General features: G+C 73.0%; 99 protein-coding genes, 3 pseudogenes and 1 riboswitch (1 of these 103 only partly in view). Of the genes and pseudogenes, 51 read left to right on the plus strand and 51 right to left on the minus strand.

Going from position 1 to position 98,779, the window contains the following annotated elements:
* On the plus strand, nucleotides 1-533 hold the 3' portion of the coding sequence (locus tag AB0H75_RS22040) for a GNAT family N-acetyltransferase (RefSeq protein ID WP_367798878.1). The gene continues 196 nt to the left of window position 1, outside the view; only the last 533 of its 729 coding nucleotides appear in the window; its start codon lies off the left edge, out of view; its stop codon occupies nucleotides 531-533.
* Nucleotides 534-567: 34 nt separating this feature from the next.
* Here the strand turns inward: AB0H75_RS22040 and AB0H75_RS22045 are convergent, their stop codons facing one another.
* Nucleotides 568-915 carry a hypothetical protein gene (locus AB0H75_RS22045; RefSeq protein ID WP_367798880.1) on the minus strand — a complete coding sequence of 116 codons (348 nt, stop codon included), beginning with the start codon at nucleotides 913-915 and terminating at the stop codon, nucleotides 568-570.
* A gap of 38 nt (nucleotides 916-953) precedes the next feature.
* On the minus strand, nucleotides 954-1,277 hold the full coding sequence (locus tag AB0H75_RS22050; RefSeq protein ID WP_367798882.1) for a multidrug efflux SMR transporter: 324 nt from the start codon (nucleotides 1,275-1,277) through the stop codon (nucleotides 954-956).
* 17 nt (nucleotides 1,278-1,294) lie between these two features.
* A riboswitch (guanidine-III (ykkC-III) riboswitch) is annotated at nucleotides 1,295-1,360 on the minus strand.
* 66 nt (nucleotides 1,361-1,426) lie between these two features.
* On the opposite strand from AB0H75_RS22050, the gene AB0H75_RS22055 reads away from it, so the two are divergent.
* Nucleotides 1,427-2,434 carry an NAD(P)-dependent oxidoreductase gene (locus AB0H75_RS22055; protein ID WP_367798884.1) on the plus strand — a complete coding sequence of 336 codons (1,008 nt, stop codon included), beginning with the start codon at nucleotides 1,427-1,429 and terminating at the stop codon, nucleotides 2,432-2,434.
* Nucleotides 2,435-2,458: 24 nt separating this feature from the next.
* Here the strand turns inward: AB0H75_RS22055 and AB0H75_RS22060 are convergent, their stop codons facing one another.
* Nucleotides 2,459-3,313 carry an AraC family transcriptional regulator gene (locus tag AB0H75_RS22060; RefSeq protein ID WP_367798886.1) on the minus strand — a complete coding sequence of 285 codons (855 nt, stop codon included), beginning with the start codon at nucleotides 3,311-3,313 and terminating at the stop codon, nucleotides 2,459-2,461.
* 51 nt (nucleotides 3,314-3,364) lie between these two features.
* On the opposite strand from AB0H75_RS22060, the gene AB0H75_RS22065 reads away from it, so the two are divergent.
* A complete protein-coding gene (locus AB0H75_RS22065; protein ID WP_367798888.1) occupies nucleotides 3,365-3,811 on the plus strand; it encodes an SRPBCC family protein in 447 nt (148 codons plus the stop codon).
* Here the strand turns inward: AB0H75_RS22065 and AB0H75_RS22070 are convergent.
* The gene (locus AB0H75_RS22070) at nucleotides 3,800-4,798 is read right to left on the minus strand and encodes a phosphotransferase family protein (RefSeq protein WP_367798890.1); all 999 of its coding nucleotides are present in this window, start codon (nucleotides 4,796-4,798) and stop codon (nucleotides 3,800-3,802) included. The two genes, AB0H75_RS22065 and AB0H75_RS22070, sit on opposite strands and share 12 nt — an antisense overlap.
* 33 nt (nucleotides 4,799-4,831) lie before the next feature.
* Nucleotides 4,832-5,539, minus strand: coding sequence for a hypothetical protein (locus tag AB0H75_RS22075; RefSeq protein ID WP_367798892.1), 708 nt, complete (start codon nucleotides 5,537-5,539; stop codon nucleotides 4,832-4,834).
* Between the two features lie 70 nt (nucleotides 5,540-5,609).
* Between AB0H75_RS22075 and AB0H75_RS22080 the strand changes: the two genes are divergently transcribed.
* Nucleotides 5,610-6,587 carry a LysR family transcriptional regulator gene (locus AB0H75_RS22080; protein WP_367798894.1) on the plus strand — a complete coding sequence of 326 codons (978 nt, stop codon included), beginning with the start codon at nucleotides 5,610-5,612 and terminating at the stop codon, nucleotides 6,585-6,587.
* Nucleotides 6,588-6,602: 15 nt separating this feature from the next.
* Here AB0H75_RS22080 and AB0H75_RS22085 read toward each other — a convergent pair whose 3' ends face one another.
* From AB0H75_RS22085 to AB0H75_RS22100, 4 genes are all read right to left on the minus strand, one after another.
* Nucleotides 6,603-7,934 carry a serine hydrolase domain-containing protein gene (locus tag AB0H75_RS22085; RefSeq protein WP_367798896.1) on the minus strand — a complete coding sequence of 444 codons (1,332 nt, stop codon included), beginning with the start codon at nucleotides 7,932-7,934 and terminating at the stop codon, nucleotides 6,603-6,605.
* Between the two features lie 38 nt (nucleotides 7,935-7,972).
* Nucleotides 7,973-8,857 carry a PHB depolymerase family esterase gene (locus tag AB0H75_RS22090; RefSeq protein ID WP_367798898.1) on the minus strand — a complete coding sequence of 295 codons (885 nt, stop codon included), beginning with the start codon at nucleotides 8,855-8,857 and terminating at the stop codon, nucleotides 7,973-7,975.
* A gap of 355 nt (nucleotides 8,858-9,212) precedes the next feature.
* Complete coding sequence (locus AB0H75_RS22095) at nucleotides 9,213-9,818, minus strand: arginase family protein (RefSeq protein WP_367798900.1); 606 nt, start codon at nucleotides 9,816-9,818, stop codon at nucleotides 9,213-9,215.
* A gap of 102 nt (nucleotides 9,819-9,920) precedes the next feature.
* Complete coding sequence (locus AB0H75_RS22100) at nucleotides 9,921-11,774, minus strand: rhamnogalacturonan lyase (RefSeq protein WP_367798902.1); 1,854 nt, start codon at nucleotides 11,772-11,774, stop codon at nucleotides 9,921-9,923.
* A 278-nt stretch (nucleotides 11,775-12,052) separates the two neighbouring features.
* On the opposite strand from AB0H75_RS22100, the gene AB0H75_RS22105 reads away from it, so the two are divergent.
* The 4 genes from AB0H75_RS22105 to AB0H75_RS22120 all read left to right on the plus strand — a co-directional run bounded on the left by AB0H75_RS22105 (nucleotide 12,053) and on the right by AB0H75_RS22120 (nucleotide 16,714).
* The gene (locus AB0H75_RS22105; protein ID WP_367798904.1) at nucleotides 12,053-12,910 is read left to right on the plus strand and encodes a TIGR03619 family F420-dependent LLM class oxidoreductase; all 858 of its coding nucleotides are present in this window, start codon (nucleotides 12,053-12,055) and stop codon (nucleotides 12,908-12,910) included.
* 106 nt (nucleotides 12,911-13,016) lie between these two features.
* Entirely contained in the window at nucleotides 13,017-14,795 is a 1,779-nt protein-coding gene (locus tag AB0H75_RS22110; protein WP_367798906.1) for a hypothetical protein, read from the plus strand.
* Nucleotides 14,792-15,085 (plus strand): hypothetical protein, encoded by a 294-nt coding sequence (locus tag AB0H75_RS22115; RefSeq protein ID WP_367798908.1) that lies wholly within the window; start codon nucleotides 14,792-14,794, stop codon nucleotides 15,083-15,085. Before AB0H75_RS22110 ends, AB0H75_RS22115 begins: the two co-directional genes overlap by 4 nt.
* A 78-nt stretch (nucleotides 15,086-15,163) precedes the next feature.
* Nucleotides 15,164-16,714, plus strand: coding sequence for an AMP-binding protein (locus tag AB0H75_RS22120; RefSeq protein WP_367798910.1), 1,551 nt, complete (start codon nucleotides 15,164-15,166; stop codon nucleotides 16,712-16,714).
* Between the two features lie 49 nt (nucleotides 16,715-16,763).
* Here the strand turns inward: AB0H75_RS22120 and AB0H75_RS22125 are convergent, their stop codons facing one another.
* Both AB0H75_RS22125 and AB0H75_RS22130 read right to left on the minus strand, forming a co-directional pair.
* Entirely contained in the window at nucleotides 16,764-17,678 is a 915-nt protein-coding gene (locus AB0H75_RS22125) for a peptidase inhibitor family I36 protein (protein ID WP_367798912.1), read from the minus strand.
* A 146-nt stretch (nucleotides 17,679-17,824) separates the two neighbouring features.
* Nucleotides 17,825-18,709: an SDR family oxidoreductase gene (locus AB0H75_RS22130; protein WP_367798914.1), complete on the minus strand. Its 885-nt coding sequence runs from the start codon at nucleotides 18,707-18,709 to the stop codon at nucleotides 17,825-17,827.
* A gap of 98 nt (nucleotides 18,710-18,807) precedes the next feature.
* Here AB0H75_RS22130 and AB0H75_RS22135 point away from each other — a divergent pair, with 98 nt between their 5' ends.
* On the plus strand, nucleotides 18,808-19,425 hold the full coding sequence (locus tag AB0H75_RS22135; protein WP_367798916.1) for a TetR family transcriptional regulator: 618 nt from the start codon (nucleotides 18,808-18,810) through the stop codon (nucleotides 19,423-19,425).
* Nucleotides 19,426-19,444: 19 nt separating this feature from the next.
* Here AB0H75_RS22135 and AB0H75_RS22140 read toward each other — a convergent pair whose 3' ends face one another.
* Nucleotides 19,445-21,139 (minus strand): hypothetical protein, encoded by a 1,695-nt coding sequence (locus tag AB0H75_RS22140; protein WP_367798918.1) that lies wholly within the window; start codon nucleotides 21,137-21,139, stop codon nucleotides 19,445-19,447.
* 162 nt (nucleotides 21,140-21,301) lie between these two features.
* On the opposite strand from AB0H75_RS22140, the gene AB0H75_RS22145 reads away from it, so the two are divergent.
* The 3 genes from AB0H75_RS22145 to AB0H75_RS22155 all read left to right on the plus strand — a co-directional run bounded on the left by AB0H75_RS22145 (nucleotide 21,302) and on the right by AB0H75_RS22155 (nucleotide 24,064).
* The gene (locus AB0H75_RS22145) at nucleotides 21,302-21,964 is read left to right on the plus strand and encodes a response regulator transcription factor (RefSeq protein WP_367798919.1); all 663 of its coding nucleotides are present in this window, start codon (nucleotides 21,302-21,304) and stop codon (nucleotides 21,962-21,964) included.
* Complete coding sequence (locus AB0H75_RS22150; protein WP_367798921.1) at nucleotides 21,961-23,178, plus strand: sensor histidine kinase; 1,218 nt, start codon at nucleotides 21,961-21,963, stop codon at nucleotides 23,176-23,178. Before AB0H75_RS22145 ends, AB0H75_RS22150 begins: the two co-directional genes overlap by 4 nt.
* 160 nt (nucleotides 23,179-23,338) lie before the next feature.
* Nucleotides 23,339-24,064 carry an SDR family NAD(P)-dependent oxidoreductase gene (locus AB0H75_RS22155; RefSeq protein WP_367798923.1) on the plus strand — a complete coding sequence of 242 codons (726 nt, stop codon included), beginning with the start codon at nucleotides 23,339-23,341 and terminating at the stop codon, nucleotides 24,062-24,064.
* 50 nt (nucleotides 24,065-24,114) lie between these two features.
* Here AB0H75_RS22155 and AB0H75_RS22160 read toward each other — a convergent pair whose 3' ends face one another.
* From AB0H75_RS22160 to AB0H75_RS22170, 3 genes are all read right to left on the minus strand, one after another.
* On the minus strand, nucleotides 24,115-24,627 hold the full coding sequence (locus tag AB0H75_RS22160) for a GtrA family protein (protein ID WP_367798925.1): 513 nt from the start codon (nucleotides 24,625-24,627) through the stop codon (nucleotides 24,115-24,117).
* A 16-nt stretch (nucleotides 24,628-24,643) separates the two neighbouring features.
* Nucleotides 24,644-24,949, minus strand: coding sequence for a hypothetical protein (locus AB0H75_RS22165; protein ID WP_367798927.1), 306 nt, complete (start codon nucleotides 24,947-24,949; stop codon nucleotides 24,644-24,646).
* Between the two features lie 267 nt (nucleotides 24,950-25,216).
* Nucleotides 25,217-26,344 carry an FAD-dependent oxidoreductase gene (locus AB0H75_RS22170; protein WP_367798929.1) on the minus strand — a complete coding sequence of 376 codons (1,128 nt, stop codon included), beginning with the start codon at nucleotides 26,342-26,344 and terminating at the stop codon, nucleotides 25,217-25,219.
* Nucleotides 26,345-26,463: 119 nt separating this feature from the next.
* On the opposite strand from AB0H75_RS22170, the gene AB0H75_RS22175 reads away from it, so the two are divergent.
* The 4 genes from AB0H75_RS22175 to AB0H75_RS22190 all read left to right on the plus strand — a co-directional run bounded on the left by AB0H75_RS22175 (nucleotide 26,464) and on the right by AB0H75_RS22190 (nucleotide 29,890).
* Entirely contained in the window at nucleotides 26,464-27,099 is a 636-nt protein-coding gene (locus AB0H75_RS22175; protein WP_367798931.1) for a TetR/AcrR family transcriptional regulator, read from the plus strand.
* Nucleotides 27,100-27,444: 345 nt separating this feature from the next.
* Nucleotides 27,445-28,674: a hypothetical protein gene (locus tag AB0H75_RS22180; protein ID WP_367798933.1), complete on the plus strand. Its 1,230-nt coding sequence runs from the start codon at nucleotides 27,445-27,447 to the stop codon at nucleotides 28,672-28,674.
* Nucleotides 28,675-28,711: 37 nt separating this feature from the next.
* On the plus strand, nucleotides 28,712-29,305 hold the full coding sequence (locus AB0H75_RS22185) for an FUSC family protein (RefSeq protein ID WP_367798935.1): 594 nt from the start codon (nucleotides 28,712-28,714) through the stop codon (nucleotides 29,303-29,305).
* Nucleotides 29,306-29,494: 189 nt separating this feature from the next.
* A complete protein-coding gene (locus AB0H75_RS22190; RefSeq protein WP_367798937.1) occupies nucleotides 29,495-29,890 on the plus strand; it encodes a MarR family winged helix-turn-helix transcriptional regulator in 396 nt (131 codons plus the stop codon).
* A 51-nt stretch (nucleotides 29,891-29,941) separates the two neighbouring features.
* Here AB0H75_RS22190 and AB0H75_RS22195 read toward each other — a convergent pair whose 3' ends face one another.
* Nucleotides 29,942-30,535 carry a DUF6010 family protein gene (locus tag AB0H75_RS22195; RefSeq protein WP_367798939.1) on the minus strand — a complete coding sequence of 198 codons (594 nt, stop codon included), beginning with the start codon at nucleotides 30,533-30,535 and terminating at the stop codon, nucleotides 29,942-29,944.
* 188 nt (nucleotides 30,536-30,723) lie between these two features.
* Here AB0H75_RS22195 and AB0H75_RS22200 point away from each other — a divergent pair, with 188 nt between their 5' ends.
* The 3 genes from AB0H75_RS22200 to AB0H75_RS22210 are packed head-to-tail and all read left to right on the plus strand — an operon-like array spanning nucleotide 30,724 to nucleotide 32,828.
* Nucleotides 30,724-31,881 (plus strand): sensor histidine kinase, encoded by a 1,158-nt coding sequence (locus tag AB0H75_RS22200; RefSeq protein ID WP_367798941.1) that lies wholly within the window; start codon nucleotides 30,724-30,726, stop codon nucleotides 31,879-31,881.
* Nucleotides 31,881-32,483, plus strand: coding sequence for a DNA-binding response regulator (locus AB0H75_RS22205; RefSeq protein ID WP_367798943.1), 603 nt, complete (start codon nucleotides 31,881-31,883; stop codon nucleotides 32,481-32,483). Before AB0H75_RS22200 ends, AB0H75_RS22205 begins: the two co-directional genes overlap by 1 nt.
* 12 nt (nucleotides 32,484-32,495) lie before the next feature.
* Complete coding sequence (locus tag AB0H75_RS22210; protein ID WP_367798945.1) at nucleotides 32,496-32,828, plus strand: recombinase family protein; 333 nt, start codon at nucleotides 32,496-32,498, stop codon at nucleotides 32,826-32,828.
* Here AB0H75_RS22210 and AB0H75_RS22215 read toward each other — a convergent pair.
* Nucleotides 32,810-32,938 carry a hypothetical protein gene (locus tag AB0H75_RS22215; protein WP_367798947.1) on the minus strand — a complete coding sequence of 43 codons (129 nt, stop codon included), beginning with the start codon at nucleotides 32,936-32,938 and terminating at the stop codon, nucleotides 32,810-32,812. The genes AB0H75_RS22210 and AB0H75_RS22215 overlap by 19 nt on opposite strands.
* A 155-nt stretch (nucleotides 32,939-33,093) precedes the next feature.
* Between AB0H75_RS22215 and AB0H75_RS22220 the strand changes: the two genes are divergently transcribed.
* Both AB0H75_RS22220 and AB0H75_RS22225 read left to right on the plus strand, forming a co-directional pair.
* Entirely contained in the window at nucleotides 33,094-33,945 is an 852-nt protein-coding gene (locus tag AB0H75_RS22220) for an SDR family NAD(P)-dependent oxidoreductase (protein WP_367798949.1), read from the plus strand.
* A 372-nt stretch (nucleotides 33,946-34,317) separates the two neighbouring features.
* Nucleotides 34,318-35,769 carry a glycosyltransferase family 39 protein gene (locus AB0H75_RS22225; RefSeq protein WP_367798951.1) on the plus strand — a complete coding sequence of 484 codons (1,452 nt, stop codon included), beginning with the start codon at nucleotides 34,318-34,320 and terminating at the stop codon, nucleotides 35,767-35,769.
* On the opposite strand, the gene AB0H75_RS22230 is transcribed toward AB0H75_RS22225, so the two are convergent.
* Both AB0H75_RS22230 and AB0H75_RS22235 read right to left on the minus strand, forming a co-directional pair.
* Nucleotides 35,738-36,367, minus strand: coding sequence for a response regulator (locus AB0H75_RS22230; RefSeq protein ID WP_367798953.1), 630 nt, complete (start codon nucleotides 36,365-36,367; stop codon nucleotides 35,738-35,740). The two genes, AB0H75_RS22225 and AB0H75_RS22230, sit on opposite strands and share 32 nt — an antisense overlap.
* The gene (locus AB0H75_RS22235; protein WP_367798955.1) at nucleotides 36,364-37,476 is read right to left on the minus strand and encodes a sensor histidine kinase; all 1,113 of its coding nucleotides are present in this window, start codon (nucleotides 37,474-37,476) and stop codon (nucleotides 36,364-36,366) included. The genes AB0H75_RS22230 and AB0H75_RS22235 overlap by 4 nt, the downstream gene beginning before the upstream one ends.
* Nucleotides 37,477-37,563: 87 nt before the next feature.
* On the opposite strand from AB0H75_RS22235, the pseudogene AB0H75_RS22240 reads away from it, so the two are divergent.
* A pseudogene (locus AB0H75_RS22240) lies at nucleotides 37,564-38,205 on the plus strand (ABC transporter ATP-binding protein); the annotation flags it as partial.
* Between the two features lie 59 nt (nucleotides 38,206-38,264).
* Nucleotides 38,265-39,020, plus strand: a complete 756-nt coding sequence (locus tag AB0H75_RS22245; RefSeq protein ID WP_367798957.1) for an ABC transporter permease — start codon at nucleotides 38,265-38,267, stop codon at nucleotides 39,018-39,020.
* 71 nt (nucleotides 39,021-39,091) lie between these two features.
* Here the strand turns inward: AB0H75_RS22245 and AB0H75_RS22250 are convergent, their stop codons facing one another.
* From AB0H75_RS22250 to AB0H75_RS22265, 4 genes are all read right to left on the minus strand, one after another.
* Nucleotides 39,092-39,436, minus strand: coding sequence for a tetratricopeptide repeat protein (locus AB0H75_RS22250; RefSeq protein WP_367798959.1), 345 nt, complete (start codon nucleotides 39,434-39,436; stop codon nucleotides 39,092-39,094).
* 2 nt (nucleotides 39,437-39,438) lie between these two features.
* Nucleotides 39,439-40,446 carry a pirin family protein gene (locus AB0H75_RS22255; protein ID WP_367798961.1) on the minus strand — a complete coding sequence of 336 codons (1,008 nt, stop codon included), beginning with the start codon at nucleotides 40,444-40,446 and terminating at the stop codon, nucleotides 39,439-39,441.
* Nucleotides 40,447-40,556: 110 nt separating this feature from the next.
* Nucleotides 40,557-42,299 (minus strand): pyruvate dehydrogenase, encoded by a 1,743-nt coding sequence (locus AB0H75_RS22260; RefSeq protein WP_367798963.1) that lies wholly within the window; start codon nucleotides 42,297-42,299, stop codon nucleotides 40,557-40,559.
* A gap of 200 nt (nucleotides 42,300-42,499) precedes the next feature.
* Complete coding sequence (locus tag AB0H75_RS22265) at nucleotides 42,500-42,901, minus strand: MarR family winged helix-turn-helix transcriptional regulator (RefSeq protein ID WP_367798965.1); 402 nt, start codon at nucleotides 42,899-42,901, stop codon at nucleotides 42,500-42,502.
* 151 nt (nucleotides 42,902-43,052) lie between these two features.
* Here AB0H75_RS22265 and AB0H75_RS22270 point away from each other — a divergent pair, with 151 nt between their 5' ends.
* Together AB0H75_RS22270 and AB0H75_RS22275 are read left to right on the plus strand one after the other, a co-directional pair.
* Nucleotides 43,053-43,991 carry an MBL fold metallo-hydrolase gene (locus AB0H75_RS22270; RefSeq protein ID WP_367798967.1) on the plus strand — a complete coding sequence of 313 codons (939 nt, stop codon included), beginning with the start codon at nucleotides 43,053-43,055 and terminating at the stop codon, nucleotides 43,989-43,991.
* 164 nt (nucleotides 43,992-44,155) lie between these two features.
* The gene (locus tag AB0H75_RS22275; protein ID WP_367798969.1) at nucleotides 44,156-44,479 is read left to right on the plus strand and encodes a YciI family protein; all 324 of its coding nucleotides are present in this window, start codon (nucleotides 44,156-44,158) and stop codon (nucleotides 44,477-44,479) included.
* Here AB0H75_RS22275 and AB0H75_RS22280 read toward each other — a convergent pair.
* Nucleotides 44,415-45,383 carry an NAD(P)H-binding protein gene (locus AB0H75_RS22280; protein ID WP_367798971.1) on the minus strand — a complete coding sequence of 323 codons (969 nt, stop codon included), beginning with the start codon at nucleotides 45,381-45,383 and terminating at the stop codon, nucleotides 44,415-44,417. The two genes, AB0H75_RS22275 and AB0H75_RS22280, sit on opposite strands and share 65 nt — an antisense overlap.
* 82 nt (nucleotides 45,384-45,465) lie before the next feature.
* Between AB0H75_RS22280 and AB0H75_RS22285 the strand changes: the two genes are divergently transcribed.
* Nucleotides 45,466-46,716 carry an AsnC family transcriptional regulator gene (locus AB0H75_RS22285; protein ID WP_367798973.1) on the plus strand — a complete coding sequence of 417 codons (1,251 nt, stop codon included), beginning with the start codon at nucleotides 45,466-45,468 and terminating at the stop codon, nucleotides 46,714-46,716.
* On the opposite strand, the gene AB0H75_RS22290 is transcribed toward AB0H75_RS22285, so the two are convergent.
* Nucleotides 46,652-46,876: a hypothetical protein gene (locus tag AB0H75_RS22290; protein ID WP_367798975.1), complete on the minus strand. Its 225-nt coding sequence runs from the start codon at nucleotides 46,874-46,876 to the stop codon at nucleotides 46,652-46,654. The genes AB0H75_RS22285 and AB0H75_RS22290 overlap by 65 nt on opposite strands.
* A gap of 148 nt (nucleotides 46,877-47,024) precedes the next feature.
* On the opposite strand from AB0H75_RS22290, the gene AB0H75_RS22295 reads away from it, so the two are divergent.
* The 7 genes from AB0H75_RS22295 to AB0H75_RS22325 all read left to right on the plus strand — a co-directional run bounded on the left by AB0H75_RS22295 (nucleotide 47,025) and on the right by AB0H75_RS22325 (nucleotide 55,254).
* Nucleotides 47,025-47,624 (plus strand): TetR/AcrR family transcriptional regulator, encoded by a 600-nt coding sequence (locus AB0H75_RS22295; RefSeq protein ID WP_367798977.1) that lies wholly within the window; start codon nucleotides 47,025-47,027, stop codon nucleotides 47,622-47,624.
* A gap of 199 nt (nucleotides 47,625-47,823) precedes the next feature.
* Entirely contained in the window at nucleotides 47,824-48,099 is a 276-nt protein-coding gene (locus tag AB0H75_RS22300) for an acyl carrier protein (RefSeq protein WP_367798979.1), read from the plus strand.
* Nucleotides 48,096-49,823 carry an AMP-binding protein gene (locus AB0H75_RS22305; RefSeq protein ID WP_367798981.1) on the plus strand — a complete coding sequence of 576 codons (1,728 nt, stop codon included), beginning with the start codon at nucleotides 48,096-48,098 and terminating at the stop codon, nucleotides 49,821-49,823. The genes AB0H75_RS22300 and AB0H75_RS22305 overlap by 4 nt, the downstream gene beginning before the upstream one ends.
* On the plus strand, nucleotides 49,820-51,457 hold the full coding sequence (locus tag AB0H75_RS22310; RefSeq protein ID WP_367798982.1) for an acyl-CoA dehydrogenase family protein: 1,638 nt from the start codon (nucleotides 49,820-49,822) through the stop codon (nucleotides 51,455-51,457). Before AB0H75_RS22305 ends, AB0H75_RS22310 begins: the two co-directional genes overlap by 4 nt.
* A 13-nt stretch (nucleotides 51,458-51,470) precedes the next feature.
* Nucleotides 51,471-53,201: an acyl-CoA dehydrogenase family protein gene (locus tag AB0H75_RS22315; RefSeq protein WP_367798983.1), complete on the plus strand. Its 1,731-nt coding sequence runs from the start codon at nucleotides 51,471-51,473 to the stop codon at nucleotides 53,199-53,201.
* Nucleotides 53,198-54,094, plus strand: coding sequence for an alpha/beta fold hydrolase (locus AB0H75_RS22320; RefSeq protein ID WP_367798984.1), 897 nt, complete (start codon nucleotides 53,198-53,200; stop codon nucleotides 54,092-54,094). The genes AB0H75_RS22315 and AB0H75_RS22320 overlap by 4 nt, the downstream gene beginning before the upstream one ends.
* Nucleotides 54,091-55,254, plus strand: coding sequence for a class I SAM-dependent methyltransferase (locus tag AB0H75_RS22325; RefSeq protein ID WP_367798985.1), 1,164 nt, complete (start codon nucleotides 54,091-54,093; stop codon nucleotides 55,252-55,254). Before AB0H75_RS22320 ends, AB0H75_RS22325 begins: the two co-directional genes overlap by 4 nt.
* A 220-nt stretch (nucleotides 55,255-55,474) precedes the next feature.
* Here AB0H75_RS22325 and AB0H75_RS22330 read toward each other — a convergent pair whose 3' ends face one another.
* Complete coding sequence (locus tag AB0H75_RS22330; protein ID WP_367798986.1) at nucleotides 55,475-55,816, minus strand: hypothetical protein; 342 nt, start codon at nucleotides 55,814-55,816, stop codon at nucleotides 55,475-55,477.
* 438 nt (nucleotides 55,817-56,254) lie between these two features.
* Between AB0H75_RS22330 and AB0H75_RS22335 the strand changes: the two genes are divergently transcribed.
* Together AB0H75_RS22335 and AB0H75_RS22340 are read left to right on the plus strand one after the other, a co-directional pair.
* Entirely contained in the window at nucleotides 56,255-57,136 is an 882-nt protein-coding gene (locus tag AB0H75_RS22335; RefSeq protein ID WP_367798987.1) for an NAD(P)-dependent oxidoreductase, read from the plus strand.
* 137 nt (nucleotides 57,137-57,273) lie between these two features.
* Complete coding sequence (locus AB0H75_RS22340) at nucleotides 57,274-57,990, plus strand: tyrosine-protein phosphatase (RefSeq protein ID WP_367798988.1); 717 nt, start codon at nucleotides 57,274-57,276, stop codon at nucleotides 57,988-57,990.
* Between the two features lie 72 nt (nucleotides 57,991-58,062).
* On the opposite strand, the gene AB0H75_RS22345 is transcribed toward AB0H75_RS22340, so the two are convergent.
* A complete protein-coding gene (locus AB0H75_RS22345; RefSeq protein WP_367798989.1) occupies nucleotides 58,063-58,590 on the minus strand; it encodes a hypothetical protein in 528 nt (175 codons plus the stop codon).
* A 345-nt stretch (nucleotides 58,591-58,935) separates the two neighbouring features.
* Nucleotides 58,936-60,339 carry an MFS transporter gene (locus AB0H75_RS22350; RefSeq protein ID WP_367798990.1) on the minus strand — a complete coding sequence of 468 codons (1,404 nt, stop codon included), beginning with the start codon at nucleotides 60,337-60,339 and terminating at the stop codon, nucleotides 58,936-58,938.
* Between the two features lie 599 nt (nucleotides 60,340-60,938).
* Here AB0H75_RS22350 and AB0H75_RS22355 point away from each other — a divergent pair.
* Nucleotides 60,939-64,077 (plus strand): annotated as a pseudogene (locus AB0H75_RS22355) (Tn3 family transposase).
* Nucleotides 64,078-64,245: 168 nt separating this feature from the next.
* Here the strand turns inward: AB0H75_RS22355 and AB0H75_RS22360 are convergent.
* Nucleotides 64,246-64,446, minus strand: coding sequence for a helix-turn-helix domain-containing protein (locus AB0H75_RS22360; protein ID WP_367799045.1), 201 nt, complete (start codon nucleotides 64,444-64,446; stop codon nucleotides 64,246-64,248).
* Entirely contained in the window at nucleotides 64,443-65,657 is a 1,215-nt protein-coding gene (locus tag AB0H75_RS22365) for an alpha/beta hydrolase fold domain-containing protein (protein ID WP_367798991.1), read from the minus strand. Before AB0H75_RS22365 ends, AB0H75_RS22360 begins: the two co-directional genes overlap by 4 nt.
* A gap of 109 nt (nucleotides 65,658-65,766) precedes the next feature.
* On the opposite strand from AB0H75_RS22365, the gene AB0H75_RS22370 reads away from it, so the two are divergent.
* From AB0H75_RS22370 to AB0H75_RS22390, 5 genes are all read left to right on the plus strand, one after another.
* Nucleotides 65,767-66,213: an alpha/beta hydrolase gene (locus AB0H75_RS22370; protein WP_367798992.1), complete on the plus strand. Its 447-nt coding sequence runs from the start codon at nucleotides 65,767-65,769 to the stop codon at nucleotides 66,211-66,213.
* A 79-nt stretch (nucleotides 66,214-66,292) separates the two neighbouring features.
* Nucleotides 66,293-66,967 carry a DUF899 family protein gene (locus tag AB0H75_RS22375; protein ID WP_367798993.1) on the plus strand — a complete coding sequence of 225 codons (675 nt, stop codon included), beginning with the start codon at nucleotides 66,293-66,295 and terminating at the stop codon, nucleotides 66,965-66,967.
* 40 nt (nucleotides 66,968-67,007) lie between these two features.
* Nucleotides 67,008-67,583, plus strand: coding sequence for a dienelactone hydrolase family protein (locus tag AB0H75_RS22380; RefSeq protein ID WP_367798994.1), 576 nt, complete (start codon nucleotides 67,008-67,010; stop codon nucleotides 67,581-67,583).
* A gap of 160 nt (nucleotides 67,584-67,743) precedes the next feature.
* Nucleotides 67,744-67,941: a hypothetical protein gene (locus tag AB0H75_RS22385; RefSeq protein WP_367799047.1), complete on the plus strand. Its 198-nt coding sequence runs from the start codon at nucleotides 67,744-67,746 to the stop codon at nucleotides 67,939-67,941.
* Nucleotides 67,942-68,171: 230 nt separating this feature from the next.
* Entirely contained in the window at nucleotides 68,172-68,819 is a 648-nt protein-coding gene (locus AB0H75_RS22390) for a recombinase family protein (protein ID WP_367798995.1), read from the plus strand.
* A 21-nt stretch (nucleotides 68,820-68,840) separates the two neighbouring features.
* Here the strand turns inward: AB0H75_RS22390 and AB0H75_RS22395 are convergent, their stop codons facing one another.
* Together AB0H75_RS22395 and AB0H75_RS22400 are read right to left on the minus strand one after the other, a co-directional pair.
* The gene (locus AB0H75_RS22395) at nucleotides 68,841-69,014 is read right to left on the minus strand and encodes a hypothetical protein (protein ID WP_367798996.1); all 174 of its coding nucleotides are present in this window, start codon (nucleotides 69,012-69,014) and stop codon (nucleotides 68,841-68,843) included.
* 191 nt (nucleotides 69,015-69,205) lie between these two features.
* Nucleotides 69,206-70,135 carry a LysR substrate-binding domain-containing protein gene (locus AB0H75_RS22400; RefSeq protein WP_367798997.1) on the minus strand — a complete coding sequence of 310 codons (930 nt, stop codon included), beginning with the start codon at nucleotides 70,133-70,135 and terminating at the stop codon, nucleotides 69,206-69,208.
* A 94-nt stretch (nucleotides 70,136-70,229) separates the two neighbouring features.
* Here AB0H75_RS22400 and AB0H75_RS22405 point away from each other — a divergent pair, with 94 nt between their 5' ends.
* Nucleotides 70,230-71,267, plus strand: a complete 1,038-nt coding sequence (locus AB0H75_RS22405; RefSeq protein ID WP_367798998.1) for a nitrilase family protein — start codon at nucleotides 70,230-70,232, stop codon at nucleotides 71,265-71,267.
* A 54-nt stretch (nucleotides 71,268-71,321) separates the two neighbouring features.
* Here AB0H75_RS22405 and AB0H75_RS22410 read toward each other — a convergent pair whose 3' ends face one another.
* On the minus strand, nucleotides 71,322-72,848 hold the full coding sequence (locus tag AB0H75_RS22410) for an MFS transporter (RefSeq protein ID WP_367798999.1): 1,527 nt from the start codon (nucleotides 72,846-72,848) through the stop codon (nucleotides 71,322-71,324).
* Nucleotides 72,849-72,940: 92 nt separating this feature from the next.
* Between AB0H75_RS22410 and AB0H75_RS22415 the strand changes: the two genes are divergently transcribed.
* The 3 genes from AB0H75_RS22415 to AB0H75_RS22425 all read left to right on the plus strand — a co-directional run bounded on the left by AB0H75_RS22415 (nucleotide 72,941) and on the right by AB0H75_RS22425 (nucleotide 76,147).
* Complete coding sequence (locus AB0H75_RS22415; protein WP_367799000.1) at nucleotides 72,941-73,276, plus strand: winged helix-turn-helix transcriptional regulator; 336 nt, start codon at nucleotides 72,941-72,943, stop codon at nucleotides 73,274-73,276.
* A gap of 162 nt (nucleotides 73,277-73,438) precedes the next feature.
* The gene (locus AB0H75_RS22420; RefSeq protein WP_367799001.1) at nucleotides 73,439-73,783 is read left to right on the plus strand and encodes a VOC family protein; all 345 of its coding nucleotides are present in this window, start codon (nucleotides 73,439-73,441) and stop codon (nucleotides 73,781-73,783) included.
* Nucleotides 73,784-74,503: 720 nt separating this feature from the next.
* Nucleotides 74,504-76,147 carry an AMP-binding protein gene (locus AB0H75_RS22425; protein ID WP_367799002.1) on the plus strand — a complete coding sequence of 548 codons (1,644 nt, stop codon included), beginning with the start codon at nucleotides 74,504-74,506 and terminating at the stop codon, nucleotides 76,145-76,147.
* 15 nt (nucleotides 76,148-76,162) lie between these two features.
* On the opposite strand, the gene AB0H75_RS22430 is transcribed toward AB0H75_RS22425, so the two are convergent.
* Entirely contained in the window at nucleotides 76,163-76,966 is an 804-nt protein-coding gene (locus tag AB0H75_RS22430) for a helix-turn-helix domain-containing protein (RefSeq protein WP_367799003.1), read from the minus strand.
* A gap of 85 nt (nucleotides 76,967-77,051) precedes the next feature.
* Between AB0H75_RS22430 and AB0H75_RS22435 the strand changes: the two genes are divergently transcribed.
* On the plus strand, nucleotides 77,052-77,477 hold the full coding sequence (locus tag AB0H75_RS22435; protein ID WP_367799004.1) for a hypothetical protein: 426 nt from the start codon (nucleotides 77,052-77,054) through the stop codon (nucleotides 77,475-77,477).
* Nucleotides 77,478-77,584: 107 nt separating this feature from the next.
* A complete protein-coding gene (locus AB0H75_RS22440) occupies nucleotides 77,585-77,917 on the plus strand; it encodes a DUF4288 domain-containing protein (protein ID WP_367799005.1) in 333 nt (110 codons plus the stop codon).
* Nucleotides 77,918-78,007: 90 nt separating this feature from the next.
* Here the strand turns inward: AB0H75_RS22440 and AB0H75_RS22445 are convergent, their stop codons facing one another.
* Nucleotides 78,008-78,460: a DUF6623 family protein gene (locus tag AB0H75_RS22445; protein ID WP_367799006.1), complete on the minus strand. Its 453-nt coding sequence runs from the start codon at nucleotides 78,458-78,460 to the stop codon at nucleotides 78,008-78,010.
* Between the two features lie 156 nt (nucleotides 78,461-78,616).
* On the opposite strand from AB0H75_RS22445, the gene AB0H75_RS22450 reads away from it, so the two are divergent.
* Nucleotides 78,617-79,090, plus strand: coding sequence for a hypothetical protein (locus AB0H75_RS22450; protein ID WP_367799007.1), 474 nt, complete (start codon nucleotides 78,617-78,619; stop codon nucleotides 79,088-79,090).
* A 178-nt stretch (nucleotides 79,091-79,268) separates the two neighbouring features.
* A pseudogene (locus AB0H75_RS22455) lies at nucleotides 79,269-79,559 on the plus strand (N-acetyltransferase family protein); the annotation flags it as partial.
* A 447-nt stretch (nucleotides 79,560-80,006) separates the two neighbouring features.
* Here AB0H75_RS22455 and AB0H75_RS22460 read toward each other — a convergent pair.
* Complete coding sequence (locus AB0H75_RS22460) at nucleotides 80,007-80,381, minus strand: VOC family protein (RefSeq protein ID WP_367799049.1); 375 nt, start codon at nucleotides 80,379-80,381, stop codon at nucleotides 80,007-80,009.
* Between the two features lie 134 nt (nucleotides 80,382-80,515).
* Here AB0H75_RS22460 and AB0H75_RS22465 point away from each other — a divergent pair, with 134 nt between their 5' ends.
* Entirely contained in the window at nucleotides 80,516-81,022 is a 507-nt protein-coding gene (locus AB0H75_RS22465) for a hypothetical protein (RefSeq protein ID WP_367799008.1), read from the plus strand.
* A gap of 24 nt (nucleotides 81,023-81,046) precedes the next feature.
* On the opposite strand, the gene AB0H75_RS22470 is transcribed toward AB0H75_RS22465, so the two are convergent.
* The 5 genes from AB0H75_RS22470 to AB0H75_RS22490 form a co-directional block, all read right to left on the minus strand.
* Complete coding sequence (locus AB0H75_RS22470; protein WP_367799009.1) at nucleotides 81,047-82,159, minus strand: acyltransferase; 1,113 nt, start codon at nucleotides 82,157-82,159, stop codon at nucleotides 81,047-81,049.
* Nucleotides 82,152-83,186, minus strand: coding sequence for an alpha/beta hydrolase (locus AB0H75_RS22475; RefSeq protein ID WP_367799010.1), 1,035 nt, complete (start codon nucleotides 83,184-83,186; stop codon nucleotides 82,152-82,154). Before AB0H75_RS22475 ends, AB0H75_RS22470 begins: the two co-directional genes overlap by 8 nt.
* Before the next feature lie 108 nt (nucleotides 83,187-83,294).
* A complete protein-coding gene (locus AB0H75_RS22480) occupies nucleotides 83,295-84,299 on the minus strand; it encodes a LysR substrate-binding domain-containing protein (RefSeq protein WP_367799011.1) in 1,005 nt (334 codons plus the stop codon).
* Between the two features lie 55 nt (nucleotides 84,300-84,354).
* Nucleotides 84,355-86,559, minus strand: coding sequence for an RNA polymerase recycling motor ATPase HelR (helR, locus tag AB0H75_RS22485; RefSeq protein WP_367799012.1), 2,205 nt, complete (start codon nucleotides 86,557-86,559; stop codon nucleotides 84,355-84,357).
* 235 nt (nucleotides 86,560-86,794) lie between these two features.
* On the minus strand, nucleotides 86,795-88,000 hold the full coding sequence (locus AB0H75_RS22490) for a serine hydrolase domain-containing protein (RefSeq protein ID WP_367799013.1): 1,206 nt from the start codon (nucleotides 87,998-88,000) through the stop codon (nucleotides 86,795-86,797).
* A gap of 402 nt (nucleotides 88,001-88,402) precedes the next feature.
* Between AB0H75_RS22490 and AB0H75_RS22495 the strand changes: the two genes are divergently transcribed.
* Entirely contained in the window at nucleotides 88,403-88,771 is a 369-nt protein-coding gene (locus AB0H75_RS22495; protein WP_367799014.1) for a hypothetical protein, read from the plus strand.
* A gap of 780 nt (nucleotides 88,772-89,551) precedes the next feature.
* Here the strand turns inward: AB0H75_RS22495 and AB0H75_RS22500 are convergent.
* From AB0H75_RS22500 to AB0H75_RS22545, 10 genes are all read right to left on the minus strand, one after another.
* On the minus strand, nucleotides 89,552-90,688 hold the full coding sequence (locus AB0H75_RS22500) for a PQQ-binding-like beta-propeller repeat protein (RefSeq protein ID WP_367799015.1): 1,137 nt from the start codon (nucleotides 90,686-90,688) through the stop codon (nucleotides 89,552-89,554).
* A gap of 452 nt (nucleotides 90,689-91,140) precedes the next feature.
* Nucleotides 91,141-92,124, minus strand: a complete 984-nt coding sequence (locus AB0H75_RS22505; RefSeq protein WP_367799016.1) for a copper transporter — start codon at nucleotides 92,122-92,124, stop codon at nucleotides 91,141-91,143.
* Nucleotides 92,125-92,391: 267 nt separating this feature from the next.
* Complete coding sequence (locus tag AB0H75_RS22510; RefSeq protein ID WP_367799018.1) at nucleotides 92,392-93,246, minus strand: hypothetical protein; 855 nt, start codon at nucleotides 93,244-93,246, stop codon at nucleotides 92,392-92,394.
* Nucleotides 93,247-93,723 carry a hypothetical protein gene (locus tag AB0H75_RS22515; protein ID WP_367799019.1) on the minus strand — a complete coding sequence of 159 codons (477 nt, stop codon included), beginning with the start codon at nucleotides 93,721-93,723 and terminating at the stop codon, nucleotides 93,247-93,249. It lies immediately after the preceding gene.
* 119 nt (nucleotides 93,724-93,842) lie between these two features.
* Nucleotides 93,843-94,142 carry an integrase core domain-containing protein gene (locus AB0H75_RS22520; protein WP_367799021.1) on the minus strand — a complete coding sequence of 100 codons (300 nt, stop codon included), beginning with the start codon at nucleotides 94,140-94,142 and terminating at the stop codon, nucleotides 93,843-93,845.
* A complete protein-coding gene (locus tag AB0H75_RS22525; RefSeq protein WP_367799022.1) occupies nucleotides 94,117-94,791 on the minus strand; it encodes an IS3 family transposase in 675 nt (224 codons plus the stop codon). The genes AB0H75_RS22520 and AB0H75_RS22525 overlap by 26 nt, the downstream gene beginning before the upstream one ends.
* The gene (locus AB0H75_RS22530) at nucleotides 94,788-95,087 is read right to left on the minus strand and encodes a transposase (protein WP_367799024.1); all 300 of its coding nucleotides are present in this window, start codon (nucleotides 95,085-95,087) and stop codon (nucleotides 94,788-94,790) included. The genes AB0H75_RS22525 and AB0H75_RS22530 overlap by 4 nt, the downstream gene beginning before the upstream one ends.
* Nucleotides 95,088-95,278: 191 nt before the next feature.
* Nucleotides 95,279-95,599, minus strand: coding sequence for a helix-turn-helix domain-containing protein (locus AB0H75_RS22535; protein WP_367799026.1), 321 nt, complete (start codon nucleotides 95,597-95,599; stop codon nucleotides 95,279-95,281).
* Nucleotides 95,600-95,748: 149 nt separating this feature from the next.
* The gene (locus AB0H75_RS22540; RefSeq protein WP_367799028.1) at nucleotides 95,749-96,111 is read right to left on the minus strand and encodes an immunity 8 family protein; all 363 of its coding nucleotides are present in this window, start codon (nucleotides 96,109-96,111) and stop codon (nucleotides 95,749-95,751) included.
* A 22-nt stretch (nucleotides 96,112-96,133) separates the two neighbouring features.
* Nucleotides 96,134-98,590 carry a hypothetical protein gene (locus tag AB0H75_RS22545; RefSeq protein ID WP_367799030.1) on the minus strand — a complete coding sequence of 819 codons (2,457 nt, stop codon included), beginning with the start codon at nucleotides 98,588-98,590 and terminating at the stop codon, nucleotides 96,134-96,136.
* Nucleotides 98,591-98,779 lie beyond the last annotated feature (189 nt).

Here is a 98,779-nt window from a genome sequence, read left to right on the forward strand (position 1 = left end):
ACGCCGCGCCCGACGTGGCGCCCGCCCTGCGTGCCGCCGGGTTCGGCGTGGAGGCGGCGCACGACTACCTCGTCTGCACCCCGTCCGGACTGACCGTGCCCGGGCCGGGAGCCGGGCCGGCCGTGGTGGAGCCGGAGGACGAGCAGGACTACCTGGCCATCGACGCCGCGCTGTCGGAGGCGTTCGGCGGCGAGTTCGCCCCCTCGCCGGCGGGCGCCGCCCGGCTGCGGCGGCTGCGGGACAGCGGCGGGGTGGTGCGCTTCGTCCGCGCACCGGACGGCGGCTGCGCGGGGGCGGCCTCCAGCTCGCCGCCCGCCGTCGGCACCGCCGAGCTGGCCGGCGTGGGCACCCGGCCCGCCTGGCGCAACCGCGGCATCGCGGCCGCCGTCACCGCCGCCGTCACCGCGGCCATGTTCGACCGGGGTGCGGAGACGGTGTGGCTGGAGTACGGCGGCGAGGGCTCGCGCCGTGTCTACGAACGACTCGGCTACGTCCCCCGGGGGACCCGCCTGTACATGTCGCTGGAGAGCTGACGGGAGACACGCGCCCGCCCGCTGGACACCGGTCTCAGGCCGCGTGGCCCGTGGGCGGGCGCCAGTCGGAGCGGCGGGGCCTGATCGCGCCGCGCAGGTGGAGGGCCAGGGCGACGCGGCGGGCCAGGAGGTCGAGCTGGGCGTCCAGGAGCGGGACCGGCGCGCCGGCCAGCTCCGCGCGGATCACCTGTACGAGGTGCTCGTGCAGGGGCAGCGCGGCGGGATCCGCGGGCGGCTCGGGCGCGATCTCGTCCCGGTGCAGGCCGGGCCGCCGCGGGTCCTCCTCGCCGCCGCAGACCCGGCACTCCTCCCCGGCGTCCGGATCGTCCGGATCCTTCCAGGGCACGTAGCGGTGCGGCGGCGGCACGGGTGGCTCGAACATCGGCGAATCACCTCATGTCCAGAGTAAGCCCGGACGGCTCAGTGACCGCCCCCGGCCAGGTTGAGGCCGACGACCCCGCAGAGGATGAGCCCGATCGAGAGGAGCTTGAGCGGGGAGGTGTTCTCGCCGAGGGCGATCATGCCGAGGGCGGCGGTGCCGACCGCGCCGATGCCCGTCCACACGGCGTACGCGGTGCCGACCTCCAGGTTCTTCAGCGCCAGCGCCAGCAGCCCGAAGGACAGCAGGGCCGACACGCCGAAGGCGACGCTCGGGCCGGGCGCGGAGAACCCGTTGCTGAGCTTGAGCGAGTAGGCCATGGCGACCTCGAACAGGCCGGCGGCGACGATCATGATCCAGGCCATGACGGCTTCCTTTCGTGGAAGCGTCGTCTTTGCAGGCCGGGTACGGCGCGTCTCGTCCGGGCGCACCCCGGACGGGGCCGCATCCAGGCCAACGGCCCGGCCACCACCCCTATTCCGGACCCGCCCCTTTTCCCGGACCTGGCCTCGGCGTGCGCGACCCGCACACCCCGCCGGCCGGCCGGTCACAACCCTTCAAGACCGCCGCCCGCCTCCCGCGCTACAACGGACGCCCGGGCGGTGCCGCCCGGGCGAGGTCGGAGGTCGGGCGGATGACAGTGGGGTTCATCGGGCTGGGGATCATGGGGCGGCCCATGGCGCTCAACCTGGCCGGGGCGGGGACGCCGCTCGTGGTGTGGAACCGCACCCCGGCCCGCGGCGAGGCGCTGCGGGCGGCCGGGGCGCGGGTGGCGGCCGGCCCGGGGGAGGTGTTCCGGCAGGCCGAGGTGGTGCTGCTCATGCTGGCCGACGAGGCCGCCACGGACGCCGTGCTGGCCCGCGGCACGCCCGGCTTCGCCGCCCGCGTCGCCGGGCGGACCGTGGTGCAGATGGGGACCATGTCGCCCGCCCACTCCGCGGGGCTGGCCGCCGACGTGCTCGCGGCGGGCGGCGCGTACGCCGAGGCGCCGGTGTCGGGGTCGCGCGGCCCGGCCGAGGCCGGGCGGCTGGTGGCGATGCTGGCGGGCGAGCCGGACACGGTGGCGCGGGTCCGGCCCCTCCTGGCGCCCATGTGCGCCGAGACGATCCCGTGCGGGCCGGTGCCGGGCGCGCTGCTGATGAAGCTGGCGGTGAACCTGTTCCTCATCACCATGGTCAGCGGGCTGGCGGAGGCCGCGCACTTCGCCGCCCGGCACGGGCTGGACCTGGAGACGTTCGCGCGGGTGCTCGCCTCCGGCCCGATGGCCAGCGAGGTGTCCAGGGGCAAGGCGCGCAAGCTGGTCGAGGACGACCTCGCCGCCCAGGCGGCCGTCGCCGACGTGCTGAAGAACAACCGGCTCATCGCGGAGGCGGCACGGGAGCGCGGCGTGGCCTCGCCGCTGCTGGACGTCTGCCACGAGTTGTTCGCCGAGACGCTGGCGCTCGGGCACGGCGGGCTCGACATGGTGGCCGTGATACGCGCGATCGAGGCCAGGACGGAGGCGGAACGGGCATGGTCGTGATCGTCACCGGCGGCCCGAGGGAGCCTACGCGCGCAGCGCGGCCAGCCACTGGCCCGGCGTGAGCCCGTAGGCGCGTTTGAACATGCGCGTCATGTGGCTCTGGTCGGCGAAGCCCGCCTCCAGGGCGGCCTCGCGCAGCGGCGTCCCGCGCCGCAGCGCCCGCCGTACCAGGTCGAGCTGGCGCATCGTCCGGAACCGGGTGGGGCTGGTGCCGAACGCCGCCCGGAACTGGCGGGCCAGCGTCCACCGGTCCAGCCCCGACACCCGCTCGAACTCCGCCACCGTGCGCCGCACCGCCGGATCGGCGGCGATCAGCTCGCGCACCCGCGCCAGCGCCGCCACCGCCGGCGGCCCGCCGGGCCGGCTCAGGGCGGCCGCTCCGGAGTGCCGCCGCAGCGCCGCCGCGATCATCAGCACCACCTCCAGCCGCGCGAACTCGTCCAGGGGCTCGTCCATCCGCCGCAGGCAGGCCAGCAGCGCCGGATGCATGCCGGACGGCCGCACCACGGGATCGGCCACGAACGGCAGCGGCCCGCCGCCCAGCGCCTCCTGCACCAGGAACGGATCGACGTAGAGGATCCGGTAACCGAACCCCTCCTCGGTGCCGGCCGCGCCGTCGTGCGACTCGTCGGGGTGCAGCAGGTGCCACTCGCCCGGCAGGCAGTGCCGCCGCTCGCCCCGGTAGCGGAAGGTCTGCACGCCGGCCAGCGTCACGCCGATGGCGTAGGTGTCGTGGCGGTGCGTGGCGAACGCCTCGCCGACGAGCGCGGCCTCCAGCCGCTCGATGCCCTCGGCACCGAGCCCGAACCGCAGCCGCTGCTCGGTGGCGGGGGGCCGCAGATGCCTGCTCAGCTCGTCCGGCGGCAGGGAACGGGACACGCCACGATCCTACGGGAAGGGGTAGGAGCAGCCGGAGGAGATGGGGGAGACATGGGCAGAGCCGTGTACGTGGGCGCGGCCGTCGAGGTGGCGGCGCCGCCCGAGCAGGTGTTCGCGCTGATCACCGACTGGCCCCGGCAGCGGGAGTGGATCCCGCTGACCGGCACCCGCCAGGTGGGGCCGGACACCATCGAGGCGTACACCGGGGTGCGGCCGCTCGGGGTGCTGGACCCGATGACCATCGACCGGTGGGAGCCGCCCCGGCTGGTCCTGATGCGGCACACCGGGCGGGTGGTCCGCGGCCGGGGTGCGTTCCGGGTGCGCCCGTGCGCGGGCGGCAGCCGGGTCATCTGGGCGGAGGAGCTGCTGCTGCCGTTCGGGGCGGCCGGGCGGGCGGGGTGGCCGCTCGTGCGCCCGCTGGCGAAGGCGCTGTTCCGCCACAGCCTGCGCAGGCTGGCCGCCCTGGCGACCCGCGAGGCCACCACCTCACCGGCCTGAGCCCGCGCCGTCCGGGGCGTCCGGGAGGCCGCCGGCGGTCCAGCGGCGGATCTCCTCCGCCGCCCGGTCGACCACTGCGTTGCGCCGGGGGCGGGTGACCAGGTCGCTGAGGGCGAACATGTCCAGCACCCGCCCCAGGTACGCCCAGTCGCGGTCCAGCGGCGCACCTGCGGGCTGGTGGGCGGCGAAGCCGGCGCGGAAACCGGCCACGAACGGCGCCGGGTAGTCGGCGCCGAAGCGCAGCATGTTGGCCGCGTCGCCGTACGGGCAGCCGGAGTAGGCGAACTCCCAGTCCAGCAGCGCGTCCACCCGCCAGCCGCCACCCGCAACCGGGCTGACCAGGATGTTCTTCGGGTTGACGTCCGCGTGCGCGAGGCGGCTGTGCCGATCGACGCGGGCCAGCGCGGGCGCGTGCGCGGCGCAGAGCGCGGCCCACTCGCGCCGCGTGGCGGCGTCCAGCCGCTCCTGGACGGGCTCGGCCGCCATGCAGGCGGCGGCGAAGCCGGGCAACTGCGCCGACCACGGCTGCTCCGTCCCGGCCGCCAGCCCCTCGCCGCCGAAGAAGCCGGGCCGGTCGAACGTGACGGCGCCGACGGCCGCCACCACCCGCCCGACCTCCACCCCGAGACCGTGCAGGTCATGCGGCTTGCGCGGTTCACGCGGCCCGTGCCGGCCGACCTCCAGGACGTGGCTGAGCGGCGTGCCGGGGACGTACTCCAGCAGCATCACCGGGCGGCACCCGTCCGAGGCGGGCAGCACGCGCAGCACCGCCGGGACGGGCACGTGGGCGCGGGCCCGCGCCATCACGGCGGCCTCGACGCCGGGCCGCTCCCCGCCGAGCCGCGCGACGACCGACTCCCGGCCGGAGGCCGCCCCGGCGAGGGTGAGCAGGCAGGTCTCGTGGGAGAAGCCGCCCGCCAGCGTCCGTACCGCCGTCACCTCGGCGTCCAGCGCGCCGGCCACCCGCCTGATCTCCTCGGACCGCATCCGATCACGCTACCGGCTCCCCGGAGGAGCCGGTCAGGCCCGCGCCGCCACCTCGCGGCCGGCGGCGTGCCGGGCGACGGCCGCGGCGAACGCGCGGATCACCGGGTGCGGCCGGTCACCCCGCTCGGCCAGCTCCGGCTGGAACAGCGTGGCCAGGAAGAACGGGTGCCCGGGCAGCTCGGCCACGCGGACGGTGCCGTCGTCGGCGGCGTGCCCGGAGAAGAGCAGCCCGCCGGCGGTCAGCGCCTCCTTGAAGGTCTCGTTCAGCCCGTACGAGCAGACGTACGCCTCCAGCGTCTCCGGCGCCGCCATGATCCGGCCGGCCAGCGTGCCGGGGGCGAGGCGGACCAGGCTCTCGTGACCGGCCAGCGAGCAGGCCAGCGGGGTGAGCAGGAAGTCGCGGGCGGCCGGGTCGTTCTCGGCGTGCGCCACGTCCAGGCCGCACACGTGGCGGGCGTACTCCAGCAGCATGTGCTGGAACCCGGCGCAGGTGCCCAGGAACGGCAGGCCGCCCTCCCTGGCCACGCGCACGGCCTCGACCGCGCCCGCCTCGTCCCGGTAGGGGCTGCCGGGCAGCAGCCAGACGCCGTCGAAGCCGTCCAGGCCGGTGACGTCGGTGGTCGGGATCCAGTACGGGTCCAGGGCGATGCCGTCGTGCTCGCGCAGCGCCTCCATCACCAGGGGGACGCGGACGTGCGAGCGGACGCTGGGGGAGCGGTCCCCCACCAGGGCGATTCTCATGCCTCCATCGTGACGGCCGCTACCGGTTAAGCGCCAACGATGATTGCTGTACCTGATATAAGCGTTGCTGATGGACCCGCATCTGCTGACGACGTTCGTGACCGTGGCGCGGCGCGGCTCGTTCTCGGCCGCCGCCGCCGAGCTGGGCTACACGCAGTCGGCGATCTCCCAGCAGATCGCCGCGCTGGAGGCCGACCTCGGGCTGCCCCTGCTGAGCCGCCGCCCGGTGGAGCCGACCCCGGCCGGGCGGCGGCTGCTGGAGCACGCCGAGCCGCTGCTGCTGCGGCTGCGCGCGGCCCGCGCCGACGTGCTGCGCGCCGCCTCCGGGCCCCGCCACCGGCTGGTCCTGGCGGCCACCCCGCTCGGCTTCGCCGCCGGGACGGCCGCCCGGCTGGCGCGGGCGCGGGCCGGGCAGCCGCGGCTGGAGGTGACGGTGGTGACCCGCGGGCGGGAACGGGTCGCCGAGATGGTCGCCGAGGGGGAGGCCGACCTCGGGCTGGTGGACGGCATCGCCGCGCCCAGCGACCCGCTGCGCCCGCCCGACGCGGGGCCGATGGCGGCGATCGGGGCGGGGGAGGAGGAGCTGGTCGTGGCGCTGCCCGCCGGCCATCCCCTCGCCGGGCGGGCGGCGCTGCGGCTGGCCGACCTCATCGACGCGCGCTGGTTGCAGACGCCGCTGTGCCCGTTGTCGCGGCTGCGGGACCTGGTGGGCGACGGCTTCCCGGTGGCGCTGGAGCATCGCGGGGACGACGTGCGCACGGTGGTCGCCCTCGTCGCCGCCGGTCACGGCCTGACGCTGTTGCCCGCCTCCGTCCTGCCCGCCTCCGCCCCGCCTGCCTCCGCCCCGCCTGCCTCTGCCTCGCCTGCCTCGCCTGCCTCTGCCCTGCCCGCGCCGTCCGCCGCCCCCGCCGGTCCCGCGGGACCCCTGCCGGGGATGCCGGTCGGGGTGCCGCTGGGCGCGCCGCGCCTGGTCCACCGCGTGGAGCTCCTGCACGGCGCGCTGCCCCCTGGCCCGGCCGCCGACCTGGTCCGCGCGCTCACGACCTGACCGGCGGCCGGCCGGTCAGGCGTGCCAGCCGGTGACGCCGCCAGGGACCGGCGCCGCCGGGTCGTACGGCTCCCGCGTGAAGATGAACGTGTTGAGGTCCAGGTGGTCCGGCGCGACCCGCAACGTCTCGCCCGCGTAGTAGCCGTCCAGCCCCAGCCACGTCCCGTCGTCCTGCGGCACGAACCGCGAGGACCGCCCGATCCCGTTCAGCGGCTCCAGCGCCAGCCCCCGGTCGGGCAGCAGCCGCAGCGCGTACGGCTTCGGCCCCCAGTGCCACAGCCCCGTCAGCGCCAGCAGGTCAGGGTCGGCCGGGACGGGCCGCCACTCGTCGGGCAGGCGCGGCTCGTGCTCGTCGAGGATGTCGAGCAGGTCCGTGAGCAGCCGGCCGCTCAGCCCGCTCGTGGTGTTGGCCATGAACAGCACGCCCACGCCTTCGGCCGCGTCCGCCCACACCGTGGCCAGGAAACCCGGCATCGAGCCGCTGTGCCCGGCCAGGCGGCGCCCGCCGACGCGGGCGAGCTGCAGGCCGAGCCCGAACCCGCCGGTCCAGGAGTCGCCGTCGTCCACGCCGACCGGCTCGCGCATCTCGGCCAGCGTCGTGGGGCACAACACGCCGCCGGTGTCGCCGCCCAGGAACGCCGCCCACCGGGCCAGGTCGTGCGGCGTGGACCAGAGCTGCCCCGCCGGCCCCATGGCGTCGGCGTCGTGCTCGGGCTCGGCCAGCACCACGTCGGCCCAGGGGTGGACCGCGTACCCGGTGGCGTGTGGCGCCCGGGGCCGCGGCGTGGTGTCGTCCATGCCGAGCGGCGCCAGCACCTCGCCGCGCACCGCGTCCCACCACGTGCCGCCGCGCAGCCGGGCGACCAGCTCGCCGAGCAGCGCGAAGCCCACGTTCGAGTAGTGGAAGCGGCGGCCGGGCCGGTGCTTGACCTCCTCCGGCCCCAGCCGCTTGAGCAGGTCGCCGGCGGGCACGCCCTGGGTGCGCTCCCACCACGCGGTGGGCGGCTCGGCGGTCAGGCCGGCGGTGTGCGACAACAACTGGGCGATGGTGAGATGGCCGTGCGGCGCGCCGGGCAGGTGGGCGTCGAGGCGGTCGTTGAGGTCGAGCACGCCCTCGTCGCGCAGCCGCAGCACCACCACCGCCACCATCGACTTGGTGATCGAGCCCAGCCGGTACTGGGTGGCGGCGGTCGGCGGACCGTCGCCGACCCGGCCCCGCCCGCCGAACCACACCGTCCGCCCGTCACGGACGATCGCCGCCGTCAGCGACGGCACCCTGCATTCGGCCTGTTCGACGGCGAGCCGGCGCAGCAGGGCGCGGGCCGTCACGTGTCCCACCTGAGTCATGAGCCCCAAGGGTAGCCGTCGCGTGCGCGGGAGGGTGATCAGCGCGAGGGGGCGCGGTCGAAGGCGTCCAGGATGATCGTGGTGGCGTCAGGGCCGGAGGTCCCGGCGGCGCCCGGCCAGGTGTGGCCGCCGCCGTCGAGGGTGTAGAGGCGCAGCGCGGCGCCGGAGGGACACGCCTTCCAGGTCCGCAGCCGCACCCCGGCGGCGGGGCGGGCGGTGGCGCGGCCGGAGCAGCCGAACGCCCGCGCCCAGTCGTCCACGGCCCGCTCGACCGGGGGCAGCACCACCAGGTCGGCGAGGGCGCGCAGGGTGCCGGTCGCGTCCGGGAACGGGTGCCCGCCCCGGTAGGGGACCGCGCGGTCGGCGGTGCCGTGGAAGGCGAGCAGCGTGGTGGGGCGGGGCCGCTCGCAGGGCAGGGCGACGCTGATCCCGCCCACGGCCGCGACCCCCGCCAGGCGGCCGTCGAGGGCGCAGACCAGGGCGGCGGACATGGCGCCGCCGTACGACATCCCCGCCGCGAACGCGCGCCGCCGGTCCGCGCACAGGCCGTCGCCCAGGCGGTCCAGCAGGGCGGCGAGGAAGCCGGCGTCGTCCGGGCCGGCGGTGCCGGGCAATGTCCAGCCCATCCGCCCTTCGGCGGCCTGCGGGGTCGCCACGACGTAGCCGCGGCGCGACCCCTCCTCGGCCAGGCGGCTGTAGGCGGCCTCCCGCGCGGCGCTGGAGCCGAGGCCGTGCAGGTCGAGCAGGACCGGGTGCGGGCCCTTGCCCTCGGGCACCGACAGCAGGAACGTCCGGCGCAGGCCGTCATGGGTCATGGTGCGGCGGCCGGGCCGCAGCGGGTGGGCGGCGGCGCATCCGGCGCTCCGGGCCTCCTGCCGGGCCGCGGCCCGCCCCGGCCCGGGCGGCGACGCGAGAGGGGACACGGAAGGCGACACGGGCGGTGACACGGAAGGCGACGCGGGCGGTGACACGGAAGGCGACACGGGCGGTGACGCGGAAGGCGACGCGGGCGGCCTCTCTTGCGGGGCCGTGCAACCGCCGGCGAGCAGCACCAGCGGCACGACCGCCGCCATGACCACCGCTGCGGCCCTCGCCCTGCGCCTGGTCGTCCTCGCGGTCATCGCCATCCCCGTTCGCCCGGCCGATCCCTCTCCACCGCAGTCTGGGGCACGGAGCGGACGTCCGCCGATCAACCGAGCGCGGCGGTGAGGCCGTCCACCAGCCGGGCGAGGTCCTTCCCCGCCTCGTCGCCGTGGCCGGGGTTGCACTCGGTGACCGTCAGCCCGGCGAATCCCGGGCCCGCACCGCCGCCGCGGGCAGCCGCCGGCTGTCCAGCCGGTCGAAGGCGTCGCGCTCGCGGGCGTTGTCGCTGCGCTCGTAGCCGAAGAAGACGAGCGCGCCGGGCGCCAGCAGCGGCCTGCGCGGGCCGAGCCCGGCCAGCTCCGGCGCGGCGCCCGGCAGGTCGAGCAGGTGGGCGGCGCCCATCGAGTCGAGCACGCCCGTGGGGGCGGTCTCCGGGGTACGCAGGTCCGCGCCGCCGTCCACGTACACCAGCGCGGGATCCGCGCCCGCCCGTAACGCACCCGCCACCACGCCCAGCTCGATCGTGCAGTCCCCGCCCACCACGAGGGGGACGAGCCCGTCGCGGACGATCCCCTCGACCCGCCCGGCGACGGCGGCGGCGACCTCGGCCGTCAGCGCGAAATTCTGCGGGTGGCCGCGGTCGGGACGCATGCGGATGCGCGGCAGGTCGCCGTAGTCGCGCACGGGCAGCCGGTCGGCCAGACCCGCCCGGCGCAGGGCCTCCGGCGCGTTCTCCTGCCCTGGCCAGTGGGCGGCCGCGCTGGAGGGCACGCCCAGGAACCCGAAACGTGTGGCCCGCATCCTGCCGCACTTCCCCGGCTCCGGGACGTCAACCGCCCCCGGCGTTCGGGACAGGTGACGGGGCCGGTCGTGCGCGGCCGGTCCCGTCACCCGGGGTGCCGGTCAGCGGACGTAGATGTCCGGCCTGGGCGGAGTGGGCATGCGGTCGCCGAGGAAGTAGCTCGTGTGCGGGGGTTGGTTGTAGGCGGTGTTCTGCCAGGCGACCGAGACCCGGTAGAGGGGGTCGTGCATGAGGGTGTAGAGGCGGCGGTCGGTCGGGATGGTGGTGGAGTAGATGCGCAGGGCCCGGTTGTCGGAGGTGGGCCAGACGACCTCCTCGCGCCAGTCGCCGAACAGGTCGGCCGACAGGGACGGGGTGGCCTTGGTGCCGTTGTTGGAGTGGACGCCCGAGGCCGTCAGGAGGCGCGTGTCGGAGCTGGTGCCGTACTTGTCGATCCTGGTCTGGTCGAGCAGCTCGCGCACCGGGTCGCCGTCCCACCAGACGAGGAAGTTGATCGAGGAGGGCTTGCGGCCGGCGGTGTTGCCGGTGACGCTGCGCAGGTTCCCGTCCGCGGCGGACCAGAACTCCGAGGCCACCCGCGCGGTCGTGATGTCGCCGGCCACGCCGCGGCCGTTGTCGGAGCCCGAGGCGGTCTGCCACAGGATCTGGCCGGTGCGCGGGTCGATGTAGAGCGAGCCGGGCTGGCTGGTGCCCTCGCTGACCTTGAAGTACTCCAGGCCGGCGCGGGCCGGGTCGAAGTCGCCGAGGTGCTGGGCGTCGCCGTGGCCGGTGCGGGTGCTCCACATGCCGGTGCCGTTGTCGTTGACGGCCATCGCGCCGTAGACGATCTCGTCGCGGCCGTCGGCGTCGATGTCGCCGACGGACAGGCTGTGGCTGCCCTGGCCGGCGTACTGCGAGCCTGCCGAGTTGCTGTCGAACGTCCACCGCTTGGTGAGCGAGCCGTTGCGGAAGTCCCAGGCGGCGATCACCGAGCGGGTGTAGTAGCCGCGGGCCATGATCAGCGATGGCCGCTCGCCGTCCAGGTACGCCGTCCCGGCCAGGAACCGGTCCACCCGGTTGCCGTAGCTGTCGCCCCAGGAGGAGACGGTGCCGCGCGGCGGGTCGTAGGCGACCGTGGACATCGCGGCGCCGGTCAGGCCGTTGAACATGGTCAGGTACTCGGGGCCGGACAGGACGTAGCCGGAGGAGTTGCGGTAGTCGGCGCCGGAGTTGCCGATCACCGTGCCGGCGCCGTCCCTGGTGCCGTCGGCGGTCTTCATCGCGACCTCGGCGCGGCCGTCGCCGTCGTAGTCGTAGACCTGGAACTGGGTGTAGTGGGCGCCGGCGCGGATGTTGCGGCCGAGGTCGACGCGCCACAGGCGGGTGCCGTCGAGCCGGTAGGCGTCGACGAGGACGTTGCCGGTGTAGCCGGACTGGGAGTTGTCCTTGGCGTTGGACGGGTCCCACTTCAGCACGATCTCGTACCGGCCGTCGCCGTCCAGGTCGCCCACGCTGGCGTCGTTGGCGCTGTAGGTGTAGGAGACCCCGTCGGGGGTGGTGCCGCCGGACGGGGGCTGGATCGGCACGTCCAGGTACGCGCCGCCGGTGAAGCGCAGCGAGGCGGGGGAGACGGCCTGCTCGGCGCCGCCGACCACGGCGCGCACGGTGTAGGAGGCGTCGGCGGCGGCGCCGTTGTCGAGGTAGTTGGTGGAGGCGGTGAGGCCGGAGGCGATCCTGGTGGAGCCGCGGTAGAGGTTGAAGGAGACGCCGTCGGGGTCGGTGCCGAGCAGGCGCCAGGACACCAGGTTGCCCGAGCCGGAGCGCACGCTGATCAGCCCGCGGTCGAGGTCCTCCATCTGCTTGGTCGGCGGGGCGGCCTGGGCGGGGGCACCGCCCGAGACCGCAGTGGCCGCCACGGTGGTCGCCAGGGCGGCTGCCAGGGCGAGGGCGGCCGGGCCGGTCTTTCTTGACCGCATCACGGGTCCTTTCTCGGCAGGGGGTGAAAGCGCTTTCCCGGGGGACGAAAAGAAAGTTTCACGGTGATGCCACGGCCGGCCTCCAGCGGAAGAGGGCCCTGACACGGCTCGGGCCTGCGAAGACGTTCACGTGATCTCCTGGGGTGGGGCCGCCGGATCTCGGCGTATTAAAGCGGCCGCGCCATCGGGCGGCAAGAGACCGTGAAACTTTCCGGTTGCCTTGACGCCGGTGGCAAGGTTCTAGCCTGTCCACCACCAGCGACCAGCGAGGGGTGACGGTGAAGTTCGGGATCAGTTACAACACGGCCTACTTCGGGGCCGATCCGGGGCGGATGGTGGAGTTCGCCAGGCACGCGGAGGAGTGCGGGTTCGAGTCCCTGTACGTGCCCGAGCACATCGTGCTGTACCCCGGCGCGCGGATCGGCCCGTTCGAGCTGCCGCCCTCGCTCCCGTACGTCGACCCGCTGGACAGCCTGGCCTTCGTGGCCGGCGCGACCCGGCGCATCCTGCTGGGCACCGCGGTGCTGCTGATCCCGTACCACCACCCGGTGCCGCTCGCCAAGCGGCTGGCCACCGTGGACGTGCTGTCGGGGGGACGGATGAGGCTGCTCACGGTGGGCGTCGGCGCGCTGCCCGGCGAGGCGCGGGCGGTGGGGGTGGACTTCGCCACGCGGGGGCGGCGCGCCGACGAGGCGATCGACGTGTTGCGGCTGCTGTGGGCGGGGGACGAGAAGGGCGTCGCGTACGAGGGGGAGTTCTTCGCCTTCGACGGCCTGTCCAGCTACCCCAAGCCGCTCGGCGGCGCCGGCCTGCCGATCCACGTCGGCGGGTCCAGCGCGGCGGCCGCGCGCCGGGCCGGGTTGCGCGGCGACGGCTACTTCCCGGGAGGGCGGCTCGACGCGGGGGAGCGGGCGCGGCAGTGGGACCTGGCGCGGGCCGCCGCGGCCGGGGCGGGGCGGGACCCGGAGGCGCTGGAGTACACGCGGTGGGGCGCCATCGACGTGACGGAGGAGGACGTCGAGGCGATGGCCGCCCAGGGGGTGACCAGGATCGTCGTCAGCCCGGGGTCGGCGGAGGCGGAGGTCCAGCGGGAGGAGCTGGCCGCGTTCGCCGAGCGCTTCGGCCTCACTCATTGATCTACATTGTAAAGGCGTCGGGTTAGTGAATCCTCGCACACCTTGATCAACTTCTCCGGGCTCACTAAGGTGAGAAGCTTTCGGCCGATTCGCCCCCGGAGGGGTCATGCGTCGTCACCGTTTCGGCCGGATCGCGGCCCTGATCGCGCTCAGTCATCTCGCCCTGGTCGTCGTGCTGGGCGTCCTCGTGCCCGTCACGGGCCGGGGCGAGCCGCTGTGGACGGTGGTCACCCGCGACTCCGGCCTCGGCTGGTTCTTCGACGAGACCTTCGTCGTGCCGCCGTGGCTGGCGTTCGTGCTGGTTCCCATCGGAGCGGTGCAGGCGTGGGCGCTGTGGCAGGTGCTGCGCGGGCGGGTCCGCGGCGAGCCGGCGCACCGGGGCCGGGCGGTCGCCCTGCTCCGGCTCGCCCTGTACGCCGGCGTGGCCCAGAGCGTGGTCATGATGGCGGTCGCTCCGCTGGCCGTCGCCTGGGAGGCCCACTGGGTCTGGACGGTGGCGGGGATCTTCTCCGGTGTCGTGCAGCCGGCCGTGGTCTGGCTGTTCTTCGTGGTGCTGCGTGGCGGTGTCTCGCGTGGGCTTCGGGTGTTCTCCCTGGTCGTGGGGATCGTGGCGAGCGTCGGCGGCCTCGGGCAGGAGATCACCGCCGCCCTCGGCCTGGACGCCGCCGGGCGGGTCCTGGCCCTCGGCGGGTTCGGTGACGACGGGTGGCTGGTCTGGGGGGTGTCGATCCTTGTCGCGCAGGCGCGCGATCCGCGCTGGAGCGCGGCGACCGTCCGGATCGGCGTGGTCTCGCAGGTGATGGCGGTGCTCCAGCCCGGCGGGGGTTTCAGCTTCGGCGGCGGCGGCGGGTTCCCCGTCGTCCTCGTGGTCCACGCGTTGCTCGGCGCGGTGAGCGTCTTCGGGCTGGTGTGGCAGGCCAGGACCGCTCACGAGCTTGCGGAGCCGCTTCGGGGGCCGGTTCCCCGGCGGGTGCCGGAGCGGGCGCCGGCCCGGTGGTGGCCGCTCGCCGTCCTGGCGGTGGTGCTGCCGCTGGTCCCGGCGGCGGTCAACCTCGCGCGCGGCAGGTACCACTGGATCGGCCCGAGAGGGGTGATCGAGCGGTTCGTCCGGGTGGACGCGGGCGGTGACCAGGCGCTGCTCTGGCTCGCCCTGGACGTGCTCGTGGGCGTGGGCGTTCCCGCGCTGCTGGTCCTGGCCGCCGTGGTGCGCAGGACCCGCCCTGTCGTGCGGTCGGTGGTGCTGGTCCTGGCCGCCGCCGCGGCCGTGGGGTTCGTCAGCGCGCTCACGGTGGATCCGGAGCTGGAGGAGTCCGGGGCGTTCTTCTACGAGGGCGTGCAGATCTATCCGGAGGGGTTGTTCGCGCCGGGGCCGGACGGTGAGGTCTTCTTCGGTCTCTCGCCGGCGTGGTACAGCGCGGCGCTGCTGGCCTCGGCCCTGCTCCTGATGGTGCTGTACCCGGCCGCGCCGGCTCGGCGGGTACGTCACCACGTGCTGCCTGCGGTGGCCGGCGTGCTGGCGGTGCTGGTGTTCGTACCCGTGGGTGATCAGGAGCCCGGCCCGGCCACCGCCGCCGGGGAGTGCGCCCCGCGCGACGGCCGGCGGGGCGAGCCGGAGCCGCCGGAGCCGACCCGGGAGGCCGCCCGTCTGAGGGCGGTGGAGAGGCTGGCGCGCGAGGCGCTGACCCAGCCGCTCGCGCAGATCTGTCCCAGCGCCGGCGCGGTGATCAGGGCCATGACCGCCGAGCGGGACCGGGAGTCCGAGGAGTGGGCGGCCGACGCGCGGCGCGCGTGCGACACGGCTCCGCGTCACCGCCCGCTCGTCAGGCCGGTCGCGGTGACGCGGGTGAAATGGTCCTCGTCCACTCCGGCTTTCCCGTGTGCGTGACGGTGGAGACCTACGCGCGTCGCCCGCCGGTGGAGACCAGGGGGTGGGATCATGTCGTCGAGGTCGGTTACCGGAGCCCGTCCGGCTCGATCGTGCTGGGTGACGAGCTGAGCGGTGCCGAGCTTCCCGACCTGGCGCTCGAGGGCCGGGCCGGTCGTTACCGGGTCCGGGTGCACTACGACTGGTTCAGGCGGAAGGGCCTGTACAAGGACGGCCAGCGGCTGTTGATCATGGCGTTTCCCGGGAAGGGGGACGAGCCGGTCACCTACCGGCGGCCGTCCAGGCGGTGAGCGCGCCGCGCAGGGTTCGGGGGGATCTGTCCGGGTAAACGGTCTATCTCCCGTCGTGCGAAGGGCTGCGGTGCGCTGATGATCGGAAAGCTGGTCGAGCTGGGCGGCTTCGGGGCCGAGGCGGTGGTCACACTGACCCGCAACGGGTTGCTGGCGCCGGTGCCGCCCGCCGCGCTGGCGCGCGTGGTGGAGGCGTACCGGCACTTCCACGTCACGCCGGCGGCGGGGGTGGCGATCGCGGCGGCGCGCTGGCCGGATCGTACGGCGGTGGTGGACGAGGCGGGCTCGCTGACCTTCGCCGAGCTGGACGCGCGGGCGGCCGCGCTGGCCGCGGCGCTGCGCCACCGCTACGACGTGGGGCCGGAGCGGACGGTGGCGGTCATGTGGCCCAACGACCGCGGGTTCCCGCTGGCGGTCGCGGCGGTGTCCCGGCTGGGGGCCGACCTGCTGCTGCTCAACACGGGGCTGGCCGGGCCGCGGCTGCGCGAGGTGCTGGTGCGCGAGGGCGTGGACGTGCTGATCGCGGCGCCGGACCTGCCGCCGGTGGACTTCGACGGCCCGTGCCTGACGGATCTCGACGGCCTCGCCCGGGTGGGGAGCGCGTCGGCGGCGCCTCCGCCGCCGCGCCGGCCCGGGCGGCTGGTGCTGCTGACCTCCGGGACGACGGGCGCGCCGAAGGGCGCCCCGCGGCGGTTGTCGCTGGCCGCGCTGGCCGAGCCGTTCGTGTCGATGCTGACGACGGTCCCGCTGCGCGGCGGCGAGCCGGTGCTCATCGCGCCGCCGCTCTTCCACGGCCTGGGGCTGCTCTGGTACGCCGCCGCGCTGGTGCTGGGCTGCCCGGTGGTGCTGGTGCGCCGGTTCGACGCCGACGCCGTGCTGGACGCGCTGGCCGTCGAGCGGGCCGCCGCGCTGGTGGCGGTGCCGGTCATGTTGCGGCGGCTGCTGGCGCGCCCGGTCCGGCGGCTGCCGGCCCTGCGCGTGGTGGTCTCGGGCGGGTCGGCGCTGCCGCCGGACCTGTCCACCGCGTTCATGGACGCCTACGGCAACGTCCTGTACAACCTCTACGGCTCGACGGAGGCCGGCTGGGCGGCGCTGGCCACGCCCGCCGAGCTGCGCCTCGCGCCGGGCACGGTGGGCCGCCCGCCGCGGGGCGCGACCGTGCGCGTGACGGGCCCGGACGGCGCCGAGCAGCCGCCCGGCGAGGTGGGCCGGGTGCTGGTGGCCGGCGGGCTGACCTTCACCGGCGCGGCCGACGGCCTGCTGCCCACCGGCGACCTGGGCCACCGCGACCCGGACGGGCTGCTGTTCATCGACGGCCGCGACGACGACATGATCGTCTCCGGCGGCGAGAACGTCTTCCCGCAGGAGGTCGAGCAGGTGCTGGCCCGCCAGCCGGGCGTGGCCGACGTGGCGGTGCTGGGCGTGCCGGACGAGGAGTACGGCCAGCGGCTGGCCGCGTACGTCGTCGCGGAGGAGGGCGCGCGCCCGTCGGCGGAGGAGCTGAAGAAGGCGGTCAGGAGCGAGCTGGCCGGGTTCAAGGTGCCGCGCGAGGTGGTGTTCGTGGCGTCGGTGCCGCGTAACCAGACCGGCAAGGTGGACCGGTTCCGGCTCGCGGAGCAGACCGGCTGACGGGCGTGACGGGCGCCGGACGGCGGGGTCGCCGCCCGGCGGGCCCGGACTACGTCGAGTGGGTGCGCGCCGCGGGCGGAGGGCCGTCCACGCCGGTTCCTCCGTCCAGGTAGCGCCCGTCCGGCAGCCGTCCGGGGCGAGCGGCGTCCATGCGGAAGGAGGAGGCGGTGCGCGCGGCCCCGCCGAGGTGGGCGGCGCGGGCGTGGGGGCTCATGCGGTACGGCGGGCCGTGGTCATGGTGGGCGGGGTGCCAGGCGGCGGCGAACGGCGTGTTGTTGATCCAGGAGCTCATCGCCTTGTCGTACGGCGGCGCGAAGTCGTAGCAGTCGCCGCCGGTCCTGGGCTCGTGGGCGAGGATCATCCAGCCCGGGGAGCGGCGGTTGAAGTCGTCGTACTGGTAGAAGCAGATCCACGACGATGGGCAGGCGGCGGGGCCGGAGACGCGCCGGGCGACGTACCAGGGGACGGCCCCGGGCAGCCGGTCGGCGGCGACGACCAGGCCGTCGGCGAAGGCGATCACCGGCGGGCCGCCGGCCGCGCGCGGCACGTGGCCGAGGACGGCGGTGGAGGTGACAGCAGCGGCGACCGCCACGACGGCCCCGCCGAGCCGCCGCCAGCGTGGCCCGGCCCAGCGGGGCCGCGGGCCGGGCGGGCCTGGCGCGCCGCGCTCGGCGGTGGCGGCCTGCCGCATCCGCTCCCACTCCCGCCAGCCGAGCGGCCAGTACGGCACCACCGGCCCGCGTTGCCACACCCGGTCCTCCAGCACCTGCACCAGGAACCGGAACGCCGCCGGGTCGCCGGGCACCGCCGTGCCGGACAACCAGGCCGACAGCGTGGCGAGCGTCAGCCGGACCGGAGGCCGCTGCCGCCGCGCCAGGTCCGTCAGCCGCGGGCACGACGGCCGTCCGGCCGCCTGGTACAGCCACCGCAGCTCGCGCGCCAGCCGCGCCCGCGCCTCGCCCATCCCCGTCCCGCCCCGCCCCGTCCGGTTGCCGACGTGTTGGAGGTGACGATATACCCGCCCTGAGCTCGGCGGATGCGATACGCGGGAACGCTCGCGCCGCTCGGAACGGGCGCGGGCTTGCGGCGGCCGGCGCGGACCCGCGGCGCTCAGGTGAGGGACTCGCCGCCGTCGACGGTGATGACCTGGCCGGTGACGTAGTTGTTGGCCATGAGGAACAGGGCGGCCGCGGCGGCCTCCTCGGCGGTGCCGTAGCGGCCCAGGGGAGCGGCCGATCCGGCGGCGGCGATCGCCTCGTCGGAGTCCAGTCCCGGCCGCGAGCGCAGGAGCGGAGTGTCGATCCGGCCGAAGCGGACGGCGTTCACGCGCTGCCGGGCCGGGGCGAGCTCCACGGCGAGCGCCTTGGTGAGGGTCTCCACGGCGCCGGCGACCGACAGCGGTGCGGACATGCCGGGCGCCGGCCGGACCACGAGGATCCCCGAGCTGAACGTGAGTGAGCCGCCCGCCGGAAGCCGGGTGGCCGCCGCGCGGGCGATGGCGAAGGACGCCAGGAGGCGGGACTCGGCGGCCGCGCGGATGTCGTCGGCCGACAGCCCGGTCAGGGGGCCGATGCCGGTGACGCCGCCGGCGGTGACGAGCACGTGGTCGACGTGCCCGGCCCGGTCGAAGGCCGCGGCGAGGGCCTGCTCGTCCCCGGCGTCGCCGGGCACACCGATCACCGCGTCGCCGCCGGTGCCGCCGTCGGTGCCGCCGGATGCCGTGCCGTCGGGTGCCATGCCACCGGATGCCGTGCCACCGGATGCCGTGCCGCCGCCGTCCGCGGCCGGGCCGGCGGCCCGTACCCGGGCGACGGCGGCCTCCAGGCGGTCGGGGTCGCGGCCGACCAGCACGACGCGGGCGCCGACCGAGCGCAGCAGGACGCCGGCCGCCAGCCCGATGCCCGAGCTTCCCCCGATCAGGACGGCGGTCGTGCCGGAGAGCCCGCCCGGCAGCGGCGAGCGGACGGGAACGGGGGCGGGAGCGACAGTGGTCATGGGTGACCCTTCTCCGAAATAAACCATCTGGTTGTTTTAGGGCTCTCCGATCCTGCACCCTGCGCATACGGGAGTCAACCGGATGGTTTAATTCGGTCATGGTCTACGACGCGGAGGACACCAGGCGGCGGATCTTCGACGCCGCCGCCGCCGAGTTCGCCGAGCACGGCCTGGCGGGGGCCAGGGTCGATCGGATCGCGACCGCCGCCAAGGCCAACAAGCAGGCCATCTACCTGTACTACGGGAGCAAGGAGAAGCTGTTCGCCGCCGTCCTGCGGGCGAAGCTGGAGGAGGTCCGCCTGTCCGTCTCCCTCGATCCGGACGCGGTGGGCGAGTCGGTCGGGCAGCTCTTCGACTGGTACCAGCAGCATCCGGAGCTGGTCCGGCTGCTGCTGTGGGAGGCGCTGGAGGCGCCCGGCGAGCCCGAGGGGTCCGGCGCCTCCAGCGAGGAGGAGCGCGAGCGCCGCGCCGGCTTCCGCGAGAAGGTCTGCCACCTCGTGGACGGGGGAGTGGCCTGCCGCCTCCCCGAGGACGCGCGCGTCCGTGCCGTCCAGGACCTGCTGTTCACCGTCATGGGACTCATCGCCTGGAACTTCGCGGTGCCCGGGATGTGCCGCCTCGTCCTGGACGAGGAGACCGAGCAGGCCGCCCTGGCCCGCCGCCGCCAGGCGGTGATCGACGCCACCCGCAGGCTCGTCGCCGCCCTGGACGCCTGACGGGCCCGCCCTCACACCATCACCCCGCCCGCCGCGCCGAGCGTGACACGGCGATCGCCGCTCCGAGCGCGACGGCGGCGTACCCGCAGGTCACGGCGAGGCCCGCCCACGGCGCGAGCGGGTAGTAGCCCGTGATCGGTGACGGATCGACGTCCACGTGCGCGAACGCGGGGATGCTCTGCGTGATCGCGAACCCGGCGGCGGGAGTGATCGCCGACAGCCACGGCATCAGGCCCCCGATCGCCAGCAGGTGGGGCACGACGACCAGCGCGACGGCCAGCACGGTGGCCAGCGCGGTGGCCAGCGCGGTGGCCGCGGCAACCCGCCTGACCAGCGCGGCGAGGCCCAGCGCCAGCACGGCGGCGGCCGCGCTCAGCGCCGCGTAACCGACGACCACCCGCAGCTCGGTCCCCAGGGTGATCGGCTGGACCGGGTTGCGGTGCGCGCGCAGCAGCGCCAGCCCGGCGGGGACCACGACCCCCGAGGCCACCAGCCCCGCCACGAACGAGGCCACGCCGACCACGACCGCCTTGGCCAGCAGCACCCTTGCCGTACCGGACCCGCCCGCCGTAGTGGACCCGCCCGCCGGGCTGCACCTGCCTGCCGGGCTGGACCTGCCTGCCGGGCCGCTCGCCGGGCCGCTCGCCTGGTTGGCCGTCGGGCCGCTCGCCTGGTTGGCCGTCGGGCCGCTCGCCAGGCTGGCCGTCGGGCCCGCCGCCGGGCCGGACGGCGCGCGCCGGGGCTTCGCCGTCACGGACGCGGCCGCCGCCACGAGCAGCGGGATCAGCCCCACGGCCCCGCCCACCAGCAGCAGGTCGGCGCGCATGCCGCCCTCCACCGTGACGGGCCCGATGTCACCGTTCCCGGTCACGACGAGTGTGCCGCCGGACTCGACGGCCCCGCCCGGATGGTGCGGGGTCGTGCCGTCGGACTTCATCCCGACGCCGACGTCGTCGTGGCGCCAGGGGCCGTGCGCGCCCCGCAGCGCGATCTGGTCGAAGGTGGCGGTGACCTGCGAGAACGCCTTCGCCGTGCCCCACAGGACACCCGGCGAGGTGGCGAACAGCCCGACCTCGACGCTCTCCGGCAGCCCGGCCAGCCGGACTCTGCCGATCTCGGCCCACGCCCTGCCGTCGTCCGACTCGTAGCCGGTGACGACGTCACCCGCCCTGGCCAGCCGCAGCCACTGCGGGCCGTTGTGCGGGCCGCCGGGCACGTCGTGGACGTAGTCGTGCTGCATGCGCACGCCGTGGGCGCCGGTGAGCATGACGGCGGCGTACGGGGTGCCCCGCCGGAGGCTCTGCCTGATGAGGAGCCCGGCCTTCGCCCACGGCACCACGCCCTGCTCGACGTTGCGGACCCCGGGCACGACATCCGGCCGCCGGATCTGCCCGGTCATGTCCGTCACGCGGGCGGTGATGTCGCCGTTCCCCTTGAGCGGCCGGTGCACGAAGTAGTACTTGTCCCGGACCGCCGTGCCGTCCGGCCCCACCAGGGGCGCGGGACAGGCGCCCTCCCCTTTCCCGGTCACGCAGGTGCTGCGGACACCCCCGGCGATCAGCAGCCCGAGCGACACGGTGACCAGGACGGAGGCCGCCACGGCGAGCACCTGGGAGCGCGCGGCGCGGAACGCGGCCCACTCCGCCCGCAGCGCCCGGCGGAAACCGTCCTGCCCGGCCCGCCGGCCGAATCGGTGATCGGTGAATGAACTCATGCCGAGGGTTGTACGCGGCCACCGGTTCCAGCCGGGTCGCGGCGACCGCGACTCGGCTGCGACCGGGCTGCGACCGGGGATCTGGCATCGTGGGTCCATGCCACCCCGACCCGGCGGCCGGTCCGGCCGTCCCACCCGCCCGGCGAGCGGCGGTGAGCGGCGGTGAGGGTCCTCGTCGTGGAGGACTTCGAGGTCCTCGCCCGCTCCCTCGGCACCGGGCTGCGCCGCGAGGGCATGGCGGTCGACGTCGTCCTGGACGGCACCGCCGCCCTCGACCGCCTGGCCGTCACCCGCTACGACGTGGTGATCCTCGACCGCGACCTGCCCGGCGTCCACGGGGACGAGATCTGCCGGCGGCTCGCCCACGACCGCTGCGAGACCCGCGTGCTGATGCTCACCGCCTCCGGCACGATCGAGGACCGCGTGGACGGGCTCAGCCTCGGCGCCGACGACTACCTGCCCAAGCCGTTCGCGTTCGCCGAGCTGGTCGCCCGCGTCCGCGCGCTGGCCCGCCGCGCCACCCCGCCGCTGCCGCCGACCCTGACGTGCGGGGACATCACCCTCGACCCGGCCCGCCGGGTCGCCGTCCGGGCCGGCCGGCGGCTCGAACTGAGCCCCAGGGAGTTCGCCCTGCTCGCGTGCCTGCTCGCCGTGCCCGGCGTGGTCCTCTCGGCCGAGGAGCTGCTCGAACGCGCCTGGGACGAGGCCGCCGACCCGTTCAGCAGCGCGGTCAAGCACGCCGTGCACCGGTTGCGGGCCAAGCTCGGCGACCCGCCGGTGATCGAGACCGTCCGCGAGGGCGGCTACCGCGTCAGGCCGTCGTGACCGTCCGCACCGTCCGCGGGCCGGCCGGGAGGTCGCTGCGGGCTCGGCTCGCGCTCGCCTACGCGGCGGGGATCTACGCCGCCGGGGTCCTGGTGCTGGTCATGGTCGACGTCCCGCTCGCCGGCATCGACGCGACCGTGCCCGCGGGTCACCGTCCGGCGGGCCCGGCCGCCGCCGGAGCCGGGCCCGGGATCGGCCTGCCCCAGCTCCTGGTGGGGTCCGCCGTCGCCCTGGCCGTGCTGGTCCCCGTCGCCCTGGCCTCCGGCTGGTACGTCGCCGGCCGGTTCCTGCGGCCGCTGCGCGCCATCACCGCCACCGCCAGGCTGATCTCCGCCGGCAACCTCCACCGGCGCCTGGACCTCGGCGACCCCACGGACGAGCTGACCGAGCTCGGCCACACCCTCGACGGCCTGTTCGCCCGCCTGCAAGCCTCCTTCGACGCCCAGCGCCACTTCGTCGCCAACGCCTCCCACGAGCTGCGCACCCCTCTCGCCGGCCTGCGTACCCTCCTTGAGGTCACCCTCGCCGACCCCGACGCCGACGCCGCCACCCTGCGCTCGGCCTGCCAGGAGGCCCTCGCCCTCGGCGGGCACCAGGAACGGCTCGTGCACGCGCTGCTCGCCCTGGCCACCGGCGAGCGCGGCGCAGCCCGCTGGGACACCCTCGACCTCGCCCACGTCGCCGAAGGAGTGCTCGCCTCCCGCCGCGAGCCGGCCGCCGAGGCCGGCATCGCCCTCGCCGGGCACCTGGCGCCCGCCGTGACGGCAGGGGACCCGGGGCTGGTGGAAAGTCTCGTCGCCAACCTCGTCGACAACGCCATCCGCCACAACCACGCGGGCGGGCACGTCCGGGTCACCACGGGGGTCTCCGGCGCCCGGGCGGCCCTCACGGTCGTCAACAGCGGCCCCGCCGTCCCGGAGGACCAGCTCCAGCGCCTCTTCCGGCCGTTCCAGAAACTGCCACCCGACCGCCACGGCGACGGCGACGGCCAGAGGCACGGTGACGGCCACAGGCACGGCGACGGCTACGGTCTCGGCCTCGCCATCGTCAGCGCCGTCGCGCGGGCCCACGGCGCCACCCTCACCACCAGCGCCCGCTCCGAGGGCGGATTGTCCATTACCGTGCTGTTCGCGTCCCCTTCCCGCCCCGGCCGCTCTGAGGTGTCCGCGCCTTCCAGAAGGGGCAGAAGGGGCAGGAGAGATCCGCACGACTGAGAGAGACCATGAGATTCGCCGAACGACAGGCCACCGCCGTACCCGCCATGCCCGCCGTACTCGCCATGCCCGCCATGCCCGCCGCGGTCGCCGCACCTGCCGCGCTTGTCGCGCCCGCCGGATCCGGCCGGGCCGCGTGCCCGCGAAGGGCGGGGCGCTCGTGAGCCGCATCCTGGTGACCGGCTCCGCGGACGGCCTGGGACGCGCCGCGGCGGACACGCTGCTGTCCGAGGGCCACGACGTGGTGGTGCACGCCCGCGACCAGGAGCGCGCCACGGCCCTGGACACGCTGGTCAAGCGCGGGGCGCACATCGTGGTCGGCGACCTCACCGACCGCGGGGCCGTACGGGACATCGCCGCGCGGCTGAACGAGGCCGAGCCGCTGGACGCGGTCATCCACAACGCCGGCGTGTGGAACGGGCGGGCGGTCATGCCGGTCAACATCATCGCCCCCTATCTGCTCACGGCCCTGCTGCCCGGGCCGCGCCGGCTGGTGTACCTGAGCAGCGGCTCGCACTACGACGGCCGCCCCTCATTGGCCGGGGTGGACTGGCGGGGCCGGAGCGCCGGCTCCTACGCCGACAGCAAGCTGTTCGTCACCACGCTCGCCGCCGCCGTGGCCCGGCTGCGGCCCGGCGTGCTGAGCAACGCCGTCGATCCGGGCTGGGTGCCCACGAAGATGGGCGGCCCGAACGCGCCGGACGACCTCGAACTCGGCCACCGGACGCAGGAATGGCTCGCCACCAGCGACGACCCCCAGGCCCTGACCAGCGGCGGCTACTGGTACCACCGCCGGTTGCAGCAGCCCCACCGCGCCGTCCACGACGAGGCGTTCCAGGACCGCCTCCTGCGGGCGCTGGCCGAGGAGACCGGCACCGCGCTGTGAGCGGCGGGCCTTCGACGTCCCGCCGGGAACGGCTCCTGGACCCGCTGCCGTCAAGCCGGCTCATCCGTGGCGGCGGGAGCGGGAGCCGGCCGCACGCCGCCGGGCCGAGTCCTCTCGTCGGGGAAGACCCACTTCCGCAGCGCCCAGAAGCGGAGGACCATGGCGACCAGCGTGCCGATGACCTGCGCGCTCGTGAAGTCGGCGAGCTCCTGCGTCACCAGGCTCACCTCCGGGGCCCGCAGGTGGAACACGTACCGGGAGATCCACAGCGGCGCGGAGCTGAGCACCAGGCCGACGCCGCTGACCAGGAAGAACAGCGCCGCCTCGTGCCGGCGCTCGCGCCCGCCCCTGGTCCGGAACGACCATTCGCGGTTGAGCACGTAGGACACGATGGTCGCCACGAGAACCGCGATGATCTTCGCGGTCACCGGTTTCGGCTCCAGGAAGGTCAGCTTCAGCCCGTAGAACACCGTGTTGTCCACCAGGAACGCCGTTCCGCCCACCACCGCGAACTTCAACGGCTCACGGTGCTTCAGCGCGAGCACGCGCAGCGGTTCCGGCACTATCGCGAGTACTGCCTTAGCTGTTCGGAGCACCCCCGATCTTCTCACCAAGGGCCATGAGGCCGAGCACGGTGTGCTCGCGCTCGGTGAGCCGGTCGAGCCGCCGGTTGGCGGAGCCGCTGGTCAGCAGCTTGGCGATGACGGCCGGGTCCATGGCGGTCCCGCCGCCGGCGACGCGTTCCAGGGAGTCGACGAACTGGTCGGCGTCGAACACGCTCTCCTTGAGGAAGTAGCCGACGCCGCCGGCGCCGTCGGCCAGGAGCTCGCGGGCGTAGAGCTGCTCGACGTGCTGGGACAGGATCAGGACCGGCAGGCCGGGCACCTCCTGGCGGGCGACGAGGGTCGCCCGTGGGGCTGCTGAGCTCGACGGTGCTGATGCCCCTGACCAGCTCGCGCAGCTCGGTGAGCGAGGTGGCGGCGCCGGCCCGCGCCTCCCGCAGCTGTCCCATGATGCTCCTTCTTGATCCATGGCCCGGCCGTCGGCGTTCGCGGGACCCCGCGTGACGCCGGATCGGCCGGAAAACGGTACGGCGAGTCCATGCGTCCAGCCCCCTACAGGCGTGGCCTTTCCAGGTCGTGCTGGCCGGGATCAGCGGTCGCCTGCAGTGGCGAAGTCAGGCAGCTCGGTGGACAGCAGCCCGTCGGCGGCACCGTCGAGGAGCCGGGCCATCTCCGTGGAGCGGGGGAGCATGGTCTGCTCGTAGGCGTGGACGGCCTCGCCGAGGCTGTCGTGGCGGGCGATGGCGAGGGCGAGCTCGCAGGCGTCCAGCATGGCGAGGTTGACGCCGACGCCGAGCGGGGGCATGAGGTGGGCGGCGTCGCCGAGCAGGGTGACCGCGGGGTTGTGCTCCCAGGTGTGGGGGACGGGCAGGGCGAAGATCGGGCGGTCGACGTAGGGGCCGTCGTTGTCGGTGATCAGCCGGCGCAGGCGGAGCGACCAGTCGCGGTAGCGCTCCAGGAGGAGGGAGCGGATGCCGTCGGTGGCCTGCGGGGTGAGGCCGCCGGCGGCGATCCAGTCGGCCGGGACGCGCTGGATGATGTAGACCCGGATGTGGTCGCCGCCGTTGCGCTGGGCGAACAGGCCGCGCTCGCCGTCGGCCGCGGCGGCGCTGCCCTGGCCGACGAGCTCGGCGAGGTCGGGGTGCCGGGCGGTGACGTCGTGGAACCAGGCTTCCAGGAAGCTCACGCCGGTGTAGCGGGGGGTGGCGGGGGAGAGGGCGCGGCGGACCTTCGACCAGGCGCCGTCGGCGCCGATGACGAGGTCGGCCTCGGCGGTGGTGCCGTTCGTGAAGCGCAGCCGCCGGGGGCCTTCGGCGGGGCCGCCGACGGTCTCCAGAGCGTGGCCCCAGCGCACGGTGCCGGGCTGGAGGGAGTCGAGCAGCAGGTCACGCAGCAGGCCGCGGTCGATCTCCGGTTTGAACCGCTCGTCCTGATCGGGGACGTGGTGGAAGAGGATCGTGCCGGCCGGGTCCAGCTGGCGCATCTCCTGGCCCTCGGGCCGGCACAGCTCCAGGAACCGCTCCAGGAGGCCGGCCTCGCGCAGGGCGATCTGGCCGTTGTCGGCGTGCAGGTCGAGGGTGCCGCCCTGGTCGCGGGCGGCGGGGCCGGCGTCACGGTCGTAGACGGCGGCGGTGATGCCGTGCCTCTGGAGGATGCGGGCGCAGGTCAGACCGCCGGGGCCGGCTCCGATGATGGCGATGCGGGGTGTGGCGCTCATGGTGGCGCTCCGTTTCGTTCTGTTGTGTACGTCAACGCCGCTCCAGAAAAGCACAACGGTTCAATAAGTGCAACAGCTCAACTTTTGAATCGAGTCAACCGAAGAGGTAGAGTGCCACCATGCCCCGACCCACGACCGGCACCACGACGGATTCCATTTCCACTTCCGCGCCCATGGGGCGCCGCGAGCGCAAGAAGGCCGCCACCCGCCAGGCCATCGCCGACGCCGCGCTACGCCTGTTCCTGGAGCGCGGATACGACGAGGTCGGCATCCGCGAGATCGCGGACGCGGCCGACGTGTCCACCACCACGCTGTTCAAGCACTTCCCGGTCAAGGAGGCCCTCGTCTTCGACGAGGAGTCCGACCAGGAGAGCCGACTGCTCGCCGCCGTCCGCGAGCGGCCCGAGGGTCAGTCCATCCCCGCCGCGCTGCGTGAGCACGCCCTGACCACCCGGCGGATGGCCGCCACGGACGGCGACACTACCCTCGCCGTCTTCACCGAACTGGTGGCCCGTACGCCCGCCCTGCGCGACTACGCCCAGAAGATGTGGCTGCGCCACACCACCGCGCTCGCCCGGGCCATCGCGGAGGAGAGCGGCCTCGCCGCGGACGACCCCCTCTGCACAGCTCTGGCCCACTTCGCCCTTGAGGCCCCCCGTGCGGCCTACAGCCACGCCGATCCGCGCGAGGCCGTCATCCGGGCCTTCGACCTTCTGGAGTACGGCTGGAACGCGCTCTCCCGGCCCGCGCTATGAATCTACATTGTAAAGGGAGTCGGATTAGTACAAAAATGAAAAATTAAACAAAACACCAACACCGACGGGAAGTGGCTGGCGGCGGCTTACGTGAGCTGGTCACGGGTGGGTAGGAAGACGCGGTTGGGGTGACATCCGGTTTTCAGGGGACGAGGCGGCGGTAGTTGGACTCGGTGTAGGCCCGGCTGACTCGTTCGGGAGTGGCGCCGCCGCCTGGAGGCGTACCTCGCCTCGCCGTCTGAGGCCGACTCGGGGACCCCGGTCGATCTGCTCGCCCGGGCCGCGCTGCGTCTGGGGCCGCCCGGGGACATCTGGTACAAGGCGGCGCTGAGCTCGGTCGCCGCGATGGCCTTCGTGCTCGGGTCGCTGCTGGTGGCCGGGCGGCTCGATCTGGTGCTGTACGGCGCCGCCGGCGCCATGTGCGCCCTGTACGGTCACGCCCTGCCGTACGCGGCCCGCGCCAGGGTGCTGGCATGGGTGGTGGCGGGGATGCTGGCCGGTACGGCGGTCGCGCTGACCACCGCCGCGCTCACCGGCTCGGTCGCCGTCCGGGTCGTGGTGGCGGCGTTGCTGGCCGGGGTGCACAAGGCGGCCTGCGATGCCACCCGGATCGGGCCGCCGGGCAACGTGGTGCTCACCTTCATCGCCGCGAGCGCGGCGTTCGCGCCGCAGCGGCTCGCCGACGTGCCGCTGCACGTGGGTGTCGGCGTGGTGGGCGGGGTCGTGGCCTGGCTCGTGGGGATGGCTCCGGCACTGGTCAGGCCCGACGGGCCGGAGCGTGTCGCGGTGGCTCGTGCGCTGGAGGCGATCGCGCGGCTGGAGAGCGTCCGGCGGGACGAGCGGGATGGCGGGAAGGGGGACGACGGGAAGGGGGACGATGCGCACCGGGCGCGGCACGCGGCTGTGGCGGCGGTGAACGCGGCATGGCAGACGTTGCTGCACGCGGGCGAGGGTGAGGGGCGCGACGGGTTGCGCCGGCTGCTGGTGCGGGCCGAATCGGTGAGCGCCCAGCATCCGGCCGGTGACACGGCTAGTGATGGGGGCAGGGTCGGCGGGGGCAGAGCCGGCGGCGAAGGCGGAGGTGGCGGCGGGTGGGGCCCCGGGGAGGCCGGGGTGCTGCTGGGCTGGGCTCGGGAGTTGCGCGCGGGACGCCCGGTGCCGGTGCCGCCGGCCCGGAACCGGCGGACGGGCGCGGCCGGGTTGGCCGGGGTCGCCGCCGAGTGGGCCGGGGTCGCCGGTCGGCGGGCTGAGCTGACCGGAACCGCCGTCGAGCGGGGTGATTTGGTCGGAACCGCCGCCAAGCGGGGCGAGCTGGCCGGAACCGCTGCCGAAGGGGACGTTGCGCGGTCCGAGGCGGGTCTACGGGCGGGTGGCCTTGGCCTGCGCCTTGGCCGGCGCTCTGGCCGGCGCTCTGGCCGGCAGGGGCGCGGGTGCTCCGGCGGGTTGCCGAGGGCGGTGGCCGGTGGGGTGGCCGGTGTAGTGGTGCGGTGGTGGGGATGGTGTCGGTGGGGGCGGCGGTCGCGGGGTGGGCGTCGATGGCGTTGGGGGTGGGCCGCCCGTACTGGGCGGTGGTGACGGCTGCTTCGGTGTTTGCGTCCAATGCCACGATGTCGTGAGCCGGGCGTTGCAGCGGGTAGTGGGCAACCTGGCGGGGGTGGCGTTGTTCACGGTGCTGGCGCCGGTGGTGCGGCTCGGGCCGGTGGTGCTGGTGGTGGCGGTGTTGGGGTTGCAGTTCGTGACGGAGGCGGTGATCACGCGTAACTACTGGCTGGGCAATGTGTTCGTGACGCCGATGGCGATCTTGATGACGGAGTTCGCGGGGGCGCGGCCGGTGTCGGTGCTGGTGGCCGATCGCTGGCTGGACACCTGCCTGGGGGCGGTGGCCGGGCTGGCGGCGTGCGTGGTGTTGCTGGATCGGCGGGCTGCCGGGTGCGTTCACCGGAGTCTGGAGCGGCTGGAGCTGCTGGTGGCCGAGCCGGTTCCGGCTGTGGGCCGGTTGCGTGGGGCGCTGGTGGAGTTGCGTGAGGTGGTCGATGTGGTGGCGGGGGAGTGGCGGGGCGTCGTGTTGCCTCGGGAGCGTATCGCCGCCGCCGAGCGGGCCGGCCACCGTCGCCTGGCCGAGGTGGCCGGGCGGGCCGAGGTTGAGCGGGCCGGGATCGGGCGGGTCGAGGCCGGGCGGGCGGCGCGGGGTGGGCGGGTCGCCTGAGGGGCGGGTCGCCGGGTTCCGGGGGTTCGCGGCGGGCGCGTACGATCGTTGCGTCGGCCGTACGAGGGAGGGGCGGGGCACGTGGAGGACGCCGTGGCGATCGCGCTGCGCCAGTAGCGGCAGGTCCTTCCCGACGCCGATCTGGACGCCATCGCCGTCATCGGCCGGCTCAACCGGTGCGCGGCCCTGTTGCAGCAGGCGACGGACGCCCCGCTGGGCCGGGCGGGGGTCAACCGTGCCGAGTACGACCTGCTGTGCGCGTTGTTGCGGGTGGGTGGTGAGCTGACGCCGGGGCGGCTGGCGCGTGAGACGTTCGCCTCGGGTGCGGCGGTGACCAAGCGGGTGCGGCGGCTGGAGGAGATCGGGCTGGTCGTGCGGCGGGTCGATGACCGTGACCGGCGGGTGGCGCACCTGTCGCTCACCGAGCGGGGGCGGTCGTTCATCACGCGGCTGATGCCCGAGCAGCTGGAGTACGAGAACGCGTTGTTGTCCGGGTTGCCGCCGGAGCGGGAGCGTGAGCTGGCGGGCCTGCTGGGGGAGTTGTTGTTCATGCTGGAAGGGCGGTTGGGCGGCGCGTTCGGCTGAGGAGGGCCGGGGGTGGTGGTGTTCCCGCCGGGGTCCGGCCCTGGTGGGCGGTCATGCCGACACCAGCAGGTTGAGGCCGATCAGCACGTCCACGACGCCGCACCATTCGGCGTAGGAGCGGGCCACGACCTTGCCGCGGCGCAGGTGCGCGAAGTCCCAGGCGCCGTGCAGCAGCCAGCCGGCGGCCACCAGGTAGCGGGCGGCTTCGGGGGCGGCGAGGAGTCCGGCCAGGGCGAGCGCGCCGAAGCCGAGCATGCCGAGTGCCTGCGTACGGAACTCGCCGGCCTTGCTGAGCTGTCCGCCGGCCGCTCCCCACAGCAGGACGGCGGCCGCGACGGCGCCGAGGACGGCGGAGGGCGGGGCGAGGTCCAGCAGGCGCAGGGTGACGATGGTGACCAGGCTCATGCCCAGGAGGGGCCATGACAGCCGGGGCCGGTTCAGCTTGGCGACGATGAGGTAGAGCAGGGGCAGGATGATCATGGTTTCGGCGAGGGCGTTGATCTCGCTCGCGGGGTCGCCGTCGCCGGAGATGCTGAGGGCGGCCGAGCCGAGGGCGACCAGGGTGGGCCAGCGGGCGGCGAGTGCCGCGAGCGGGTAGCGTCGTCGGGGCGGCTGGGCGGCCGGGCCGGTGGGGGAGCTGGTCATAGGGGTTATGGGGGTCGCGGGGCTGGTCATGGCGGTCTTCCCGTCTGTTGTGCGAGGGGTGAGGGGTGTGTCTGTGGGTGCCAGCCTCCCGCGGGCCGGGGGGTCGCCGTCAGTGCCGGAACCGCACGTCCCGGCATGGGCATGTCATGTGATCGCATGACAGGTGTCACACGGCCGATAATGGCCAGATGTCCGATGTTCCGGGCGGTCCTGCGCCGGGTTTGACCAGTTTCCGCCGCTTCACGTTGTGGAGCGTTCTCGCCGTGACCGTCTTCTTCCTGGCCTTCAGTGCCAAGGACTGGATCGGGGACGCGGCCATCGCGCCGGCGGTGCGCGCGGCCGGCGGGCTGGCGCTGGTGGTGACGGCGGTGGCCGTGACGGTGCTGTTCAACCTGCGGTTGCGCCCGCCGGGCCCGGTGCCGGTGGCGTGGCTGGTGGTCGGGACGGTGGCCGCGCTGGCCTGCGCGGCGGTCCTGCTGCTGGTGGGCGAGTACGGGTTGTGGGCGCTGGCTCCGGCGACGGTGGTGTCGGCCGGTGCGACGTTCCTGCCCGCGCGCCGCCGGTGGGTGGTCATCGTCGTCGCGGCGGCCGTGGCGGCGGTGGTCGGGGGGCTGGCGGGTGAGCCGCGGTTGTTCGCGACGGCGTTCCCGGCCGGGCTGGTGCTGTTCGTCACCTGGACGACGCTGGTGCTGCTGTGGTCGTGGGAGGTGGCGGCCCGGCTGGAGGAGGCCCGGCGCCTGTCGGCGGAGCTGGCGGTGCGGGAGGAGCGGTTGCGGTTCGCCGCCGACCTGCACGACATCCAGGGTCATCATCTGCAGGTGATCGCGTTGAAGAGTGAGCTGGCGGCGCGGCTGGCCGGGTCCGATCCGGTACGGGCGGCGGCCGAGATGCGCCAGGTGCAGGGCCTGGCCACCGACGCGCTGCGCGACACCCGGGCGGTGGTGCAGGGTTACCGGCGTACGACGCTGGAGGGCGAGCTGGCCAACGCCGCCAAGGTGCTGCGGGCGGCCGGGATCGACGCCGTTCTGGCGGCCGGCCGCGCTGGTGAGGGTTTGCCGGAGGATGTCCGCCACGTGCTGGGGCTGGTGGTGCGGGAGGCGACCACCAACGTGCTGCGGCACAGCCGGGCGCGGCGGGCGGAGGTCTCCTGCGAGGTGGCCGGCGGGGTGGTGCGGTTGCGCGTCAGCAACGACGGCGCTCCCGCCGTGCCGGAGCCGGGCGGGGGGACCGGGTTGCGCGGGCTGGCCGAGCGGGTGGCGGGTGCGGGTGGCACGCTGAGCTGGGGCCAGGCCGGTGACCGGTTCACCGTGACGGCGGCCGTTCCCGTCCCTGAAGAAGGAGGATGATGATCAGGTTGCTGATCGCCGACGACGAGGATCTGCTCAGGGGTGCGCTGGCCGCGCTGCTGGAGCTGGAGGAGGATCTGACCGTCGTGGCCGAGGCGGCCGACTCCCTGGCGGCGGTGCGGCTGGCCGTGGAGCACCGCCCGGACATCGCCGTGCTGGATCTGGAGATGCCGCCGGCCGACGGGCTGCGGGCCGCCGAGGAGATCCGGGCCGCCACTGACGCGAGGATCGTGCTGGTGACGCGGCACGCGCGGCCGGGGGTGCTGCGCCGGGCGCTGGCGGCGGGGGTGAGCGGGTTCGTGCCGAAGACGACGCCGGCCGCCGGTCTTGCGCAGATCATCCGCGCGGTGGCGGCGGGGCGCCGTTACGTCGATCCCGAGATCGCGGCCTCGGCCCTGACCGAGGACGACTGCCCGCTGACCGATCGCGAGCTGGAGGTGCTGCGGGCGGCCCGGGGCGGGGGGTCGATCCGGGAGATCGCCGCGCAGGTGCACCTGGCGCCGGGCACGGTGCGCAACTACCTGTCGGCGGCGATGGGCAAGCTGGGGGTGGCTTCCCGGCACGCCGCCGCGCACCGGGCCTGGGAGGAGGGCTGGATCTAGAGAGCGGCCGCCGTGGCGCTCATCGGCCTCGTCCGGGTCAGCACCGACGAACAGAAGATCAGCGGCAAGCTCAAGACCGACGACCGGCCCGCGCCGCCGGCCGTGCTGTCGCATATCCGCGACGGTGACCTGCTTGCCGGTCAGGAAGCCGACCGGTTCGGCCGCAACCTCCTGGACGGGCTGATCGTCCTGAGCGACCTGTTCGAGCGCGGCATCGGCGTCACGGTGCTGGAGGGCATCGCGGCCGGCGAGCACTCGGCATGCCGAGCGACCTGCGAGCCGGTCGGCCAGGTCCGCGGCGAAAGCAGCCACTCGGCTGAGCCGGATCAGGCCGATAGGGCATGACGGCCGCCTTGCGGACGTCGCGCAGCGGGCAGCAGGTCGACGATCGCTTCGCGGGTGCGGCGGCGCTGCGCTTCGCGTCCGCCGGGGCGGACCGGATCGTCACTGGTCATCCATCGTCTCCTGTCTTCCTCGCGTCGATCGGGGCCCGGCCGGTGGCGGGTTGACGTCGCCTCACAACATGAGTATATCTTGGTGCAGTCGTTGCACGCCAGTGCAACGACTGCACCAAGGTAAACCGTTGTCGTGGAAGGAACGGAAACACGTCATGAGCAAGGTCTGGTTCATCACCGGCTCGTCCCGCGGTCTCGGCCGTAACTTCGTCGAGGCCGCCCTGTCCCGCGGCGACAAGGTGGCCGCGACCGCCCGGAGCACCGCGAGCCTGGACGACCTGGTCGCCACCTACGGTGACGCGATCCTCCAGCTGACGATGGACGTGACCGACAAGGCCGCCGTCCTGGAGAGCGTCAAGCGGGCCAAGGAGCACTTCGGCCGGCTCGACGTCATCGTCAACAACGCCGGTTACGCCCAGATCGGCGCGGTGGAGGAGCTCACCGAGCAGGAGCTGCGCGACCAGATGGAGACCAACCTGTTCGGCGCGGTGTGGGTGGTCCAGGCCGCGCTGCCGTACCTGCGCGAGCAGCGCTCGGGGCACATCGTCCAGCTCTCCTCGGCGGCCGGGCTCATCGCGATGCCGCTCGGCGGGGCCTACCACGCCTCCAAGTGGGCGCTGGAGGGCCTGAACGAGGCGCTGGCCGGGGAGGTCGCCGAGTTCGGGATCAAGGTGACCATCATCGAGCCCGGCGGCTTCGCCACCCGGGACGGCAACAACCCCGACCCGCTGGCCAACGGCCACATGGCCAAGACCGACCCCGCCTATGACGGTCTGCGCCAGAGGCTCGGCGCGATGACGGGCAAGATGCCCGCGGGAGACCCGGCCGCCGCGGCGCAGGCACTGCTGAAGCTCGTCGACTCCGACAACCCGCCGCTGCGGGTGCTGTTCGGCCAGGGCTTCTACCCGATGATCCAGCAGGCCTACGCCGACCGGCTCAAGATCTGGGACGACTGGCAGGACCTGTCGGTGCAGGCGCAGGGCAACCTCGACCAGGAAAACCGCTGATCCCTGACCGGGCTTCGCCAGGCACGGGCCGCGGCGCTCCCTAGGAGCTCCCACGGCGCTCCCCGCGGCGCGACGCGCGTCGTCGGCCCGAGCTCGACGCTCGACCAGGGTAAGGCCAGCCCCCTTGTCGCTCAGCGGAGAGCTCGGGCCGGACACGACGGCCCCGCCACGCTCCGAAGACCGGTGACAAATCGTTCATGACGGACTGCAGGTCGTCTTCGACACGCTGTTCCGCCGCATCCCGATGTCCGGCCGGCCGTACCGGTCGAGCACCGCCCTGACACCGCACGCCTGACACCGCGCGGCGCGTCGGTCCCCGTCGCGCGCTCCCGGCCGAACGAACTCCTTTTCGGGCGGGCGGCAAGACTTCGTGTGAACGTCCGTATAGTGCCGTGGGCTCTGGGGGCGGCTGCGTTGCTGATCATGCTGGCGTGGTCGTGGAGTCCGTCCCTGTGGGGAGACGAGCTGGCCACCCTGAAAGCGGTCACGTCTTTTGACACCCTGGTCGAGACGCTGCGCCGGCGCGACATCGTCTTCCTGCCGTACTACCTGCTGATGTACGGGTGGACCCGGCTGGGCGGCACGGCCGACTGGTGGGTGCGGCTGCCCTCGGCGCTGGGCATGGCGGTCGCGACCGGGATGCTGGCGGATCTCGGGCGGCGGATCGGGGGAGCGAAGGCGGGTGCGGTCGCGGGGGTGACCCTGCTCCTGCTCCCGTCGATCTCCAGGTTCGGTCAGGAGACCAGGCCGTACGCGCTGGCGGTCGCCGCTGCGGTCTTCTCCTTCTGGGCGCTGCACCGGGCCGAGCGCGGGGACGGCGGCTGGCCGGTCTACGCCGTGAGCGTGGCGTTGCTGCCGTGCGCGCATCTGTTCGCGGTGCTGGTGTTACCCGGCCATCTGGTGCTGACGAGACGCTGTGTGCCGTGGATGGCCGTCGGCTCGCCTCCCGCTCTGGCGCTGGCCTGGTTGTCGGCCGGGCAGATCGAGCAGGTCGGCTGGCTGGCCCGGCCCGGCTGGGAGGACTTCGTGCTGTTACGCAGCACGGCCTCGGCCTGGCAACCCGCCACGGACCCCGGCCATTTCCTGGCGCTGGTGTCCGGGTGGCTGATCGTGGCGGGCGCGCTGGCGGGGCTGTGGCGCCGCATGGCGGTCGGCGAGCGCATGGACGGCGAGCCGGTGGACGGCGGCTCGCTGAGGCTGAGGCTGGGGCTGGGGGTGTGGGGCGCGGCTCCGACGGCGATCCTGTACGCGGCCTCCTACCTGGCCACACCGGTGTACGCCTCCCGCTACGTCCTGGTGGCCGCGCCCGCGTTCGTCCTGCTGCTCGGGCTGAGCCGGGTACGGTTCCTCGTGGTCGCGGCATGTGTGCCGCTCGTCCTGCTGCCGCAGGTGCAGTCACGGCTTCCCGAGGGACACGAGGTGCAGTACCGGGAGGCGGCCGGCATCGTCGAGGACGGCGAGCGGCCGGACGACCAGATCATCTTCGCGGCCGCCTGGTCGCGGGAGGGCCTGCGCCACTATGGCCGGATGCCGCAGGACGTGAAGCAGGACCGGCCGGTGAGCGCGCGGGTCTGGCTGATCCGGGACGACGCCGAGCGGCTGACGCCCGCGGCCGTGCCGCAGGTGAGGCGGCTGTCAGCCCTCGGCCACGTCGCGCGCCGGATGTGGCGGCTGCGCGGAGTCACGGTGATCCTGCTGGAGCAGCCTCGGCCGGGCGAGCCGGGCGAGCCGAGCGAGGGCCGAGCGTTTTCCGGCGGGAGGAACCGGCCGCGAGGAACGTCCGGGCGTCCTGTCAGACCAGACGGGCCTCGTAGGCGGCGATGACCAGGTGGACCCGGGTGCGGGCACCGAGCTTGGCCAGCAGGCTGCTGACGTGCGTCTTGACCGTGCTGAGGCTGACGTACAGGCTCTGGGCGATCTCGGCGTTGGACAGGCCGCGAGCCACCAGGACGAGCACCTCCCGCTCGCGTTCGGTGATGTCGAGGCCGCCCGTCCCCGGCGGCGGGTGCACGAAGCGCTGGATCAGCCGCCGGGTGGCGGTCGGCGCCAGCAGCGACTCGCCCGAGGCGACGACGTTCATGCTGCGGATCAGCTCGGCGGGCGGGGTGTCCTTGAGCAGGAAACCCGCGGCGCCCGCCCGCAGCGCTCCGTAGACGTACTCGTCCAGGTCGAAGGTGGTCACGATGAGCACGCGGGTGCGCGGGCGGTCGGCGCAGATGCGGCGGGTGGCCTCTATCCCGTCCATCTCCGGCATGCGCACGTCCATGAGCACCAGGTCGGGACGCTCGCGCGCGCTCGCCGTCACCGCCTGCGCGCCCGTGGCCGCCTCGCCGACCGCCTGGAACCCCGGCACGGAGTCGATCAGCCTGCGAAAGCTCGCCCGGATGAGCGCCTGGTCGTCGGCCACCAGCACCCGGATCACAGCGGCAGCCTCGCCAGCACGCGGAAGCCGCGCACCGGGCGCGCCCCCGCCTCGAACTCGCCGCCGGACAGCCGCACCCGCTCGCGCAGCCCGGTCAGGCCGTGCCCGTAGGGGCGGGCCCGGCCGCGCGTGCCGTCATCGGTGACCTCCACGGCCAGCTCGCCCTCCCGCCGCTCGACGCGCACCAGGACGTGGCGGGCGCCGGCGTGCTTGAGCACGTTGGTCAGGGCCTCCTGCACGATGCGGTAGACCGTCAGCTCCATCTCCCCGCCCACCTGGCCGTCGATCCTCAGCTCCACCTCCAGGCCCGCCGCCCTGGCTCCGGCCGCGAGCGTCTCCAGGTCGGCCAGCCCGGGAGCGGGGACCAGCGCGTCCCGGCCGTCCTGGCCGTCCTCGCGCAGCACGCCGAGCAGCTGCCTGGTCTCGCGCAGCGCCGACCTGCTGGTGCGCTCGATCGAGGCCAGCGTACGGCTCATCTCGCCGGCTCCGCCGAGATGGCCCGCCACCCCCGCCTGCACGGCGATCGTGCTGAGGCTGTGGCCGATGACGTCGTGCAGCTCCCTGGCGATGCGCAGCCGCTCGGCCATCGCCTCCGCGCGGGCCCGCTCCTCCGCCTGCGCGGCGAGCTGCTCGGTGTAGAGCCCGCGCTGGCGTACGGCCGTGCCGGCGGCCCACGCGGCCACCAGGATGGCCAGCACCAGGCCGAGCTGGTCGCGGGCCACGGCGGTCAGCGGGAGCTGCACGATGCCCTGGGCGGCGGTGCCGCCCGCCGCCAGCAGCGCGAGCACCGCCTTGCCGCGCGTGGCCAGGGTGTACAGGGCCAGGGGCAGGCAGAGCGGGTCGGCGTGCGGGACGAGGAAGGCGCGCATGCCCAGCCCGGCCAGCAGGACGATCACGAACACCGGGCGCGGCCACAGCCGCCTGACCGCCACGGGCAGGCTGGTCGCCAGGGCCGCCGCGTAGTCCAGCACGCCGGGCTCGGCGGGGCTCCTGGACGAGACGAGCTGGAGGAAGGAGGCCGCGAGCACCAGGGCGACGCCGGTGTCGATCGTCATCCAGGCCCAGGCCGGCACCCGGCTCAGCAGGGGAGGTCGGATCTGCTCGCGCACGGTACGAACCTAGCCCGGCCCCGGGGCCGGGCGGATCGGTCTCAGGACCGATGCGCGGCGGGCCGGTCGCGGCGCAGGGTGGGGGACATGATCGAAGTCACCGGTCTGACCAGACGTTTCAGACGCGCCCTCGCCGTGGACGGCCTTTCCTTCACCGTACGGCCCGGCAGGATCACCGGCTTCCTCGGCCCGAACGGCGCCGGGAAGACCACGACCATGCGGCTGCTCCTCGGGCTCGACGAGCCCACCGCCGGGCGGGCCACGGTGAACGGCCTGCCGTACCGGAAGCTGAGCAGGCCCCTCACCCAGGTCGGCGCGCTGCTGGACGCGACCGCGGTGCAGGGCGGGCGGCGCGCGGAGCAGCACCTGTGGTGGCTGGCCCGCTCCAACGGCATCTCCCGCGCCCGCGTCGGCGCGCTGCTGGAGCTGGTGGGGCTCGGCCACGCGGCGGGCAGGCGTGTCGGCGGGTTCTCGCTGGGCATGAAGCAGCGGCTGGGGCTCGCCGCGGCGCTGCTGGGCGATCCCGGGGTGCTGGTGCTGGACGAGCCCGCCAACGGGCTCGACCCCGAGGGCGTCCGGTGGATGCGCGACCTGCTGAAGTCCCTGGCCGCCGAGGGCCGTACCGTGCTGGTGTCGAGCCATCTGATCAGCGAGATGGCGGTCACGGCCGACCATCTGGTCGTCGTCGCCCGGGGCCGGTTGCGTGCCGACGCCGCGCTCGCCGAGCTGGTCCGGCCGGGCACGTCGCTGGAGGAGGCGTTCCTGGGCCTCGTCGCGGGCAGCGCGCCGTGAGCGCGGTCGCCGCCGAGTGGATCAAGCTGCGGAGCCTGCGCTCGACGTGGTGGGCGTTGGGCGCCGGGGTGTCGCTGGCGCTGGCGCTGACGGTGCTGGGCGCCTCCACCGTGATCGCGCGCTGGGATCCGGACCGCACGGCCGACCAGGCGGCCATGGGGATCGTCGTGGCCGTGTACGTGGGCGTGGTGCTGGCCCAGCTCCCGCTCGGCATGCTGGGCACGATGGCCGTCAGCGGCGAGCACGCGTCCGGCATGATCGACACGACCTTCGTCGCCGTGCCGTCCCGGGCCCGCGTGCTGCTGGCCAAGGCGGCCGTGCTGAGCGGGGTCGCGGCCGGCGCCTCGCTGCTGATCGCGGTGCCCGGTTACCTGTTCGGGCGGCTGGTGGCCGCGCGGTTCCACCCTTCGGCGCTGCCGGCGGCGGCGTGGACGGTGATCGCCGGCGGCACGCTGATGATCGTGGTCACCACGCTGGTCGGGCTGGCGCTCGGCGCGGTCCTGCGCAACGGCGCCGCGGCGGTCGCGGCGCTGGCGGCGATCGTCCTGGTGCTGCCGTTCGTCGCCCGGACGCTGCCCTGGGGAGAGCCGGTCAACCGGTTCCTGCCGACGTACCCGGCGCTCCAGCTGATCGAGCAGGCGCCGGACATCATGCCGGTCTGGGCGGCGTTCACGGTGCTCGGGGCGTGGGGGGTGGTCCCGCTGCTGGCCGCGGTGGCGGTGGTGTCGGCTCAGCCGCCGCGGCTGGAGTAGCGGCTGCTGGGGAAACGGGATCAGTGGCCGGCACCCGTACCCCCGTGCGGGGGACGGGTGCCGGGCGGGCTTCAGGCGGTTCCGGTCATCGCGGCGTGCAGCCGCAGGTAGGGGGCGGCCTCGCGCGGCCGGTTGCGGCGCTGCAGGGTCCGGCCGAGCAGCAGGTACGCGTACGCCTCGCCCGGGTCGCGCTCCAGGATCAGCCGCAGCTCGGCCTCGGCCCGCCCGAGCTGGGCGGAGTGGTAGTAGGCGCGGGCCAGCAGCAGCCGGGCCGCCAGGTCGCCCGGCGCGGCGGCCACCACCCGCGCCAGGATGCGCGCGGCCCCGATGTAGTCCTTCAGCTCGAAGAACATCCGCCCGCGGGCGTACTCCTCGGCGGTCGTGCCGATGTCCGTGGTGATGGGGCTCGTGCTCACGGCTACTCCTTTCCGGGGACGGGGCCGTCGGCGTGCGGCACCCGCTCGGCGGGGACCACGCCCAGGCGGCCCGCCTGGTAGTCCTCCATGGCCTGGAGGATCTCGGCGCGGGTGTTCATCACGAACGGCCCGTAGTGGACGACCGGCTCGCGGATGGGCCGCCCGCCGAGCAGCAGCACCTCCAGGTTGGGCTCGGCCTGCGGCTGGCCGGTGCCGGCGCCCAGGGTCAGCGGGCCGCCGCCCGCGCCGAAGACGGCCAGGTGGCCCTTGCGGACGGGACGGCGTTCGGCGCCCACGTCGCCCTGCCCGGCCAGCACGTAGGCCAGGGCGTTGAAGCCGGGCTCCCACGGCACCTCCAGCCGGGCGCCGGGGCTGAGCGTGGCGTGCACCAGGGTGATCGGGGTGAACGTGACGCCCGGCCCGGCGTGCCCGCCGAGCTCCCCGGCGATCACGCGCAGCAGCGCGCCGCCGTCGGGGGAGGCCAGCAGGGCGGCCTGCCGGGCGCGGATGTCCTGGTAGCGGGGCAGGTGGAACTTGTGGGCGCGGGGCAGGTTGACCCAGAGCTGGACGCCGTGGAACAGCCCGCCCGAGACCACCAGGTGCTCCGGCGGCTTCTCGATGTGCAGCAGGCCCGAGCCGGCGGTCATCCACTGGGTGTCGCCGTCGGTGATCGTGCCGCCGCCGCCGGCGGAGTCCTGGTGCTCGAAGACGCCGTCGATGATGTAGGTGACGGTCTCGAAGCCGCGGTGCGGGTGCCAGGGCGTGCCCTTCGGCTCGCCGGGCGCGTACTCGACCTCGCCCATCTGGTCCATGTGGATGAACGGGTCCAGCACGGAGTGCGGCACCCCGGCGAACGCGCGCCGGACGGGGAAGCCCTCGCCCTCGTAACCGCTGGGCGCGGCCGTCACCGAGCGCACGGGGCGCGGGCGCGCGGCGGATCCAGGAACGGGGCCGGGAACGGGGGCGGCGAGGCGGGGCAGCGTCAGGGTGTCTGCGGTGACGGCGGGCATGACGTCCCTCTCTGTTTAAGATTCAACTTCTGTGCCCGTGAAACGAATTGCCGCCGCCGCGCATTCCAGGACCGGGGAACGGCCACGACGGACGGGGCGCGGCCCGCCCGTCAGGGGCGCGGGATGTTGCGCAGGTTCGCGCGGGCGAGCTGGATCATGCGGCCGACGCCGCCGCTCAGGACCAGCTTGCTGGTGGTCGTCGCGAAACCGGCCAGCTGGCGGCCGGTGACGTGCGGCGGCATGGACAGCGCGTTGGGGTCGGTGACGACGTCCACCAGCGCCGGGCCGTCGTGGGCGAACGCCTCGCGCAGCGCGGCCCGGACCTCGCCCGGCTCCTCGACCCGCACGGCGTGGATCCCGGCCGCCCGCGCGATCGCGGCGTAGTCGGTGGCCGGATAGGTGGTCCCGTACGGCAGGAAACCGCCCACCATCATCTCCAGGTCCACCATGCCGAGCGAGGAGTTGTCGAACAGGACGACCTTCACCGGCAGTCCGTGCTGCGGCAGCGTCAGCAGGTCGCCCATCAGCATCGACAGGCCCCCGTCGCCGGACAGCGCGACCACCTGGCGGGCCCGGTCGAGCAGCTGCGCGCCGATCGCCTGCGGCAGGGCGTTGGCCATCGAGCCGTGGCTGAAGGAGCCGATCACCCGGCGGCGGCCGTTCGGGGACAGGTAGCGGGCCGCCCACACGTTGCACATGCCGGTGTCCACGGTGAAGACCGCGTCGTCGGCGGCCTCCTCGTCCAGGACGGAGGCGACGTACTCGGGGTGGATCGGCCGGTGGCCGCCGACGTCGCGGGTGTAGGCCGCCACCGCGCCCTCCAGCGCGTCGGCGTGCTTGCGCAGCATCCGGTCCAGGAAGCGCCGGTCGGTCCTGGGCCGCACGCGCGGGAGGAGCGCGAGCAGCGTCTCCCGGACGTCGCCCCAGACGGCCAGGTCCAGCCTGGAGCGGCGGCCCAGGTGCTCGGCGCGGATGTCGACCTGCACGGTGCGCACCCCCTCGGGCAGGAACGCGGTGTACGGGAAGTCGGTGCCCAGCAGGATGAGCAGGTCGGCCTCGTGCATCGCCTCGTAGGCGGCCCCGTACCCCAGCAGCCCCGACATCCCGACGTCGTAGGGGTTGTCGTACTGGATCCACTCCTTGCCGCGCAGCGCGTGCCCGACCGGCGCCTTGACGCGCTCGGCCAGCGCCATGACCTCGGCGTGGGCGCCCGCCGTGCCGCTGCCGCAGAACAGCGTGACCGCGCCGGCCTCGTCGATCATCCGGGCCAGCGCGTCGATCTCGGCGTCGCCGGGCCGCACGGCGGGACGCCGGGTGACCATCGCCGACGCGGCGGCCTGCCGCGGGGCGTCCTGCCCGGCCACGTCGCCCGACAGGCCGACGACGGCGACGCCGGAACGGCCGATCGCGTGCTGGACGGCGGTCTGCAGGACCCGCGGCATCTGCGCCGGGTGGGAGATCAGCTCGCAGTAGTGGCTGCACTCGGTGAACAACCGGTCCGGGTGGGTCTCCTGGAAGTAGGAGGTGCCGATCTCGGCGCTGGGGATGTGCGCCGCCAGCGCCAGCACCGGCGCCATGCTGCGGTGCGCGTCGTACAGGCCGTTGATCAGGTGCAGGTGCCCGGGGCCGCAGCTGCCGGCGCAGGCGGCCAGCCGCCCGCTGAGCTGCGCCTCGGCGCCGGCGGCGAACGCCCCGGTCTCCTCGTGGCGCACCTGCACCCACTCGATCGAGGGGTGGCGGCGCACCGCGTCGATGACGGGGTTGAGGCTGTCGCCGACGACGCCGTACATGCGGCGGGCGCCCGCGCGCGCCAGCACGTCCACGAACTGTTCCGCGACCGTCTGCCTGGCCATTGCCTCAGCTCCTTCACCCCGGTCCCGGCAGGGCCGGGCCGCTCTCCTGCGCAGGGCCCTGCCCCGCCGGGACGCCCGGCGACCGGACTTTGCGGTACTGGCGGGCTATCCGGGACGGCCACCGGCCACCACTTGACCCGCCCCCGACCCACCGCACCGCATCCATCCCGACGGACGGCTGCCGGCGCCCGGGGCGCGAGCTAGCGGGTGACGGCCCTGGCGAGCAGGTGTTGCAGGGTGTCCTGCTCGCCGGGCGACAAGGGAGCCAGCGGGGAGTCCTGCGACAGCAGGGCGAGCAGGCGCTCGCGCAGCTCGGCGCCCTCGGGGGTCAGGACGAGCTGCTTGGCGCGGCGGTTGCCGGGGTGGGGGCGGCGTTCGAGGTAGCCCTGCTCCTCCAGGCGGTCGGCGACGAAGGTGGCGTTGGAGGGCTCGCAGGCCATCCGCCCGGCCAGCTCGCGCAGGGTCAGGGGGCCGGACAGCTCGCGCAGCGCCGCGCCCTGCGAGGCGGTCAGGCCGAGGGTGGCCGCGCGGGTGCGCAGATGCGCCTCGATCTGCTTGGCCAGGCCGTTGACCAGCCCGCACAGCAGTCGTTCGTCACTCACGCCACCACTCTACTGCAACTCGAATCATTGCAATTAGAATCATTCTAGTTGTAACTTTGCTGGGCGCCGCCACCCCGGCGGCGCGGACCCTCGGCAACCCGAGCAACCTGAGCAATCCGAGCAACCTGAGCAATCGAGCAAGAGGTGCGTCATGCCCACCACCCCGTCGTCCACCACCCCGTCGTCCGCCACCCCGTCGTCCACCACCGGCACGTACGACCGCGCCCGGCTGAGCAGCCCGCCGCGCCCGCGCTCGCTGCGCCTGGGCGAGCTGACGCTCACCTACGTCCCGGACGGGCTGGTCCGGCTCAAGCCCGGCGGCTGGCTGCCCGCCGCCACCGCCGCCGACTGGCGGGTCCACGCCGACCACCTCGACGGCGACGGGAACCTGGTCGCCGGGATCGGCGGGCTGCTGGTCGAGCGGGGGGAGCGGGCGCTGCTCATCGACACCGGGTTCGGGCCCGAGTCCCACCCCGACGACCCGGCCAACCCCTACCTGGGGCCCCTGTACGGCGGCGACCTGCTCGACGGCCTGCGCCGGCTGGGCCGCGACCCCGGCCAGGTCGAGGCCGTCGCCATCACCCACCTGCACACCGACCACCTGGGCTGGAGCTGGAGCACCGAGCCGGGCGCCGACGCGCCGCCGTTCGCGCACGCCCCCCACTTCGTCGCCGCGCCCGAATGGGAGCGGCGTGACCTGGCCGTCGCGGGCGGAACCCCCGCGGAACGCCTGGCCGTCCTCGCGCCCGCCGTCCGGCCCGTCGCGGACGGCGAGGAGATCTTCCCCGGCGTCCGGGTCTCCTTCGCGGCCGGGCACACCGCCGGCCACACCGCCTACACCATCACCGGCGGCGGCCGGCGGCTGATCGCCTTCGGCGACGCGCTGCACTCGCCCGTCCAGGTCACCCACCCCGAATGGTCCTGCGGCATCGACCACGACCCCGCCGAGTCCGCCCGGCACCGCCGGCGCCTGGTCGAGGAGCTGAGCCGCCCCGGCACCCTCGGCTACGGCGGCCACTTCGCCGACGTGGTCTTCGGCCGCGCCGAACGCCGCCCCGACGGCCGCCTCACCTGGGTCCCCGTCGCCTGAGGACCGCCGGGATCGGCAGGAGGCGGCCGGGTCGTGTCGCGGACCGGCACCGAGGGCGTGACGATCCAGGTCTACCGGCCGGCCGGGCGTCCACGATATGCAAGGGCCTGGAGTGCCCGACCACCGGGCCGCGCCGCCCCGACACCACAGGAGATGATCGCCAGATGCGTTACCTGGTTTCCGTGATCGACGACAAGAACAACCCCGGCGCCACGGACAGGCAGCCCGCCATCAGCGTGTTCAACGAACGGCTGATCGCCGAGGGCCACTGGGTCTTCGCGGGCGGGCTCGCCGACACCGGCACGGCCACGGTCGTCGACAACCGGGGTGAGCAGGCGGTGTTCAGCGACGGGCCTTTCGTGGAGTCGAAGGAGTACCTCGCCGGCGTCTGGATCTGGGAGGCACCCGACCTGGACGTGGCGCTCAAGCTCGCCACCGAGGCATCGAGGATCTGCGACCGGAAGATCGAGGTGCGGCCGTTCCTGTGAACGGATCGACGCCGGGCTGACCGCGGTCGCCGCCGCCGGCGCCGGGGGGCGCGAAGGCGGCGGCGTGCTCGGCGGCCCACTCCCGCAGCGTGGCCGGGGCGGTGCCGGTGAGCTCCTGGACGGTGCCGGTGACGGCCGGGGCAGGGGCGGCGGCCATCGCGGCGTAGCCGTCCAGCAGCTCGTCGGCGAAGGCGGCCGGGAAGGAGGGGTCGGCCAGCAGGCGGGCGCGTTCCTCGCGCGGGGGCAGCTCCTGCCAGCGCAGCGGGCGGCCGATGCCCTCGCCGATCGCCCGTACCTGCTCGGCCTGGGTCAGCGCCTGCGGGCCGGTCAGCTCGTAGCGGCGTCCGGCGTGGCCGGGCTCGGTGAGCGCGCGCACCGCGACCGCGGCGATGTCGTCCTCGTGGATGGGGGTCATCACCAGCGACCCGTAGGCGCCGCGCACCGTGTCGCCCGCCCGGATCTGGCCGCGCCACCACAGCGTGTTGGCCATGAACGTGCTCGGGCTCAGGATCGTCCACTCCAGGCCGGAGCGCTCGATCCGGTCCTCCACCGCCGCGTGCCGGCGGGCCAGCGGGGTGGGCTGCTCGTGCGGAGCCAGCCCGGGGCGGACGCCGCCGCCGGTCATGAAGACCACGCGGCGGGTCGCGCGGGCCAGGGCGTCCACGATCGGGCGGGCCGGGCGTTCGGAATGGAAGGGCCACATCAGGAACGCCGCCGTCACGCCGTCCAGGACGCCCGGGGCGGCCAGGTCGGGCAGGACGGCCTCGACGCCGGCGGGCAGGTCCGCCTCGCGCGGGCGGCGGGTGGTGGCCCGGACCCGGGCGCCCGCGCGGGCCAGCCGGGCGGCCACCCTCCTGCCGACGTTGCCGGTGCCGCCGAAGACCAGGTATGTGCTCGTCGTCATGCCGTCCACGATCGGGCCCGCGGGCGTGCCGGCGCAGCCCGGGGCGGCTCGGGCGACGGTATCCGGCGTGGGACACTGGATCATGGCGAATTCTGGCATGCTCGACGGTCTCGACCGCGCTGTCGTGCACGCGTTGCAGCTCGACGGGCGGGCGCCGTTCAGCAGGATCGCCGGGGTGCTGGGCGTCTCCGAGCACACCGTGGCCCGCCGCTACCGGGCGATGCGCTCGCGCGGCCTGCTGCGCGTGGTCGGCGTGCCCGACGGCGGCCGGCTGGGGCACACCGCCTGGTCGGTCCGGCTGACCTGCGCCCCCGACGCCGCCGGTCCGGTGGCCGAGGCGCTGGCCCGGCGCGAGGACACCGCGTGGGTGCGGCTGCTGTCGGGCGGCACCGAGATCGCCTGCGGCATCCGCGCCGAGAACGGCCCGGACGGGCCGGACGGCGCTGACGGCGCGAACGGTACGGGCGGCGCGCGCGGCGGGACGGGCAGCGGGACGGGCGGTGAGGCGGGCGCCGCGACGTGGGACCGTGGCGGCGGGGAGGCATTGCTGCTGCGCAGGCTGCCGCGCACGCCGCGCGTGTTGTCCATGTCCGCGCACGCCACGCTGCACCTCTTCGCGGGCTGGCGCAGCAGGGTGAGCGCGCTGTCGCCGGAGCAGGAGTCCCAGCTGTGTCCGCCCGCGGGCCTATCAGCGGGCCCGGCAGCGGGGCCATCAACGGGCCCATCAGCGGGCCGGGCGGAGCGGGCATCCCGGCCGTACCCGCCGCCGGCCACGCCGCACGGCGAGGCCGTGCCCGGCGAGGCCGTGCCCGGGGAGGCCGTGCCCAGGGAGGCCGTGCCCAGGGAGGCGGTCGTGCTGGGCGAGCAGGACCGGGCCCTGCTGCGCGTGCTGGCCAGGGACGGCCGCGCCGGGCACGCCGAGCTGGCCGCCGCCTGCGGCTGGTCCCCCTCCACCGTGCGCCGCCGGCTGGAGTGGCTGCGCGGCGGCGGGCTGCTCGCCTTCGACGTCGAGGTCCCGCCGCGCGCGCTCGGCTACCGGGCCGAGGCGTGGCTGTGGCTGAAGGTGCGGCCCGCCCGGCTGGCCGCCGTCGGGGCCGCGCTCGCCGCCCACGAGGAGGTGGACGTCGCCGCCGCCGTCACCGGCCCCGCCAACCTCATGGCCGCGGTGACCTGCCGCGACACCGGCGACCTGTACCGCTACCTGAGCGAGCGGGTGGCGCCGCTGAAGGGCGTGCGGGAGCTGGAGAGCGCGCCCGTGATGCGTACGCTCAAGCGGTCGGGGCCGCTGATTCCGCCAGCACCCGCGCCAGGTCGTCCGGGGCGTCGCGCATGAGGGTGTGCCCGCCGTCCAGCGCGACCGCCCGCCAGCCGGGATCGTCGCGCAGGCGCTCGTAGGTGGCGGTGAACGGCGACGGGCCGTCCCAGCCGGCCGCGTACACGTACGTCCTGCGCCACACCCGCTCCGGCGCGCGGTCGGCGGCGCCGGTGATCACCGTGCCGCCGTAGCTGTGCCCGGCCGGCGCCGCCGTGGCACATGCCGGGCACCAGGACGAAGTCGGTCACGGACACTCCAGAAAGATCGTCGGCGCGGTACGGCCGGGATCGTAGCAGCGTCATCGAACCGATAGGTACCATCTAGGCATGCCAGTCCCCAAGGGCTCGACCCTCGACCCGCGCCGCACCCGCGCCGCCATCCTCCGGGCGGCCACGGCCCTGCTGTACGAGCGCGGCCTCGACGGCATCGGCGTCGCCGAGCTGTGCACCCGCCTGGGGGTGTCGAAGGAGACGCTCTACCGGCACTTCGGCACCAAGGACGGCCTGGTGGAGGCCGTGCTGGAGGCCCGCAGCGACCGGGTGATCGCCTGGGTCGGCCAGGCCGTCGCGGCGGCCGGCGACGACCCGGCCGCCCAGCTCGCCGCCGTCTTCGACGCCCTCCAGCAGTGGTACGAGGAGCCCGCCTTCCGCGGCTGCGCCCTGGTCAACGCCGCCGCCCAGCACCACGTCCCGGCCGTGCGCGCCATCACCACCCGGCACCTGGGCCGCCACCTCGCCCTGCTGACCGGCATCGCCGCCCGCGCCGGCGCCCCCGACCCCGACCTGCTCGGCCGCCAGCTGCTCATGCTGGTCGAGGGCGCCACCGTCGTGGCCGCCCACCGCGACCCGCGCGTGCCCGGCACCGAGGCCCGCGCCGCCGCCCTCACCCTGCTGGCCGCCGCCACCCGGCCGGGCGACCTGGCCTGACACCCCGCACGTCCCTGGGAGTCCTCCATCTCCCGCAGGCCCCGCACCCCGCATCCCCTGTCCGAGCCCCCTATCCCGCCCGTTCCTCCAGGTGACCCACGTCACATCCGGAGGCCGGAATTGTAGGGGTTGGGCCGCTCACGGCCGCTGCCTACGGTGGCCTTGCGTCACCGCATGACACCAGGAAATGGGGTTATCAATGGCAGAGCAGCTCACCCACGAGGCCGTCGCCCACGCCCTGCGGGGCATCGTGGCCCGGGTCCTGCAGGTCCCCGAGGACACCATCGGCGACGAGGCCAGGATCACCGACCTGAGCCTCGTCGAGTCCATCAAGCTGCTGCGCATCGCGGGCCGCATCGAGCGCACGTTCGGCATCGAGCTGGACAACGAGGTGCTGTTCCGCACCGGCACCCTGCGCGAGATCGCCGACGAGGTCCACCGGCTGTGCGTGCAGGAACAGGAGAAGGTTGCTTGAACGCGCTCACCCCGCCGGACGTCCGGACCCTGGGTGAGATGTTCGTCCGGGCGGCCGAGCTGCATCCGGGCCAGGTCGCCGGCACACTCACCCCGGGCACCCGCCTGACCTTCCGCGAGCTGCTGCGCGACGGCCGCGACGCGGCCGCCCGGCTGCGCTCCAGCGGCGCGCTCCCCGGCACGCCGGTGGCCGTGCTCCTGCAGTCGCCGCTCGACTTCCTCCGGGTCGCGGGCGGGGTCGCGCTGGCCGGCGCCGTGCTCGTCCCCCTCGCCGTGTCCACCGGGTTCACCAAGGCGTTCCTGTCGCGCATGCGGCACGTGCTGGCCGACAGCGGCGCGCGCGTCGCGGTGATCGACGACCTGTACGCCGAGCCGTTCGCCGAGCTCGCCCCCGGCCTGCGGATCGTCCCGCTGTCGCGGCTGGTCGGCCCGTACGCCCGCCTGCTCGGCGAGCCCGGGCCGCACGACCCGCCGCCGACCGGCGCCGAGGACCTGGCGCTCATCCAGTACACCTCCGGCAGCACCTCCGCCCCCCGCGGCGTCGCGCTGACCCACCGCAACGTGCTGGCCGGCCTGCGCGTCATCCAGCGCGGCGTCGCCGCCAGGCCCGGCGACGTGACCTGCCACTGGCTGCCGCTCTCGCACGACATGGGCCTGTTCTCCACACTGGCCGCCATCGGCGCGGGCGTGGCCGTGCACGTCTCCGCCCCCCAGGACTTCGTCAAGCGGCCCGACGACTGGCTGCGCTGGTTCTGCGACCTGCGCGCCACCATCTACGCCGGCCCCGCCTTCGGCTACCGCTACCTGCTCGACTCCATCCCGGCCGGCGAGGCCGGCGGCTACGACCTGTCCGCGGTCCGGGTCCTGCTCAACGGCGCCGAGCCGATCGACCCCGGGCTGATCGCCGCCTTCCAGGACCGCTTCGGGCCCGCCGGGCTCGACCCGGCCGCCATGACCCCCTGCTACGGCCTGGCCGAGGCCACCCTCGCGGTCACCTTCACCCCGCCCGGCCAGCGGGCGCGGGTGGACTGGGTGGACCGCGACCTGCTCAACGACGCGGGCCTGGCCAGGCCCGCCCGCCCCGGCGACCCCGGTGCCCGCGGCATCGTGAGCTGCGGCGTCCCCGCCCCCGGCGTCGAGGTGCGCGTGGTCAGGGACGGCGCCGAGGCCGGCGAGCGGGCGGTCGGCGACATCGAGGTACGGGGCGAGCCGGTCACCCGCGGCTACCACCGTCGGCCACCGGCCGCGCCCGGAGCCTGGTGCCCGACGGGCGACCTCGGCTACCTGGCCGGCTCGGAGCTGCACGTCACCGGCCGCCGCAAAGAGATGATCATCCTCAACGGGCGCAACCACTACCCGGAGGACGTGGAGGCCCGCGTCCGCCAGGTGCCCGGCGTGTACCGGGGGCGGGCCGTGGCCGTCGTGCTGCCCGCCGTGCTGCCCGCCGGGCACGCGGCGGGGCGGGGCGAGCGGATCGCGGTGCTGGCCGAGGCCGCCCACGCGCGGCCCCCGTACGAGGGGCTGGTCAGCGACCTGCGGGCCGCCGCGGCCGAGGAGCTGGGCGGCGCCTGCGTGGACGTCGTCCTGCTCGGCAGGGGCGGCCTGCTGCGCACCACCAGCGGCAAGTTCCAGCGCCTGCTCATGCGCGACCACCTGGTGGCCGGCTCGCTCGAACGGGTCCTCCAGCACGTCACCGCCGACGAGCGGATCGGGAGCGCGGCATGACCGCCTGCCCGCCCTCCTTCCCGCCCGCCTTCCCTCCGGTCTTCCCGGCCGCGCTGGAGCTGGAGCGGGCCCTCGGGGACCCGCACCGGCCCACCGGCCCGCTCACCTACGCCACCGTCATGGCCGGCGACCGGGCCGAGCGCTGGCCGCACAGCTCCCTGGACCGGCTGCGCTCCTGGGGCTACCCCGCCCACCTGGTGCCCGCCTCGCTCGGCGGCCGGCTGACCTCGCTGGAGGAGCTGCTGGCCCTGGGCCGGGTCGTGGCCCGCCGCGACCCGACCACCGCCGTGATCGCCAACTCGCCGTGGGCGTCCGGCACCCCCGTGTGGCTCGCCGGCACCCCCGCCCAGCAGCGCGACTACGCCGACGCCGTGCTGCGCGGCCAGTGGATGTCGCTGGCGCTCACCGAGTACGACCGCGGCGCCGACCTGCTCGGCGGCGAGCTGACCGCCCGCCGGGTGGAGGGCGGGTACCGGCTGGACGGCGCCAAATGGGTGATCAACAACGTCCGGCTGGCCAGGTACGTCTGCCTGCTGGTCCGCGAGCCGGCCCTGACCGGGCTGCGCTCGCTCACCCTGCTGCTGGTGGACATGGAACGGCTGCCGCCGGGCAGCTACGAGCCGCTGCCGCGCATCCACACCCACGGCATCCGCGGCGCCGACATCTCCGGCGTGCGGTTCCTGGAGGCGTTCGTGCCGTCCTCGGCCGTCCTGGGGCGGCCCGGCCGCGGCCTGGACCTCACCATCCGCTCGCTCATCACCATCCGCACGCTGGTGCCCGGGCTCAGCCTCGGCGCGTTCGACACCGGGCTGAGCTGCGCGTACGACGCGCTGCGGCGGCAGGCGGCCGGTCTGCCGCGGGTCCGGCAGGAGCTGGCCGCCGCCGAGCTGGACCTGCGCGTGGCCGAGACGCTGGCCACCTGCTGCGTGCGGATCCTGCACCACCTGCCCGCCCTGGCGCCGGTCACCTCGGCGGTCGCCAAGTACCTGGTGCCGCACCTGGCCGAGCAGCGGCTGCGCCGCCTGGCCGGGGTGCTGGGCCCGCGCCACCTGCTCGCCCAGGACCACTGGCACGGCGTCTTCGACAAGCTCGTCCGCGACACGCGGCTGTTCAGCCTGTTCGACGGCAGCGAGCCGGTCGTGCTCAGCTCGCTGGCGGCCCAGGTGTCGTGCCTGACCGAGCCGGGCGCCGACCCGCGCGCCGCCGACGCGGTGTTCCGGCCGGACTTCGCGCCCCGGCCGTACCCCGAGGGGCTGGCCGCGCTGGGCACGGCGTGCGACCTCGACCCGGTCACCGCCGGGCTGGCGCGGGCCTGCGCCGGCCTGGAGCGGCACGAGGGCGGCGGGCGGGCCGCGGCGCTGCTGCGGCGGGCCGGGCACGACCTGCTCGCCGACGCCCGCCGCGACGTCGATCCCCGCTCCGAGGCGGGGCAGCAGGTCGGCGAGCGGTACGCGCGCACGTTCGCCGCGCTCTGCCTGGCCCGCTCGGCGCCCGCGCCCTGGACGGCGGCCGGCGTGGAGTCGCTGCTGCGCCCCGGCGCCCGGCTGTCCGGGACGATCGCCGAGGCCCTGTTCCTGGAGCTCGCCGCGCGCGACGCCGGCCGCCCGGCGCTGTCCCTGACCCGTACGGCCTGAAAGGGGCGACCCCGTGGACCCCACCGTCGAGGCCGCCCTCGCCCTGGCCGCCCGGCTCGACCACGCCCTCGGCGACCCCGCGGACGCGCGCAACCCGGCCTCCTTCGGCGCGGCCGTCACGGCCGACAGGGAGGGCAGGTTCCCCCGGCACCTGTGCGCCGCGGCGCTGTCGTGGGGGCTCGCCGAGCACCTGATCCCCGCCGCCGAGGGCGGCCGGATGGCGTCCCTGGACACCTGCCTGGCGCTGCTGCGCGTGCTGGCGCGACGCGACCTGACGGCGGCCGCCGCCGTCGCGGCCGCGTTCCTGGCGGGCGTGCCCGTCTGGCGGCACGGCACGCCGGTCCAGCGCCGCGCGGTCGCCGCCGTGCTGCGCGGCCACCGGCTGCTGGGGCTGCCGCTCGGCGCGCCCGGCCACGGCACGGGCGAGCCTTGTGCGGACGGGTACGGCGTGGACGGATATGGCGCGGACGGGTACGGCGTGGACGCGCGGCCGGACGCGGGCCCCTGGCGGCTCAGCGGCACGACCCTGCTGGCCGGCCACGACGGGCACGCCGCCGGCACCACGCTGCTGGCCCGCACCGGCGCCGGGATCAGCGCGTTCCTGCTGCTGCGCGAGGCCGACCCCGGCGGCCGCTGGCGGTCGGACCCGGTGTACGAACCGCACGGCCTGCGCGGCTCGGCGCTCGGCCGCCTCACCCTGGAGGGCTTCCCCGCGAGCGCCGCCGAGCTGATCGGCGTGCCTGGACAGGGCCCGCGGCTGGCCGCCGGGACCCTGCCGGTGGCCCGGCTGGCGGTCGCCGCGCTGGCCCTCGGCGGCCTGGACACCTGTCTGCGCGCGGTCGTGGCGTTCACGCGCGCGCGGCGGCTGTACGGGGCGCCGATCCTGGAGCTGGAGCCCGTGGCCGTGCGCCTGGCCGACGCCTACACCGACCTGCTGGTCGCCGAGGCCGTCTGCCACGACCTGTGCAGGACCGCGCGTACCGACCCGCGCCGCTTCGCCGCCGCCTCGGCCGCCGCCGGTGACCTGGTGCCGGAGCTGGCCGGTGACGCGGTCGAGTCACTGGCGGTCGTGCTGGGGGCGCGGGCGTACTGCGCCACCGAGCACTGGCACGGCATCGTCGAGAAGATGCGCCGCGACGTGGCCGTGGTGCCCGCCCTGACCGACGCCACCCTGGCCGACGCCGCCCTGACCGATGCCACCCTGACCGACGCCACCTTGCCAGATGCCGCCCTGACAAGCGCCGCCCTGGCCGGTGCCGTCGCGCCGGAGCCCGGCCTGCCGCCCGGCCCGTTCCTGCCGGAACCGCCCGACCCGTTCCTCCCCGCACCGGACGGGCCACTCGCGCCGCGCGACCCATCCGCGCGGGACGCCCTCCGGGCGGCCGTCGCGAGCCTTCCCGGCCCGTACGGCCCCCGCCTGGCGGCCCTGCTCGACCTGCTCGACGGCGACCCCGCCGCGTCCGCCTGCGCCGCGAGCTGGCTGCGCACCCGGCCCCACGACCGGCCCCACGACCGGCCCCACGACCGGCACAGCGCCTCGCTCCACGGCCCGCACCGCGACCGGCACGGCGACGCCTTCCACGCCACCGGCGCCTGGCTGTTGCTGTGCCTGCGGCGGATCGCCGCCCGGCGCGGCGAACCTCAGCCCCCCGACCCCGCCCTGCGCAGGCAGGCGCTGGACCGCCTCGAACGCGCCCACGACGAGGGACGGCTCTTCTCCGACATCGAGGTGCCCCTGAGATGACCATGACCGATCCCGTCACCCGCGACCGCCGCCCGCCGCAACGCCTGCGCGTGAGCTTCACCGACGGCGCCACCAGCGAACTCGTCGTCTTCCGCGCCGCCGAGCCGGACGCCCCGGTCGTACTCTGCCTGCCCGCCATGGGCGTGCGGGCGAGCTACTACACGGCGGTGGCCGCCGCCCTGGCCGCCCGCGGGCACACGGCCGTGCTGGCCGACCTGCGCGGCAACGGCGGCAGCTCGGTCCGCCCGTCCCGCTCGACCACGTTCGGCTACGCCGAGCTGCTCGACATCGAGCTGCCCCAGATCGTCGAGGCGCTGCGCCGCGAGCTCGGCGCCGGGCGGATCACCCTGTTCGGGCACAGCCTCGGCGGCCACCTGAGCGTGCTGCACGCCGCGACCTCGCCGCACGTGGCCGCCACCGTCCTCGTCGCCACCGGCACGAGCTGGTACGGCCGGGTGCCCGGGATCCGCCGCCCGGCCCGCTTCCTCGGCCTGCAGATCATCCGGCTGGCCACCGCGCTGCACGGCTACCTGCCGGGCTGGCTGCCGTTCGCCGGCGTCGAGGCGCGCGGCGTGGTGCGCGACTGGATGCACGACGCCACGCGCGGCGCCTACCTCGTCCACGGCAGCCCCGTGGACTACGAGGCGGCCCTGTCCCGCTCCACCGTCCCCGCGTTGTTCGTGGTGCTGCCCGGGGACCGCTACGTGCCGGAGGCGTGCTCGCGCCAGCTCGCCGACCGGCTCCCGTCCGCCGGTGTCTCCTGGGCGCACGTGGCACCCGAGCAGGTCGGGCTGGCCCGTACCCACCACTTCCGCTGGGCGCACCGGCCCGACGCGGTCGTCGAGGCCGCCCTGCGGTGGCTCGGATCCAACAACACGGAGGTCACGTCATGACGGTCCCGGCGATGACGCGCGCCGACACAGCGGCGATCGACATCAGCGACATCTGCACCCCGGAGTACACCGCCAAGCTCGAACGCATCAGGTACGAGGCCGCCCTGGTGCTGTCGCGCATCGCCATGCGGCACCTGTTCGCCGGCGGCGAGGCGGTGCACGACCCGGACGCGCCACCCCCGTCCACCGGCTCCGAGCGGCAGCCGTACTTCTTCCGCAAGCGCCTCATCGAGTACCTGGCCGACCGCGGCGACCTCATCCGCGACGGCTACGTCTACCGTCCCACCCCCGAGCTGGCCCGCCGCGCGCGGACCCCCGAGGACGTCTACCTGGCCGGCGTCTCCTCGCCGGACACCGCCACCATGGTCGCGCTGCGCGCGGTCGAGTCGGTCGCCGGGGAGGTGCTGCGCGGCGTGGACGGCCTCGCCGCGATGGAGCGGCGCATCGGCGTCGCCGAGACCTGGCGCATCTGGCAGTACCTGATGGTGGAGGTGGCGCCCAAGCAGACCTGCAACAGCCTCGTCGCGCGGGTGCTCGACCAGCGGCTGCGCGCCGGCGACCCCATCGTGGTGTTCGAGGGCGGCGCCGGCGTCGGCGCCACCGTCCGCGCGGCCCTGCAGATCGACGGGTTCCGCGAGCGGGCACGGGCGATCCGGCACTACGGCTTCACCGACATCAGCCGCGAGCTCATGCAGGGCGCCAGGGAGATGCTCCGCCAGGAGGCGCCCGAGCTGCTGGCCGTGACCTCCTTCGACCGGGTGGACCTGGACGACCTCGGCTCCTACGACGACGTGCCCTACCTCCAGGACGGCGCCGCCGACCTGATCATCCTGGAGAACGTGCTGCACGACGTGGAGAACCTGCACGAGGTGCTGCGCGGCTGCCACCGCATCCTCAAGCCGGGCGGCTGGCTCGTCTTCACCTCCGGCAACCGTACCCGGCCCGGCATGTTCTTCCCCTGCGAGGTGCTGCAGACCAGCCTGCACAGCTACAACCGGGCCGTCCTGGACCCGCCGCGCCGCGTCAACGTCGGCTACCTCACCCAGCAGGAGTGGGCCAGATCGCTGACCGACGCCGGGTTCCCGTCGTTCCGGGCCCTGCCGGGCGAGCGCGACCTGGAGTTCTGGCCGTTCGGCGGCTTCGTGGCCGAACGCCCGTGACCGTTCCGTCCCGACCCGGGACGGAACAGTCCCTGATCGGCACAGCCTCACCTCTGCTCGGCCGGGGGCGGCGCTGCGCGTTTGACACCGGAGCCTCGGGCCGATCAGCCACCGCTCTCACCGCACCGACCGCCACTTGAGCGGGTCCTCGCCGGGGTCGCCCTGGTCGTGGATTCCCCTTCTCCTGACGGGGACGGCTTCGCCTGGTAGCTCTACTTCTTCAAAGCGCCACAGCTGGTATGAGGCACCGCGTTGGGCCACGGCGACCCGGTAGTTGCCGCCGCCGTTGTAGAGCGATGTCCTTGTTGACGTTGTGCAGCTTCAGCTCCGGATAACCCCAGGAGCTCTCCAGGCCGGAGAACCACCAGAACTGGTTTCTCTCGTTCTTCTTGACGGTGAGGTCCAGGACCTGGTCGTTGGTGATGGTGTAGTGGCTGCCCGCGGGGCCCCCGCGATCACGCAGGGCGCCGCGAGTGATGCCACCGTGCGCAGCGGCCAGGCACAGCCCGGTGCCCTCGTTGAGGATGCGGAAGAACCTCGCGGTCGGAAACCCGTTACTCATGTCACTTCTTGTACTGGATCGATGACTTCAAGTGACGAATGGATGGTAACAAGACGTAGCGGGCTCCTCGATCTCGCGGTGAGATGCGGGCGGCGAATCCGGTGCCGCCTTGCCCATGTTCCCATCACCCCGAGGTCGCCATCCCGTTCAACGGAGCATCGATGGGAGGCGTTTCTGGCCGGTGAGGTCGGTCGCAGGAGGAACCGGGCCACACCGATCTGGACGGCAGAACCAAGCCGGTCGTGATCTCTTCGCTCGGACTCGATCGCCTCCCGGTCGGCGGCCCCTGGGAACGAGGCAAACCCGACGAGTGCTCATCGGGCAAGCACTCGACTCTCCTGGATCTTGTAGGAACGCATTCGATCTTGGCTAAAACGGGCAAACGATTACAAATCACGCCTTGACCTCAAGTAAGGTTGATATTGCAAGATCATCGACATGACGGAACACAAGACCTCTGACCATCAGATTGCTGTGATCGGCGCGGGTGCCATCGGCAGTGCGGTAACACGTCGCCTGCTCGCCCACGGCCACGACGTGGTGGTGTGGAACCGCACATCAAGTCGCCTCGACCCGTTGGCCGCCGCCGGGGCACGGCCGGCCGGGTCGGTGGGAGAAGCGGTCTCCTCCGCCACGCTGGCCCTTCTCACCCTGACCGACTACGTCGCCGTGCAGCAGTGCCTCGCCGCACTGGACGGCGACCTGTCCGGACGAACGATCATCGCGATGTGCACCGGAACCCCCGACGACGCGGAACGTGCCGCCCAGCGGGTGGCCGCCCTGGGGGCGTCCTATCTCGATGCGGGCATCCAGACCTCGCCGGAGATGATCGGCACCGACGAGGCGACCATCCTGTACAGCGGCTCACCATCGGCGTTTCAGCGACACCGCGCGCTCCTGGGCCTGCTGAGCACGCCGCGCTATGTGGGAGAGGCACCACAAGCGGCCGCCATCTGGGATCTCACTCTCTTCGGCCTCTGGTACGACGCCCAACTCGGCCTGCTGAGAGCCCTCGACACCGTGCGGGCGGCGGGCATCGACCTCGTCGAGTTCACCGACACCGCGGTCAAGCAACTCGGACACGTGGTCACCGGAGCCCCTGGCACGACCGCCGAACTGCTGGAGACCACCTACCCGGCAGGGCCCGCCACCCTCGCCGAGCACCTCACGGTCATCCGCCACCTCGCCCGGCTGCGGGACGGCCAAACGCTCGGCGACGGCGGACTGCCGACGGTGGCAGCCAGAATAGAGACACTCATCGCACAGCGTCGTGAAAGCGAGGGCCTGACTGCCACGATCGCTGCTGACCAAGGTCTTTAGCGCCTCGGTAAAGATCGCCAAGGAGGAATCGAGGCGCCCACCCGGACCCGGTCCAGGGCGGGGATGGGCTTATTGATCGCCCCGCCCGGGCGTGCTACTAATGAAGGAAACCTTCGTAACTCGCCCTGGAGGCGCCCATGCAGACCGTGACCGCGTTACGGTGGCCGGGGTGTGTCAACACCCGGGACCTGGGCGGCCTGCCGACCGTCCACGGCGGCCGGATCAGGCGGGGCGCCCTCATCCGCTCCGACCGGCCGAGGCCGGCGAGCGTGGACGCGGTGCTGCGCGCCGGCGTGCGCCTCGTCATCGACCTGCGCCTGGCCGGCGAGTGCGCGGCCGACCCGAGCCCTCTCGCCGGCCATCCCGTCTACCGCAACCTGCCGGTCCTGCGCGAGGAGGACACCGTCCTGGAGGCGATGGCCGAGACGCTGCCGGCCATCTACCGGGCCATCCTCGACCGGGGCGCCGACCGGATGACCGGCGTCCTCACCGCCATCGCGCTCGCCCCGCCCGGCGGGGTGCTGGTGCACTGCCACGCCGGGCGCGACCGTACCGGCCTCGTCGTCGCCCTGGCTCTGAGCCTGGCCGGCGTCCCCGACGAGGAGATCGCCCGCGACTACGCCGTCACCGCCGCCTGCCTGCCCCCGGGCTCCGGCGACCGGGCGCGCCGGCTGTTCGGCCAGATCACCGAGGCGACCATGCTGGAGACGCTGGCCTACCTTCGGGAACGGCACGGCGGCGCCGTCCCCTACCTCGGCCTCGACGACACCGCCGCGGCCCTGCTGCGGGCCCGCCTGACCGAACCGGCGGGAGAACCGGTGAGGGAACCGGCGGGAGAGCGGCCCGGCGGCTGACCGCCCGGCCAAAACGCTCCACACAACGTCGCGGTCCCGCGGTCCGGCCCGTCCACGATCGACATCGGTCCTTCACAGGCCGATCGTGACGGTGCCCAGCGCCGTGAGATGCGAGACGCCGACGGTCGCGCAGCCGAGCGGGTCGGGCTGCAGCCCGATGCCCTCGGACGTGGCCGGCTCGCCCTGGTACCTCCCGCCGCCGATCGTGCCGGTGGCGATCACCTGAATGTAGCCGGCGACCCGGTTCACCATCCGGCTGTACTGGAACTCGCTGTGGTCGCCGGACGCCCACGCGAAGGTCCGCGTCCCGTTGCCCGAGGCGAGCAGGGCGGTGCAGGACGCGCCCGTCGCCGTACCCGACTCGTCGTAGTGCCCGCCGGGCGCGGAGCTGTCCGTGCAGGCGGTGAGCTGGCCGTGGACCGTGTACGTCACCGTCTGCGGGGTGTTCGTCAGCGGCGGGCTGTAGGTGATGTCCTCCTGGAGCGTGCAGATCTGCCGGGGCAGCGCGTACGCACCGGTGGTGGCGACGAGGTTCACCACGACCGTGGCCAGCACGGCCAGGACGAGGAACACGACGGGTGTGGATCGTCGCAGCGACATGGGCGGACCCCTCCCTTACCGGCATTTCCCGCGAACCGGTTGCGATCGCACGTTCACGTATCGTGAACCGGCCCGTGCCCGCCGCCCAGCGTCCAAGGGATCAGCATTTCCCATCGGCAGGTAACCAAGGTCTCGCCCTTCCGCCAGGATTACCGGAACACCACCAGAGGAACCACGACCCCCCTAACCGATCCCGCCATCGCGGCGCTGCGGGAGAAGGACGTCGATCGGGTGCCCGCCATGTCCCGTTCGATCATGGCCCGTTCGATCATGGCCCGTTCGATGATGCGCCGCCCGTCGAGTACGCGGCGACGATGGGCGAGCTCCCAGGGCTCGCGGCAAGCCTCACATCCGCCCGTCCCGTGGCAGCGTCAGCGTCGCGCCCGCCGTCAGGACGAGCCCGGCCGCCGCGATCAGCATGCTCCACCGCATGCCGGCCAGGAACGTGCCCGCCCCCGCCAGCAGGGCGCCGAAGACCGCCACCGCGATCGCGCCGCCGGCCTGGCGGCCGGTGTTGAGCACGGCGGACGCGGTGCCGGCCCGGTCGGCGGGAACCGCGTCGAGCAGCATCGCGGTCAGCGCCAGCACCGTCAGCGCCCCGCCGAGGCTGACCGGCACCATGAGCGCCGCGACCACCCACACGCCGGTGTGCGCGCCGACCCCGACCAGCGCCGCCAGCCCGGCCGCCCCGGCCAGCTGTCCCGCCACCATCGGCACGCGCGGTCCGAACCGCCCGGCCAGCCGCGCCGAGGCCAGGTTCGCCACGGCGACCAGCGCCGTCATCGGGAGGAACATCAGACCCGCCTGCAACGCCGACTGCCCGCGCTCCTGCTGCAGGTACAGGCTGAAGACGAACACCCCGCCGTAATAGGCGACGTTGAGCATGAAGCCCACCGCCAGCGACACCACCACCACGCGCGAGCCGAACAGCGGCAGCGGGAGCATCGGATGCGCGCTGCGGACCTGCACGGCCAGGAAGGCGGCCGCCGCGACCACCGCGACCGCCAGCGACGCCACCACCAGTGGCCGGCCGAACCCCTGCTCGCCACCCTCGATCACGCCGTACGTCAGCGCGCCCATCGCGAGCACCGCCGTCACCTGCCCGGCCACGTCGATCCGCGCCGGCAGCCGGGGGGAGGCCGGCACGCGGATGAGCAGGATCAGCGCCAGCAGGCTCGCTGGGAGGTTGACGAAGAAGATCCACCGCCACCCGACGGACGCGGTCAGCGCCCCGCCGAGCACCGGCCCGGCCGCCACCGCGGCCGCGCCGCCCATCGTCCAGACGGCGATCGCCCGGCCCCGGCTCACCTGGTCGGGGAAGCCCTGCCGGACCAGGGCCAGCGACGCCGGCATCATCACCGCCGCCGCGGCCCCCTGCACCAGCCGGGCGGCCACCAGCACGCCGAGCCCCGGCGACAGCCCGCACGCGGCCGAGGCCAGCGCGAACAGCACCAGCCCGCCACCATAGGCACGCCGGGCCCCGACACGGTCGGACAGAGCGCCCGCGCAGAGCATCAGGGCGGCGAACACCAGCGTGTATCCGTCCACCATCCACTGCAGACCGGACATGCCGCCGCCCAGGCCGCGGCCGATGTCGGGCAGCGCGACAGTGACGATCAACGCGTCCAGCGAGATGAGGAAGAAGCCCAGCAGGGCGGCACCGAGCACCACAGGGGATCCACTGCGGGCCGCCTCCGGCGCGACGGCCGCGATGCCGGAGGCGGAAGAGGATGTGAAGCGGGATTTCATGACACTCCTGAGACGTTCTTGACAGCTCGCACCCGCGACGGGAGGTCAGGGACGACAGCCGGCAGGCCGGATCTGCACCTTTTGGAGGCCGCCCGCCCGTACGGCACCACCGTCACGCGCTTCACGGCCGCCAACGAGTGGCCGCTCTCGCCGCGGACCTGGCCGCGGTCGTGGTGATGGCCGACTTCGGCCAGGTGGCAGGCGCCTCCGGCACTCCCTTCCCGTTGTCGCCTGGAGTCTGGAGCCTGGAGTCTGGAGCCTGGAGTCTGGACGGCCCTGCCGCTCGCGGCCTGTGCGGGCAGGTCCTTGACACTGGTCCAGGTCCCGGCGACCACGACGCCCGGCACCTGAGCGGTGTGTTCACGCCGGGGCATGCGGGGACTCCTTCCGAGCAGTAAGGGGACAGGGCGTGCCGGCGATCGCCGGGGTCGAGGAACCTGCGGACAGCCGTTGGCGATACCCACGAGTAACTTAGCTGGTTGCTTCAGCAGGTCGCTTTGATGTTGATCATTTCCGTTCAAGATCTCGATGCGTGGGGTCTTTCCGGTCGTTACCGGGCGCTAGGTGGTGTGCCTACGGTCGTCGGTGATGGCTGCAGAATTTTGTCTGATGAGCGCAGGACGGCGTACGGGACGTTCAAGGAGCTGCCGTCGCTGTCGGACATGGAGAAGTTCTTCTTCCTGGACGCATTCGACCGGGAAGTGATCGCGCGGTCGCGATCGGATTCGCATCGTCTGGGTGTCGCGGTCCAGATCGGGACGGTCCGATACAAGGGCTTGTTCCTCCAGGATCCCCTCGCTGTGCCGTGGCCGGTGGTGGACTACCTGGCCGAACAGTTGGGCATCGGGGACCCGTCGCAGGTGAAGCGGTACGGCGAGCGGCCGAAGACGACGTATGAGCACGCGTGGATGATCCGGGATCCTACGGTTACCACGGCTTCGACGATCGGGAGTCGTGGGAAGGCCGGGTGTTGTCGAAGCGGTTCTTGACGTTCCTGCACGGGCGGGCGTGGACGCATGCGGAGGGGCCGACGGTGTTGTTCGATCGGTCGGTGGCGTGGCTGCGTCGGCATCGGGTGCTGCTGCCGGGGGTGACGGTGCTGGAGCGGCTGGTCGGCTCGGTGCGCGAGCGAGCTGATGAGCGTCTGTATGCGACGGTGGCGCGGCAGGTGGAGCGGGCCGAGCGGGGGTTGCCGCGAGCGTTGTCGGGGTTGCTGGTGGTGCCCGACGGGTCGCGGATCTCGGAGCTGGAGCGGCTACGGCAGGCGCCTAAGCGGCAGTCGGGCACGGAGATGGCGCGGGCGTTGCGACGGGTGGAAGACATCGCTCGATTCCGACTGGGGCGGGTGCGGGTGGACAAGGTGCCGGTGCGGCGGATGAAGACGCTGGCCAAGTATGGGGCCGGCACCAAGGCTCCGCTGCTGGCCCGGCTATCGGAGCCGCGTAAGACGGCCACGATGCTGGCGGTGACCCGGTCGCTGGAGGCGGAGGCGATCGACGACGCGCTGGATCTGTTCGCGCTGCTGATCGCCACCCGGTTGATCTCGCCGGCACGGCGCAAGTCGACGGGCGAGCGGCTCGCGATGCTGCCGAAGCTGGAGAAGGCATCCAAGCTGCTGTCGCGGGCGGGACGGGTGCTGGTGGAGCAGTTGGACCTGGTCGCCGAGGTGAACGCGGATCTGGATGTGGCGGCGTTGTGGATGGCGGTCACCATGGAGGCCGGTGCGAGCAAGGAGCAGGTGCTAGCCGCGCTGGAGCAGGTCGACGAGCTCGTCCCGGCCGACGACGGAGCGGCGGAGGCGGCGCTGCGCGCCGCACTGGTGGACAAGTACAACACCGTCCGCCCCTTTCCCAAGCTGTTGGGTGAGTCGAAGGCGCTGAGGGCGGCGGCGGGTGGCCGCAAGGTGCTGGCCGCAGTACGGCGCCTGCCGGAGTTGGCGCGCCGGCACGTCTCCCGCAAACCCCTGGCGGCCGGGGAGATCGACGCCTCGCTGGTGACGGCGGCGTGGAGGCGGCCGGTGTTCGCCAACCCCGACCTGCCGGAGGGGGCGGTGGATCGTGACGCCTATGTGGTGTGCGTCCTGGAAGCCCTGTTTCGGGCGTTGCAGGTCCGAGATGTGTTCGCCGCGCCGTCGCTGCGCTGGGCCGACCCGCGCCCATCTGCTGGACGGGGCGGCGTGGGAGGCGATCAGTGAGGACGTGCTCGCCTCGCTGTCGTTGACCGACCCGGTTGAGGCGCATCTGGACGTCAAGCTGCTGGCGCTGGACGCGGCGTGGAAGCAGATGGCCGGCCGTCTGGAGGAGGCCGGTGACGACGCTCTGGTGCGGGTGGTCACCCCGGCTGACGGGCACGTCCGGCTGTCGGTGGAAAAGCTCGGCGCGCTCGGCGAGTCGCCGTCACTGAAGTGGCTGCGCGCCGCCTGCCAGGCGATGCTGCCGCGCATCGACCTGCCCGAGCTGCTGCTGGAAGTGCACTCCTGGACCGGCTTTCTGGACGCCTACGTGCACCTGGCCGACATCTCCACGCGCATGCCCGACCTGCCGAGATCGCTGGTGGCGCTGCTGGTCGCCGAGGCCTGCAACATCGGCCTGGTCCCGGTGATCAAAGACGGCGACGAGGCGCTGACCCGTGGCCGGCTCTCGCACGTCGACCAGAATTACGTGCGGGCCGAGACCCACGCCGCCGCGAACGCGATCCTCATCGAGGCCCAGCGCCGGGTGCCGATCGTTTCGTTGTGGGGTGGCGGGCTGCTGGCCTCGGTCGACGGGCTGCGGTTCGTCATCCCGGTCCAGACGATCAACGCCGCCCCCTCGCCGAAGTACTTCGGATACAAGCGCGGCCTGACGCTCCTCAACGCGGTCAATGATCAAGTGATGGGGATCGGGCAGGTGGTGGTGCCGGGCACGCCGCGCGACTCGCTGTACATCCTCGACACCTTGATCAACATCGACGCTGGGCCGCAGCCCGAGGTGGTCACCACCGATCAGGCCTCCGATTCGGACACGGTGTTCGGGATCTTCTCCATGCTCGGCTACCGGTTCGCGCCGCGCTTCGCCGATCTGGGCGACCAGCGGTTCTGGCGCGCAGACCTGCCCGATGGGAGCACGTCGAGCTACGGGCCACTGGAGGCGATCGCCCGCAACAAGATCAACCGACAGAAGATCGCTACGCAGTGGGCGGATATGACCCGGGTCGCTGGGTCGCTGGTGACCAACCAAGTGCGTGCCTACGACCTGCTGCGCATGTTCGCCCGCGGCGGGCGGCCGACGCCGCTGGGGCAGGCGTTCGCCGAGTACGGTCGCATCGACAAGACTCTGCACCTGCTGTCCATCCTGGACCCGATCGACGACACCTACCGGCGCCGGCTGAACAAGCAGCTCACCGTGCAGGAGTCGCGGCACCGGCTCGCCCGCAAGATCTGCCACGGCGCAAACGGGCAGATCCGCAAGGCATATCGGGAAGGACAAGAAGATCAACTAGCCGCATTGGGACTGGTCGTCAACGCGGTCGCGCTGTGGAACTCCACCTACCTGTCGGCCGCGGTCGACCACCTGCGCGCAAGGCGTCCCGGTCACTGACGAGGACGCTGCCCGGCTGTCTCCGCTTGGTCATGCCCACCTCAACGTCCTGGGCCGTTACGCCATCTCCTCCTCCGCACCCGCTGACGGGCTGCGCCAGCTCGGCGAGATCCCCGATCTGCCCGACGGCGAAGGCGGAGGAGCCGGGGAGAGCGTGTAGGCGGGGAGTAGGGCGGGTGTGTCGCGCGTCTGGATCTCCTTCTCCGTCCCAGATCAGGCCGGTGTCCAGCGCGGCAGGTCCTTTCTCCCTCATGTCCCTGCGTACGTGGGGAATGCATCCGGGGGCGAGGAACCGGCGGACAGCCGTTATCAGATGAGAACGATCTTGCTAAGGGGGCGCGGCCGGGTAGAAGTACGGGATGCGGGTGGGGTAGTTGCTGGTCAGCGGCGCGAGTGCTGCGTAGGCGGTTGAGCGGCCGATTTTGAGGGTGCGGGCGGCTTCGGTGACCGAGGCGCCGTCGTCGACCAGGCGGCGCAGTGTGGCCAGTTCGGCGGTGCCGATGACGCGCGGCCGTGCCCGGCCACTCAGTCGGACAACCGGGAGATGAACGCGCCCGCGTGGTCCAGCGCATCGGCGGCCTCAGGCAGGAACGACCAGAAGTACTGGAACACGTGGGTGGCCGCCGGGTAGATCTCGAGCCGCGTATCGACGCCGAACGAGCACGCCCGCTCGACCAGCCGATGTGCATCTGCGGCCAGCGGGTCGCCGGTGGCGCTCTGCACGAGCATCGGCGGTAGGCCGGAGAGGTTCGCGGTCAGCGGGCTCACGCGGGGGTCGTCGGGTTGGTGGTCGCCCAGGTAGGCCGCGGCGAAGGATCGTTGCTGCTGCGGATCGAGGAACGGCTGGGGCTCGTGCGCCGGCTGCAGGTTGCAGGTCAGGTCGACCCATGGGCAGAGCAGCAGGACCTGCGCGGGCAGCGGTGCCTGCTGCTCCTTCAGGGTCATCAGCAGCGAGAGCGCCAGGCCGCCGCCGGCGGAGTCACCGGAGACAGTGATCCGGTCCGGCGGGATGCCCGTGTCCAGTAGCCACTCGTAGGCGTGCACGGCGTCGTCGACGGCGGCCGGGAAGGGGTGCTCGGGCGCGAGCCGGTAGTCGGGCACCAGCACGCCGACACCGGCGGCGACCGCGAGTGCCCCGGCCAACGGGCGGAATCCGAAGGCCGAGCCCCCCACGTACGCGCCCCCGTGCAGGTGCAGCACAGCGAGCGATCGACCCGCCGCATCGGACACCGCGAGGGCAGGCACTCCGCCGGCGTTGACCGGTCGCACGACCGTGCCCTCCGGCGGTGTCAGGTCCGCGTGGAACTCCTCCATCGCGGCCCGGATGTGGTGGATCTCGGCACCGCCGTTCGTCAGGTCGTGGACCGGCCGCCAGGCCCGGGCGATCCGTTCGGCCAGTTCGCCGCCCACGGAGCGGGTCGACACGATCGCGTCGTCGAGGTCGGTCAGCAACCGGCGTGCCCGGTCCAGCAGCGCGTCGCCGGCCAGTGTGAGCTCCACCCGGTGCGTCGACCGGCGCAGCAGGTCGCTGCCGATCAACCGCTCCAACGTGCGGATCTGCCGGCTCAACGCCGGCTGGGAGAGGAACAGCCGCGCTGCGGCACGCCCGAAGTTGAGTTCCTCGGCGACCGCCACGAAAGCCCGCAGGTGCCGCAGCTCGATCGCGTCCGGCGCAGACGGGAGCGGCAGCACCTGCCCGGGCTGCGCTCGCTCGTTCCGTTCTCGGTCGTCCGCGGCCATAGTGGTAATTATCGGCCCGCCACGCGCACCGTGGTGATGCGCGGTCGGCAACGCTGCCATGTGCGATCGGCCTTTCCCTTGCCGGCCGCCGCACTGCCAGTCTCATCGTATGCCCGATCGATGTGCGGTACGGCTCGTCGCCGAGACCCGGCTGCGTGGTCCGGCCGGCCCACAGCAGGCGCGCACCTACTGGCCGTTGACGGCCATGACCGCGCCGATGCTGGTGTTCCTGCCAGCTGAGGGCATCGAACGGGCCGACCCGCTCTGCCGTGACCTTTGCGCCTGTGCCGGTGTCGTCGTCCTGTCCGCCTCATACCGCCGACCGCTGTGGCCGGACGGATGCAGCGACGCAACCTTCGCCACCGAATGGGCGGCCGATCACGCCCGCGAGCTGGGCGCCGATCCCGATCGCCTGCTGGTGGCCGGCGACGGCAGCGGCGCCCGACTCGCGGCCGCCGTCGCGTCCCGTGCGCGCGAACGGGGCTGGCCACCCGTGTTCCACCTCTCGGTCGACGACCTGCGCGATCGCACCCACCTGCGGTGGGAAGCCCAATGAGCAAGATCATCAATGTTCTGACCTCGGCCGGCCGCCGTGTTCCGCGCGCGGCCGAGCCCTGATACCGAAGGAGACACCCATGTCCGACACCACCCAGCTGGCCGCGCCCCCGATCGTGGATCGATCGACCTGGGAGAGCGCCCGAGCAGCACTACTGGCCGAGGAGAAGGCCCTGACCCATGCCCAGGACCGGCTCAACGCCACCCGCCGCCGGCTCCCCATGACCCAGGTGAGCTCCGCCTACATGTTCAGCGACCCGCGCGGCACTGTCACCTTCGGCGAGCTGTTCGACGGTCGCCGGCAACTGATCGTCTACCACAACATGCTCTCCACGGACGACGACCACATCTGCCTCGGCTGCTCGCTGTTCAGCGACGGGCTGGGCAACCTGGCGCACCTGCGCGCCCGCGACACCACCTTCGTCATGGTGTCGGCCGCCCGCGTGCCCGAGATCGAGGCCGTCAAGACCCGGCTCGGGTGGACCTTCCCCTGGTACTCCAGCCACGGCACGACCTTCCACCACGACTTCGTTACCGCACGCAACGCGAAGTTCGGGCTCAGCGTTTTCCTCTGCCGTGGCGCGGACATCTTCCAGACCTACTTCACCACTGGCCGCGGCGTCGAGTACGCCTCCACCTTCCGCGCGTTGGCCGACCTCACCCCCTACGGACGGGGCGAGGACTGGGAGGACTCGCCGGCCGGCTGGCCGCAGGTGCCGACCCACAGCTGGGAACGGCTCAACGACCAGTACTGATCTCTCCGATTCCGATCGGGCGAACTGAGAAGGATCCCTCATGGCACAGATCGTGCTGTTCCACTCGATGCTGGGCTTGCGGCCCGCTGAGCGACGTGCCGCCGAGCGGCTCCGGGCCTCCGGCCACGACGTCGTCACGCCCGATCTCTTCGATGGTCGAACCGCATCGACCATCGAAGAAGGCTTCGTGCTGAAGGACGAGCAGATCGGCTGGCCGACCATCGAACAACGCGCTCGCGAGGCGGTGCGGAGCCTGCCCGCCGACACCGTGCTCGCCGGCATCTCGATGGGGGGCGGGGTAGTGCACACCCTGCTCCCGTCCCGGCCCGATACCGCCGGTGTGCTGCTCCTGCACGGCGTGGCCGAGATCCGCACCACCGCCCGTGCCGGGCTACCGATCCAGCTGCACATCTCGGACGCGGATCCCTTCGCGCCACGTGCAACGGTCGCTTCCTGGCAGGACGGCGCGACCCGAGCGGGTGCCGATCTCGAAGTCTTCAGCTATCCGAAGGTCGGCCACTACTTCACCGATCCCGACCTCGCGGATCACGACGAGCACGCCGCAACACTCACCTGGCGGCGCGTGCTGGACTTCCTCCGGCGCATCGGACCGTGACAACCGTGCTGCCCGGCCGCTCAGCTGGAACATCTGATCCGGTGTTTCGCTCCCGAAGCTGGCCCCAGCCCCAAAGTAGGTGTTCGGGACTGGCAGGAGTCGTTGGCGGTGCCTGCGAGTAACGAACACCGTGGGACGAATCACCACATGACCAAGGCTGCTGACGCTCGCCGGAGAGGAGTTGCTGGCCCGGGCGCGAACGGCCGGTGAAGTACGGCCGGATGTCACCGCCCCGGACCTGTACGCGCTGATCAACGCGGCGGCATGGGCAGGCGAGCAGAGCTCCCCACCCCAGGGAGAGCGGCTGCTGACCTTCGGACTGGATGGATTCCGGACCTGGGCCACCGATCGCGAGTGATCGCGCGCCTGGCCTCGGCGATGCCAGATCCGATTCTCGTGAACAGGGCCACGAGGGTGTCGGGATTAGAAGATTTCCCGACACCCTCGCCGACCCAACCCCGAACAGCCCGGAAAACCGGACAGCAGGCGATGAAACGCCAATCCGAACGCCTGATTACGGCCTCGGATTGACGACAGGATTTCCCGACAAGTAGAAGAGGTTCCGCCCCCTTCCTCGAGGAGCGTTCGGTGCGGATCGTCTACTCACGTGTGTCCACCGCCGCCCAGTCGCTGCTACGCCAGCGGCACATCCTCACAGAAGGCGGCCTCCTCATCCGGACCGAAGGCGTCGCCGAGGGATTCCGCCCCGCCGAAGGAGTGCTGCTGTTCGAGGACCCGGCGACCACCTCCAAGATCCCCGCGCTGGAGCGGCCCTCCTTCGCCAAGGTCGCCGCCGCCGCCCACCCCGGCGACACCCTGACGGTCTCGGAACTGTTCCGGCTGTGCCGCGACCTGATCGATATTCACGCCGTACGCGACTGGTGCCAGGCCCGCGGCGTCGCCCTGCGCGTGCTTTCGGGCCCGCTATCGAACTTCCACGACCTCGCGGCCAACGACGCGACGACAGCCCTGATCATCAACGTGATCACCGCGGTGGGACAGTTCCAGCGCGACCTGCAGAACGAGCTGACCGCCGAAGCGCGGGGACGACCCTGCCGATGCCCACCGCTAAGTTACTCGTGGGTACCGCCAACGGCTGTCTGCAGATTCCTCAACCCCGATCGCCCACCGCGTCGATGGGTGGGCAGGGTTGCCCGATCGCTGCCCCGACAGGTTCGCAGCCGACGCTCCGGCCCGACAACGCCCAATGGCTCAAGGCACGTTCAGCGCGGCTGACGAGCGCGGACGACCAGGTGCTCAGACGCTGTCCTCGCGCTCGATGACCAGGACGCGGGCCTCGGGCGCGGGGTGGGCCACGTGCTCGTCGCCGGGCTCGACGCAGCAGACCCGGCCGGGTGTGAGCCGCGCGACGTGTTCCTCGCCGTCGCGCCGGTAGTGCATGTCCACCGCGCCGTCGAGGACGACGCACACCTCCGGTCCGTCGTTGACGTGCCGGACGTACGGCCTGTCGGTCCAGTGCAGCCGCGCGGTGGCGGTGTCGATCTCGGTGAGGTCGGCGGGCGGTACGGCCGCTCCGGACGCCGTACCGCGGGACCGACCAGGAGACGCCGCCGCCGGATGGTTGTCGGTGCCGCGGTCGCCCGCCGGATTCAGGACCGGATTCAGGAACCGTCGCCCTGCTCGTCCTTCTCGTCCTTCTCGCCCTGCTCCCCTTGCTCACGATGCTCGCGGACGAGCGCGAGGAAGCCGGCCGTCAAGGGGTGGAGCCGCTCGCGGTTCCACACCACGGCCATCCGCCAGGCGGCTGCCGGATGCCGGATCGGTGCGATCGTGACCGGTGACGGCGCGATGCGGTGAGCGCTGGCCGGGACAAACGCGGCGCCGGCCCCCGCCGCGACGAGCGCGAGAACGGTCTGCAGGTCGTGCGCCTGCTGGATGACGGTGGGACGGACCGAGATGGCGGTGCAGAGGCGGTTGATCTGCCCGGCGAGTCCGGGCCCTCTTTCGTGCACCAGCTGGAGGAATTCGTGGCGGGCCACCCACTGGGGCAGCTGCGTGACGTCGTGCGGAGGCGTGTCCCGGTGATGGGCATGAGCGAGGGCGAGGCGGTCGCTCCCCACAGACAGTCGTCCCCATCCACGGTCGACGGGCAGCCGTACGAAACCGACATCGAGGCGGCCTTCCTTGAGCCGGTCGAGCTGCGCCTGTGAGGACATGTCGTCCAAGGTGATGTGCGCGTGCGGGCGCCGCCGCCGGAAGGCGGCGACCAGGCGGGGAGCCAGATCGATGCTCGACAGCCCGAACCCGACCGACAGCCTCCCGATCTCCCCGCCGGCGATCCGGGTCATCCGCCGGGAGAGCGCATCCGCCTGCCGCAGGAGTGCCTGCGCGTCGGGAAGCAGCACACCGCCCAGATCGGTCAGCACGGCGCCGTGACGCCCGCGGTCGAACAGCCGGCCTCCCGCCTGCGCCTCCAGAGCCTGGATCTGTTTCGTGAGCGTCGGCTGCGTGATGTTCAGCGCTTGAGCGGCGCGACCGTAGTGGCCATGGTCAGCGACCATGAGGAAGGCGCGGAGCAGACCCAGATCCATTCCTGGATTCTATGGATCCCGCAAAAAGGTTCATTGGACGAATGGAAGCCGCATGCGGTCTGCTGATGGACCACACTCGGATGCGGAGGTTCCCATGGCACACGGCGATGAAGCGGTCGAGACGCCCATGAAGACGTTGCGGTGCGCCACCGTGCAGTTCGAGCATCGGCCCGACGACAAGACCTACAACCTGGCCCGGATCGAGACCTACGTGCGGGCGGCGGCCGCGGACGGCGTGCAGATCATCGCCTTCCCGGAGATGTGCCTCCTGGGTTACTGGCACCTGCGCCGCCATACCCCCGAGCGGTTGCAGGAGCTCGCCGAGCCGGTCGACGGCCCGTCGATCACCGCCGTCCGCGAGCTGGCGGTCGAACGAGGCATCGCCGTGGGGGTGGGCTTCCTTGAGCACGACGCTGACCGGCGGCTGTACAACAGCTATGCCGTCTGCCTCCCGGACGGGCGCGTCCATCGTCACCGCAAGCTGCACGCCTTCGAGCACCCGGCGATCAGCAGCGGTGACGCCTACACCGTCTTCGACACCCCCTGGGGGGTTCGCGCGGGGATTCTCATCTGCTGGGACAACAACCTGGTCGAGAACGTACGGGCCACCGCGCTGATGGGCGCCTCGGTGCTGGTTGCTCCCCACCAGACCGGCGGCACCGCCTCGCGCAGCCCGCACGGGATGCGCCCGATCCCGGTGGAACTCTGGCGGCGCCGGCACCAGGATCCGCAAGCGATCGAGGCCGAGCTGCGCGGCCTCAGCGGACGCCAGTGGTTGATGCGGTGGCTGCCGGCCCGGGCCCATGACAACGGGTTGTTCGTGTTGTTCAGCAACGGTATCGGGGAGGACGACGGGGAGATCCGCACGGGCAATGCGATGATCATCGATCCTTACGGCCGCATCCTCGACGAGACCTGGACGGCCGGCGACGCCATGGTGGTCGCCGACCTCGACCTCTCCTTGCTGCCGCTGTCGAGCGGCCGGCGATGGCTGCAGGGACGACGCCCGGAGCTTTACGGCATCCTCACCCGCCGCTTCGGTGACGAGCGCGAGCCCCGCGCGGCCCGCTTCGCCCCCGACCCGGTGCCGCTCCTGCGCACTCCGGGCGGCCACCAGGAACCCACGCTGTGATCGGCGGCTCCCCGGAGGCCCTGGAGCGGGGCGGGTGGTGGTGTCGCCGGAGACCTATCGGGAGGTGCCGGACGGCTCCCGCAGCACCACCGCCGCCATGACGGCGGTCAGCGACAGCAGCCCCGCGGCGAGGGCCAGCGCCACGCCCATGCCCGAGCCGAACGCTTCCCGCGCCGCCCGGAGCAGGCCGCCCGCCGACGCGGGATCGAGCGAGGCGGCGAGCTCGACGGCGGAGCCCAGCGACTCGCGCGCGGGCGAGGGCAGACCGGGCAGCGCCGCCCGGTAAACCACCGACAGGACCGTGCCCAGCACCGCGACGCCGAGCCCCGCCCCCAGCTCGAACGACGTCTCCTGCAGGGCGGCCGCCTCTCCCGCGCGTTCCTCGCTCGCCGCGGACATCACCAGGTCCGCGCCGAGCGTCATCACCATCCCGGCGGCCGCTCCCGCGATGATCAGTACAGCGGGCAGTACAGCGGGCAGTACAGCGGGAACGGCGGGCCCGGTCAGAACCATCGGGAGGACGGCCAGCGCCGCGGCGAAGGCGGTCAACGCCGCCACCACGGTCGGTCGCCGCCCCCAGCGCGCCGCCGGCCACGGTGCCGCACCGGCGCCCACCGCGGTGGCGGCGGCCAGCGGTGTGAGCGTCAACCCCGCCCGCAGGGGTGAGAGCCCGTCAACGAGCTGGAACCACTGGGTCAGGAAGAACAGCAGCGCCGTGTAGCAGCCGAAGCACGCCAGCACGCACACCGTCGCGGCGGCGAAGCGGCGATCGGCGAAGAGCGACAGGTCCAGCAGCGGGCTGGAGGCACGACGCTGCCGCAGCACGAACATCACCAGGAACGCCACTCCGGCCGACGCCGCGATCGCCGATCCTGCGGACAGTCCATCCCCCACATGCTTCACGCCGTAGACCGTGAGGCCGAGGGCGGCGACGGAGAGCGCGGCGTCCGAGGGGCTCCAGCGGCGGAACGCGGACACCGTCGATTCGGGGATCAGCCACCCGCCGACGGCCAGCACGACCGCCACGACGGGCACGTTGACCAGGAAGACCGACCCCCACCCCCAGCGCTCCACCAGCATCCCCCCGAGGACGGGGCCGAGCGTGGCACCCACGCTGTGCGCCGCCGTCCACGTCCCGAGGGCGATCGCCCGCTCGCGGGCGTCAGGGAAGACCATTCTGATGATCGCGACGGTGGAGGCCATGATCATCGCGGCTCCCGCGCCGAGCAGCATCCTCGCCCCGATGAGCTGGGCGGTCGTCACCGACATCGCCGCGCCGGCCGAGGCCGTCCCGAACACGGCGTACCCGGCCAGCACCATGCGCCTGCGGCCGATCCGATCGCCCAGGGTCCCGCAGGTCACCAGCAATGCGGCCACCGTGAGCGAGTAGGCGTCGACGATCCACAGCACCGCGGCCGCGCCCGGTCGCAACTGTCTGACCATGCTGGGGAGGGCGACATGCAGCACCGTCAGATCGATGCCGACCAGGAACAGGCTCGCGCACATGACCGCCAGAACCGCCCATCTGCGGGACCGCGCAGCGCCGTGCGGCCGATGACGCGGCCTCTCGTTCGAATGCACGCGGCCCAGCCTGGACAAGCTGGTACATATTCGGCAAGTACTGTCTTCTTTGGTACATAGTGCGCATTTGTATATCGTTGGAGGTGGGCGCGATGCGGACCGATCTGCACAACAAGCCGGACAACTGCCTGGTCGAGGTCGCCATGGAGATTCTCGGCGGACGCTGGAAGCTGGCGATCGTGTACAAGCTGCTGCAGGGCACGCACCGGTTCGGCGAACTCAAGCGCGAGATGCCCGGCATCACACCCCGCATGCTCACCCGGCAACTCCGCGAACTGGAGGAGGACGGGGTCGTCACGCGGACGGTTCATCGCGAGGTGCCGCCCCGGGTCGAGTACTCGCTCACACCTACGGGCCAGAGCCTGCGACGGATCGTCGGCCTGCTCGACGAGTGGGGCAGGGCGTACCTCGAGGCCCATCCGCGCTAGCGGCGGCCCGCGCTCGCCTGCGCCGGGCCGGGACTCCTGAACTTCGGTGCGGACGCCGCACGGCCTCCCGGAACTGTCGGTGCCTGATCGTATGCTCGGGGCGCCTGAGCGGGTACCGATCGAAGGAGTTGAGGGTTCGTGATCAGTCACATCGGTGTCGCCATGCTGTACGTCGGCGACCAGCAGCAGACCGTCGATTTCTTCGTCAACACGTTCGGTTTCGTCAAGACCACGGACGCCGAGATGATGCCGGGCGTCCGCTGGATCGAGGTGACGCCGCCCAACGGCCAGACCGCGATAGCCATTCACGACGCGGCGACGTTCGACAAGCAACCGGGCGAAGGCGCGTACCTGACCTACGCCTGCGACGACATCGCCGCGACGGTGGCCGAGCTCCGGTCGCGAGGCGCCGAGGTCACCGACCCGGTAGAGGAGCCGTGGGGCACTTACGCCAAGGTCACCGGACCGGACAACCACGAGATCCAGATCCATCAGAAGGTGGCCTGATCCCTGTCGGTGGCGCGCATCCGGCCGGCCCGCCGTTTCCCGCGCGCGTCGTAATGCCATCGATCGCGAACGCCGAGCCCTCGCACAGCCGGTGACTCACCCCCAGGAAGGCCGCCCGGACCTGCACCAGACATCGACCTCACTCATGTTGCGTCACGCGGCGCTGCCCGGCCTGAAAAAGATCGGGTCCATGACACCGGCCCGCATGCTGATTTCTCGCAGTCCCGTTGCCGGGTTGGCGGGTAACCGGGCCCGATCGGGCCGATGCACTGCCTGGTTCCTCTTCGGACTTCGATCCTGTCAGCTCTGGTGATGGTCCGTGGGCTGGAGGTCCGGGTTTCCACGACGTCGATGCGCTCGATGTTCTGCCACGCCAGGCGGAGACGGGAGGCGAGGGCACCGAATAACAGACCGGGATGCGTCGGGTTCACGGGGAGGCTCCCCGCGGCCCCGCCACGACCGCCGGCGAACGGAAATGGCGTGCGGCGGTGCGCCTGCCCTGTGCGGTTACCGGGTGGGCCGCGAGGGCGGGCAGGGCCGGCCTGGCCGAACGACGTACCAGGACTTCCGAAGGGCTTCGAGGTCGTCGGGGACGCCGAGCGCATGGCGGGTGCGAGCAGGAAGGCGCCGCCCCGTGCTTCTTAACTAGGAGTTACTAAGTCATTACATAGGGTAGCAGAACTTTCTCGACCCTCGACGAAGGAGAGGAAGTGCCGCACCGTGAACGCCGAACTGCGCGAGCTGGCCACCGCCGTCCGCCCCGACCCGGTCACCGCGGCGCGCTACCGCGCCGCCGGCTACTGGCGCGAGGAGACCGTGGTCGACGATCTCGCCCGTGCCCGCGCCGTCGCCCCCGGCCAGGTCGCGCTCATCAGCTCGTCGGCGCACCGGAGGGAGCGGACGCGCACGCTGACGTTCGGCGAGCTGGGCGAGCAGGCCGACCGGTTCGCCGCCGGTCTGCACGGGCTGGGCGTGCGGCGCGGCCAGGTGGTCGCCTTCCAGCTGCCCAACTGGTGGGAGGCCGTCGCGCTCGCGCTGGCCTGCGCCCACCTCGGCGCGGTCGTGCTGCCGCTCAAGCTGGGCATGGGCGCGCACGAGCTGCGCCGCAGGCTGCGGGTCTGCGGGGCGGGCATATGCGTCACCGTGGACCGCTGGGACGGCGTCGAGCACGCCGGCGTCCTGGCCGAGGCGGCCGCCGGGCTGCCGGGGCTGCGCCACCGCGTGGTCCTCGGTGACGCGGCGGCCACCTCCGCCGTCGACTTCGACGCCCGGCTGCGCGGCGCGCGCGGCGCGCTCCCGCCGCCGACGCCCCTGCGTGCCGACGAGGTGGCGCTGGTGGCCTTCACCTCGGGCACGACCGGTGACGCCCTCGGCGTCCTGCACAGCTTCAACACCATGTACGCGGCCATCTCCCGGGCCGAGGGACCCGTCCTCGACCCGGTCGCCGTCGCCAGCGTGATCGGCGTCCCCGCGGGATTCAGGAAGATCGTGCTGGAGACCGTCCTGCGCCGCCGCCGCGTGCTGATCAGCGACAGCCCCGAGCCGGGGCGCTGGCTCGACCTGCTGGCCGAGCACCGGGCCGCGTCCATGATCGCCATCCCGCGCCTGCTGCGCGAGCTGGCCGCCGAGCAGCGGCTGCGCCCGCGACCGCTCCCCGCGCTGCGGAGGCTGAACAGCCTCGCCGCGCCGCTGACGCTCGCGGACGCGCTGCTGATCCGCGAGCACCTGGGCGCCGCGCTGGTCAACAACTGGGGGATGACCGAGACCGGCGGCGGCCTCGGCACCAGCGCCGCCGACCCGCCCGGGTGGGCCGCCCGCAGCATCGGCACGCCCCGCCGCGGCGTCGAGGTGCTGCTGCGGGACGGGCCTGGCGCCGGGCCCGGCGTCCGCCGGCTCGCCGTGCGCAGCCCCTCCGTCTGCCTGGGCACCTTCCGGCGCGACACCGGCCGGCCGGTCTGGATCCCCCGCGAGCACGACGGCTGGTACGACACCGGCGACCTCGTCCGTGACGACGGCCGCGGCGGCCTGCAGTACCTCGGCCGCGCCGCCGACCGGATCTCCGGCCCCGGCGCGAGCATGATCCCCGTCCACGACGTCGAGGAGGGCCTGCGCGAGCACGCCGGGGTCGCCGACGTGGCCCTGGTGGGCTACCCCAGCGCCGAGCACGGCGAGCTGCCCTGCGCCGTCGTCGTCCCCGCCGCCGACCCGCCCCCGTCCCTGGAGGAGCTGCGCGACCACCTGACCGGACGCGGCATGTCCCGCTGGCAGCTGCCCACCCGCCTGCTCCTCGCCCCGGCCCTGCCCCGCAACGACCTCGGCAAGGTACGCAAGGACCAGCTCAGGCGGCGTTGCGCCATCTCCTGACGCGGGACGGGTCGCCTAGACCGTACGGTCCTGGGCGGAGGCCCGCCGGCGCAGGACGCGCGCCGTGCTCTCGTCGGCGGGCAGGAACGCCTCCAGGCGCAGCTCCGACAGCGTCACGTCCACGGCGGTCGCGAACGACGTCAGCGTGGTGATCAGCCGCAGCTCGCCCTCCGGCACGCGCAGGCGCAGCGGCACGGCGAAGCCCAGGTGCTCGGCGGGCGGGCCCGGCTCGGGCAGGTAGCCGTCCAGCTCGGCGATCAGCTCCGCCAGCCGCGGGTCGGGGCTGCGGTCGAAGTGGTCGCGCAGGCTGCCGGTGATGTGGCGGCCCCACTCGGCCAGGTTCACCACCCGGCCGGCCGTCCCGCCGGGGTGCAGCGCCAGGCGCAGCACGTTCACCGGGGGCTCCAGCAGCTCGGGCGCGGCGCCTTCGCACAGCAGCCCGAACGCCGCGTTGGCCGCCACCAGCTCCCCGTACGGCCGCACGACGACCGCCGGGTAGGGGAGGTGGCCCTCCAGGATGCGCTCCAGCGCCTCGCGTACCGTGCCCAGCTCGGGGGCGTCGAGCGCGGACTCGGCGTAGACGGGCGCGTACCCGGCGGCGAGCAGGAACGCGTTGCGCTCCCGCAGCGACAGCCCCAGCGACTCGGCCAGCCGCACCACCATGGCCCGCCCCGGCCGCGAACGCCCCTGTTCGAGGAAGCTCAGGTGCCGCTGCGTCGTGTCGGCCCGGATCGCCAGGTCGAGCTGGCTGACCCGGCGACGTGTGCGCCACCGCCGCAGCTCCCGCGCGAAGTGGTTGGGTTCCGCCGACACCGTCATGGACCCATTCATACCGGACGGCCGCCGCCGCGCGATTCCCCGCAGGGAATCGCGCGGCCGCGCCCGGCTCCCGCACACTGCCGCCATGAGCGATCCCGATCCGATCATGACCCTGGCCGCCCGTTACGTCGCCCTGTGGAACGAGCCCGACCCGGCCGAGCGGGCGGCCCTCGTCCGCGCGCTGTGGGCGCCCGGCGGTGTGCAGGTGCTGGTCCATCCGCCGCAGGCGATCCGCGAGGCGGCCGCGAACCTGGCGTTCCCCGAGCCGCCGCTGGAGGTACGCGGCCACGACGCCCTGGAGGCCAGGGTGCGGCGGGCCCACGAGATGTTCGTCGCGCCGGGGGAGCACGTCTTCGCCGTCGCCGGGACGTTCCCCCTGCTGGAGCGGGTGACCGGCGTGCGGTGGTCGATGGTCTCCACGCGCACCGGCGAGGCGGTGGGCGGCGGCCTGGACGTGCTGGCCCTCGGCGAGGACGGCCGCATCCGCACCGACCACCAGTTCATCGGCTGAGCCCGCGCCGCCCCGATCGGCTGAGCCCGCGCCGCCGCCGCCCCGCTCCCTCCGGCCCGGCCGGGAATGCCGTTGTGGGCGTGATCCGCCCGTGTGACGCTGGTGGCGTGCCCGACACGTACCTCTTCGTCGCCGTCCTCGTGTACTCGACCGCCGTGGAGGGCGGTTACACGCCCGTCCGGTTCAGCGAGGACGTCGTGCCGATCAGGGCCCGGACCTCGGACGAGGCCCGTACGATCGCCGAGCGGGTGGGCCTGGACGGGCAGACCTGTTACCCCAACGAGTTCGGCGAGACCGTGCGCTGGTCGTTCCTGGGAGTGGCCGACCTGCAGATGGCGCAGGGCGACGACCTGGAGCCGGGCGTCAGCCTGTACTCGCGCAGCTTCGACGACCTCGACCAGTACCGGCGGCTGTACGCGCCCTGGGAGGGGGAGCGGTGACCCGGCGCGGAACGGGATCCGGACGGTGCTCCGGCCGGTGCTTCGGACGGTGCTTCGGACGGTGCTTCGGACGGTGCTTCGGACGCTGTCTCAAAGGTTGTGGAAGAAGTCCCCGCCGAAGCTGCTGATGAAGAGCTCGCTGTCGCTGGAGGCCGAGGTGTTGTTGACGCGCAGGGTGACGCCGATCCCGAACGCGATGTCGGGCTGGCGCACGGTGAAGACGTTCCTGGTGTCGACTCCTTGCGAGTGATCGCCGGAAAGGCGCATCTCGGAGAACCGGGAGATGCGGCGGGGCCCGTCGAAGACGTGCACCTCGACGATCTCGCTGGTCTGACGGGCATGGAACAGGACCAGTACCTTGTCCAGGGTGGCGCGGTCGTTCCCCACGATGACCGGCGTGGGGATCGGCAGGTGGATGAACTCGATCCGGCCGGCCGGGATCGTGAACGTCACGCCGAAACCCTGGCGGAACGTCCGCAGACCGGCCGTCTCCGGGAACGCCGTGTACCCCGACGCCCAGGACGCGTACAGCTTCTCTGCCATGACCATCTCTTTCGCGAACGGGAAGCTTGGCCCCCTCAGGCTCGGCCACACCTGGCGCTCTGTCCTGAGTAACCCCCTACTCACCTGTCACCGCGGGGCGGCGCCGGCCCATATATCGGTTGGCCGGCTTCCCGGTCGTGCCCGATGCTGGGGGACGTGATCAGCATCCCGCCGCGCACGGCCACCGACGCCTACCTCGCCAGGATGGGCGGAACGCGACGCCTCGACCTGGTCTTCGACATCGATCTCGGCGAGCTGCTGGAAGGCCACCACGTGGTCGCCCGCGGGCTGGAGCTGCCGGAGGGCGAGGGGATGCTGCACTACGAGTTCGTCCCGGGAATCCGGCAGGACGAGATGGACGCCAAAGGACCGTTCTTCTGGCTCTGGACCCTCTCCGCCGAGGACGACCTGGGCACCCCTTACCACGACTCCAACACCGGCGCCTTCGACCCGAACGGCGTGACGGCCGCGCACGGATCCCGCCACCTGGGCGGCCGGGTGCCTCGTTCGGCCCGCCGGCTGCGGGTGACCTTCGCGCCGGCCGAGGGCTGGACGCCGGCGCGGCCGTGGTGCCGGGAGCTGGACGTCGCGCTGCCGGACGGCCCCGTCACGGAGATCCGGGCCCGCTGACCCGCGCCCTGCCCGCACCGCCCCCTCGAACCCGCACCGCCCCCTCGAACCCGCACCGGACTCCCGAACACCTGAGCCGGACTCCCGCATCGGAACTGACCTCCCGCATCCGAGCCAACCCCTCGAACCGGAGCCAACCCCTCGAACCGGAGACAGCGTGTCGACCCGTACCACCCCTGTGATCACCCCTCTGGCCGACCCCCAGCGCACCCCCTCCAGCCGGCGCCTCGCCTGGCTGGCCACCCGGTCCGACGGCGTGCCCGTCGGGTCGGCCTTCCTGCGCCTGTTCGAGCGGGCGGGACAGGATCACCTGGCTGAGCTCGACCTCCACGTGCACCCGGCCGAGCGGCGGGCCGGCGTCGGCTCCGCCTTGCTGGACGCCGCGCTGGCCGCGGCCCGCGACGAGGGGCGGCGCAGCCTCATCGCCCAGGTGGAGCCCGGCCCGCCGGGAGAGGCGTTCCTCGCGGCACGCGGCTTCCGCAAGGTCCTGACCCTGACCTACGCCCGGCTGCCGCTGGCCCAGGCCGACCTCGACGCCCTTGAGAAGATCGCACGCAGCGCGCATCCCGGCTACCGGCTGCTCACGTGGGACGGGGTCGTCCCCGACGAGCTGGCCGAGACGTTCGCCGCCTCCCGCCGCGCCATGGACGACATGCCCATGGACGACACCGACTACGGCACCGTGAGCTGGGACGCCGACCGCGTACGGGAGGCGGCGCTGGCGATCGGGAACCGGGGCGAACGGCTCCACACCGTCGCCGCCGTCGCCGAGCAGGACGGCTCCGTCGTCGGCTTCACCGAGCTGGTCGTCCCCGGCGACGGCAAGGGCGACGCCCAGCACTACGGCACCGGCGTGCTGCCCGAGCACCGCGGGCACGGCCCGAGGCCGCGCCCACCTGCTGTCGCGGCCCGGCGTTCAGCGTTCCGCCGCCGGCGGCGGCTGGGCGGGAGCCTCCGCGAGCGAGAAGCTGTTGCCGTCCGGGTCGAGGATCTCCACGTGGCGCACGCCGTTGCCGTAGGTTTCCACGGGCTCGTGCTCGATGCCGTACGCGGCCAGCCGGGCCAGGGTCTCGTCGAGGTCGGTCACGCCGAACGTGATCATGGTGCCGCCCACCCGCGCGGCCCGCACCGGCCGGCTGTCGATGACGAGCCACGCGTTCTCGCCGACCCGCCACAGGTACTCCTCGCCGATGACCTCGTCCGCGGGCCGCCCGAAGAACACCTCGAACCACTTCAGCGACACCGCCAGGTCGCGCACGCACACCACGCTGTGCAGGTCCACCGCGATCACTCCCTTCAGTCGTCTCGAAGGTTAGACCGGCCCCGCGGCGAACTCGTCGCCCGGCGGTGAACTTTCCGCCGGTGAGCGGCGTCGAAGGAAGCGGTATCGGCAACCACCCAAGGGACGGGACGATGGCAATGCGCATGGCACGACTGGCGACGGTGGCACTGGCGGCCACGAGCTTGACGCTGGTGACCATCAGCTCTGCCGGCGCCACCGCGCAGGCTTCGGAAACCGGCTCCGGCCGGGGCTCCTTCGGCCCGTACGGCTACGGCGGCGTCAAGCTCGGCATGACGGCCGAGCAGGCCAAGGCCACCGGCAAGATCGTTCTCAAGCTGCGCGGCACCTGCTCCGGCTGGCAGTACAAGGCCCACCCCATGGGCGACGGCGCGGTGGGGATCTACATCTCCAAGAAGCGCGGCGTGGCCGTCATCTTCGCGCCGGCCGGCGTGCGCACCCCGAGAGGCATCGGCGTCGGCGCCACCCTCAATCAGGTCAAGAATGCCTACCCGGGCGTCAAGAAGCAGATCAGCGGCTACTACGTCACCGTGCCCGGCAACCGCAAGGCGTACTACTACTTCGGGGTCAACCAGCGGAACAAGGTCGAGGAGCTCGGCCTCGGGCTCAAGACCCAGGACTGCGTGAGCTGACCCCCCCCGGCCCCCGCCCGGCCGTCAGGCGCCGAGGGCGCGCCCTCGGCGCTCGTGGACGTGGAAGGCGCCCCAGCACGCCACCAGCGCCAGCCCGAACACCGGTAACCAGCCCGTCCGGGCCAGCACCCAGGACGGGACGTCGGGCACCGTGTGCAGGCCGGGCAGGGGACGGCCGGCGAGCAGCCCGAGCGCGGTGACCGCGATCATCGCCGTCTGGTGCCACAGGAAGATCGTCATGGCCGACAGGTTGGCCAGGGCGACCGGCGCCCAGGCGGCGGGACGCGCCAGCACCCGGCGGAGCGGGGCGAGCAGCAACCGCGCCGCTCCGCACTGCGCCAGGCCGAACGCGACGGCCGCCAGCGTGGGCGGGGACTGGTTGGAGATCCGCGCGCCCGGCACCCCCACCATCGAAGCCGGGTAACCGGCCCACAGGACGAGCACGGCGGTCAGCGCCGCGCCGCCGGCCAGCATCGCCCAGCCGGCCGCCCGCCCGCACAGCCGGCCCCGGGACCACGCCGCGCCCAGGCAGTAGGGCACCAGCCAGCCGGCCGCGACGTTGACCCATCCCACCCAGCCGGGCCCGCCCCACCCGAACCGCACCAGGTCGGCGAGGGCGACCACGGCCAGCGGCCAGCCCGGATGCAGCCGGCCGACCAGCGGCGTCGCCGCCGTCAGCGCCGCGTACACCGCCAGGAACCACAGCGGCGACCACACCAGCTTGGCCAGCACGCCCACGGTCGTCAGGTCCACCCCGAGGGCGAGCATCACCACCGCCGCCAGCCCCCACACCGCCGCCACGGCGGCGACCGGCCGCGTCAGGCGGGCCATCCGGGCCCCCAGCCACTGGCCGTAGCCGATGCCGCGGGCCCGGGCGGCGGCGTGACCCCTGGCGGTCAGCCAGCCGCCCACCAGGAAGAACAGCGCCATCGTCTGCAGCACCCACGACACCGGGGCGAGGTAGGGCATGGCGCGCAGCGGGCTGGCGACCCGTACGTTCCCGCTGTCGACCACCAGCGCCGTCACCAGCCAGTGGCCGAGCACCACGCCGCCGATGGCCAGCGCGCGCAGCGCGTCAACGGCACGGTCGCGCTCGGCCGGGGTCGCCGCCTCGACCCGCCGGATGAGCTCACGCACGCCCGCCCACCCCGCCTGCCCCGCTCAGCACGCCCGTTCCGCCCGTCCCCGCGCCGGCGCCCCCCGGCTCCCGGACCGGGTCCACCGGTTTTCGGCCCGCGACGATGCGCGCCACGTTGCGCAGCGCCGGCGATCCGGCCGCGAGGTAGCCGCTGTGAGCGGCGTCGCCCGCCGCGAAGACCCGCGCCCCGAAGCCGGGGGACACGGGGTCGGTGCCGAGCCCGAGCGTGCCGAACGGCAGGTGGAGCCGTACGTGCGGGACCCAGCCGATCCAGTCGCGGTCGCCCCGCGCGGCCCAGACGGCCGCCCGGGTGCGCAGGCCGGCCGCGTCGCCCGCCCCGGTGCCGGGGCTGCCGAGCAGCACGAGCCGGGCCACGTCCAGGCCGGGCGCGGCCCGCCCGCAGACCACGCTGCCGTACGAGTGGCACACCAGGGACACCCCGGCCCCGCCCTTGACCGCGGCCAGCCACCGCACGAAGGCCCGCAGCGCGGCGGCGCCCTCGTCCGCCCGATCGGCCGTGAGCGAGGCCAGGCTCATCGTCTCCGGCGTGCGGTAGCCGAGCCAGGCGACGACGGCGTACGGCTCGCCCAGCGCCTGCGCCAGCCTGAGCGCGCCACCGCGCAGGAACCCGTACTTGTCCAGATGGGTGTCCGCGCCGGGGACCAGCACGGCGACGTGCCGCGCCGCCGCCAGATCGCCGACGACCTCCACGGCCCGCCCGCCGCCGCGCCCGTCGAAGGCCAGGAACCCGCGCGCGGGATCGGCCATGGCGCGCAGGCTCGCGGCCCGCCACCGATCTCCGTGACGGGCGGCCACGCGCTCGGCGGCCAGGATGTCGCGCCGGCTGGCGGTGTAGCGGTCGGCCAGAGCGCGCGGGCTCGCCTCGCGCGGCAGGGCCACGCCGGCGGGAGCGGGCGCGGGAACCGCCGCGGCCCGCGCCGCGCCGCTCATCGGCACGGCCACGGACGCGGCCACGAACAGGGACAACAGGGCACGGGGCAGGCGGGGCACGCTGGCGTGGATCACGCCAACGACGGTGCCGCAGCGGACCGTCGCGCCACATCGGACCGTCGTTTGCTCTTTTCGCCGTCCGGGAGGACCACGGTCGTACGACCCAGGTCCGACGCGGGCGGATCAGCCCTGGTCGCCGAGGTGCGGAAGCAGCTCCAGCACCCGCCACAGCGCCGGGTTGGCCGAGCGCGGGTTCCAGACGGCGTGCAGTTCCACCGGCCGCCCGCCCCCGCCCCCGCCGCTCTCACCGCCGGCAGCGCCCCCACCACCGGCAGCGCCCCCACCACCGGCAGCGCCCCCACCACTGACAGCGCCGCCCGCACCGGCCAGGGGGTCGCCGCCGCCGTTCACGAGGTCCAGGAACACCACGCCCTCGATGCCGAGCGAGCGCGCGCTGGCGGGAACCAGCGTCACCCCCCGCCCGGCCGCCACGAGCAGCACCGCGGTGAGGATCTGGTGCACCTGCTGCTCGACCCCGGCGCGCACGGTGGCCAGGAAACGGACCGTCAGCTCGTGGAAGTACCGCGACCGCACCGGGTGGTAGCTGACCACGGGCAGGCCGGCGAAGTCCTCGGGCACGAGCGGCCGGTCGAGCGCGGCGAGCGGATGGCCCGCGGGGACGACCGCGCACAGCGGCTCACGGAAGATCACCCGCGAGCCGATCCCGTCGGGGTCGAAGGGCGGGCGCGCCAGGCCCAGGTCGAGCTCGCCGCGCCTGATGCCCTTCACCTGCCCGGCGGTCACGCGCTCGTGCAGGATGACGTCGATCTCCGGCAGCCGCTCGGCCAGCAGCCGCAGCAGCGTGCCGAGCACGCTGACGGCCGAGACCGCGGTGAAGCCGAGCCGCAGCGTGCCGCTGGCGCCGCCCGCGATCCGGCGCGCCCGGTCGCCGGCCGTCTCGACCAGCGTGAGCATGTGCCGGGCGTCCTCCAGGAAGGCGCGCCCGGCCTCGGTGAGGGTCACCCGCCGGTTGTCGCGTTCCAGCAGTGTCACGCCGATCGTGCGTTCCAGCTTCTGGATGTGGCGGCTCAGCGGCGGCTGCGTCATGCGCAGCCGGTCGGCGGCCCGCCCGAAGTGCAGCTCCTCCGCGACCGCCACGAACGCCCGGATCTGGTCGAGTGTCAGCATGATGCCGACACAGTAGCGGCCGAGGTCAGCGAGAGGGGACCGGCGAGAGGCGAGGTCAGCGCGAGGTCAGGAGGACGAGCTGCTGCGTCGCCCGGGTCATCGCGACATAACGGTCAACGGCTCCCTCGATGCCCTCGCCGAACGTCTCCGGACCGACGAGGACGACCAGGTCGAACTCCAGCCCCTTCGCCAGCTCCGGCGTCAGCGACCGGACGCGGGACGTCCCCTGGAAGGCGGGGTCGCCGATCACGCAGGCGATCCCGTCGGCGTGATCGGCGAGCCACGCGCCGAGGATCGTGTCCAGCTCGGACACAGCCCCGCGGCGGACGGGGACGCCGCCACTGCGGACGGAGACCGGCACGTTGGCGTCCGGGAGCACGGCCCGGATGACCGGCGCGGCCTCCGCCATGACCTCTTCCGGCGTCCGGTAGTTGACGGTCAGGGACGCCTGCTCGATCCGGTCGAAGCCGATCCGCTCGAGCCGTTCCCGCCACGACTCGGTGAACCCGTGCCTGGCCTGCGCGCGGTCCCCGACGATGGTGAAGCTCCGGGACGGGCAGCGCCGCAGCAACATCTGCCACTCCGCGTCGGTGAGCTCCTGTGCCTCGTCCACGACGACGTGCGCGAACGGGCCGGCCAGCCGGTCCGGGCCGGCCAGCCGGTCCGGGCCGGCGCCGGGCGGCAGCGCGGCCTCGTCCACCAGGCTGTCCTGCAGGTCCTGGCCGCGCAGCATCGTCACCAGCCCCTCGCCGTCGTCGTCGGCCTCGATCAGGTGGTCGACGACCTTGGCCATGTGCTCGCGCTGGTCGGCGACAGAGGCCTCGTGCCTGCGCCTGCGCCGGGACGCCTCCGGGTCGCCGAGCCGCTGCCGCGCCGCGTCCAGCAGCGGCAGGTCGGACACCGTCCATGCCTGCGGGTCGGCGCGCCGCAACCTGCGGACCTCGTCGGGCGTGAGCCAGGGCGCGCACATCCGCAGGTAGGCGGGCACCGACCACAGGTCCCCGACCAGGTCGGTCGCTTCGAGCACCGGCCACGCGCGGTTGAAGGCCGTACGCAGCTCCTTGTCGCGCAGCAGCGCCCGGCGGATCAGCTCGGGCGGCGTCTCGTCGCCGTGCTTGTTCACCAGGATCGTGACCAGTTCCTCCCAGATCTGGTCGCGTGCCTCGTTGTGCGGGGTGCCCGGGTCCGGCGCGTCGAACGCGTCGGCCCAGTCCCGCGGGCTCAGCCGGACGTCGGCCCAGGGGGTGGTGACCGTCATCCCCTGGGCGGGCGGGTTCTCGTAGAACCTGACGGCCGGCTCGACGGCCTTCACCATGTCCGCGGACGCCTTCAGCCGGGCCACCTCCGGATCGGCCTCGGCCACCGCCGTGGCTCCCTCGGCGACCAGGTCGCGCAGGGTGCAGGTCCGCACGCCCTCCTCGCCGAGGCTGGGCAGGACGTCGGCGACGTAGGCCAGGTAGGGCTGGTGCGGGCCGACGAACAACACGCCGCCCCGGCGGTGGCCCAGCCGGGGATCGGAGTAGAGCAGGTAGGCCGAACGGTGCAGGGCCACCACGGTCTTCCCCGTGCCCGGGCCGCCGTCCACAACGAGCGCGCCGCGGGAGCCCGCGCGGATGACGGCGTCCTGGTCGGCCTGGATGGTGCCGAGCACGTCCCGCATCCGCGGCGAGCGGCTGCCGCCCAGGCCGGCGATGAAGGCGGACTGGTCGTCGAGCGCGGCGTGCCCGTCGAAGCCGTTCGGGGTGAACACCTCGTCCCAGTAGTCGCTGACCCGGCCGCGGGTCCAGCGGTACCGGCGGCGGCTGGCCAGGCCCATCGGGTTGGCGTGCGTGGCGCCGAAGAACGGCTCGGCGGCCGGGGAGCGCCAGTCGAGCAGCAGCCGGCGGCCCTCGCTGTCGGTGAGGCCGAGGCGGCCGACGTACACGGGCTCGTCGGGGTCGTCCGCGCTGACCATGCGGCCCAGGCACAGGTCCAGGCCGAACCGGCGCAGGACGCGCAGGCGGGCGGTCAGCCGGTGGATCTCCAGGTCCCGGTCCATCGCCTGCCGGCCCGCCCCGCCGGGCGCCCTGCGCTCGGCGGCGAGGCGGCCGGACAGCTCGGCGACCGCCTGGTCCAGGCACTCCGCGATGGCCGCGAACCGCCGCTCGTCGGCGGCGATCAGCGCCGGGTCGGCCTTGGGGGAGAGGTGGGCGGGAAGGTCGAACGCGCCGGCGGTGGTCAAACTGGTCGTGGTCAAACTGGTCGTGGTCAGGGGGTTCACGTCATCGGCTCCCGTCTGTGGCACGGCGTCCGTACGCGCGGCGCCTTCGCGTGCTTCTCGTGACATCGGTCGGGCGTGTCCGTACGATCGGGACGCCGGCGACGACACCTGCACTTCGCTCACTCCGTTCTCGCAGGTCATTGGCCTCGGCCGCCGATTGTCCTGCACGGCCGGGGCCTTGCCGCAAGCCCCCGTGTGCGCTATACGTTGAGAGTGGCGGGGAGCGTGTGCCGCCTCACGAGGCCAGCGCGGCCAGCGCGATGCCCAGCCCGCGCTGGTTCTGCCCCGCGGCCTTGGCGTCGGTGGAGTTGACGGAGTAGACGACGGTCCTGCTCAGGTCGCGGGTGGCGCCCACTCCCGCCGAGAAGCCGTACCTGGCGCCGGTCTTGCCGTAGGCGACCTGCCCGCCCGGCAGCACCATCCTGGACATGCCGGAGGTGTAGGTGGCCGGGGCGCAGCCGCCGAACGTCGTCACCCTCGGGACGGTGAACATCGGCTCCAGCCGGGCGGGCGGCACGACCTTGCCGGAGAAGAGCGCGTTCACGAACGTCTCCAGGTCGCGGGCGGTCGAGATGAGGTCGCCCGAGGCCCAGGTGGAGGTGACGCTGGTCGTGGTCATGTCCACGACGGCCGTGTCGCCGTACGGGACGGAGCCGGGGAAGCCCGCCGGGACGACCTGGTAGCCGTGGTGGTGCGCGCCGCGGATGCGGGGCGAGCGCCCGGGCAGGTAGCTGTCGCGCATGCCGAGCGGGCGCAGGATGCGGGCGGTGACCTCGTGCTCGTAGGAGCGGCCGGTGACCCTCTCGATGAGCAGGCCGGCGACGAAGGTGTTGGTGTTGAGGTAGTGCTGCTGGGTGCCGGGAGTGAACTCGACGGGGTTGCGGACGGCCAGCGCGACGTACTCCTCGGGCTTCCAGGTCTTGTACCGCGTCCGGTAGACCTCCTCGAAGCCGCCGTCGAGGTCCGGGGCGGGCAGGCCGCTGGTGTGGTTGAGCAGCTGGCCCACGGTGATGGCGGGGTAGGCGGCGGGGAACAGGCCCGGCAGGTACTCCTGGACGGTGCCCTCCAGCGACACCTCGCCCTCGGCGACGAGCTGGAGCACGACGGCCGTGGTGAACATCTTGGTGACGCTGCCGGCGCGGAAGCGGACGTCGTCCCTGGCAGGCCGCCCGGTACGCAGGTCCCCGATCCCGGTGACGCCCTTCCAGGTGCCGTTCGTGCCGCCCACGCGGACGATCGCCGCGGTGGCGTCGGGGGCGGGCAGGTTCTCGATGCTCCTGGCGAGCGCCGCCGGGTCGATCGGGGGGACGTTGACGGCGGGGTCGGTGGCGGGCGGGGGGACCGGGCAGTCCGCGACGGCGGACGTGGTGGCGGACGCGGAGGCGGAGGCGAGGGGCGTGGCCAGGGTCGCGAGGCGGCCTGTCGGTAAGGCTGGCCCCACCAGCCGCCATCTGTGACATTCCCGCCCAGGTCGGCCGCCCCGAGGCGTCAGTTCGTTGGTCCGGACGAGCGCTCAGGGAGACACACAACGGCCTTCCCGATTTGCCCCGGGAAGGCCGTTGTCTTTCCTCCAGGCCCGGACAACCGCGCCGGACAACTCCCTCTCCAACGACCGGCGAGCGTTCCGAAGGCGGTCACAGCGGAGACAGGGGTAGCCGGCCGGGCCGGGCTGGGTGGCGGAGCAGCGCGGACAAGCGACCACCTTGGCGCTGCCCGGGACCTTCCAGCTGTATCGGCACAGGCGCGTGCGCCGCCGATATCACCACCATCCGTGAGGCGTACGGTGGTGACGTGTTGAAGCGGAAGTAAGGCAGGCTCTCCTTCCATGTTCACTTCTCGGTCCTTGGCGCTCGCCCTCCTGTGCAGCGCCCTGGTCATGGCGGGATGCGGTGCCTCCACATGGCAGGACATACGTGTCGCGACGTTATCTCCAGATGGCAAGACTCTGACCGTCAAGCTGATCTTCGGAGCGCCTGACGAGACGGGGAAGCCGTGTGAGCGGGTGACGGATACGGAGGTGACCGAATCGCCGTCTCGGGTGGTCATCGGGGTCGAAGTGGATGACTCCTGTCGCCGAAGCTGGCCATGGGAGGAAGAGTTCACCAACATGATCGGGCGGGCTCATCTCGTGCAGCTCAAGCTGAAAGAGCCGTTGGGCGAACGGACCGTCGTCAACAACTCGAGCGACGAGCCCGTCGCGATCAATCGATAGCGGTGAGGCGGGAGTACCCCGCCTCACCCACCTTAGGCTCGCGATCAGCTTGTCGATCGCGGCCGCCGTCGAGCGCGTCCTGGAGTCCCTGCAGATGGCCACTACCCACGTCGGCTACGCCCAGACCCTTGCCCGCCTGACCACCGTGGGCCGGGCCGCAGCACACGGTCGCCGCGCTCGCGCTTGATGTGACTCCCATGCAGGTCCGTGTTATCAGCCACAGAGTGCGAGGTTGATCATCTCAGTGTCGAATAACGATCGATTTCGCACAAGATCAAAATAGGAGCGTCGTCCTAGAAGCTGCTCGTTTGGGGCTCATGACACGTTTCTTACCGGCACCCCATTTTTACGCACGTTCGTGATTTCTGAAGGTTGATCTTGATGAACTGTCGGGTGAGGTGTGGCTTTGGGCGCGATTTCGAGCGCGTGTTGGCAGGAATCTGCGCCCCTTACGCATTGCGGGCCGCCATCGCCGCCGTCCACTCCGAGGCTGCATCCGCGCAGGAGACGGACTGACCACAGATCCTGGCCCTGCACCGACGTCCTGCTCACGTCAACCCTCGCCTGTCGCTGCCTCGGTCGGGTGGTCGCCCTGTCCACACTCAGAGAATTCTTGACCAACGTCCGGGTCATCGGGTGAGTACTACAGCCACCCTGCGCTGGAAGCAGCCCCTTGGGCCATGCGGGATACAACCCCTCAGTGGTTTCGACGGCCTGAGATTTACCGGGCAGCGTCGCAGCTGCCGGCTCGGCGGTGCTCGCCGGGAGTGCACCAGCCCGTCAGCCAACCACCTGGTCTTTGCCGATCCCCACGGTGACCACGGCCAGGTCGCCGCGCATCAACCGCAGACTGATCTCTTCATCGAATCGGTGCTGGTCAATGACATCTCCAGTGCGTGCATCGAGCTTGAGGAGCGTCTGCTCGTCTGCCGCGACGTAGGCGACCCGGCCATCCGTCAGCACAGCGTCAGACGCGCTGGTTGCCCTCTCCAACGGCCGACGCCAGGCGATGCTGCCGTCGGCGATGCGGTAGGCCACGATTCCTGCCGCAGTATCCGCGATCAGCAGATCGGCTGACACACCGAGATTGTCCTCGGAGGAGTTGTAGAGAAGTCCTGCCCATGGGTCGCGCCAGAGGATCTTCCAGTCCGCGGCTCTGCGGACGACGAGTCCTCCCCCGTCCACGATCACCACGCGGCCCTGGCCAAGGTCGCGGCCGTTGGACCGCTCAAAATCGGTGAGCGTCCACCGTGGCCTACCATCCTCGACGCCGAGCGCGACGCCCTTGTACTCAGCGCAGTGATGGGAGACAAGCAGGACCTTGTCCATGACCTTGACACTTTGGATGGGGCCACACGACGCGGCCTGGTATGTCCAGCGGATCCCTCCGGTGTGGGCATCCAGCACATCGACGCGGCCGTCGTGCAGGATCACCAGCGTGCCGGATCCCGCGACGGACAGCTCCCACATCGCTGCCCACTCCTCATCCCAGGCCCGGTTGGCCTCCGCGGACGGCCCTTCGGGGATGTCGGTCTGCCAGATCATGCGGCCCGTCGGCACGTCGATGAGGCGGACCGCGCCGTCGCGCCAGACGACCGAGATGCGCCGATTGTCCACCCGGATCCAATCCACCAGGTCATCGCTCCAGGGCCGCTGGTACACCCAGCTATCGGCCCCATCAACGAGCCGTACCGCAGCCACTCCCTGCCCTCGTCGTTCCACCGCCACGTCGCCGAAGAGATCACTGTAGAAAGGTGCTTCGCCCAGGACGTCGATGGACGGAGTGCCACGACCGGGCGGCTGCCAGGGCTCCACGAGAGGGCCCGCCACCCGCCTGATGGTCTCCCCCGGCCACCCCACCACGGCCAGAATCGCAATGCAGACGAGCGTCACAATCGGGAGGCGAATCATCCGCATACGATCAAGTATGGCCCGGAGGCTCCTGCCGCATAGTGTTCTTCAACAGGCCGCCTAGCCATGCGACCGGTTCGGGATGGTTTAAGTGCCTGCATCTGGACTCACACTCATAGTCGGCGCAGCTCGGCGATGGTGCGGTCGACCAGCTCAGCGTCTCTCGTGGATCCGTTCCCTCCCATCGGGGCCAGCCGTGGCCGTGCTCTTGGCCCGCTCTGCCTCTGGCGGCCTCCTGCTGCAGCCGCGCAACCGTAGCCGCCAGGGTGGCCACAGGCTCGCCCGGCTCGGCAAGGGTTGGCACCGACTCGATCGAGTCGCCAGCGACGGAGCGGTGGCTGGTTACGCTTTACCTCTCTCCTACGGCAGCCGCGCCAGGACACGGACACATCTCCCAGACACGTCAGGACCCCGAACCGACCGTCCGACGAGGAAGCGAATGGGCCAGGCCAATCCCCTTACCGGCGAGGCGATGGAGTCGAGAGTGACGTCGGGAGCAGGAATGACGAGGCTCCGGTACCCGTGCCGTACTGGCCGGCACGCCCGCTCAGTTGCTCTCGCAGGGCGTAGACGACCGTGATGCGCCCCAAAGGGGTGTCGGCGGTGTCGACGGTAGTGACGTGCTTGACGGTCTCGTTCTTGTCGCGCAAGGCGGCGATGAGGCCCCCGGGAATGGTGGAGGTGTTGCCACCAGCGAGTACGGTGCCTCGGCTAGCCTCGTCGAGCCTGGCCGCCAGCGAGACGAGCGCGCTGGCCTGTGCCTCGGCATTCTCGCCTTCGAACGGATTCTCAGGAGCGATCATGACGGCGATCGTCGCGCGCTTGCCCGGCTCCCTGTCGATGCTGAGCAGCCCGGCGCGCTCGAATTCGTCAAGAACCGTGAGGGTTTCCTTGTTGCGGGTCCCCGCTTGGGCCGGGTCGCTGGTCAATAGCGTGGCGCTGAGCAGCATGGCGCCCTTCTCATAAGTGGTCGCTGCCGGATCGATGGTCATGTCGGCCGGCATGAGCTTGTTGACCAGCATGTCGAGTTTGTCGAGGCGCTGTTGGTCAAGGTACGCGTCCGCGAGCGTGACCTGCCCTGCGTAGTCGGCGCCGGCCTGTAGGAGTGTCTCCTGGATAGCCTCACGCTCGGCGGGGTTCGCATCTGGAGCCTCTACCAGCAGGACCCGCTCACCCGCGAGCACCTCGGCTACCCGTTCGGGCGTTATGGAAGCGATGAACGCGTCATTCTCCGCTTGGAGCCGCTCCAGCGCGTTGATCTGAGTGCGCAGTTCCTCCTTCGTCGTGGCCAGCTGTGCCGTCAGATCCTGGGCCGTCTTGAGTGCCGGTTCCTGGAGCAGTGAGGTGCCGAGCACGATGCCCACCGCCAGCGCAAGGAAGATCGAGACGATGGAGGCGATGTGATACCGAAAATCGATCAATCCGAGGAATCCGATCAGCAAAGGGGCAGCGAGTTGAGCCGTCAGGCAGAGGGGCCGGGAGGCTTCGTCATGCCTGCGAGCCTATAGAAAAGGGATCATCCCGACTTGTTGAACGCCATGATTTCCTATGCCGTCACAGGAAGGGGACGCAACGGTACTGGGAAGTATGTGCAGCCCCAGGTTCGAGCGGCGGCTGATCACCCTTCCCTCGCGAGGCGGCCGGGCCTTTCATCGGCGGCGGTCAGCCCAAGGCACGGAGCGGCCCAGATAGTCCCCCGGGCCGCCTCCCTAGAGTTCGTGGGTGTTCTCACGAAGTTGGCGAGCGGCGTTCGCGTAGCGGATGGCTGCCCGTTCGCTGATGCCGAAGATGGCGGCGAGGTGGAGGGCATCGGGTCCTTGGGCGAGGGCTTCTTCGAGCTGACGGTCCATGCGGATCTGGTTGACGGTGAGGCCGAGGCCACGGAACTGCTTCTTGAGCCACCAGTCGGTGGTGGGCTGGGTGTCGTGTGCGGTGCGTTCGCTGAGGAACAGATGCGGATTGGCGGTGCGTGGCCAACGGGTGGCTCGTTCGCGAAGGTATTCAGTGAGGAGCTGGGCGGTGAGGTCGTCCAGGCGGCGGGTGTGGCCACGTAGGGTGATCCGTCGGTTGGGAATATCGATGTCGTCGAGAGTGAGCTGACAGAGCGTGCCAGGGCGGGCGGCATGGATGGCCGCCAAGGCGAGGACCAGGCGCTGGGCCGGCGTCGTGGCCTGCTCGACGGCCTGGGCGAGCAGGCGGTTGTCCAGCGGCATCGGAAGTGCGGAATTGGGCGGGCCGCCGGAGAGCCGCCGAGTGGGGTCGGCGAAGATTCTGCCAGTGCGCTTGGCGAAACGGAACAGCGATCGGAGCGCGACGGCGACGCGGCGCCGGTGTGACCCGGTGAGGTCGGCCAGTGCTTGTTCGGCGTCGTGACGGGTGACTTCCCGAAGCGTCGAGTAGGTCGCCGACCAGGTGATAAGCGCTGGGTGGGCGGCCATGAGGTAGGTGCGGACGGTTCCTTTGTCTCTGGGGCGACTCCTGCGGCCCCCGTAGAGGAGCTCGTGGGTCCAGGCACGAACGTCGACGCCGATGTCGTGGGTGAGCTGGTCGATCCGCCTGTCCATTCAGTCGCTGAAGGTGTCGGGACGGTCGTCGTCCAGAAGGCCGAGTTCGTCGACGACCTCGGCAGTGTGGGAGACGTTCAGGCCGAGCTTGTCGACCTGGCGAATCTCGGAGTAGCTGAGCCGGTCGCCGGGTGCGTGGCCGGAGAACAGCACCAGCAGCGCACTGTCGACCTCTTTGAGCAGGTAGTGCGACCAGCCGCATTGTTCGGCGATCGCGCGGGCGCTGGCGCGAGCCCGGACGACCATGGGGTTGCCAGGGTTGGCGTGCGTTTTCCGGGTGAAGCGGGTGAAGTCCCGGCGGGCGTGGAACAGCGCGAGCTGACCTGGAACCTGCCAGGTGACGATCCCCAGCGCCTGGGGATCGCCGACTGTCTGGTATCCGCGCAAGTCACAGCCCAGGTTGAGGAAAAGCTGCCAGTGATCGAGCCGGATCTCGGGCAGCGGCCCGCGGATCTTGACTTTGCCGAGCTGACGCATGGCCTGGGCGCGGCATAGTCGGCAGTGTCCATTGAGCGTCTTGGTACGGCGGCGACAACCCGCACATTCGCGCATCTTCTGAGCTTGTTCCGCTTTGACGGACACCATCGTTGTGGTGTTCAGGCTGCTGCGGCAGCCTCGTAATCAGCAGGGCTACGGTAACCCAGGCTGCTGTGCAAGCGGTGCAGGTTGTACCAGCCCTCGATGAACTCGAAGATCGCGCTGCGGGCGGCAGCGCGGGTGAGCCAGAGCTGGGCGTCGAGGAGTTCGCCCTTGATGGTCGCGAAGAACGACTCGGCCAGAGCGTTGTCCCAGCATTGGCCCGTGCGTCCGGCCGACAGCCGCGCCCCGAGCCGTTCAGCCAGGGCGGTGTAGGCGGTGCTGGTGTACTGCTTAGGTGCAAGGGGTCGTCGCAACACTGCTGCTCAGCAGCGAGTCTAGGTGATCGTTGAAGGCCTCGGCAGGGGTCCTCCAGCCGAGGCTCTTGCGGGGGCGGGCGTTGAGCGCCGCTGCGACTGCAGCGATGTCGTCGGCGCTCCAGCGGGACAAGTCGGTGCGCAGATGATCGGCCGTCGCCCAGCCCACCACCCGGCGCGAGGCGATGTCGATGACGGTGGCCAGATACAGCCGGCCCTCCTCGGCCGGGATGTAGGTGATGTCGCCGCACCAGCGGGTATCGACGGCTGCCGCATCGGGCGTGAAGTCACGGCCAATGAGATCCGGCCGGCTGCCGGCGTTCGGGTCGACGACAGTGGCCTGCCGCCGGCGGCGCCGATACCGTCCGGCCAGGCCCAGCGCGCGCATCAACCGGGCCACCCGCCGCCTCCCGCACCGCTGCCCATCGCGCTGCAACTGCGCATGCACGCGCAGCGCGCCATAACCGCCTCGTGAGCGCGCGTGCACCTCGGCGATGCGCTCGGCCGGCTCCCCGTCGCGCATCGCGCGGGGCCCGGGCACGCCACTGCGGCGGGCATAGAAGACGGCACGGGAGACTCCCAGCAGCTCACACGCCCGCTTGACGCTGTGACCGCCCCGCTTCTCCGCCTCGATGAACGGATCAACGCTCACCGGGTCTCCCTCACGAAGAAAGCCGTCGCCCGCTTGAGCACGTCGACATCCTCACGCAGCCGCCGGTTCTCCCGCCGCAACGCCTCCAGCTCCTGACGCTCGCTGCTGGTCAGCCCGTCCCGCTGCCCGGCATCGACCTCCGCCTGGCGCATCCACTGCCGCACCGCGGTCTCGGTCAGATCGAAGTCCTTGGCCACCTGCCCGACCGAGCGGTCACCGCGCCGGCACAGCTCAACGATCTCGACCTTGAACTCCGGCGTGAACGAGCGGCGAGGACGCGGCTTCTTCTTCCCCATGCTCTCCATCATGGACATCCTTCCGGGGACGAGCCCCTGATCTCGGATGTCCGTCAAACCGGATCAAGCCCACTTCCACGAACCTCGCCCTCGGCACGAGGCACAGATGCCTCCCTCGTGGTCAAGCCGTCCCCAGCCCAGGCAATATCGGCAGCTACCGACCCAGTGGTCGTCACTCGGCTGATCCACGGTCATACCGGTGGCAGGGACCGTCCTGAACGCGGTCGCGGAGTGATGCCGCTGTTCGTACTCGCCGCCGCAGGCGTGCTCTGTTCGTCAGTCTTCTTGGTGACCTTGTCCGGTTCGGGGATCAGAAGCTCGTCGACTCCGCAGTCAAGCACCGCGCAGATCACGTCGAGATCGGAGAGCTTCACGCTGACCGGCTGGCCCGACCACAGCCCGGACATCTTCCCGGAGCTGATCGCCAGGCCGTGCTCGGCGAGCATCCGCTGCAGCTCGCTGGCCTTCCAAATGCTGCGGCTGGCCGCGGCCAGCCGCAGGTTCCACCTCATCGGCCGAGTCCTTCCAGACGGGCCGCGGCGCGCTGCTGGCCCTGGACCCACGAGTCCTCAACATGGCTTTGCAGTACGTGCTCTGGCGACGTCAGGTATTGGAAGCGTCTGAATACCTGATCCCTGACAGAGCTCATGGTGGCTGGCGGTCAGAGGGTGGGGATGTAGTCGGCGAACTCGTAGTGACCGTAGCGGCTGAGCTTGGTGGTGACTTCTGACCAGGTCGCCCCGGTGCACTGGTTGACCAAGCGGTCGAAAAAGGACTCAATGGCCGCCCAATCGTAGGTGCTGACGATCACGTGGTGGGCGCCGCTGATGGGCCGGTCGTCGCGTTCGACTTGGTCCTGAAGCCATTGCGGGGTGCAGACGGTGAAATCGAAAGACTCGTCTCCAGGACCGTCATCGGGACCGGCGATCATCTGGACCAGGAACATGAAGCGTTGTGGATCGTCGGGAACGTAGGTGCCTGGGTCGATGTCCGGCGTGTGAAGGTATCGGATGGCGGCTTTCACGATGGTCTCCGTCGGGTGGTCATCAGTTTCTTCTGTCTTGAGGCGCTTTGGGCCTGTTTCCAGTGACGTCTCGGCGGGTGTGGTCTCGTCGGCTGATGTCTGCGGCGTAGGCGGCCCAGTCCCCGGCCGATGCGCGTTGCCAAGCGACGGCCACGGTGATGTGGAGGCCGAGTACGCGGGCCAGGACAGCAGCAGGCAGATCGGTGGCGAGCTGGAACAGGGCGGTGGAGCGGGCCTGGCCGGAGAGGATGCCGAGGTCGCGGAGACGTTCGGCGGGTCGACTGGAACTGATCGGGCGTCCGGGTTGTCCGCCCGGAAACAGCCAGGCCGAAGCGACGTCGTCGCCGATGGCCGCGTGGCCGCGGCGCCTGGCCAGCAGATGCCGGACGAGGTCATCGAGGGGTTCGGGCAGGACGACCGGTTCGCGTCCGAAGCTCAGCCGTACTTGCCCGTCGTCGGCGTGGACATGGTCGAGGGTGAGGCGGCTGATGGTCGACGGCCACTGGGCATAGAGCAGCAAGAGCAGCCCGGCGACGCGGTCTTCGATGGCGAAGGCATCGTCGTGGAGCAGGCGGCGGGCCTGCTCCCAGCGGGCCTCGGTGTCCAAGACGCGGGAGGGGCCGCCCCATCGGGTGGCAGGAAAGTCCAAGCGGGTCAGCTTCTGTTTGCCGGCCCAGCGGATGAAGTGCTGCCCGGTCTCGCGGCGGTGCGTGGCCTGGTCGCTGGCGATCCAGGTGTCCAGGTGATTCTGCCGGCAGGTCGCCAGGGTGAGATCGTGGCCGGTGAGCCAGTCCAGAAAGCCGATCGCAGCCTTGACGTGCTGGCGGATCGTGGCCAGTTGTTCATGAGTGATGTCCGTGCCCTGGGTGCGGCGGCGGAGCCGGCGCAGTAGGTGCCAGACGGCGTAGCGGTGCAGCAGATGCTGCTGGTCGGCGTCGGCGCGGTCGGCGATGGCGGCGGTGATCCATCGTTCCAGCCGGGCCATCTGCTCGTCGCGGTGGGGCAGCGTGCCGATGGCGGCCAAGACGCTGCGCAGGTGCTCGACAGGCTTGCCGGGCGGCAGCGCGTCGAGGCTGGCGTGGGTGAGTTCGACCTCGGCGTCCAACTCCTGCAAGATCGCGGGGGCGGCGCTTCTGTCAAGCCAGGCGATGACCGTGCCAGGCCGCTCGGCGCTGGCCAGCGCCTGGTAGAGGGCGGCAAGGTGAGGGCGGATCCGACCGGTTGCGTCACCGAGCAGTTCGTGCAGGCGCCGGTCGAGAGCGCATCGGGCGCACCGGCCGGCGTGCAGCCGCCGCGTCTCGCCGCAAGTGGGGCAGCTGGTCCAGAACCCGGGATCGGAACGGGTGCAGGTGGCGCAGAGCGGTTCGGTCGTGCTGCCGCCGCGAACGGGACCGAACTGGCCGCAGCGCGCGCATCGGGCGCGGCGTTGCTTGCAAGCCGTGCACCAGGGCTCTCCGGTGGCCTGGGAGATCACGCAGGGGCCCTGACGGCCGCAGATGCCGCAGGTCGCACTCTTCCAGGGGCGGCAACTGGGACAGAGCGGCCCGTCAGGAGTGCGGATACTGACCAGCCGCCGCCGACCGCATCCCGTGCATAGTTCCTGGTTAGACGGGTCGATGATCAGGCAGTGCGCGCAGAGCGGCCGGCCAACCGCGTCGCGCGTGGCAGGCTCGCGGACGGTTCCGCATCGGGAGCAGGGGTCGGCCCGGGACTTGGCCACGCAACTGCGGCAGAGCCGGACCCCGTCGCGGGGCTTGATCAGAGGGATGACCCGTCCGCAGTGCGGGCAGGGCGGCCGGACGACGCCTTGAGCGCCCGCGTCGCAGAGCCGGTCGATCAACCTGAGCACCGCGGGGACGGGCGCGTGCGCTCCGGCTCCGGTGAGCAGCTCGGGCCGGTCCTCAAGCGCCCAGGCCAACTGATGGCGCTGTCCCGGCCGCGGCACCACCACCGTTACCGCGGCCGAGATAACCACCGCCGGCAGGTTCGGATCGATCGACGTGACGACCTCCGCCACGATGTCGATGGGGTCTCGGCCATTATCGGGTGGGCATCTGATGCAGCGGGGCCGTCCCTGCCGGTCACGGGAATTGATCGTGCGGATGTTGCCGCAGGACGCGCAGGGCTCCCGGCGGGGCCCGCAGACGCCGCAGTACCAGTCCTGGTCACGGCGCTGGAACGTCCGCAGGTGCTTACCGCACTCAGCGCAGACCGGCGCCGAGATCGTCGTGGCGCCCGTGTTACGCAGCGCGATGAGCAACTCGGCGATGGCCCGGGGAGCCGGTGATCGCCCGTCGGTCAGGACAGCCGGGCGCTCCAGCAGCGCCTGGGCGACCTTGCGGCGCTTGGCCCGACCACCGACGACGCCTGTGACCGTCTCTTCCACCACCGTCCGGTCCGAGTTCGGTGCGGCATCAAGAATCAAGCCGATGATGACGCCGACCGGGTCGGCGAGCACCCCGGGCGCGTAGACGCTCATCGTTCACTCGCGCCCGGCCCGGTGATCCGGGCCCGCTTCGGCCGCAGGTCGCCGACCCCCACTTCGTCTCCGGAGGCCGTCTTGTGTCAACGATGGCCGAATCCTGGATCAGGCACACATTCCGTGATGGGGCCCGGGTCAGTCGGTCAGCAGCATGCGTTTGCGCAGGAGATCGAGGTTGGCGCGGCC

The sequence above is a fragment of the Nonomuraea sp. NPDC050783 genome (assembly GCF_040802095.1).
Lineage (GTDB): Bacteria > Actinomycetota > Actinomycetes > Streptosporangiales > Streptosporangiaceae > Nonomuraea.

Coding starts and splice junctions, on each gene's coding strand:
- AB0H75_RS22045 (WP_367798880.1), bottom strand. CDS start 915: ATGTTCGAGCCACCCGTGCCGCCGCCGCACCGCTACGTGCCCTGGAAG.
- AB0H75_RS22050 (WP_367798882.1), bottom strand. CDS start 1,277: ATGGCCTGGATCATGATCGTCGCCGCCGGCCTGTTCGAGGTCGCCATG.
- AB0H75_RS22065 (WP_367798888.1), top strand. CDS start 3,365: ATGGGCAGAGCCGTGTACGTGGGCGCGGCCGTCGAGGTGGCGGCGCCG.
- AB0H75_RS22070 (WP_367798890.1), bottom strand. CDS start 4,798: ATGCGGTCCGAGGAGATCAGGCGGGTGGCCGGCGCGCTGGACGCCGAG.
- AB0H75_RS22075 (WP_367798892.1), bottom strand. CDS start 5,539: ATGAGAATCGCCCTGGTGGGGGACCGCTCCCCCAGCGTCCGCTCGCAC.
- AB0H75_RS22080 (WP_367798894.1), top strand. CDS start 5,610: ATGGACCCGCATCTGCTGACGACGTTCGTGACCGTGGCGCGGCGCGGC.
- AB0H75_RS22085 (WP_367798896.1), bottom strand. CDS start 7,934: ATGACTCAGGTGGGACACGTGACGGCCCGCGCCCTGCTGCGCCGGCTC.
- AB0H75_RS22095 (WP_367798900.1), bottom strand. CDS start 9,818: ATGCGGGCCACACGTTTCGGGTTCCTGGGCGTGCCCTCCAGCGCGGCC.
- AB0H75_RS22100 (WP_367798902.1), bottom strand. CDS start 11,774: ATGCGGTCAAGAAAGACCGGCCCGGCCGCCCTCGCCCTGGCAGCCGCC.
- AB0H75_RS22110 (WP_367798906.1), top strand. CDS start 13,017: ATGCGTCGTCACCGTTTCGGCCGGATCGCGGCCCTGATCGCGCTCAGT.
- AB0H75_RS22120 (WP_367798910.1), top strand. CDS start 15,164: ATGATCGGAAAGCTGGTCGAGCTGGGCGGCTTCGGGGCCGAGGCGGTG.
- AB0H75_RS22125 (WP_367798912.1), bottom strand. CDS start 17,678: ATGGGCGAGGCGCGGGCGCGGCTGGCGCGCGAGCTGCGGTGGCTGTAC.
- AB0H75_RS22130 (WP_367798914.1), bottom strand. CDS start 18,709: ATGACCACTGTCGCTCCCGCCCCCGTTCCCGTCCGCTCGCCGCTGCCG.
- AB0H75_RS22135 (WP_367798916.1), top strand. CDS start 18,808: ATGGTCTACGACGCGGAGGACACCAGGCGGCGGATCTTCGACGCCGCC.
- AB0H75_RS22140 (WP_367798918.1), bottom strand. CDS start 21,139: ATGAGTTCATTCACCGATCACCGATTCGGCCGGCGGGCCGGGCAGGAC.
- AB0H75_RS22170 (WP_367798929.1), bottom strand. CDS start 26,344: ATGAGCGCCACACCCCGCATCGCCATCATCGGAGCCGGCCCCGGCGGT.
- AB0H75_RS22175 (WP_367798931.1), top strand. CDS start 26,464: ATGCCCCGACCCACGACCGGCACCACGACGGATTCCATTTCCACTTCC.
- AB0H75_RS22180 (WP_367798933.1), top strand. CDS start 27,445: ATGGCCTTCGTGCTCGGGTCGCTGCTGGTGGCCGGGCGGCTCGATCTG.
- AB0H75_RS22195 (WP_367798939.1), bottom strand. CDS start 30,535: ATGACCAGCTCCCCCACCGGCCCGGCCGCCCAGCCGCCCCGACGACGC.
- AB0H75_RS22200 (WP_367798941.1), top strand. CDS start 30,724: ATGTCCGATGTTCCGGGCGGTCCTGCGCCGGGTTTGACCAGTTTCCGC.
- AB0H75_RS22205 (WP_367798943.1), top strand. CDS start 31,881: ATGATCAGGTTGCTGATCGCCGACGACGAGGATCTGCTCAGGGGTGCG.
- AB0H75_RS22215 (WP_367798947.1), bottom strand. CDS start 32,938: ATGACCAGTGACGATCCGGTCCGCCCCGGCGGACGCGAAGCGCAGCGC.
- AB0H75_RS22220 (WP_367798949.1), top strand. CDS start 33,094: ATGAGCAAGGTCTGGTTCATCACCGGCTCGTCCCGCGGTCTCGGCCGT.
- AB0H75_RS22255 (WP_367798961.1), bottom strand. CDS start 40,446: ATGCCCGCCGTCACCGCAGACACCCTGACGCTGCCCCGCCTCGCCGCC.
- AB0H75_RS22260 (WP_367798963.1), bottom strand. CDS start 42,299: ATGGCCAGGCAGACGGTCGCGGAACAGTTCGTGGACGTGCTGGCGCGC.
- AB0H75_RS22270 (WP_367798967.1), top strand. CDS start 43,053: ATGCCCACCACCCCGTCGTCCACCACCCCGTCGTCCGCCACCCCGTCG.
- AB0H75_RS22275 (WP_367798969.1), top strand. CDS start 44,156: ATGCGTTACCTGGTTTCCGTGATCGACGACAAGAACAACCCCGGCGCC.
- AB0H75_RS22280 (WP_367798971.1), bottom strand. CDS start 45,383: ATGACGACGAGCACATACCTGGTCTTCGGCGGCACCGGCAACGTCGGC.
- AB0H75_RS22285 (WP_367798973.1), top strand. CDS start 45,466: ATGGCGAATTCTGGCATGCTCGACGGTCTCGACCGCGCTGTCGTGCAC.
- AB0H75_RS22295 (WP_367798977.1), top strand. CDS start 47,025: ATGCCAGTCCCCAAGGGCTCGACCCTCGACCCGCGCCGCACCCGCGCC.
- AB0H75_RS22300 (WP_367798979.1), top strand. CDS start 47,824: ATGGCAGAGCAGCTCACCCACGAGGCCGTCGCCCACGCCCTGCGGGGC.
- AB0H75_RS22310 (WP_367798982.1), top strand. CDS start 49,820: ATGACCGCCTGCCCGCCCTCCTTCCCGCCCGCCTTCCCTCCGGTCTTC.
- AB0H75_RS22320 (WP_367798984.1), top strand. CDS start 53,198: ATGACCATGACCGATCCCGTCACCCGCGACCGCCGCCCGCCGCAACGC.
- AB0H75_RS22325 (WP_367798985.1), top strand. CDS start 54,091: ATGACGGTCCCGGCGATGACGCGCGCCGACACAGCGGCGATCGACATC.
- AB0H75_RS22330 (WP_367798986.1), bottom strand. CDS start 55,816: ATGAGTAACGGGTTTCCGACCGCGAGGTTCTTCCGCATCCTCAACGAG.
- AB0H75_RS22335 (WP_367798987.1), top strand. CDS start 56,255: ATGACGGAACACAAGACCTCTGACCATCAGATTGCTGTGATCGGCGCG.
- AB0H75_RS22340 (WP_367798988.1), top strand. CDS start 57,274: ATGCAGACCGTGACCGCGTTACGGTGGCCGGGGTGTGTCAACACCCGG.
- AB0H75_RS22345 (WP_367798989.1), bottom strand. CDS start 58,590: ATGTCGCTGCGACGATCCACACCCGTCGTGTTCCTCGTCCTGGCCGTG.
- AB0H75_RS22350 (WP_367798990.1), bottom strand. CDS start 60,339: ATGAAATCCCGCTTCACATCCTCTTCCGCCTCCGGCATCGCGGCCGTC.
- AB0H75_RS22365 (WP_367798991.1), bottom strand. CDS start 65,657: ATGGCCGCGGACGACCGAGAACGGAACGAGCGAGCGCAGCCCGGGCAG.
- AB0H75_RS22370 (WP_367798992.1), top strand. CDS start 65,767: ATGCCCGATCGATGTGCGGTACGGCTCGTCGCCGAGACCCGGCTGCGT.
- AB0H75_RS22375 (WP_367798993.1), top strand. CDS start 66,293: ATGTCCGACACCACCCAGCTGGCCGCGCCCCCGATCGTGGATCGATCG.
- AB0H75_RS22380 (WP_367798994.1), top strand. CDS start 67,008: ATGGCACAGATCGTGCTGTTCCACTCGATGCTGGGCTTGCGGCCCGCT.
- AB0H75_RS22400 (WP_367798997.1), bottom strand. CDS start 70,135: ATGGATCTGGGTCTGCTCCGCGCCTTCCTCATGGTCGCTGACCATGGC.
- AB0H75_RS22405 (WP_367798998.1), top strand. CDS start 70,230: ATGGCACACGGCGATGAAGCGGTCGAGACGCCCATGAAGACGTTGCGG.
- AB0H75_RS22415 (WP_367799000.1), top strand. CDS start 72,941: ATGCGGACCGATCTGCACAACAAGCCGGACAACTGCCTGGTCGAGGTC.
- AB0H75_RS22420 (WP_367799001.1), top strand. CDS start 73,439: ATGCTGTACGTCGGCGACCAGCAGCAGACCGTCGATTTCTTCGTCAAC.
- AB0H75_RS22430 (WP_367799003.1), bottom strand. CDS start 76,966: ATGACGGTGTCGGCGGAACCCAACCACTTCGCGCGGGAGCTGCGGCGG.
- AB0H75_RS22435 (WP_367799004.1), top strand. CDS start 77,052: ATGAGCGATCCCGATCCGATCATGACCCTGGCCGCCCGTTACGTCGCC.
- AB0H75_RS22445 (WP_367799006.1), bottom strand. CDS start 78,460: ATGGCAGAGAAGCTGTACGCGTCCTGGGCGTCGGGGTACACGGCGTTC.
- AB0H75_RS22465 (WP_367799008.1), top strand. CDS start 80,516: ATGGCACGACTGGCGACGGTGGCACTGGCGGCCACGAGCTTGACGCTG.
- AB0H75_RS22480 (WP_367799011.1), bottom strand. CDS start 84,299: ATGCTGACACTCGACCAGATCCGGGCGTTCGTGGCGGTCGCGGAGGAG.
- AB0H75_RS22500 (WP_367799015.1), bottom strand. CDS start 90,688: ATGCGGATGATTCGCCTCCCGATTGTGACGCTCGTCTGCATTGCGATT.
- AB0H75_RS22510 (WP_367799018.1), bottom strand. CDS start 93,246: ATGGACAGGCGGATCGACCAGCTCACCCACGACATCGGCGTCGACGTT.
- AB0H75_RS22515 (WP_367799019.1), bottom strand. CDS start 93,723: ATGCGTCAGCTCGGCAAAGTCAAGATCCGCGGGCCGCTGCCCGAGATC.
- AB0H75_RS22530 (WP_367799024.1), bottom strand. CDS start 95,087: ATGGGGAAGAAGAAGCCGCGTCCTCGCCGCTCGTTCACGCCGGAGTTC.
- AB0H75_RS22535 (WP_367799026.1), bottom strand. CDS start 95,599: ATGAGGTGGAACCTGCGGCTGGCCGCGGCCAGCCGCAGCATTTGGAAG.
- AB0H75_RS22545 (WP_367799030.1), bottom strand. CDS start 98,590: ATGAGCGTCTACGCGCCCGGGGTGCTCGCCGACCCGGTCGGCGTCATC.